Source organism: Bacillus sp. BHET2, from assembly GCF_005938125.1.
Taxonomy (GTDB): Bacteria; Bacillota; Bacilli; order Bacillales; family Bacillaceae_B; genus Rossellomorea.
Map to the genome: position 1 here is coordinate 516,875 of NZ_VCQN01000001.1, position 114,967 is coordinate 631,841.

At 41.3% G+C, this 114,967-nt stretch carries 124 protein-coding genes, 3 pseudogenes, 1 riboswitch and 1 other annotated feature (1 of these 129 only partly in view); of the genes and pseudogenes, 93 read left to right on the forward strand and 34 right to left on the reverse strand.

Annotated elements, in window-relative coordinates:
• Window positions 1-189 precede the first annotated feature (189 nt).
• Both FGG79_RS02725 and FGG79_RS02730 read right to left on the reverse strand, forming a co-directional pair.
• Window positions 190-567, reverse strand: coding sequence for a hypothetical protein (locus tag FGG79_RS02725; protein ID WP_138776216.1), 378 nt, complete (start codon window positions 565-567; stop codon window positions 190-192).
• A 179-nt stretch (window positions 568-746) separates the two neighbouring features.
• Entirely contained in the window at window positions 747-2,141 is a 1,395-nt protein-coding gene (locus tag FGG79_RS02730; protein ID WP_138776217.1) for a DUF2252 family protein, read from the reverse strand.
• A gap of 262 nt (window positions 2,142-2,403) precedes the next feature.
• Here FGG79_RS02730 and FGG79_RS02735 point away from each other — a divergent pair, with 262 nt between their 5' ends.
• From FGG79_RS02735 to FGG79_RS02745, 3 genes are all read left to right on the forward strand, one after another.
• The gene (locus FGG79_RS02735) at window positions 2,404-2,967 is read left to right on the forward strand and encodes a GNAT family N-acetyltransferase (protein ID WP_138776218.1); all 564 of its coding nucleotides are present in this window, start codon (window positions 2,404-2,406) and stop codon (window positions 2,965-2,967) included.
• Between the two features lie 96 nt (window positions 2,968-3,063).
• Window positions 3,064-3,291: a hypothetical protein gene (locus FGG79_RS02740; RefSeq protein ID WP_138776219.1), complete on the forward strand. Its 228-nt coding sequence runs from the start codon at window positions 3,064-3,066 to the stop codon at window positions 3,289-3,291.
• An 88-nt stretch (window positions 3,292-3,379) separates the two neighbouring features.
• Window positions 3,380-3,586 (forward strand): transcription initiation factor TFIIIB, encoded by a 207-nt coding sequence (locus FGG79_RS02745; protein ID WP_138776220.1) that lies wholly within the window; start codon window positions 3,380-3,382, stop codon window positions 3,584-3,586.
• A gap of 130 nt (window positions 3,587-3,716) precedes the next feature.
• Here the strand turns inward: FGG79_RS02745 and FGG79_RS02750 are convergent, their stop codons facing one another.
• Window positions 3,717-4,181, reverse strand: coding sequence for a UPF0158 family protein (locus tag FGG79_RS02750; protein WP_138776221.1), 465 nt, complete (start codon window positions 4,179-4,181; stop codon window positions 3,717-3,719).
• A 153-nt stretch (window positions 4,182-4,334) separates the two neighbouring features.
• Here FGG79_RS02750 and FGG79_RS02755 point away from each other — a divergent pair, with 153 nt between their 5' ends.
• The 4 genes from FGG79_RS02755 (at window position 4,335) to FGG79_RS21620 (ending at window position 7,975) form a co-directional block, all read left to right on the forward strand.
• Entirely contained in the window at window positions 4,335-5,609 is a 1,275-nt protein-coding gene (locus FGG79_RS02755; protein WP_138776222.1) for an MFS transporter, read from the forward strand.
• Window positions 5,563-6,192, forward strand: coding sequence for a TetR/AcrR family transcriptional regulator (locus FGG79_RS02760; RefSeq protein ID WP_138776223.1), 630 nt, complete (start codon window positions 5,563-5,565; stop codon window positions 6,190-6,192). The genes FGG79_RS02755 and FGG79_RS02760 overlap by 47 nt, the downstream gene beginning before the upstream one ends.
• Window positions 6,193-6,497: 305 nt before the next feature.
• A complete protein-coding gene (locus FGG79_RS02765; RefSeq protein WP_138776224.1) occupies window positions 6,498-7,724 on the forward strand; it encodes an MFS transporter in 1,227 nt (408 codons plus the stop codon).
• An 83-nt stretch (window positions 7,725-7,807) separates the two neighbouring features.
• Entirely contained in the window at window positions 7,808-7,975 is a 168-nt protein-coding gene (locus tag FGG79_RS21620) for a hypothetical protein (RefSeq protein WP_171050767.1), read from the forward strand.
• Window positions 7,976-8,073: 98 nt separating this feature from the next.
• On the opposite strand, the gene FGG79_RS02770 is transcribed toward FGG79_RS21620, so the two are convergent.
• Entirely contained in the window at window positions 8,074-8,598 is a 525-nt protein-coding gene (locus FGG79_RS02770) for a CBO0543 family protein (protein WP_138776225.1), read from the reverse strand.
• 303 nt (window positions 8,599-8,901) lie between these two features.
• On the opposite strand from FGG79_RS02770, the gene FGG79_RS02775 reads away from it, so the two are divergent.
• Genes FGG79_RS02775 through FGG79_RS02785 form a run of 3 tightly spaced genes read left to right on the forward strand, consistent with a single transcriptional unit; the run spans window position 8,902 to window position 10,531 of the window.
• Complete coding sequence (locus FGG79_RS02775; RefSeq protein WP_138776226.1) at window positions 8,902-9,327, forward strand: DMT family transporter; 426 nt, start codon at window positions 8,902-8,904, stop codon at window positions 9,325-9,327.
• Between the two features lie 16 nt (window positions 9,328-9,343).
• Window positions 9,344-10,039, forward strand: a complete 696-nt coding sequence (locus tag FGG79_RS02780) for a Crp/Fnr family transcriptional regulator (RefSeq protein ID WP_138776227.1) — start codon at window positions 9,344-9,346, stop codon at window positions 10,037-10,039.
• A 12-nt stretch (window positions 10,040-10,051) separates the two neighbouring features.
• Complete coding sequence (locus tag FGG79_RS02785; protein WP_138776228.1) at window positions 10,052-10,531, forward strand: DMT family transporter; 480 nt, start codon at window positions 10,052-10,054, stop codon at window positions 10,529-10,531.
• Window positions 10,532-10,770: 239 nt separating this feature from the next.
• Here the strand turns inward: FGG79_RS02785 and katG are convergent, their stop codons facing one another.
• On the reverse strand, window positions 10,771-12,984 hold the full coding sequence (katG, locus tag FGG79_RS02790; RefSeq protein ID WP_138776229.1) for a catalase/peroxidase HPI: 2,214 nt from the start codon (window positions 12,982-12,984) through the stop codon (window positions 10,771-10,773).
• A 397-nt stretch (window positions 12,985-13,381) separates the two neighbouring features.
• Between katG and FGG79_RS02795 the strand changes: the two genes are divergently transcribed.
• Entirely contained in the window at window positions 13,382-14,539 is a 1,158-nt protein-coding gene (locus FGG79_RS02795) for an oxalate decarboxylase family bicupin (protein ID WP_138776230.1), read from the forward strand.
• 133 nt (window positions 14,540-14,672) lie between these two features.
• Here the strand turns inward: FGG79_RS02795 and FGG79_RS02800 are convergent, their stop codons facing one another.
• Window positions 14,673-15,548 carry a zinc-dependent metalloprotease gene (locus tag FGG79_RS02800; RefSeq protein ID WP_138776231.1) on the reverse strand — a complete coding sequence of 292 codons (876 nt, stop codon included), beginning with the start codon at window positions 15,546-15,548 and terminating at the stop codon, window positions 14,673-14,675.
• Between the two features lie 304 nt (window positions 15,549-15,852).
• Here FGG79_RS02800 and FGG79_RS02805 point away from each other — a divergent pair, with 304 nt between their 5' ends.
• Both FGG79_RS02805 and FGG79_RS02810 read left to right on the forward strand, forming a co-directional pair.
• Window positions 15,853-16,560 (forward strand): DNA alkylation repair protein, encoded by a 708-nt coding sequence (locus FGG79_RS02805; RefSeq protein ID WP_138776232.1) that lies wholly within the window; start codon window positions 15,853-15,855, stop codon window positions 16,558-16,560.
• Between the two features lie 178 nt (window positions 16,561-16,738).
• Window positions 16,739-17,245 (forward strand): Gmad2 immunoglobulin-like domain-containing protein, encoded by a 507-nt coding sequence (locus FGG79_RS02810; RefSeq protein WP_171050768.1) that lies wholly within the window; start codon window positions 16,739-16,741, stop codon window positions 17,243-17,245.
• A 402-nt stretch (window positions 17,246-17,647) separates the two neighbouring features.
• Here FGG79_RS02810 and FGG79_RS02815 read toward each other — a convergent pair whose 3' ends face one another.
• Window positions 17,648-18,481, reverse strand: a complete 834-nt coding sequence (locus FGG79_RS02815; protein WP_138776234.1) for a YitT family protein — start codon at window positions 18,479-18,481, stop codon at window positions 17,648-17,650.
• Between the two features lie 141 nt (window positions 18,482-18,622).
• On the opposite strand from FGG79_RS02815, the gene FGG79_RS02820 reads away from it, so the two are divergent.
• Window positions 18,623-19,291, forward strand: coding sequence for a GntR family transcriptional regulator (locus tag FGG79_RS02820; RefSeq protein ID WP_138776235.1), 669 nt, complete (start codon window positions 18,623-18,625; stop codon window positions 19,289-19,291).
• A gap of 112 nt (window positions 19,292-19,403) precedes the next feature.
• Here FGG79_RS02820 and FGG79_RS02825 read toward each other — a convergent pair whose 3' ends face one another.
• The gene (locus tag FGG79_RS02825) at window positions 19,404-19,901 is read right to left on the reverse strand and encodes a DinB family protein (RefSeq protein ID WP_138776236.1); all 498 of its coding nucleotides are present in this window, start codon (window positions 19,899-19,901) and stop codon (window positions 19,404-19,406) included.
• A 279-nt stretch (window positions 19,902-20,180) separates the two neighbouring features.
• Here FGG79_RS02825 and FGG79_RS02830 point away from each other — a divergent pair, with 279 nt between their 5' ends.
• A complete protein-coding gene (locus tag FGG79_RS02830; protein WP_171050769.1) occupies window positions 20,181-20,930 on the forward strand; it encodes a DUF6843 domain-containing protein in 750 nt (249 codons plus the stop codon).
• Window positions 20,931-21,163: 233 nt separating this feature from the next.
• Here FGG79_RS02830 and FGG79_RS02835 read toward each other — a convergent pair whose 3' ends face one another.
• Window positions 21,164-21,343 carry a hypothetical protein gene (locus FGG79_RS02835; RefSeq protein ID WP_138776238.1) on the reverse strand — a complete coding sequence of 60 codons (180 nt, stop codon included), beginning with the start codon at window positions 21,341-21,343 and terminating at the stop codon, window positions 21,164-21,166.
• Window positions 21,324-21,737 (reverse strand): MerR family transcriptional regulator, encoded by a 414-nt coding sequence (locus tag FGG79_RS02840; RefSeq protein ID WP_138776239.1) that lies wholly within the window; start codon window positions 21,735-21,737, stop codon window positions 21,324-21,326. Before FGG79_RS02840 ends, FGG79_RS02835 begins: the two co-directional genes overlap by 20 nt.
• A 212-nt stretch (window positions 21,738-21,949) precedes the next feature.
• Here FGG79_RS02840 and FGG79_RS02845 point away from each other — a divergent pair, with 212 nt between their 5' ends.
• Complete coding sequence (locus tag FGG79_RS02845; protein WP_138776240.1) at window positions 21,950-22,990, forward strand: NAD(P)-dependent alcohol dehydrogenase; 1,041 nt, start codon at window positions 21,950-21,952, stop codon at window positions 22,988-22,990.
• Between the two features lie 197 nt (window positions 22,991-23,187).
• On the opposite strand, the gene FGG79_RS02850 is transcribed toward FGG79_RS02845, so the two are convergent.
• Window positions 23,188-23,691: a DinB family protein gene (locus tag FGG79_RS02850; protein WP_138777552.1), complete on the reverse strand. Its 504-nt coding sequence runs from the start codon at window positions 23,689-23,691 to the stop codon at window positions 23,188-23,190.
• Between the two features lie 279 nt (window positions 23,692-23,970).
• On the opposite strand from FGG79_RS02850, the gene dhaK reads away from it, so the two are divergent.
• From dhaK to FGG79_RS02915, 13 genes are all read left to right on the forward strand, one after another.
• Window positions 23,971-25,728 carry a dihydroxyacetone kinase subunit DhaK gene (dhaK, locus tag FGG79_RS02855; RefSeq protein WP_138776241.1) on the forward strand — a complete coding sequence of 586 codons (1,758 nt, stop codon included), beginning with the start codon at window positions 23,971-23,973 and terminating at the stop codon, window positions 25,726-25,728.
• A 219-nt stretch (window positions 25,729-25,947) separates the two neighbouring features.
• On the forward strand, window positions 25,948-26,541 hold the full coding sequence (locus FGG79_RS02860) for a TerD family protein (protein WP_138776242.1): 594 nt from the start codon (window positions 25,948-25,950) through the stop codon (window positions 26,539-26,541).
• Window positions 26,542-26,602: 61 nt separating this feature from the next.
• Complete coding sequence (locus tag FGG79_RS02865; protein WP_138776243.1) at window positions 26,603-27,181, forward strand: TerD family protein; 579 nt, start codon at window positions 26,603-26,605, stop codon at window positions 27,179-27,181.
• Between the two features lie 52 nt (window positions 27,182-27,233).
• Entirely contained in the window at window positions 27,234-27,812 is a 579-nt protein-coding gene (locus tag FGG79_RS02870) for a TerD family protein (protein ID WP_138776244.1), read from the forward strand.
• Window positions 27,813-27,854: 42 nt separating this feature from the next.
• The gene (locus FGG79_RS02875) at window positions 27,855-28,640 is read left to right on the forward strand and encodes a TerC family protein (RefSeq protein WP_138776245.1); all 786 of its coding nucleotides are present in this window, start codon (window positions 27,855-27,857) and stop codon (window positions 28,638-28,640) included.
• A 52-nt stretch (window positions 28,641-28,692) separates the two neighbouring features.
• Window positions 28,693-29,889 carry an HpcH/HpaI aldolase/citrate lyase family protein gene (locus tag FGG79_RS02880; RefSeq protein ID WP_138776246.1) on the forward strand — a complete coding sequence of 399 codons (1,197 nt, stop codon included), beginning with the start codon at window positions 28,693-28,695 and terminating at the stop codon, window positions 29,887-29,889.
• On the forward strand, window positions 29,828-31,222 hold the full coding sequence (locus FGG79_RS02885; protein WP_240794184.1) for a phosphoribosyltransferase family protein: 1,395 nt from the start codon (window positions 29,828-29,830) through the stop codon (window positions 31,220-31,222). Before FGG79_RS02880 ends, FGG79_RS02885 begins: the two co-directional genes overlap by 62 nt.
• The gene (locus tag FGG79_RS02890; protein WP_138776247.1) at window positions 31,203-32,315 is read left to right on the forward strand and encodes a cysteine protease StiP family protein; all 1,113 of its coding nucleotides are present in this window, start codon (window positions 31,203-31,205) and stop codon (window positions 32,313-32,315) included. Before FGG79_RS02885 ends, FGG79_RS02890 begins: the two co-directional genes overlap by 20 nt.
• Entirely contained in the window at window positions 32,312-33,109 is a 798-nt protein-coding gene (locus FGG79_RS02895; RefSeq protein ID WP_138776248.1) for an HAD family hydrolase, read from the forward strand. The genes FGG79_RS02890 and FGG79_RS02895 overlap by 4 nt, the downstream gene beginning before the upstream one ends.
• A gap of 90 nt (window positions 33,110-33,199) precedes the next feature.
• Complete coding sequence (locus FGG79_RS02900; RefSeq protein ID WP_138776249.1) at window positions 33,200-34,819, forward strand: YceG family protein; 1,620 nt, start codon at window positions 33,200-33,202, stop codon at window positions 34,817-34,819.
• A 13-nt stretch (window positions 34,820-34,832) separates the two neighbouring features.
• Complete coding sequence (locus tag FGG79_RS02905) at window positions 34,833-35,924, forward strand: toxic anion resistance protein (protein ID WP_138776250.1); 1,092 nt, start codon at window positions 34,833-34,835, stop codon at window positions 35,922-35,924.
• Between the two features lie 229 nt (window positions 35,925-36,153).
• Window positions 36,154-37,299, forward strand: coding sequence for a thermonuclease family protein (locus FGG79_RS02910; protein ID WP_138776251.1), 1,146 nt, complete (start codon window positions 36,154-36,156; stop codon window positions 37,297-37,299).
• 210 nt (window positions 37,300-37,509) lie between these two features.
• Window positions 37,510-38,007 carry an LURP-one-related/scramblase family protein gene (locus FGG79_RS02915; protein WP_138776252.1) on the forward strand — a complete coding sequence of 166 codons (498 nt, stop codon included), beginning with the start codon at window positions 37,510-37,512 and terminating at the stop codon, window positions 38,005-38,007.
• A gap of 126 nt (window positions 38,008-38,133) precedes the next feature.
• Here FGG79_RS02915 and FGG79_RS02920 read toward each other — a convergent pair whose 3' ends face one another.
• The gene (locus FGG79_RS02920; protein ID WP_138776253.1) at window positions 38,134-38,619 is read right to left on the reverse strand and encodes an HIT family protein; all 486 of its coding nucleotides are present in this window, start codon (window positions 38,617-38,619) and stop codon (window positions 38,134-38,136) included.
• Between the two features lie 664 nt (window positions 38,620-39,283).
• On the opposite strand from FGG79_RS02920, the gene FGG79_RS02925 reads away from it, so the two are divergent.
• The 4 genes from FGG79_RS02925 to FGG79_RS02940 all read left to right on the forward strand — a co-directional run bounded on the left by FGG79_RS02925 (window position 39,284) and on the right by FGG79_RS02940 (window position 42,614).
• Window positions 39,284-39,796, forward strand: a complete 513-nt coding sequence (locus FGG79_RS02925) for a hypothetical protein (RefSeq protein WP_138776254.1) — start codon at window positions 39,284-39,286, stop codon at window positions 39,794-39,796.
• 150 nt (window positions 39,797-39,946) lie between these two features.
• Window positions 39,947-40,825, forward strand: a complete 879-nt coding sequence (locus FGG79_RS02930; protein WP_171050770.1) for a hypothetical protein — start codon at window positions 39,947-39,949, stop codon at window positions 40,823-40,825.
• Window positions 40,822-41,424, forward strand: coding sequence for an ABC transporter ATP-binding protein (locus tag FGG79_RS02935; protein WP_138776256.1), 603 nt, complete (start codon window positions 40,822-40,824; stop codon window positions 41,422-41,424). The genes FGG79_RS02930 and FGG79_RS02935 overlap by 4 nt, the downstream gene beginning before the upstream one ends.
• Complete coding sequence (locus tag FGG79_RS02940; RefSeq protein WP_138776257.1) at window positions 41,421-42,614, forward strand: ABC transporter permease family protein; 1,194 nt, start codon at window positions 41,421-41,423, stop codon at window positions 42,612-42,614. Before FGG79_RS02935 ends, FGG79_RS02940 begins: the two co-directional genes overlap by 4 nt.
• 369 nt (window positions 42,615-42,983) lie before the next feature.
• On the opposite strand, the gene FGG79_RS02945 is transcribed toward FGG79_RS02940, so the two are convergent.
• From FGG79_RS02945 to FGG79_RS02955, 3 genes are all read right to left on the reverse strand, one after another.
• On the reverse strand, window positions 42,984-43,811 hold the full coding sequence (locus FGG79_RS02945) for a nuclease-related domain-containing protein (protein WP_138776258.1): 828 nt from the start codon (window positions 43,809-43,811) through the stop codon (window positions 42,984-42,986).
• Between the two features lie 247 nt (window positions 43,812-44,058).
• The gene (locus tag FGG79_RS02950; RefSeq protein ID WP_138776259.1) at window positions 44,059-44,259 is read right to left on the reverse strand and encodes a hypothetical protein; all 201 of its coding nucleotides are present in this window, start codon (window positions 44,257-44,259) and stop codon (window positions 44,059-44,061) included.
• 73 nt (window positions 44,260-44,332) lie between these two features.
• Window positions 44,333-44,947, reverse strand: coding sequence for a hypothetical protein (locus FGG79_RS02955; protein ID WP_138776260.1), 615 nt, complete (start codon window positions 44,945-44,947; stop codon window positions 44,333-44,335).
• Window positions 44,948-45,389: 442 nt separating this feature from the next.
• On the opposite strand from FGG79_RS02955, the gene FGG79_RS02960 reads away from it, so the two are divergent.
• On the forward strand, window positions 45,390-46,286 hold the full coding sequence (locus tag FGG79_RS02960; RefSeq protein ID WP_138776261.1) for a glycerol kinase: 897 nt from the start codon (window positions 45,390-45,392) through the stop codon (window positions 46,284-46,286).
• A gap of 289 nt (window positions 46,287-46,575) precedes the next feature.
• On the opposite strand, the gene FGG79_RS02965 is transcribed toward FGG79_RS02960, so the two are convergent.
• Both FGG79_RS02965 and FGG79_RS02970 read right to left on the reverse strand, forming a co-directional pair.
• Window positions 46,576-47,673 carry a type I restriction endonuclease gene (locus FGG79_RS02965; RefSeq protein ID WP_138776262.1) on the reverse strand — a complete coding sequence of 366 codons (1,098 nt, stop codon included), beginning with the start codon at window positions 47,671-47,673 and terminating at the stop codon, window positions 46,576-46,578.
• A 458-nt stretch (window positions 47,674-48,131) separates the two neighbouring features.
• Window positions 48,132-48,407, reverse strand: a complete 276-nt coding sequence (locus FGG79_RS02970; RefSeq protein ID WP_240794185.1) for a helix-turn-helix domain-containing protein — start codon at window positions 48,405-48,407, stop codon at window positions 48,132-48,134.
• Window positions 48,408-48,628: 221 nt separating this feature from the next.
• Between FGG79_RS02970 and FGG79_RS02975 the strand changes: the two genes are divergently transcribed.
• The 11 genes from FGG79_RS02975 to FGG79_RS03025 all read left to right on the forward strand — a co-directional run bounded on the left by FGG79_RS02975 (window position 48,629) and on the right by FGG79_RS03025 (window position 63,262).
• Window positions 48,629-50,569, forward strand: coding sequence for a DUF2075 domain-containing protein (locus FGG79_RS02975; RefSeq protein WP_138776264.1), 1,941 nt, complete (start codon window positions 48,629-48,631; stop codon window positions 50,567-50,569).
• 37 nt (window positions 50,570-50,606) lie between these two features.
• The gene (locus FGG79_RS02980) at window positions 50,607-50,930 is read left to right on the forward strand and encodes a nucleoside triphosphate pyrophosphohydrolase (protein WP_138776265.1); all 324 of its coding nucleotides are present in this window, start codon (window positions 50,607-50,609) and stop codon (window positions 50,928-50,930) included.
• Window positions 50,931-50,950: 20 nt separating this feature from the next.
• Window positions 50,951-51,937 (forward strand): HNH endonuclease, encoded by a 987-nt coding sequence (locus FGG79_RS02985; protein ID WP_138776266.1) that lies wholly within the window; start codon window positions 50,951-50,953, stop codon window positions 51,935-51,937.
• 126 nt (window positions 51,938-52,063) lie between these two features.
• On the forward strand, window positions 52,064-52,459 hold the full coding sequence (locus FGG79_RS02990) for a (deoxy)nucleoside triphosphate pyrophosphohydrolase (RefSeq protein WP_138776267.1): 396 nt from the start codon (window positions 52,064-52,066) through the stop codon (window positions 52,457-52,459).
• A gap of 109 nt (window positions 52,460-52,568) precedes the next feature.
• Window positions 52,569-55,460 (forward strand): DEAD/DEAH box helicase, encoded by a 2,892-nt coding sequence (locus tag FGG79_RS02995; protein ID WP_138776268.1) that lies wholly within the window; start codon window positions 52,569-52,571, stop codon window positions 55,458-55,460.
• Window positions 55,461-55,491: 31 nt separating this feature from the next.
• A complete protein-coding gene (locus FGG79_RS03000) occupies window positions 55,492-56,856 on the forward strand; it encodes a serine/threonine protein kinase (RefSeq protein WP_171050771.1) in 1,365 nt (454 codons plus the stop codon).
• A 259-nt stretch (window positions 56,857-57,115) separates the two neighbouring features.
• Window positions 57,116-59,680 carry an AAA family ATPase gene (locus FGG79_RS03005; protein WP_138776270.1) on the forward strand — a complete coding sequence of 855 codons (2,565 nt, stop codon included), beginning with the start codon at window positions 57,116-57,118 and terminating at the stop codon, window positions 59,678-59,680.
• Window position 59,681: 1 nt separating this feature from the next.
• A complete protein-coding gene (locus tag FGG79_RS03010) occupies window positions 59,682-61,052 on the forward strand; it encodes an McrC family protein (RefSeq protein WP_138776271.1) in 1,371 nt (456 codons plus the stop codon).
• A 1-nt stretch (window position 61,053) separates the two neighbouring features.
• A complete protein-coding gene (locus FGG79_RS03015) occupies window positions 61,054-61,599 on the forward strand; it encodes a hypothetical protein (RefSeq protein ID WP_138776272.1) in 546 nt (181 codons plus the stop codon).
• A gap of 271 nt (window positions 61,600-61,870) precedes the next feature.
• Window positions 61,871-62,308 carry a hypothetical protein gene (locus FGG79_RS03020; protein ID WP_138776273.1) on the forward strand — a complete coding sequence of 146 codons (438 nt, stop codon included), beginning with the start codon at window positions 61,871-61,873 and terminating at the stop codon, window positions 62,306-62,308.
• Between the two features lie 222 nt (window positions 62,309-62,530).
• Entirely contained in the window at window positions 62,531-63,262 is a 732-nt protein-coding gene (locus tag FGG79_RS03025; RefSeq protein ID WP_138776274.1) for an Ltp family lipoprotein, read from the forward strand.
• 422 nt (window positions 63,263-63,684) lie between these two features.
• Here the strand turns inward: FGG79_RS03025 and FGG79_RS03030 are convergent, their stop codons facing one another.
• Complete coding sequence (locus FGG79_RS03030; protein ID WP_138776275.1) at window positions 63,685-63,915, reverse strand: hypothetical protein; 231 nt, start codon at window positions 63,913-63,915, stop codon at window positions 63,685-63,687.
• A gap of 172 nt (window positions 63,916-64,087) precedes the next feature.
• Window positions 64,088-64,693 carry a hypothetical protein gene (locus FGG79_RS03035; RefSeq protein WP_138776276.1) on the reverse strand — a complete coding sequence of 202 codons (606 nt, stop codon included), beginning with the start codon at window positions 64,691-64,693 and terminating at the stop codon, window positions 64,088-64,090.
• A gap of 242 nt (window positions 64,694-64,935) precedes the next feature.
• Between FGG79_RS03035 and FGG79_RS03040 the strand changes: the two genes are divergently transcribed.
• On the forward strand, window positions 64,936-65,796 hold the full coding sequence (locus FGG79_RS03040) for a hypothetical protein (protein ID WP_138776277.1): 861 nt from the start codon (window positions 64,936-64,938) through the stop codon (window positions 65,794-65,796).
• Window positions 65,797-65,932: 136 nt separating this feature from the next.
• Here FGG79_RS03040 and FGG79_RS03045 read toward each other — a convergent pair whose 3' ends face one another.
• A complete protein-coding gene (locus FGG79_RS03045; protein WP_138776278.1) occupies window positions 65,933-66,265 on the reverse strand; it encodes a hypothetical protein in 333 nt (110 codons plus the stop codon).
• Between the two features lie 120 nt (window positions 66,266-66,385).
• On the opposite strand from FGG79_RS03045, the gene FGG79_RS03050 reads away from it, so the two are divergent.
• The 4 genes from FGG79_RS03050 (at window position 66,386) to FGG79_RS03065 (ending at window position 68,430) form a co-directional block, all read left to right on the forward strand.
• Window positions 66,386-66,670, forward strand: coding sequence for a hypothetical protein (locus tag FGG79_RS03050; RefSeq protein WP_138776279.1), 285 nt, complete (start codon window positions 66,386-66,388; stop codon window positions 66,668-66,670).
• Between the two features lie 154 nt (window positions 66,671-66,824).
• Complete coding sequence (locus FGG79_RS03055; protein ID WP_138776280.1) at window positions 66,825-67,358, forward strand: hypothetical protein; 534 nt, start codon at window positions 66,825-66,827, stop codon at window positions 67,356-67,358.
• Window positions 67,359-67,414: 56 nt separating this feature from the next.
• The gene (locus FGG79_RS03060; RefSeq protein WP_240794186.1) at window positions 67,415-67,588 is read left to right on the forward strand and encodes a hypothetical protein; all 174 of its coding nucleotides are present in this window, start codon (window positions 67,415-67,417) and stop codon (window positions 67,586-67,588) included.
• A gap of 266 nt (window positions 67,589-67,854) precedes the next feature.
• A complete protein-coding gene (locus FGG79_RS03065; RefSeq protein WP_276607958.1) occupies window positions 67,855-68,430 on the forward strand; it encodes a Crp/Fnr family transcriptional regulator in 576 nt (191 codons plus the stop codon).
• Here FGG79_RS03065 and FGG79_RS03070 read toward each other — a convergent pair.
• On the reverse strand, window positions 68,427-69,050 hold the full coding sequence (locus FGG79_RS03070; RefSeq protein ID WP_138776283.1) for a Crp/Fnr family transcriptional regulator: 624 nt from the start codon (window positions 69,048-69,050) through the stop codon (window positions 68,427-68,429). The two genes, FGG79_RS03065 and FGG79_RS03070, sit on opposite strands and share 4 nt — an antisense overlap.
• A 197-nt stretch (window positions 69,051-69,247) precedes the next feature.
• On the opposite strand from FGG79_RS03070, the gene FGG79_RS03075 reads away from it, so the two are divergent.
• From FGG79_RS03075 to FGG79_RS03145, 15 genes are all read left to right on the forward strand, one after another.
• On the forward strand, window positions 69,248-70,729 hold the full coding sequence (locus FGG79_RS03075; RefSeq protein ID WP_138776284.1) for a 4-hydroxyphenylacetate 3-hydroxylase family protein: 1,482 nt from the start codon (window positions 69,248-69,250) through the stop codon (window positions 70,727-70,729).
• A gap of 27 nt (window positions 70,730-70,756) precedes the next feature.
• A complete protein-coding gene (locus FGG79_RS03080) occupies window positions 70,757-71,320 on the forward strand; it encodes an FAD synthetase (RefSeq protein ID WP_138776285.1) in 564 nt (187 codons plus the stop codon).
• A 13-nt stretch (window positions 71,321-71,333) separates the two neighbouring features.
• Window positions 71,334-71,891, forward strand: coding sequence for an NADPH-dependent FMN reductase (locus FGG79_RS03085; RefSeq protein ID WP_138776286.1), 558 nt, complete (start codon window positions 71,334-71,336; stop codon window positions 71,889-71,891).
• A 97-nt stretch (window positions 71,892-71,988) separates the two neighbouring features.
• Window positions 71,989-72,528 (forward strand): 3-hydroxyanthranilate 3,4-dioxygenase, encoded by a 540-nt coding sequence (locus tag FGG79_RS03090; protein ID WP_138776287.1) that lies wholly within the window; start codon window positions 71,989-71,991, stop codon window positions 72,526-72,528.
• Window positions 72,513-73,523: an amidohydrolase family protein gene (locus tag FGG79_RS03095; protein WP_171050773.1), complete on the forward strand. Its 1,011-nt coding sequence runs from the start codon at window positions 72,513-72,515 to the stop codon at window positions 73,521-73,523. The genes FGG79_RS03090 and FGG79_RS03095 overlap by 16 nt, the downstream gene beginning before the upstream one ends.
• A 4-nt stretch (window positions 73,524-73,527) precedes the next feature.
• Complete coding sequence (locus FGG79_RS03100; protein WP_138776288.1) at window positions 73,528-74,007, forward strand: RidA family protein; 480 nt, start codon at window positions 73,528-73,530, stop codon at window positions 74,005-74,007.
• Window positions 74,004-75,464, forward strand: coding sequence for an aldehyde dehydrogenase (locus tag FGG79_RS03105; RefSeq protein WP_138776289.1), 1,461 nt, complete (start codon window positions 74,004-74,006; stop codon window positions 75,462-75,464). The genes FGG79_RS03100 and FGG79_RS03105 overlap by 4 nt, the downstream gene beginning before the upstream one ends.
• 56 nt (window positions 75,465-75,520) lie before the next feature.
• Window positions 75,521-76,300, forward strand: coding sequence for a 2-keto-4-pentenoate hydratase (locus FGG79_RS03110; protein WP_138777558.1), 780 nt, complete (start codon window positions 75,521-75,523; stop codon window positions 76,298-76,300).
• Window positions 76,301-76,313: 13 nt separating this feature from the next.
• On the forward strand, window positions 76,314-77,204 hold the full coding sequence (locus FGG79_RS03115) for an acetaldehyde dehydrogenase (acetylating) (protein WP_138776290.1): 891 nt from the start codon (window positions 76,314-76,316) through the stop codon (window positions 77,202-77,204).
• A 10-nt stretch (window positions 77,205-77,214) separates the two neighbouring features.
• Window positions 77,215-78,243, forward strand: a complete 1,029-nt coding sequence (dmpG, locus tag FGG79_RS03120; protein WP_138776291.1) for a 4-hydroxy-2-oxovalerate aldolase — start codon at window positions 77,215-77,217, stop codon at window positions 78,241-78,243.
• A gap of 3 nt (window positions 78,244-78,246) precedes the next feature.
• Entirely contained in the window at window positions 78,247-79,044 is a 798-nt protein-coding gene (locus FGG79_RS03125; RefSeq protein WP_138776292.1) for a 2-keto-4-pentenoate hydratase, read from the forward strand.
• Window positions 79,045-79,227: 183 nt separating this feature from the next.
• Window positions 79,228-80,247 carry a TRAP transporter substrate-binding protein gene (locus FGG79_RS03130; RefSeq protein WP_138777560.1) on the forward strand — a complete coding sequence of 340 codons (1,020 nt, stop codon included), beginning with the start codon at window positions 79,228-79,230 and terminating at the stop codon, window positions 80,245-80,247.
• Between the two features lie 18 nt (window positions 80,248-80,265).
• Window positions 80,266-80,796: a TRAP transporter small permease gene (locus FGG79_RS03135; protein WP_138776293.1), complete on the forward strand. Its 531-nt coding sequence runs from the start codon at window positions 80,266-80,268 to the stop codon at window positions 80,794-80,796.
• A complete protein-coding gene (locus FGG79_RS03140) occupies window positions 80,793-82,073 on the forward strand; it encodes a TRAP transporter large permease (RefSeq protein WP_138776294.1) in 1,281 nt (426 codons plus the stop codon). Before FGG79_RS03135 ends, FGG79_RS03140 begins: the two co-directional genes overlap by 4 nt.
• A gap of 58 nt (window positions 82,074-82,131) precedes the next feature.
• On the forward strand, window positions 82,132-82,317 hold the full coding sequence (locus tag FGG79_RS03145; RefSeq protein WP_138776295.1) for a tautomerase family protein: 186 nt from the start codon (window positions 82,132-82,134) through the stop codon (window positions 82,315-82,317).
• A 350-nt stretch (window positions 82,318-82,667) separates the two neighbouring features.
• Here FGG79_RS03145 and FGG79_RS03150 read toward each other — a convergent pair whose 3' ends face one another.
• Window positions 82,668-83,012: an ABC transporter gene (locus tag FGG79_RS03150; RefSeq protein WP_138776296.1), complete on the reverse strand. Its 345-nt coding sequence runs from the start codon at window positions 83,010-83,012 to the stop codon at window positions 82,668-82,670.
• Between the two features lie 460 nt (window positions 83,013-83,472).
• Between FGG79_RS03150 and FGG79_RS03155 the strand changes: the two genes are divergently transcribed.
• Together FGG79_RS03155 and FGG79_RS03160 are read left to right on the forward strand one after the other, a co-directional pair.
• The gene (locus FGG79_RS03155; protein WP_138776297.1) at window positions 83,473-83,724 is read left to right on the forward strand and encodes an AbrB/MazE/SpoVT family DNA-binding domain-containing protein; all 252 of its coding nucleotides are present in this window, start codon (window positions 83,473-83,475) and stop codon (window positions 83,722-83,724) included.
• Window positions 83,724-84,122, forward strand: coding sequence for a type II toxin-antitoxin system death-on-curing family toxin (locus FGG79_RS03160; RefSeq protein WP_171050774.1), 399 nt, complete (start codon window positions 83,724-83,726; stop codon window positions 84,120-84,122). The genes FGG79_RS03155 and FGG79_RS03160 overlap by 1 nt, the downstream gene beginning before the upstream one ends.
• Window positions 84,123-84,303: 181 nt before the next feature.
• Here FGG79_RS03160 and FGG79_RS03165 read toward each other — a convergent pair whose 3' ends face one another.
• Window positions 84,304-85,566 (reverse strand): helix-turn-helix domain-containing protein, encoded by a 1,263-nt coding sequence (locus FGG79_RS03165; RefSeq protein ID WP_138776299.1) that lies wholly within the window; start codon window positions 85,564-85,566, stop codon window positions 84,304-84,306.
• A 180-nt stretch (window positions 85,567-85,746) separates the two neighbouring features.
• On the opposite strand from FGG79_RS03165, the gene FGG79_RS03170 reads away from it, so the two are divergent.
• The 5 genes and pseudogenes from FGG79_RS03170 (at window position 85,747) to FGG79_RS03190 (ending at window position 91,319) form a co-directional block, all read left to right on the forward strand.
• Window positions 85,747-86,616, forward strand: coding sequence for an ABC transporter permease subunit (locus FGG79_RS03170; RefSeq protein ID WP_138776300.1), 870 nt, complete (start codon window positions 85,747-85,749; stop codon window positions 86,614-86,616).
• Window positions 86,613-87,638 carry an ABC transporter permease gene (locus FGG79_RS03175; protein ID WP_138776301.1) on the forward strand — a complete coding sequence of 342 codons (1,026 nt, stop codon included), beginning with the start codon at window positions 86,613-86,615 and terminating at the stop codon, window positions 87,636-87,638. The genes FGG79_RS03170 and FGG79_RS03175 overlap by 4 nt, the downstream gene beginning before the upstream one ends.
• Window positions 87,639-88,139: 501 nt before the next feature.
• Window positions 88,140-89,627: pseudogene (locus FGG79_RS03180) on the forward strand (phytoene desaturase family protein).
• 14 nt (window positions 89,628-89,641) lie between these two features.
• On the forward strand, window positions 89,642-90,142 hold the full coding sequence (locus FGG79_RS03185) for a glycosyl-4,4'-diaponeurosporenoate acyltransferase CrtO family protein (RefSeq protein WP_138776302.1): 501 nt from the start codon (window positions 89,642-89,644) through the stop codon (window positions 90,140-90,142).
• A gap of 70 nt (window positions 90,143-90,212) precedes the next feature.
• Window positions 90,213-91,319: a glycosyltransferase family 2 protein gene (locus FGG79_RS03190; protein WP_138776303.1), complete on the forward strand. Its 1,107-nt coding sequence runs from the start codon at window positions 90,213-90,215 to the stop codon at window positions 91,317-91,319.
• A 372-nt stretch (window positions 91,320-91,691) separates the two neighbouring features.
• Here FGG79_RS03190 and FGG79_RS03200 read toward each other — a convergent pair whose 3' ends face one another.
• Window positions 91,692-92,285 carry a hypothetical protein gene (locus FGG79_RS03200; RefSeq protein WP_171050775.1) on the reverse strand — a complete coding sequence of 198 codons (594 nt, stop codon included), beginning with the start codon at window positions 92,283-92,285 and terminating at the stop codon, window positions 91,692-91,694.
• A 346-nt stretch (window positions 92,286-92,631) separates the two neighbouring features.
• Here FGG79_RS03200 and FGG79_RS03205 point away from each other — a divergent pair, with 346 nt between their 5' ends.
• Both FGG79_RS03205 and FGG79_RS03210 read left to right on the forward strand, forming a co-directional pair.
• Window positions 92,632-93,789: a retropepsin-like aspartic protease gene (locus FGG79_RS03205; protein WP_138776305.1), complete on the forward strand. Its 1,158-nt coding sequence runs from the start codon at window positions 92,632-92,634 to the stop codon at window positions 93,787-93,789.
• Window positions 93,790-93,891: 102 nt separating this feature from the next.
• A pseudogene (locus tag FGG79_RS03210) lies at window positions 93,892-94,562 on the forward strand (5'-methylthioadenosine/S-adenosylhomocysteine nucleosidase family protein).
• A 568-nt stretch (window positions 94,563-95,130) separates the two neighbouring features.
• On the opposite strand, the gene FGG79_RS03215 reads toward FGG79_RS03210, so the two are convergent.
• Entirely contained in the window at window positions 95,131-95,559 is a 429-nt protein-coding gene (locus FGG79_RS03215) for a hypothetical protein (RefSeq protein WP_138776306.1), read from the reverse strand.
• A 496-nt stretch (window positions 95,560-96,055) separates the two neighbouring features.
• Between FGG79_RS03215 and FGG79_RS03220 the strand changes: the two genes are divergently transcribed.
• The 6 genes from FGG79_RS03220 to FGG79_RS03245 all read left to right on the forward strand — a co-directional run bounded on the left by FGG79_RS03220 (window position 96,056) and on the right by FGG79_RS03245 (window position 98,989).
• A complete protein-coding gene (locus tag FGG79_RS03220; protein ID WP_138776307.1) occupies window positions 96,056-96,274 on the forward strand; it encodes a hypothetical protein in 219 nt (72 codons plus the stop codon).
• A 207-nt stretch (window positions 96,275-96,481) separates the two neighbouring features.
• Window positions 96,482-96,775, forward strand: coding sequence for a hypothetical protein (locus FGG79_RS03225; protein ID WP_138776308.1), 294 nt, complete (start codon window positions 96,482-96,484; stop codon window positions 96,773-96,775).
• Window positions 96,776-96,837: 62 nt separating this feature from the next.
• Window positions 96,838-97,305 (forward strand): DinB family protein, encoded by a 468-nt coding sequence (locus FGG79_RS03230; protein WP_138776309.1) that lies wholly within the window; start codon window positions 96,838-96,840, stop codon window positions 97,303-97,305.
• Window positions 97,306-97,464: 159 nt separating this feature from the next.
• On the forward strand, window positions 97,465-97,791 hold the full coding sequence (locus tag FGG79_RS03235; protein ID WP_138776310.1) for an ArsR/SmtB family transcription factor: 327 nt from the start codon (window positions 97,465-97,467) through the stop codon (window positions 97,789-97,791).
• A 232-nt stretch (window positions 97,792-98,023) separates the two neighbouring features.
• On the forward strand, window positions 98,024-98,539 hold the full coding sequence (locus FGG79_RS03240; protein WP_138777562.1) for an SRPBCC domain-containing protein: 516 nt from the start codon (window positions 98,024-98,026) through the stop codon (window positions 98,537-98,539).
• Window positions 98,540-98,608: 69 nt separating this feature from the next.
• Window positions 98,609-98,989 (forward strand): VOC family protein, encoded by a 381-nt coding sequence (locus tag FGG79_RS03245; RefSeq protein ID WP_138776311.1) that lies wholly within the window; start codon window positions 98,609-98,611, stop codon window positions 98,987-98,989.
• Window positions 98,990-99,507: 518 nt separating this feature from the next.
• On the opposite strand, the gene FGG79_RS03250 is transcribed toward FGG79_RS03245, so the two are convergent.
• Window positions 99,508-99,954 (reverse strand): hypothetical protein, encoded by a 447-nt coding sequence (locus tag FGG79_RS03250; RefSeq protein ID WP_138776312.1) that lies wholly within the window; start codon window positions 99,952-99,954, stop codon window positions 99,508-99,510.
• 190 nt (window positions 99,955-100,144) lie between these two features.
• Between FGG79_RS03250 and FGG79_RS03255 the strand changes: the two genes are divergently transcribed.
• The 10 genes from FGG79_RS03255 to FGG79_RS03285 all read left to right on the forward strand — a co-directional run bounded on the left by FGG79_RS03255 (window position 100,145) and on the right by FGG79_RS03285 (window position 107,800).
• Window positions 100,145-100,840, forward strand: a complete 696-nt coding sequence (locus FGG79_RS03255; RefSeq protein ID WP_138776313.1) for a response regulator transcription factor — start codon at window positions 100,145-100,147, stop codon at window positions 100,838-100,840.
• A complete protein-coding gene (locus FGG79_RS03260; RefSeq protein WP_138776314.1) occupies window positions 100,830-102,191 on the forward strand; it encodes a sensor histidine kinase in 1,362 nt (453 codons plus the stop codon). Before FGG79_RS03255 ends, FGG79_RS03260 begins: the two co-directional genes overlap by 11 nt.
• A 19-nt stretch (window positions 102,192-102,210) precedes the next feature.
• Window positions 102,211-102,393: a hypothetical protein gene (locus FGG79_RS21625; RefSeq protein ID WP_171050776.1), complete on the forward strand. Its 183-nt coding sequence runs from the start codon at window positions 102,211-102,213 to the stop codon at window positions 102,391-102,393.
• Window positions 102,366-102,465: riboswitch (purine riboswitch) on the forward strand. It overlaps the preceding gene by 28 nt.
• Before the next feature lie 52 nt (window positions 102,466-102,517).
• The gene (gene add, locus FGG79_RS03265; RefSeq protein ID WP_138776315.1) at window positions 102,518-103,519 is read left to right on the forward strand and encodes an adenosine deaminase; all 1,002 of its coding nucleotides are present in this window, start codon (window positions 102,518-102,520) and stop codon (window positions 103,517-103,519) included.
• Between the two features lie 398 nt (window positions 103,520-103,917).
• Window positions 103,918-104,135: a binding site (T-box leader), on the forward strand.
• A 55-nt stretch (window positions 104,136-104,190) separates the two neighbouring features.
• Entirely contained in the window at window positions 104,191-104,637 is a 447-nt protein-coding gene (locus tag FGG79_RS03270; RefSeq protein WP_138776316.1) for an HIT family protein, read from the forward strand.
• 2 nt (window positions 104,638-104,639) lie between these two features.
• Window positions 104,640-105,449: a PP2C family serine/threonine-protein phosphatase gene (locus FGG79_RS03275; RefSeq protein ID WP_138776317.1), complete on the forward strand. Its 810-nt coding sequence runs from the start codon at window positions 104,640-104,642 to the stop codon at window positions 105,447-105,449.
• A gap of 382 nt (window positions 105,450-105,831) precedes the next feature.
• Window positions 105,832-107,025, forward strand: a complete 1,194-nt coding sequence (locus FGG79_RS03280; RefSeq protein ID WP_138776318.1) for an MFS transporter — start codon at window positions 105,832-105,834, stop codon at window positions 107,023-107,025.
• A 107-nt stretch (window positions 107,026-107,132) separates the two neighbouring features.
• Complete coding sequence (locus FGG79_RS21630; RefSeq protein WP_171050777.1) at window positions 107,133-107,300, forward strand: hypothetical protein; 168 nt, start codon at window positions 107,133-107,135, stop codon at window positions 107,298-107,300.
• A gap of 34 nt (window positions 107,301-107,334) precedes the next feature.
• A complete protein-coding gene (locus tag FGG79_RS21635; protein ID WP_171050778.1) occupies window positions 107,335-107,505 on the forward strand; it encodes a hypothetical protein in 171 nt (56 codons plus the stop codon).
• Window positions 107,506-107,581: 76 nt separating this feature from the next.
• A complete protein-coding gene (locus tag FGG79_RS03285; RefSeq protein WP_138776319.1) occupies window positions 107,582-107,800 on the forward strand; it encodes a hypothetical protein in 219 nt (72 codons plus the stop codon).
• A gap of 4 nt (window positions 107,801-107,804) precedes the next feature.
• Here the strand turns inward: FGG79_RS03285 and FGG79_RS03290 are convergent, their stop codons facing one another.
• Complete coding sequence (locus FGG79_RS03290; protein ID WP_138776320.1) at window positions 107,805-108,308, reverse strand: GNAT family N-acetyltransferase; 504 nt, start codon at window positions 108,306-108,308, stop codon at window positions 107,805-107,807.
• 453 nt (window positions 108,309-108,761) lie between these two features.
• Here FGG79_RS03290 and FGG79_RS03295 point away from each other — a divergent pair.
• Window positions 108,762-109,634, forward strand: a pseudogene (locus FGG79_RS03295) (AraC family transcriptional regulator).
• 177 nt (window positions 109,635-109,811) lie between these two features.
• Here the strand turns inward: FGG79_RS03295 and FGG79_RS21640 are convergent.
• The 3 genes from FGG79_RS21640 to FGG79_RS03305 all read right to left on the reverse strand — a co-directional run bounded on the left by FGG79_RS21640 (window position 109,812) and on the right by FGG79_RS03305 (window position 111,240).
• Window positions 109,812-109,958 carry a hypothetical protein gene (locus FGG79_RS21640; RefSeq protein ID WP_171050779.1) on the reverse strand — a complete coding sequence of 49 codons (147 nt, stop codon included), beginning with the start codon at window positions 109,956-109,958 and terminating at the stop codon, window positions 109,812-109,814.
• 344 nt (window positions 109,959-110,302) lie between these two features.
• Window positions 110,303-110,545 (reverse strand): hypothetical protein, encoded by a 243-nt coding sequence (locus FGG79_RS03300; protein WP_138776321.1) that lies wholly within the window; start codon window positions 110,543-110,545, stop codon window positions 110,303-110,305.
• Window positions 110,546-110,616: 71 nt separating this feature from the next.
• Window positions 110,617-111,240 carry an HNH endonuclease family protein gene (locus FGG79_RS03305; protein ID WP_138776322.1) on the reverse strand — a complete coding sequence of 208 codons (624 nt, stop codon included), beginning with the start codon at window positions 111,238-111,240 and terminating at the stop codon, window positions 110,617-110,619.
• Between the two features lie 354 nt (window positions 111,241-111,594).
• On the opposite strand from FGG79_RS03305, the gene FGG79_RS03310 reads away from it, so the two are divergent.
• Window positions 111,595-112,101, forward strand: coding sequence for a GNAT family N-acetyltransferase (locus tag FGG79_RS03310; protein ID WP_138776323.1), 507 nt, complete (start codon window positions 111,595-111,597; stop codon window positions 112,099-112,101).
• Window positions 112,102-112,211: 110 nt separating this feature from the next.
• Here FGG79_RS03310 and FGG79_RS03315 read toward each other — a convergent pair whose 3' ends face one another.
• Together FGG79_RS03315 and FGG79_RS03320 are read right to left on the reverse strand one after the other, a co-directional pair.
• Window positions 112,212-112,394, reverse strand: coding sequence for a CsbD family protein (locus FGG79_RS03315; RefSeq protein WP_138776324.1), 183 nt, complete (start codon window positions 112,392-112,394; stop codon window positions 112,212-112,214).
• A 205-nt stretch (window positions 112,395-112,599) separates the two neighbouring features.
• Window positions 112,600-112,950 (reverse strand): potassium channel family protein, encoded by a 351-nt coding sequence (locus FGG79_RS03320; RefSeq protein ID WP_138776325.1) that lies wholly within the window; start codon window positions 112,948-112,950, stop codon window positions 112,600-112,602.
• A 280-nt stretch (window positions 112,951-113,230) separates the two neighbouring features.
• On the opposite strand from FGG79_RS03320, the gene FGG79_RS03325 reads away from it, so the two are divergent.
• Entirely contained in the window at window positions 113,231-113,875 is a 645-nt protein-coding gene (locus FGG79_RS03325) for a hypothetical protein (RefSeq protein ID WP_138776326.1), read from the forward strand.
• Window positions 113,876-114,039: 164 nt separating this feature from the next.
• On the opposite strand, the gene FGG79_RS03330 is transcribed toward FGG79_RS03325, so the two are convergent.
• Both FGG79_RS03330 and FGG79_RS03335 read right to left on the reverse strand, forming a co-directional pair.
• A complete protein-coding gene (locus FGG79_RS03330; protein ID WP_138776327.1) occupies window positions 114,040-114,246 on the reverse strand; it encodes a capping complex subunit for YIEGIA in 207 nt (68 codons plus the stop codon).
• A gap of 6 nt (window positions 114,247-114,252) precedes the next feature.
• Window positions 114,253-114,967, reverse strand: partial view of a YIEGIA family protein gene (locus FGG79_RS03335; protein ID WP_138776328.1) — the 3' portion only. 203 nt of this gene lie beyond the right edge of the window; 715 of the gene's 918 nt are visible here — the last part of the coding sequence; the start codon falls outside the window, past its right edge; the stop codon is at window positions 114,253-114,255.

Genomic DNA, 114,967 nt, shown 5'->3' on the forward strand with positions numbered 1-114,967 from the left:
AATCTGATGATAATCGACCATTCATTTTCAGTCAACTAACAAGGGGGCATAGGTTCATGATGCAACCAAGGGGATTAATACAGCAAAAATAAAAAGAAAAATCACTCCATTAACAAAGTGATTTTCTTAACTCGTTCCTTTGAAAAATACATGATTAAAAGATTAAAAGGATTGCATGCTCGTTACTCATTAGTAATGTTTGTGTTGATGACCAGATGGCGATACTTTAAAAACGGCGATTTCTTCGTCAAGTAATTCATTCGACACTTGGTCAAGCAATGCCACTGTAAATATATATTCCCCAGGTTTTTTAAAGATCCCTTTAATATTTGCGCATGTGTTAAGAATGACTTCATTAAATACAGAAACGCCAACGCTATTAAATTCAATCGGGATCCCACTTGTAAATTCAAAATCTACATTTTGTAGTTGATCTCGATTTCCAATCGATACGAGCACCTTGGTGTCTCTAGTCGTTTCCTCTGTAGACAACGTGCATATTTGTAGATATTCCTCGTAATTCACTTGTGTAAACAACGGAGCTTTAAGTCTAATACAAAAAGACATATCATCACCTCACTAGATTAGTAGAATAGGAAGAACCATTTTAGAAGAGATTCTCTACTCTCTATTTCTAGTATATGAATGATTTGGCTTTCAGCTTGGACGAAAAACATGTGATAAGAAGAGAGTCAATACCAAAATAAACCCCTTAAGAGAATAAAGGGGTTCTGAATCATCTTTATCTAAGGCAATCGACTATCCTGCCTCAATTGAAGAAACGATTGATAATCAGCGTTCACTTGATCCGCATAGCATCCTGCTAATTCCACTACTTTCGTCTTGAATTGTGGCCATACATTAATCGCTTGCAGTGCACCATCTTCAAAGTTGTAGGAAATAAATTCATCTTGATAATCCCGATCTGCGCGCGCATGGGCATAAGCAAGGGCTTGTGCCGAATATTTCACAAAGCTGTCAAGATCTGATTTAGTGTTAAAGTCGACGGGGTCCAACCCATGCTTCCATGGTGACATTCTTCTGACGAGATACGATTTACTTTCCCCAGTTAGGACACCCATATGATCATCTACCTGGTCTTGCAGCCCTTTATAGGCTACCCGTGCAGTGTCTGCAGCCCCATTTAACTGATTAGTGTAAAGTGATGCATCCGTAAGAGAATTGACGAACATATTCGGTTTCAACTGTTCTTTGACTTCTACTAACTGATCATCGTCAGTATCACTTGTTGGTCCTTCGATTAACACATAATACTTATCTACTCCTAAGCTGCCAAGGCCTGAATGAAGGCGTCGGGCACGGTCTTTCACATCGAAGTAATGGGAATCCCAGCCGCTCACCTTGTCTGAAATATCCTGCAGATAGGAAGACCAATGTCCTTCCAGATCAACTAGATCATAGCTATCAACTGTAGATAAATCGGTATTGGAAAAATCGAATTGACGATCTCCACTACTATTGACAACCGTCCATTTATTTAAGGCATGTGAAGCATCACGGCCCGTTACATCATAGATTTCGTCATCAATGAATCCTGTAACGGTTGCTTTATCCATTTTCACTTCCGTTTCCCCTGCATTTCCGTTCACATTTGTAAGGGTATCTTGATACTCGGTCAAAAAGGACATTGCCAGCTCATCGGCTTCTGCTTGAGACAAGTTCCAATCCAATTGATCCTTCAACAGATAAATACTTGTCGTATAGCGCAGTAAATCCCAATAAAATGGGCCTATGTATGAGTCATCGAAATCATTCAGATCAAATACGATATCCCCTTCATCATTATCAAAGAAACCGACATTTTGCGTGTGGAAATCCCCTGAAAGCCAGGTATTAATATTGCTAGTGGTAGTCCATTCAGTAGGGACCCCAATCGTTCCGTTATCAAGATCCTGATAATAGAGAAAGTTCGTGGCACGGTAGAAGGCAAAAGATGAATCCTCCATTGCCTGATATTTTTCCATTTTCACTGAGCTATCAGAAATGTAACGATTGGCATCTGAGATTTCCTGCTCCAGATGATCTGTACGTGTAGAACTGTTTGTCATTGCTAATCCGTTAATGGGTCCGGTCATTAGAAAGACCGTCATGCTGATGCATGTTAAGGCACTTCGCTTCATGAGGTGAAAAACTCCTTATTTCGTTTATTTCGATCTTGTCCAAAGAAACATTACCATAGAAAAGAGGATGAATTTTCTTCTTTACATAATATTTACGGTATTTATAGGTAGGTTAATATTTTTTTAGAGAAATGCTGAAAAATGGAAGAGTATATCCAGAACAGGGTATGCTCTTTTTTGTGAAAATTTGTCTTGAGTATGATATCTAATTTTGAAATAATTGGTAGTAAGTAACGGGCAGCTTGGGAAGGAGTGATAGTCGGTGTTGAAGATTGAGATTAGAAGACCTCAAATAGATGACAGTCTAGAATTAAATAGGTTTTTTAGTACAGTCATAATGGATACCTTCTTGAAAGAAGGATTATCGGAAATGCATGATGAGATAGAAAGTGAAATAGAAAGTAAGAAACAACACTTGAAATGTGACTTTGATAGCAAAGGAGAGAATCGGTGTTTTTTCATAGCTTCAGAAAAAAGCTGCAAGAAAATTATCGGTACAATTGAGTACGGCCCTGCTAGTGAGCTGATTAACAACTGCACAGATGGGGCATTGAGTGAGGTATATGAGATAGGAACCGTATTTGTACATCCAGACTATCAACTTCGTGGGGTAGGGAAATTACTTTTAAACGTAATGTTTCTTACTTTTCTCAATAAGGGAATAAAAGAATTCTGCTTGGATAGCGGATATGCCAATGCACAGAAGGTGTGGACGAAAACATTTGGAGAGCCTGATTATTTGCTGAAGGATTATTGGGGGAAGGGATCTGATCATATGATTTGGAGAAGAGATACAGATCATATACCCATTGTATTTAGTAAGTGATGACAGTTCACATTGACAAGAAATCAGCTTACTGTGTTTCTTTCGAAGCGTGTGAATTCCAAGAAAAATCGGGCATATGTGTAATGAGGTGATTACTTGAAAAAACAAATGAGTATCATAGTCGTCTTATCCTTTCTATTCATCTCGGTCCTGTTCTATATAGGACCCTTCGAACAAGCATTATGGTTACAGTTTGTATTTTTATTCTCGACCATTCTTATGGCTCATTCCGCTTACAAAAACGGATATAGTATTCAATTTACAACTTTATCGATTTGTTCCCTAGTTTCTTTCAGTTCAATCGCGATGATATTGCTTTCTTAAAAAAACCCCCTCTCCTATTACAGTGGAGGAAAGGAATTTTGAAGGCTAAATTCGAATTTGTTAAGAATACGAAGGGGGTGAGCATGAAATGGAAAATCCGACGAACGTGACGACATGCCCGAAATGTTTAGGGACGGACCTTGGAAAAGGCAAGCATTCAGGATATGCGGTGATGTCACCCGTTAATAAGAAAATGAGCCTCGGCTCGGATATTGAGTATATTCTCTGTACAGATTGTGGCTACATTATTGAAAGTTATGTAACAAAGCCAGAGAAGTTTAAGGGCTCTCTGTAAGAAAGGCATGTTTGTTCTAAACCTGAGAATCATATACTAACCGTATAGTAATCTATAGTACGCCTTGCCGTTTGTTTAAATAGGTTTAAGTCATGCGGCAAGGCTTGTAGATTTATGAAGATCTCATATCTTATTCATACTCCACATTATTCTCCTCACACCATTCAAGCGCAAAGTCTCTGTAACCCTCTTTTCTGAATGAAAACCATTCGTCCCTTTTCCCTACTGCACCTAGTTGATCTTTGAACCTCCTAAAGGCACCTTGACCTTGTATGGCAGTTAGTAACCGCTGTCTCGTATGCTCATCCTCCAATGAATAACAGAAGCTTTCCATCATCCGGTATTCATTGAATTCCTCTTTGTCAGGTAGTTCAAGGTAAGAAGTGGGATGTTCAAGAATATCTTGGGCCACAGCGTATTCGGTCTGTTCCCATTCTTCGAGTTCTTCGATAGGCTCTTCGTCTTCCGCTTTGAAGAGGATATCATTCGCAATCATGACGACCGAACCTGATTCTAGGTGAAGGTAATAGGTCCATTCTTGAAATTGTGATTCCATTTCTCGAATAAGCTTCTCTAGATTCACTTTTTTTGACATGGGGCTGCCTCCCTTTAAATTGTGACGTAATCTTAAGAAGTATTATACCTTATTTTTTGATTATTTAAAAAACGGTTGCAAAATGACACTTGTGTCGATATAATGAAAAGTAAGAAAACGACACTAATGTCTTTTTAAAAGGGGAGAGTTAGGATGGAATCTTCATTACGGAAGAATAAATCGTTCATCACATTGATGACGGCACAGGCGATTTCGGGCTTGGGGGATTGGTTGAGTATTATAGCGATTATTACGTTGGTTGGGTTAAAATGGGAAGCAACGCCGATGCAGATGGCATTGATCATCCTGAGCCTGGCGCTACCGATGGCACTACTCGGACCAATCACGGGAACACTTGCAGACAGAATGGAACGGAAGTCGTTGATGGTGTTTTCAGATGTGGTGAGGGGAGTGTTGATTCTTCTACTGACCCTGGCGACGAATGTGTGGATGGTTTATGGTTGTTTGTTTCTGGTGGGGATGTTCTCCTCGGTCTTTATCCCAGCGAAGAATGGCAAATTGAAGGAGCTTGTGCCGGATGAACACATTAAAGCGGCCATGTCCATATCTTCTACTATCGATTCAAGCACGAAGATCATTGGGCCTCTTGTAAGCGGGATTCTCGTTACCTTGATAGGAACGTATAATGTTTTCTATCTTGATTCGGCAACGTTTTTCCTTTCGGCAGTCTTGATTTTCATCCTGCCTAAAGCACTGAAGAATTCGGACGTTTCTGCGGGAGAGGAGAAGAAGGATGCTCCGTCTTTCAAAGAAGATATTAAACTAGGTCTTGCATTTATAAAGAAAAGCAATTTCTTACTGTACGGATTGTTTTTGCTTGGCGTCAGTTTGTTGATTCTCCAATTATCGGATTCTCAATTCATTATCCTCCTGCGTCAGTTAACGGACGTCTCACCGAATTTACTCGGGTATTTGGTGACGAGCGCAGGAGCCGGGATGTTACTGACAGGGATTTATCTTTCCAAGAAAACGGATTACAATGCTTTCGTCTATATGTGTGCCGGGGTACTTGGAATTGGGTTGGGGTTTGGTACAATGGGAATCCTGACGTATTATGATTTGAGTCTGTCGATGCTTTGGGTTCCGATCCTTGGTTTCCAGGCAGGGGCAGCTGCAGGACTCGTATTCATCCCGTTCCAGGCAGCTACCCAGGAGAAAACGCCTGTTCATATGACAGGAAGGGTCTTTGGGGTCGTCAACAGCATCACGACGACAGCCACAATCATCGGTCCGTTGGCAGGAGGAGTGCTTGCAACGTTTATTGGGATTATCCCATCCTTCATCGTGACGGGTTCATTGTTGATTATTCTATTTATCGTGTCCATAACAGTGAGAAAGAAAGTAGTAGAGGAGGAGACAGATGTCACCGAAAGTCAGTCAAGAACACAAGGAGCAACGCCGCTCTAACTTATTAGAAGCAGCCAGGGGTGTATTCATCGAGCATGGTTATGAAAAGACCACCATGAAGCATGTGATGGACAAAGCCGGTGTCAGCAGGGGAGGATTGTATCAATACTTCGATAACAAAGAGGATCTATTTGAAGCCCTGATCGAGGAACAGCTGATGGAAGCCATCGATTCTTCCATCGAGGAGATGTTGAAAGAACAAGGATCTTATTGGGATGTCCTATTGATGACCTTTCTCGGGAAAAACAAAAAGGCAACCAATGAAATGGATCCCTTAGCACCTTCCAAACTTGAATTCTTCATCACCGGACGGAATGAAAAGAGGAGGCAGGAATATGCAAGGAAGAGATTCCTTCAAGCATATGAAATGACCATCAACATCATCGAAGAAGGCGTGAAAGCAGGTGAGTTCTCTCCCCGATTCCAACCTGTGGTAATTGCAAAGGCGATTGTTTCTCACATCGATGGGATGGCGGTGGATCATGCCATCTTGGACTCTGAAAGTATACAGTTGAAGGAGCAGACGGAGTGGTTGATGGGGTATTTGGAGTGGGGGTTGGGTGTTGAGAAGGGGAATCGTTGATAGACTCGCCATTTCGCTGATAAAATCAGATTTTCGCTGATATATTGAAATTATCGCTGATAATAGTTCAGTTTCGCTGATAAGTGATGCCTGTAGAAGAATAGCTTTAATCTAAAAAGGAAATAGTTTGAATTAGCAGAAAATATATGAAATAATTTCCATAACGATGGATGGAAGGAGAAAAGAATGATTAAAATCATCTATCTCAACCCTTTTGATCATTAGACGGTTGTGTGTTGCTTTAAACCTCCTTAAAAAATAACGTGTCATCAGGTTATTTTTGAAAATGAAGGAGGAACCTTACAATGAACAGACAGTTGATTATTTTATTGATCGGAAGAATTATTACGAATTTTGCAGATAGCTTTTATATGATTGCCACCATTTGGTATGTGAAATCAGTGACAGAATCGCCATTATTGATAGGATTGACAAGCGCTGTTGCGATACTGCCGGTGACCATCCAATTTCTATATGGTCCAGTCATTGAACGTTTCTCTAAGAAAAAGTTATTGTGTTCCGCTATGTTTGGTCAGGCGATTCTTGTAAGCATTATATCCATTTTCTACTTCACAGATCTCCTTTGGTTGCCTTTATTGTATGTGTTAATGTTTTTGGCTCTTTCGTTAGCTGAGAGTACATATCCAACGGAAAGTGCCTTGATCGAGTATCTGACTCCTAAGGGAAAATTGACAAAAGTGAACTCGATTTTTTCGTTTTCCTATCAAACACTTGATATAATTTGTGACGCGGTTTCAGGTATTCTGATTGCATTTGTTGGAGTTGGGGTCATTTATGTGACAAATAGCGCGATGCTGCTTCTGACAGGCGTCTTGTTTCTTCTTTATTTGAAATTACCGAAATCTAAGAAGGAAAGTGAATCTTCGAATTTAGGTTTTTTCAAACAATACAGGGATGATTTCAAAGAAGGGTTCCTGGTAGTGAAGTCACGGACAAGATTGTTAAGCATCATATTTGGTTTCATTGGCATGAATCTGATGGCGACGATGGGAATGGCGATGCTACCTGTTATCTCCCGTTCCCCGGCTGAGTATGGATTCTGGCTAACCGCTATGTCTGTTGGCACACTGATTGGAACCATTCTTTCAAGTAAGGTTGAAAACATTCCGCTTAATCGAATAATGCCATTCCTTGCCCTTTGGTCGGGCGTATTCTGGGTATTGGCTTTCGTAGTTAAGGGCATTCCCTTGTTTCCCTTTGTCTTGTTTGCCTCATCCTGGATGGGTATTGGCATATTAGGCATTTATGTCCAAACGTTAATTCAAGTGAATTTGCCGCAGGCTCATGTGGGTATCGGATTTGCATTCATCTCATCACTTCTTGGGTCATTGAGCCCTTTAGGCTTCTTTGTTGGGGGAGTAGTGGGTGAACTGACTTCAGGTATCTTCCTTCTAAGTATATCAGGAGCAGGATATTTTCTATTTGCTGTTTATTTTTTAATGAATTCAAAGTTGAATACATTGACTAACGCTTTAAGTGTGCGCTTTGAAGACTCAAACCATTATTTATAGGCTTCCCACCGAAATACCTGGGAAGCCTATAAATAATGGTACCAACTTTACCATGTGATGAAAACCGAGAGGAGTAAATGCAAATGAGAACTTTATTGTTAGTGCTGGCTGGTATTCTCTTCGCTTTACTAGGTTATTCCTTAGGAATGAGTGGAAATGACAAATGGACCATTTTATTCTTATATCTGGTAGCTGCATCGAGCTTTTTCACTCTAGCCATTTTAATGATTAAAAACAAAACGAGAAAGTAATAGTGTCTAACATATGACATCCGTTTTTTTGATGGTATTCAATGGTGTTTTTCCTCTGCATCAGATATTCAATGATAACAACTCAGTTGGTGGAAAGGTTATCTGCTCTCTTCCTTCTTTTGTAGCGGACTAAAGTGATTTCTCGTACTCAAGTAATGGGAGACGAAATAGATTGCTGTATAGATAGGGAATGAGTAGATGTATTTCCATCCAGTGTAAACGACAAGGCCGCTCCAAACTGAAACTGGTTCTGCTATGAATGAAATCGATAGGCCGAATAGGATCCCTTTTTTAAGAAAACTTGCAGCGGGTCTGATTTGAATGAAAACAATCGTTAGAATAGGAATCAGTGTAATATCCCATGGTTTATAGGACGGTGAGAAGGGGAGAACCTCATAATTGTAATGCCATAAACCTAATTGAACCCCTATACTGTCCAGCCAAATGGAGATAAATATGACAAAAAAAGAAACGTAAAGTAACCGATGGGTACTTTCTTTTGGACGGTATTTAGTCCATATGATCCAGGGAATTACCGTAAGAAGGACACCGAGCCACCAATGCCAGGTGAATAGAACATCTTCTCTCCATAAATCGAGTTTATCTAAGTATACTTGATGCATGGTTGCGTAAATTTTGTGAACTTTTTGTTCGATGATCCTTCCCCACCTGACTATTTGGTTTGTATACCATTGTCGGTTCTTTCAGCGTTTACCAGAAATGAGTTTATTCTGTAGTATAAGATACAAAGAAGGATTTATTCATACTAACGCCATAATGCAAAAGGACAGGTACCATGGACGAAATGATCCGCGGTACCTGATCTTTCGTTTACTAAACGATAAATTCGGCAACCCTTAGGACATATGTCCTTTCACAATCCTTCAGCCTCCTGTTTAATAGAACAAAGAATAGGAGGATGAACGATGAAAGGTGCTTTATTTGCCCTGCTTGGGGGTCTTTGCATCACCATGCAGGGGATTTTCAATGCAAGAATGAGTGACGCGATTGGCGGGTGGCATACGACTTCGATGGTTCACCTTGTGGCCTTTACGATTGCGATGACAATATATATGAAAGTACGAGATGGAAGAGGTAGGAGCTTCAAGCAAGTGCCGTTCCTGTATTTAATCGGAGGCACGTTTGGTGTAATTGTGGTGTTCTCTGAACTGACAGCGATTCACATGATCGGTCCGGCATCGGCCATTGCGATCCTCCTGGTAGCACAGATCGGGACAGCATTCCTTATTGAGTCACGGGGATGGTTCGGTGAGAAGCGGATCCCTGTAACGGCGAGGCAAGCTGTGGGGCTCGTGATGATGCTTGCAGGCGTCATCCTGTTCCAAGTGTAGAAGAAGGAGTTAGACGATGAAAGAAATACAAGGGGCTCTGCCCAATCACTATATTAAACAATTCGAACTGGATGAGTTATTTCCAACGGATTTCAGAAAATATATCAAAACGTATTCCTTTGAAAAAGGGGATGTCTTATTTTCCACGGGCGAAGAGCTCGACGAACTTTACTTCCTTATGGAAGGGAAAATCAAAATCTTCACCCATACACCTGAAGGAAAGCTATTGATCAACCGGTTCAAGCGTCCACTTGCCCTGATCGGGGATGTGGAATATGCGAAGGGTACGGCAGTCCTTAATTCCGTGGAAGCCGTCACGGATGGGGTATTCCTATCGGTTCCTTTCACCGATTTGACAAGACTTGAGAAGGAGCATCCGGCGATCATGCGCTTTCTATTTGATACGGTAGCCCATAAGTTTTACACAGAATCACATATCACGAGTATGCACATGCTGTATCCCGTTGAAGTGCGACTAGCCAGTTACCTGCTATCCATTTCAGAAGCAGGGGAAGGGACGATGTTTCATCAGGAAATGCATACATCCAATCTTATGGAGCTCGCGGAATGGATTGGTACGAGCTATCGTCACCTTAACCGAGTACTGAAGAAGATGGCGTCAGACGAACTAATCGAGCGGGTCAACGGTTCCATCACCATCAAAGATCTTGAAAAACTCAGCATCCTTGCGAAAGGAAACATCTATGAATAAGGAGAGGCTCATATGTATGGAGTAGGATTAGCGATTATCGCAGGAATATTGATCAGCCTGCAAAATGTATTTAATGCCCGTGTCAGTGAAAAAACCGGTCCATGGGCAACGACGAGCCTGGTCCTTGGACTTGGTCTTGTCTGTTCATTACCAGTCTTCTATACAATGGAGGATAAAAGTCTATTGGACTTTAGCGGGATCAATCCGATCTTTCTGTTCAGCGGTGTGTTCGGAGTCGGGATTGTGTTCTTCCTGATGAGGGGCGTTACCTTGATCGGTCCAGCGTATGCGATCTCGATCGCACTCATTTCACAAATCACCATCGCATTTATCGTCAATACAGGAGGCTGGTTCGGATTTGAGCCTTCTTCACTTTCCTGGGAGAAGTTGCTCGGGATTGGGTTGTTGATTGGTGGGGTATTGGTTTATAAGTTGGAGAAGCGGACGACAGTTAAGGAAAATGATGTGGTTCGAGAGAGAATCGGAGCTTGATAGGTGCATCATAAATGTGTGATTTTACTTACGACCTGACCACGTTTGTGGAAGGGAGTTCCCGATCCTTTATGAGTTTTAGCATACTAGCTTGTTAAGTGTTCGAACGGGATATTGTAGATGAGCATCTCATGTAAAATATGGGGCTTTTCCAAATATATGAGCCGTTTGTCGGAAAATCTTGACGTATCAGACAAAAAATAAGCCTCCTCCCAAAATGGGAAGAGGCTTATTTCGTTTTATCTCAAATCAAACCGATCTGCATCCATCACCTTCACCCAAGCAGCAACAAAGTCACGAACAAATTTCTCTTTGTTGTCATCCTGAGCATATACTTCTGCAAGAGCACGAAGCACGGAGTTGGAACCGAACACAAGGTCGAAGCGTGAGGCTGTACGCACGACTTCTCCGGTTTTGCGGTCATGACCTTTATACTCGTTGAAGCCTGATGGTTTCCATTCAATGCCCATATCCAACAGGTTTACGAAGAAGTCGTTGTTCAGCGTGCCGACACGGTCTGTGAATACACCGTGTTTCGTGTCGCTATGGTTGGCGCCAAGAGAACGCATACCACCGAGTATGACGGTCATTTCCGGTGCAGTCAGACCAAGGAGTTGAGCTTTGTCGACGAGCATTTCTTCCGGGCTGACGGCGTATTCCTGCTTCTGGTAGTTACGGAATCCGTCTGATACCGGTTCTAAGACACCGAAGTTCTCTGCATCCGTTTGTTCAGATGTTGCATCACCGCGTCCAGGTGAGAAGGGAACCATTACTTCGAAGCCGGCGTCTCTTGCGGCTTTTTCGATGGCTGCATTTCCGCCGAGTACGATGAGGTCAGCCAGGCTGACTTTCTTATCTAGCTTGCTTTGAAGGTCTTCGAAGACTCCAAGAACTTTCTCAAGCTGTTGTGGTTCATTCGCTTCCCAGTCTTTCTGCGGGGCAAGGCGAATGCGTGCACCGTTAGCACCTCCACGCATATCAGAACCACGGTATGTGCTTGCTGAAGCCCAAGCGGTTTTCACTAGCTCGCTTACGGTTAAGCCTGTGTCTAGGATCTTTTCTTTCAACACGGCAACTTCGCCTTCAGAAAGATCATAATCCACGGCAGGTACCGGATCCTGCCAGATCAGTTCTTCATTCGGAACCTCTGGACCCCAGTATCTTGCTTTCGGCCCCATGTCACGGTGAAGCAATTTGAACCATGCACGTGAGAAGGCATCGGCGAACTCTTCCGGATTCTCGTAGAAACGACGAGAAATCTTTTCATAATCGGGATCCATACGGAGCGCCATATCGGCTGTTGTCATCATCGTCTTCACTTTGATAGATGGATCTTCCGCATCTGGAGCCATATGTTCTTCGGTCATTCCGACCGGTGTCCACTGGGAAGCTCCTGCCGCACTCTTCGTTTTCTCCCACTCATAACCGAATAGAAGATCGAAGTAGCCGTTATCCCATTTCGTTGGATTCGTCGTCCAGGCACCATCGACACCACTTGAAATCGTGTCGCGGCCTTTTCCGCTTCCATGTGAGCTCTTCCAGCCAAACCCTTGATTTTCAATTTCCGCAGCTTCCGGATCATCACCAACTAGAGAAGCGTCGCCAGCTCCATGGGCCTTACCGAATGTGTGGCCGCCAGCTACTAAGGCAACTGTTTCTTCATCATTCATCCCCATACGTCCAAAGGTATCGCGGATATCACGGGCACTTCCAAGTGGATCCGGCTCTCCGTTTGGTCCTTCCGGGTTGACATAGATGAGACCCATCTGAACAGCAGCCAGTGGATTCTCAAGATCTCGGTCGCCGGAATAACGGTTGTCAGCTAACCATTCCTTCTCGCTACCCCAATACACATCTTCCTCAGGATGCCAAATGTCTTCACGTCCTGCACCAAATCCGAATGTTTTCAAGCCCATGGATTCAAGGGCTACATTTCCTGTTAAGACGAGCAAGTCCGCCCATGAAATCTTGTTTCCGTATTTTTGTTTGATTGGCCACAAGAGGCGGCGGGCTTTATCAAGATTGACGTTATCCGGCCAGCTATTTAGTGGAGCAAAGCGCTGTGAGCCTGACGAACCGCCTCCACGTCCATCGGTCTCACGATATGTACCTGCAGCATGCCAAGACATCCGGATAAAGAAAGGTCCGTAATGACCGTAGTCAGCAGGCCACCAGTCCTGACTATCTGTCATCAGATTATGAAGATCTTGCTTCAATGCATCGTAATCCAGCTTAGAGAATTCTTCTTTATAATTGAACTCTTCTCCCATTGGATTCGATTTCTTGTCGTGCTGGCGAAGCATGCTAAGGTTCAACATATTCGGCCACCAGTGTTGATTCGTTGTCCCACCAGGAGCAGTAGTCGTCGTGATTGCACTATCCTTGTGATGAGTTACAGGACATTGGCCTGCAGCTGTGTGATCTTTTTGATCAGGGCGATTATTGTTTTCCATTTCCTATTCACCTTCCTGTTTCATGAAATTGTGTTGCAACCATTATCACAAAAGTTAAAAATAGTGAGATAATTATAATGATTATTATTTATTATTATAATAGATTAGAATATTTATTGAAAGTATGAAGCATCAAGGAATGGTGAATTTTACACATTATTAACAAAAAAGCATGATCTAAGTGAAATAAAGTAGCTATCACACTGGAGTAATATGTGAGTGTAAACGTGCAATTTTTTCTTTTTCGGAAAGGGTATTCTGTACGATTCTTGGTGCACGATCGGGGCAGCCAAACGTTAAAAGGACAATTTCTAAATCACCCATTCGATCCATACAATGATTAATACGTTTACCTGTGTCGTATGAATCATGTATAAACTGAGGGGAGTCGTTAATTTTGGGAAAAGAAACACGTAATGTACCGCAGCCAATCAGGAAGGATGGTGCCGGTTTTGTGGATCTTGGTCCGAGGGATGTTATGCGTGATATTGAGAACCCTGACTTTCTCGTTCCACCGCCAACCGATGCGGGTACGGTCCCCAACTTAAAGTTTTCATTCTCCGATACTCCTATGACGTTAAAGCATGGTGGGTGGTCTCGGCAGGTGACGACTAGAGAGTTGCCGATCGCCACTACACTTGCAGGAGTAAATATGGCTTTAACATCGGGGGGTGTTAGGGAATTACATTGGCATAAAGAATCTGAGTGGGCCTACATGATTTGGGGAAAGGCGCGCATCACTTCAGTCGATCAGGACGGACGGAACTTTATCGCTGATGTCGGCCAAGGAGATTTGTGGTTCTTTCCGCCAGGGATCCCACACTCGATTCAAGGACTGGAAGGGGGATGCGAGTTCTTACTCGTATTCGATGACGGCAGTTTCTCTGATCTCGATACTTTTTCGATTTCCGATTATCTCGCCCATACACCTAAAGAAATTCTTTCGGCCAATTTCGGTGTGCCGGAAAGTGAGTTTGCGAAAATCCCGAAACAACAATTATACATCTTTCAGGGAAAGGTACCAGGATCGCTTGAAAGCCAACAAGTAGAGGATCCCTCTGGAAATGTGCCAAAGAGCTTCACACATCGGCTGCTTGCACAGGAGCCTGAAGTATTTCCGGGCGGATCTGTACGCATAGTTGATTCCAGAAACTTTCCCGTTTCGGTTACAACAGCGGCAGCATTAGTAGAAGTCAAACCGGGTGCTATGAGGGAAATGCATTGGCACCCGACAGATGAGTGGCAGTATTATTTGACCGGGACCGCACGAATGACTGTATATGCGGCCGATGGTCAAGCTCGAACGTTCGATTACCGAGCAGGTGATGTTGGGTATGTACCAGAGCCGTTTGGACATTACATCCAGAATACCGGTAATACTACACTATGGTTTCTGGCTATCTTCAAAACCGATCGGTATGCTGACTTGTCACTGGACCAGTGGATGGCGCTTACGCCTCATGAGTTGGTACAGGAGAACTTACACGTAGGAACGGAATTAATAAATGCTTTGCGAAAAGAGAAAGTGCAAGTGGTAAAATATCCTGGTTCCTAATCTCCAAGAATAGGTAGGTAGCAATCTTTCATAAAGGAGAGGTGTCTTTGTACTAAGAATGTTCTGGGGGACATTTTATAGAAGAAAATCTCCTCACATAGACTGTGAGGAGATGAGTTAGGTTCAATTCTTATTAGTTCCCAAACCACGCTTTATGTGCTTCGATCTCATTATCATGGTCCTGATCCCAATAGTCTACTTGATAAGAATAGTCATAGTTCATAATGCATTGAATGCGGCTTCCTTGTGCATCGTGACTTAACCCATAGTTATGGGAAAATTCGTGCTGTGCCGCGTGCCAAGTGTTCTGAGCACCTTGATCCAGGTTGACGCTGATGGCACTTCCGTTGGGAGCAGATGGATAAACATAGGCAATCCCACCTGAATTGAAGTTCACATCACGAGTGAATCCAACCACGAAATCATATCCGTTACCATTCCAGTCACGGTCCAGATCCTGGAGAATTTCAGGGGCATTGTTTCCATTTGAATCCCACTGTGCTAAAGCTTTTACTTCAAAATCAATCCCATGATCACGAGTGAAGCCGTCATCTGCTTTCTCCACGATATCGGTCGTCAGTGTCTGCCAATCCGGGTGTGCGGCACGGTATTCTTCGTCCACGGCTACTAATACGGTAACTGTGCTGTTGACAGTTGCTTGAGGTTCTGTCGTTCCTGTACCAGAACCTCCGCCTTCGAACAATCCAAATAATTCTTCCGAGTCTTTCTGTTTGTATTTCGGCTTTTTGTCTTTAGACTTTTTGATGGATTTTTCGTCGATTTTGTTTCCTTTTTCATTGAATACATCGGCTACCGTGCTTCTTTCAACTTGAGAAGGTGTGTCAAATTTCTGTTTGCCTTTGAATTTCGCTTGAGGTAATGCATGTCCCATGTCTACTGTGTTCCCTTGTGAATCGATAGTTGTTGAAACCGTTTCGGCACTTGACATAGTCGGTAACAATGCCAGTGATAATGCGAATGATAAAGAAAGTAGTCCTGTTTTCTTCACGTGATGTTCCTCCTAAATGTGTAGTAGCCTTTCTAGGCCACTACTAATCTATCATACAATCGATCATAATTTGGAAGGGATTTTGTAAAGATTTCTATCAAAAAATAAGTAGAAAGAATCAGTTTTGGTAAAGTAGTGTTAAATGAATGTTAAACTTGTGGAGAATATCAAAGAGTTGAATAGAAATAGGGGGACACGCACATATCAAGTAAGTTGATCTAACAAGGAGTTTCAGGGTCAAAGGAGAATAGTTATAATATGATGGTAAATAAATTTGAATTTCCTCAATAAAGGACGTGTGAAAATGAATGTAGAGACGGTTATGCAAGAACTCGAAGCACTCGGTAAGGAACGAAGCAAGAAAATGTACATATCCAATGGTGCCCATGAGCCGGTTTTTGGTGTGGCAACAGGTGCCATGAAACCAATTGCCAAGAAAATCAAAAAGGATCAAGCTTTGGCTGAAGAACTCTACGCTACTGGGAACTACGATGCCATGTACTTTGCGGGTATCGTTGCCGATCCAAAGGCGATGACTGAGGAGGACTTTGACCGTTGGATCGAAGAGGCATACTTTTACATGATATCCGATTATGTGGTGGCGGTCACATTGGCTGAAGCCGATATCGCACAAGAGGTTGCCGATAAGTGGATTGCAAGTGGGGAAGAGTTGAAAATGTCAGCCGGGTGGAGCTGCTATTGCTGGCTACTCGGGAATCGGAAGGACGAAGAGTTTTCTGAAAGTAAGCTTGCAGGTATGCTTGATATCGTGAAAGAGACTATCCACGATGCGCCGGAAAGAACGAAATCAGCGATGAATAATTTCGTCACGACTGTTGGGGTATCCTATGTCGCCCTTCATGAACGCGCCCTCAAGACGGCCAAAGAGATCGGCCCTGTTGAAATGACACGGGAAGGGAAAAAGAACAGTGTTCTGAAGGCCGCCGACGACATACAGAAGCAAGTGGAAAAGGGAAGGATTGGGTTTAAGAGGAAGTATGTGAGGTGTTAGGGCAACTATGAAAAATTGAAGGGGGGACGTTTCTGCTGTAAAGGAAACGTCCCCCTTTGTATTCAGGAAGAGTATAATTTATTCTGTAAAAGAATAGTAATCAAGTGATCCCTTCTATAAATGGCCTTTGAATAATACGATTACAAATTCCACAATGTATCAAAATGGGGGTGGGATGATGAAAAAAATAGTTTCAATTTTATCTATTTTAACAGTTGTTGTTGGTATGGTTGCTTGTTCTCAACAACCATTAGAAAAAACAAGTGTGACTGAACAAAAAAATGATATTCATAGAAACAAAGAAGACATAAAAACGAATAATGACCAAGAATCAAAGAAAGAAAATATACGCAGTCAAAATGAGTCAGTGTCAGATGTTCCAGTGGATATAGTTTATCAAAATGAAGCATTTAAAGATGTAGTCGTCACTCAATCTGGAGATGAAATCAGTGTAACAGGGAAGGCACGAGTATTTGAAGGGGTTTTCCAATATGCTCTTTATAGTGGAGAAGAAGTATTGAAACAAACTAATTACCAAACAGATGGTGCACCTGCTTGGGGTGAGTTTACCATTACCTTTAAAAATGATTTCGTATCGACAAATGAAGTGAAAATGGAATTATTTAACTACTCAGCGAAAGATGGTTCGAAAATTAACACGTTGGAAATTCCAATCCTTAAATAGTAGGTTATGAAAAGTATGGGGCTGCTTCGGGCGGTTTAGCACGTTTGTGATCTGGGGTCAAAAAAAGGGTGCTCCCCCTATTAAAATGTCCTTGGTAAATTACATTTTTCGACAAACTGCTTATATAAGAAAATCCTGGATCATAAATCTGAATCTTGGCTTATATGTTCCCGGAACTGGCTCATAAACCTGAATATACGCTCATATAGAGTGAAAACCGGCTCATAAAATAGGTGAGCGGTTGTTCGTCGAGGCTGTGACCTCATGAATAGTCTTTTTCCTTTAGAAAACAGAACAGTTCCGTACCATTTGAATCAAAGTTCTGTGGTATTAGAGCTTTTAACATAAAAGCAGAGGATGTTCCTCGGTACAGCAATCCGACCAAGGGACATCCTCTATATTCTACGTCTTCGGAAACGTAAACCCTTCCCCGAACACATCTCTCACATCATGCACCACCACAAAGGCTTTCTCATCAATTTGTTGGATCGATTTCTTTAAGAGGAACAGCTCCTGTTTATTGATTACCACATACAAAATGTCCTTCGATTCTTTTGAATAATGCCCTTTTGCATTAATGAGGGTTACACCACGATCCATTTCATCGCTCACTTTTTCAGCAATGGAAACAGTATGTTGAGAAATGATAGTGACAGCTTTACGTGTATCGAAACCATCAATCAAGTAATCTAGTATCTTTGTACTTATATAAATAGAAATTCCGGTGTACATCGTATTCTCGATTCCGATAACGAATGATGAACCGAGCACCACAAGTATATCGAACACAAACATGGAGGTGCTGACACCCCAGCCGAATTGCTGGTTGAGCATGCGGGCAACAATTGTGGATCCTCCCGTTGTCCCACCTGAGCGCAGTACAAGACCAAGCCCGAGTCCGATGAACACACCGGCGAAGACCGTCCCAAGCATGATGTCAACGGAATTTCCCATCCCTTCTGTCAATTGAATGAATAGGGAGGTAAAGAAGATCGCAAGCAAGGTGTACCATGTCACCCGTTTGTTCAGCACTTTATACCCGATGGCTAAGAGGACAGCGTTCATCACGAAGTTCGTGATACCCGGCGACCAGTCGATGAGATAATAAAGAGTCATAGAGATCCCCGTAACGCCGCCTTCACCAAGCTCGTTCGGAATCGCAAACAAGTTGACACCAAGGGCAAAGAACAGTGATCCTACTATAATTAACGTTATTTCTTTCACAGTTGTATTCATATCATCACTCCGTTCTAGTTGAATACTAGGATACTATAGCACAGGGGATGTATTCGAACAAGATTGTTCTACAATATTATTCGGATCTTGGTCAAACCTATGGTAAAATAGGAAAAAAGTACGGTTAGGCGGGTTACAAATATGCGAAAAGAGACAGTCGAACAAAAGGTCTATCATGTTATAAAGAGAGCCATCTTGAACAGGCAAATGGCTCCTGGCAACCAGTTGTTTGAAAGTGCCATTGCCGAAAAGGTCAAGGCAAGTCGGACGCCGATTAGAAGCGCCATTACGAAGTTGGAATCAGAAGGGCTCGTGAATGTGGTTCCCAATAAGGGAGCATTTATTGTTCAGCCAACGATTGAGGAAATGGAACAGGCATTTGAAATGAGACAAAACCTTGAGGAAATGGCGATCCAAAAAGGATTCTCACATCTTGGAACGAAAGAAATCGATCAACTTAAACACTTCCTCCATGAAATGAGAAAAGCCTACAATAAAAGGGAAATCGCTTTGTATCAAGAGAAAAACAATGCTTTTCATCTTGTTCTTGCAAAGGCCAACGGAAACCGCTATCTCGTTGAATTCATGGAGAAAATATTGAACCGAATCACCATCTACATGGTGCTGTATGATGTCTTTAACGATGACAATGAAGAACAGGATCTCCGGGAACATGAAGAAATGATCCAGCACATTGAACGTGGAGAGGAGAAAGAACTCCAAACATTACTTAACCGCCATCTTGAGGTCAGCTTAAAAAAACTTCAGCAGGATAAAGTGAACTACCAGTCGATTACGGACCTTTTTTAAACACTCAGTAGAGATGTCTGCTCCCCAGGGGTTAACCAACCGGGTGCAGGCATTTTATATATTTCTGATCAACATAAAAACAGCCGGCATCCGCCGGCTGTCTCCACTTTCATTAACTCTTCTGAGCATTCATCGCTTCCCATTCTTCCTTACTCGGACCATAAACCCCAGGAACTTTCAAACCAGCTTGTCTCATTAGAGTGGTTAACTGTCCACGGTGATGGGCCTGATGCTGAATAAGCAGGCGTAATACAGCCTGAACCGACATCTCCATCCCGAATACATTCTTCACTTCGTTCATTTTCTCATCTGAAACCTGTTCAGAGACGGCTTTCTCTAAACCTTGACTTACAGTTTTATATGTCTCACTGATTTCTGCTGCAGATGTCGGTGCATCTTTCCGAAGATCAGGTACTTCAAAGGTGATACCGAGCTGAGCAGGAAAGTAATATGCGGCTCCGGTGACATGCCAGGCTACGCTTCCAATGCTGTACAAATCAGGAGTAACTTCTTGCTTTAACGAATCATCCGTCAGTGCATCCAAAACCTTTTGAGTTGTCGCTGCTTCTTGTTTCCATTCTTGCAGAAAATCGTTAACGGTTGTGAACATGGGTATTTCCTCCTTTAATATGAAAGAACAGTTTTCATTCATATTGTATCATGTTCACAAGCTGATTCGCCTCTCTAAAAGAGCAAATGATTTATCAAACGCGTTTTGGCAGAACTCATGATATAATAGCATGGAATATTTTACAATAAAGGTTTTTGACATTATAGGTCATGGTAAGGTTGAAGATTTTGGGGACAGCTACCGTGGTTCTTCTTGAAGGACGGTACGTCTGTTAAAATTCAGCTAAGTTAATCCAAAACCGCACGAGGAGAATGAATTGTGAAATTTTTCAAAATGGTCGTAGTATCTATTTTTCTATCTATCATCTTACCTATAGTATCCGTTTTAATCTGTTCAATTATCCCTTCTAGTTCAGAACCCACAACGCCATATTCTATTATAGGTGGAAGCATATATGCGGTAATCTACCTATCTCCCATTCTTGTAGTCCTGTCCCTCACTACTTCTATAGCTTTTGTATTATTGAGGAAAAAAGGCTTCTTTTCAATAAAATGGAGAAGAGTGATCAGTTTCTTTATAGGAGTCGGAGTGACCAGTCTCCTATCGCTCGTTCTCACTTACCTTTCTCAACCAGAAGAGACAAACCATCTGTATCTTATTCCGGAGGGGTATACAGGTGACGTATACGCTTTTTATCATATTAAAGGTGCACCAAAAGTAAAAATGGAAGGTGATTATGTCATTCATCCTATTAATGACAATGGATATTTTGTTACGTCGACGGAAGAAATGAATACCGGTTTGGTTACAGATCAGTATTTCTACGTGGACGAAGAAGGAAATAGAACCAGGATCGATGAGACTTGTACAAGCCTATTTGGTACAGGAGGGTCTACACGATCAACAGATGATGGAGAAGAAATTGATATTGAATGGACGGGGTTCAATCTTACTGATAACTGTAGGGAAGACTTCAGTACAGAGAACAATCACGCTCATCCAGAACAGTTCGATGAGCTCGTATACGAGATTTTGAATAAGTACTACGGGTATGAAAGTGATTGGTGAAGGTGTTATGAGGACCGAATTGATTTTCATCTACTAACCTTTGTTTCTGTAAATCCCTGTTTGCCCATAATAAAATAATATAGAAATATTTTGGGTTTTTTGAGAAGGGGAAACGTTGCTCATTGCTGATTATATAAAGCTAAGGGAAGAGTATCTCGTGTATGAAGGCCAGTACAAGCCTGAATTTATGTACCGGGCGTGGAGAGATTCCTACTTCATCTTGAGGTGCAGGATCAATACGCACGGGAGCAGTTCTCGTGCTTCATTTTACATTCAGTGGAAGCATCAGAATCACCTGCGTCATAACGTGGGAAAATGGACAGTGGCCCGATCCATTCCTCCATCAAAGAACGATAGAACCATTCCCAGGACTCCATGGCAGGGAGTGCAGTCTCATGGATTGATAATCTCAATCTTATTCCCCTTATGAACATCCTCCGTACCTGCTTCCAAGGCGGTCTTATAATAGCTGCATTTATGGTCGATAACTTCCATTGTTTGCTGGAGTTCTTTCATTTTTGCTTCCACTGTGGCTTTTCTTTCGAGGAACATATTGTATCGTTGTTGCAGGGTGGCATCGCCTTCTGAGCACCAATCTATAAAATGTTTGATTTCCTTGATTGGCATACCAGTGGATTTCAGACACTCGATGATGTGTAATGCGGTGATATCCGATTCTTTAAATCGTCGGGTGCCACTTTCTGTCCGTTCGACAAAAGGCATGAGCCCTTCCTTGTCGTAGTATCTCAAGGTATAGATCGAGAGGTTCAACTGTTTTGCCACTTCTCCAATTGAATAGGTCTTCATATTCGCGCTCCCTTTCTGATCATCTAGACGTCGAGTTAACTCTATGTTTGTGAAAAAATCGTATCACGGTTATCACCTGCTGTCAAAGCAAAACAAATCAGTAGATTGGATTATAGTTATCGCTTGACCTAGAGTTAACTATAGGGTTTACCATTGGTTTAACAAGAGTTCGTTTTCTCTTGAAAGCATCTATTACAGGAGGTTTTTTATTCATGGTTATTGCTAAAGCACGAGCTGTTGACGGTCCTGACAAATCTTTCAGAGAGGCTGAAATCGAGAGGCGCGATCTTGATGTGCATGATGTTCTGATTGAAATCAAGTATGCAGGAATCTGCCATTCTGATATCCATACGGCACACGGAGAATGGGGAGAAGTGAAGTATCCGCTTGTTCCCGGACACGAGATTGCTGGAATCGTCACGGAAGTCGGTTCTGAGGTTACGAAGTACAAAGCTGGCGACCGAGTAGGGGTAGGATGTATGGTTGATTCCTGCGGCGAATGTAAGAACTGCCGTGAAGGGGAAGAGCAGTACTGCCTCAAAGGAAACGTACCGACCTACGCCGGTGTGGACAAATACGGCGAGCTTACCCAAGGTGGCTATTCCACCCATATCGTGGTAACGGAAGATTTTGTACTCCGCATCCCTGATAACATCGAGCTTGACGCTGCAGCACCACTCTTATGTGCCGGGATTACGACGTTTTCTCCATTGAACCATTGGAATGCAGGCAAAGGAAAGAAAGTAGCCGTTGTCGGAATGGGTGGACTTGGTCATATGGCGGTCAAGATTGCACACGCCATGGGAGCCGAAGTGACAGTCCTTTCCCGTACGTTAAATAAAAAAGAGGATGGACTGGAATTCGGGGCAAAAGCCTATTATGCCACCACTGAGCCGGATACGTTCGAGAAACTTGCCGGTACTTTCGATTTGATCATTAACACGGTCAGCGCAAAAATTGACATCAGTGCGTACCTATCCCTCTTGACGCTGGATGGAGCGATGGTCAATGTCGGTGCACCTGCAGAACCACTGGAAGTCAATGTGTTCTCATTGATTGGCCACCGCCGTTCCTTTGCAGGATCCTTGATTGGAGGAATCCGCGAGACACAGGAAATGCTCGATTTCTGCGGGGAACATGGAATTGTCCCTAAGATCGAAGTGATTTCCGCTGATTACATTGATGAAGCGTACAAACGGGTATTGGGTTCTGATGTGAAGTATCGATTCGTTATTGATACAAGTACGATTTAAACCTAGTAGAGGCATAATCATGGGGGTGGTTCTCCTGATTCTTTTCTGACTGACCAGAAGAGCATGGATTGCTTATCCCTACTAATCCCAAAAATAAAAAAGCTCGCTCGAAAAGTTGCAACTGGACTTTTCGAGCGAGCTTTATTTTGGGTCAAGGGGGAAGGACCTCTTGTCTCTATTAATATTGACAGTAAGCATCAGGACCGTGCCCATGCTTCTTCTAATTCATATTTCTGACGCAGGCGATGACGAAAGTGCATTCCAACGAGATCAAACCATTCCTGTGCATTCAACCATCCAAAGCCTCCATGCTCCACTTTGTAATGGGGGTTTATATCAACTACTTTCATTTTCAATTTTTTCATTCTCTTCATGAGTTGATCAAGCTCTCGGATAATGTCCTCTTTCATTTTTGTATTAACCGGGGGAGTATTAAGCTCGGGTGGTAATTGGATTTTAATTGGCGGGAACCCACCGATATTAAATAAATATTCTCCAAACTCTGTTTTCCCCTGCTTTTGTTCGCCATCAGCCAGGGCACAAGCTTCAACACTATCCAGATACTCATGAGCTACGACAATTAAATGGTTATACATTTGACCGATAGACCAAACCCCTTGCTCAGGTATATACCTGAGTTGGTCCAAAGAATAGTTTTGTAGAAAGCTTTTGTATGTTTCAAGCAATTTAAGGTCATTCATGCTCATTTCTCCCTTTCCTTTTAAACTCACATTACATTTAATAAAAAAGCACTTCTCCTTCTTGAAGAAATGCAACATCGCTTTCATAAACAACACATTTTTAAAATCAATTGTAAAATTCTGATAATATCATTTTATCATAAGATCCTTGTGGACGGGTATCGTGCTTCATTTTTACTTCAAGAGAAAGCATGAGAAACGTCCCCAGGCTTCTTACTTTCGTTTTAACTTGGTCAGTGAGATAATTTGAGCAACGAGAAGTTGAAGGAGGAGTTAAGAATGAAGAAGGTCATGAATGAACCTGAAGATTTGGTCATGGAGATGTGCAATGGGATGGCCATGGCTCATCCTGAGCTCGAGTTTATGAAAAAGTATAAGGTGATGAAGAAGAAGGATTTAAATGAAGATAAGGTAACGTTGATCAGCGGCGGTGGAAGCGGACATGAGCCTGCGCATGCGGGGCTTGTAGGGAAAGGGATGCTCGATGCTGCTGTGTGCGGTGACGTGTTTGCATCGCCTTCACAGATCCAGGTCTATCAGGCGATTAAAGCGACTGCCGGTAAAAAGGGAGCCCTGCTCGTCATTAAGAATTACAGTGGGGATATCATGAATTTTAAAAATGCGGCTCACTTAGTTTCTGAAGATGGCATCCCGGTGGAATACGTCAAAGTGGATGATGATATTGCGGTGGAAGACTGCCTTTATACAGTGGGACGTCGTGGTGTAGCCGGAACGGTGTTGGTACATAAAGTGGCCGGAGCGGCTGCTGAAGAAGGACGAGACTTGATGGAAGTCAAAGCAGTTGCAGAGAAGGCAGCTGAAAATGTCCGAAGCATTGGCTTCGCGCTGACATCTTGTACCGTTCCGGCGAGCGGATCTCCGACGTTCAAATTGGACGACGACGAAATAGAATATGGTGTCGGGATTCACGGAGAGCCGGGAACTAGACGGGAGAAAATGGCGTCTGCCGACGAATTGGCAGAGCGTATGGTAAATGACCTAATGAAGGATCTCCAAATGGAAGATAGTGATTCTTCCGAGATCGCAGTCCTTGTAAACGGCTTTGGGGGCACGCCTTTGCAAGAACTCTATCTTTTCAACAATTCCGTCACCAGGATTTTGGCGGGTAAAGAGATTTCGATCAACCGTGCTTTTGTCGGCAATTACATGACGAGCATCGATATGGCAGGCGTTTCCCTGACCGTGATGAAGCTGGACGAAGAATTAAAAACATTGCTGTCAAGCGTAAGTACTGCGCCTGCGTTCAGAGTGGACGGACCGGTACCTGGTGTGGAGTACATCGACCTCGAGGAGGATGATGAAACGAAACCTGTATCATTTGAGGTGGAAACACCGGAAGAGGACGCTGTGATCAAGAATAATATGGCAACACTCCAGAACGTCATCTTCCTCGTGGATAAAATGAGCGACATCATCATCAAAAATGAAGTACCTTTCTGTGAGTTGGATTCACATGCCGGGGACGGGGATTTCGGGATGAGCGTTTCCAAAGGTTTCAAGCAGTTGAAACGGGAGTGGAAAGACATCCTAAGTCAAGAGAATCTGAAAATCGGCAGCTTCCTGGATGCAAGCTCTATGGTCATCATGGAGTATTGCGGAGGTGCTTCCGGTCCGATATGGGGATCCGCATTCAGGGCTGCAGGAAAAGCGGCAGAAGACCGAATGGAGCTTACCGTTAAAGAATTCGCTGACATGCTACAGGCAGCCGTGAAGGGAATCCAGGATACAGGCGAGAGATCCTTCGGCAGAGGAGCAGAAGTCGGGGACAAAACCCTCGTGGATGCACTCGTTCCTTGTGCGGACTCCTGGTCACAAAGTGCCGCAAACGGTGATGACTTCAAGACCGCCATGGAAAAAGGAGCAGCGGCCGCTGTAGAAGGAGCCGAGAAAACCAAGGAAATGGTTGCCCGGATGGGGCGTGCCGGTACCGTAGGGGAAAGAAGCCTCGGTCATCCGGATGCAGGTGCATATGCGCTAGGAGTTATCTTCACTGGCCTCTCGGAGAGTTTGAAGTAAAGTTGCCGAGGCTTCCCTAATAGAAGTCCGTCCTATATGAATATGAATAATTAGTAGTTTTTTCCTTATTTAATTAGGGTAAAAACTAGATTTTATGGTAGTACTTTAGTAGAATGTGAATAGATGTGTTATACATATTCATAGTAAAAACGCTATTATTCTACAATTAATGCAATTTATTATTCGTAGGGTATTATTTTTGAAAAGGAGTGAAGGCGAGTGTCCATTTCATTACAAAAAGGGCAACGAATTGATTTAACAAAAGGAAATGCCGGATTATCCAAACTGATGGTTGGTCTTGGTTGGGATCCTGTTAAAGTAAAGAAAGGCTTTTTCGGATTAGGCGGGGGAGCTCCGGATATTGATTGTGATGCTTCTGTCCTAATGCTGGAGAATGATCGATTCACTGAAAGTAAAAACCTCATTTATTTCGGCAACTTGAAAAGTAACTGTGGAAGTATCAAGCATACCGGCGATAACCTGACAGGTGCTGGAGATGGGGACGATGAGCAAGTCCTGGTTGATCTTCAAAAGGTTCCTCAACATATTAATAAGCTTGTGTTTGTTGTAAACATCTATGATTGCAACAAGCGTAAACAAGACTTTGGAATGATCGAAAATGCATTTATTCGCGTGGTTAATACGAATGACAATCAAGAACTGGTCAAGTTTAATTTGACAGAAAACTACTCAGGCAAGACAAGCTTGATTGTGGCAGAGATCTACAGACACGGGAACGAGTGGAAGTTTGCTGCAGTCGGAACCGGCACCAATGATGGGAAAGTCGGGGACCTTGTTCAAAAGTTTGCCTAGAAGGCAACCTGGTTACTGGTTAATGGAAGAAATCAAACTAAAAAGATAGGGGAGAACTATTTTGGCAATTACATTATCAAAAGGACAAAAAGTAGATTTAACAAAAACAAACCCTGGTCTATCCAACGTTATGGTTGGACTTGGTTGGGATACAAATAAGTACGATGGTGGAAATGACTTCGATTTGGATGCGAGTATTTTCTTGCTCGATTCAAACGGGAAATGTTCTTCTGAAAAGGACTTTGTTTTTTACAATCAGCTGATTGGTGGAAATCGATCTGTTGAGCACACTGGAGATAACCTTACTGGCGAAGGGGATGGAGACGACGAGCAAGTGAAAGTCAACCTAAGCTCTGTTCCTACAGCTGTTGAAAAAATTTCATTTGTTATCACTATCCATGATGCAGAGGCCCGCAACCAGAACTTCGGTCAAGTGTCGAATGCGTTTGTAAGAATCGTGAATGAGGATAACAAAGAGGAAATCATCCGCTACGATTTGGGAGAGGATTTCTCTATTGAAACAGCCATTATTGTAGGGGAGCTATATCGTCATAACGGAGAATGGAAGTTCTCTGCAATCGGTTCAGGGTACCAAGGCGGATTAGCAAGAATCGCTACAGACTATGGTCTTTCAATCTAATAAAGATAATAGTTAAACATCTACTCTATGAATAATGATTGGAGAGATAATGATGGCAATTCAGTTATCAAAAGGTCAACGAATTGATTTGACAAAAACGAATCCCGGATTGAAACGAGCAGTCATCGGTCTGGGATGGGACACAAATAAATACCAAGGCGGGCATGATTTCGACTTGGATGCTTCTGCTTTCCTGGTAGATGCCAATGATAAATGTGTAAACGATCAGGATTTCGTCTTCTATAACAATTTATCTCACCCTTCTGAATCTGTTATACATACAGGTGATAACCTAACCGGCGAGGGAGATGGTGACGATGAACAGTTAATCGTGGATTTCTCGAAGATTCCTTCATCTGTTCACAAGATTGGGATTACGGTAACGATCCATGATGCCGACTTGCGCCGTCAAAACTTTGGACAAGTGTCGAATGCGTTTGTTCGTTTGGTAGACGATGCTTCCGATAATGAGCTACTTCGTTTTGATTTAGGGGAAGACTTCTCGATCGAAACTGCGGTAGTCGTTTGTGAGTTGTACAGAAACCGGAATGAATGGAAATTCAGTGCTATTGGCAGCGGATTTTCAGGTGGATTAGCAGACTTGTGCCGGAATTATGGTTTGCAGGTTTAAAGCAAGCTGAAACATATGGTTCAGCTTTAGGAGGATCATTAATTGGAAATTTTACAACAAATACTTTCAACGTATGCGATGTTTTTTGATATTGAAATGTGGGGAGAAGTTTTAACCGACCCCGTAGCTTGGGGATTAATCGGTTCACTGGTCGTCATTGAGGGGTTGTTATCTGCGGATAATGCCTTGGTTCTAGCAATATTAGTGAAACACTTGCCGGAAAAACAAAGAAAAAAAGCCTTGATGTACGGATTGTTCGGAGCCTATTTCTTCCGTTTCTTATTTATAGGAGTAGGTGTTTATCTCGTTAAATTTACATTTGTCAAAGTGATAGGTGCTGCATACTTGGCCTGGATCGTCATTGACTTTTTCCGGAATAAGAATAGTGGAAATGATGAAGATGAAGCGAAGGAATTCAATAAGAGCGGCTGGTTGGTTCGTACAATAGGTGTTTTTTGGGCAACAGTATTTACCGTTGAAATGGTAGATATCACCTTTAGTGTGGACTCGATCCTCGCAGCTTTTGCCATTTCAGATCAGGTCTGGGTATTACTTATCGGTGGTATGATCGGGATTCTTATGATGCGTACCGTTGCCGGTGTTTTCTTGAAATTGATCGATAAGTTTCCAGAGTTTGAAACCACAGCGTTCATTCTGATTGGGTTGATTTCAGCTAAAATGTTTGCCAGTATTTTTGGATTCCATCTGGATCATGTGGTGTTCTTTGCCATATTGATTGTGGCATTTCTTGCGACTTTCGTCGTTCATTACATTAACAAGTCCAGAATGGTTACCAATAGCCAAACTGCCGCATCAAAAGAAGAATAATGAAAAGAAGGAGACCGTTCTCCTTCTTTTTTCTAAATACGAGGTGTAATTTATGAAGCATTTTAGTTATTTATCCGCTCTGCAAACTGCAGGGATTTTTTATGTTGAACCAATGAACATTACAAAAACATCACCTAAAGAACTCCTGGAATTCAGCTTGGGAGCTACTTTATATATGCCATCAACAAAGGAAGACATTGCAGATATTGTGATTAAAGGAAAATACCCCGAATTGTGTTCGGTTGTCCTGTGTCTTGAGGATGCCATTGGCGACAGTGAAGTTGAGCACGCAGAAAGAATGGTTGTACATCATCTCCAATCGATCTATGAGTCTTTACAAAATGGAAGACTGTCTACATCAGATCTCCCCTTGATATTTCTTCGTGTAAGATCACCTGAACAAATCTCCACTATTAGTAGTGAGTTGGGAGAGGCAATCGACTGTTTGACTGGGTTCGTGTTTCCAAAGTTTTCACTTGGTAATGCCTCTTCCTATTTGAATCACATGATTCAAGCTGGAAAGGATAGAGGAGTTACATTATACGGGATGCCGATCTTTGAAACTCCTGAGCTTCTAGAAAAAGAGACACGGTACAGCCATTTTTCAGAAATAAAGAAGCTCTTGCACCAATATAAGGAGTACATACTAAATATTCGAATCGGTGCAACAGATCTTTGCGGTCTATACGGAGTTCGCCGTAACTTCCATACGACCATTTATGATATTTCACTGGTAAAGGATTTTATTAGCGATGTACTCAACTATTTCGGCAGGGAATACACCATTTCGGGGCCGGTATGGGAGTATTTTGAGCAGTCCTCTTCAAGAATACTGAAACCTGAGCTGCGCCAGACTCCTTTTAAGGAGTCATATGGTGATGATGGTTTACGTTTTAGGTCTCAGTTATTGAGTGAATACCATGATGGTTTAATTAAGGAAACCCTGTTGGACCTGGCTAATGGACTGAATGGAAAGACGGTCATTCATCCGAGTCACATTAAAATTGTCGAAAGCCTGAACGGGGTTTCTAAAGAGGATTATTTGGATGCATTGTCCATTACTGAAAGTATAGATGGAAGTGTTGGAGTAATGAAAAGTAAGTATTCCAACAAAATGAATGAAATAAAACCCCATTATCTATGGGCTCAAAAGGTTTTGAAAAAATCAAAGATTTATGGGGTGTACAATGAAAACCACAACTACATCGACTTACTGTCAGACGCGGCACAAACTTCAACTATTACCTAATATGGCAATTGATCTAGCGTTATCGGAAAATCCCTTAAACCTTTCGATTGACGACTTGTTTATCATGGCAGCAAGGGTAAATAAGAAGAGAGGGTTTCTCTTTGTAAGCAAGCTTTTAGGTAAACATTTACCATTACGCCCGTTACAATCATTACTAACATCGGGTTTGCTTGCGATCGAATACTTCGAACAAATATCCGGAGAACAGGTTGAAACGAAAGACGCTATTATAAAAGGATGCTTTTCTGAAGATCCTCAGGAAATCCAGAAAGCATACAACTTGTTGTCCGGTTTAAAACTCATCTTAAAAAACGACCCATTGATTATAGGTTTTGCTGAAACCGCCACTTCGTTGGGGCATGCCTTTTTTGATTGTATGGAGAACGCAGGATATATCCATACAACAAGGGAAGAAATCAAAGGTCGCGAACCTGTCTTGAATTTCAAAGAAGAGCATTCACATGCGGTAAACCAATTTTGCTATATTGATGTGCACCATATTAATAACAAGAAGCCGATCGTGCTGATCGATGATGAAATGACCACTGGGAAGACGTCTTTAAATATTATTAGGAATATTCATTCCAAGTTTCCCCGTGAGCATTATTCTGTCGTATCTATTTTAGATTGGCGTTCTAAAGAAAATAAACAGCAGTTTCTTCAGTTGGAAAGAGAATTAGGAATCAAGATCCATACAGTTTCTTTAATGTCAGGCAACATCCATTTCTCTGGAGAGACCATCGAGAAAGCAGAGTATGATTATCAGCCTAAAAACCGTGAGTCTGAGCTTCACGTCGAAACGTTCAACCTCGCGCCTTTATTTACAAGAACTCACTATGTAAGTGGAAAAGACGACATTCCTTACATTAAGGAAACAGGGAGGTTCGGCATTTCCAGTGATGATAAAGAAGCATTGGACGCAACTTGTGCTGAAGCAGCCGATTATCTGAAACGAAATCGAAAAGGCAACAAGACTCTTTGTCTGGGTACTGGGGAATTGATGTACCTTCCGATGAAAATCGCATCTCTGATGGGGGAGGGTGTTCTGTATCACTCCACAACAAGAAGTCCGATCCTTCCAATAACGAAGACAGGCTATGCGATTCAAAACGGTTTTTCTTTCTTGAATCCTGAGGACGATGCTGTGATTCATTATGTCTACAATATTCCAAAGGATGAGTATGATGAGATGTTCATTTTCTTTGAAAAGGAAGTAGCAGAGGATCGGATTAAAGAAATAAAACAAATGGCGAAGGACAGAGGTATCGGGATTGTGAATATTGTCATGTTTTCCACACTGGAAAGGGGTGTTGATGGTGTACAAAACGATTGATGATATAGGCAGTTACCCGAAGGAAGACGTTACCTTTTTACTGAAAGATTTGTCAGGGGCGGATATCGAAAAGGATACACTGGAAAGAGAGAAGGCCATCCAGAGCGGGATCCACTATTCGGATATGCTTCCGATCGAATATAAGCCTTCCAATGACTATATAGAGCTGTTTCATGATTCATTGGAAAAATCCAAGGGGGACATCGCCTTATATGTGGCTCTTGCCGCTGAACAAATAGTGAAGTCTCGTGGGTTTAACATCGTACTTTGCAGTCTTGCGAGGGCGGGCACTCCTATCGGTGTTCTGATGAAAAGATATATTGGATTCAACTATGGAGTGACTGTTCCCCATTACAGTATCTCCATTGTCAGAGGACGGGGGATTGACGAAAATGCACTTGCATTTATCTTAGACCACCACCCCGGCCAAAAACTGGTGTTTGTCGACGGCTGGACAGGAAAGGGAGCCATCACGAAGGAGCTTACCGAATCCATCAGCCGTTTTAACCAAAAGTATCAGCAGGATCTTTCTCCTGAACTGGCCGTCTTAGCCGATCCCGGTCATTGTTCGAATCTTTATGGAACAAGAGATGATTTCTTGATTCCTAGTGCTTGTTTAAATTCAACTGTTTCCGGGCTGGTGAGTCGAACGGTATTAAATGGCTCATTGATAGGTCTAGATGATTTCCACGGCGCTAAATACTATAAAGAATTATTGTCAGAGGATCTTTCTACGTTCTATGTTGATACCATTTCCTCTGAATTTAAGAGTATAGCGCCGAGAGTGGAAAGAGAGTTGGAAGAGCTACAAAAAAACCATACAGATATGAATTGGGAAGGCTTGAGTTCAGTCAGGAAAATCCAGGAGAAATACACGATTGATGATATTAATCATATCAAGCCCGGAGTTGGGGAGACGACACGTGTGTTATTAAGACGTGTGCCATGGAAGATCTTGATCAATACTGAGAAGGTGCACTATCTTGAGCATATTCTCATGCTTGCAAGAGACAGAGGAGTTCAGGTTGAAGAGTACAATGACATGTCGTATAGCTGCTGCGGTCTGATTAAACAGATGGACAATGAGAAATGAACGCATTTGCCAGTGACTTGGACCGCACCCTGATTTTCTCCAAGAGGATGCTTGAAGCATATGGATCTGATGGCAACCATGAATTAATTGAACGCTTAGACGGGAAACCGATTTCATATATTTCATCCAAAACGAAATCGATCCTCAAGCAGATCAATGAGGACATGTTCTTTATACCCGTGACAACGAGAACGATCGAGCAATATAAGAGGATACAGCTGTTTCAAGATGAAATCGTGCCCCAGTATGCGATAACCAGCAATGGGGGGACGATTTTGAAAAGTGGTACTGTCCTGAAGGAATGGACGCTTTATGTAGAGCAACTGCTCAAGAAATGCACTCCCATTGAAGAAGTGATGAAGAAAGTAACAGACCTAGACGATTCTAAATGGATCAAGAGAATCAAACTGGGAGACGATATGTTTTTTTATATCATCCTTCATACAGAGCATTTCTCTACTAGTAGGTTACTAGAGTTAAGGGGGCTGACAGACAATCTTAGATGGCAATTGTCGCTTCAGGGAAGGAAGCTCTATTTTATACCAAAGACACTCAATAAGTGGACAGCTGTTCACTATTTACGTGACGCGTTGGGCTTGAATGAAATCTACACAGCGGGTGATTCTTTACTGGATTATGAACTGATCATCAATGGGACGTACGGGATTGCCCCTCTTCATGGGGAAGTAGTAGATGATTCCCTTACCCTTAATAAGACGGAGCAGGCTGGTATTAAAGCATCCGAGGAAATCGTCGAAGCCTTACAATGCCGCTATAAGAATATACATGTTTGAGGCACAACGTATGAACAAGCAGTACATGGAGGTCACCGGCTGGTACGAAATAGATGACCTTTTGAAAAAAAGTATGTGAGGGGTGACATCATGAGTGATTATTCCAGCATCAACATGACTCAAGCAGAGATAGACTCTGATAAATGGAAACTTGTATTATATAAAAATCTAAATGAACGAACTCCTTATGAGAAAAATGAACAACTGACATTTTGCCAGGTCTCTGGCAGGATAGTGGGGATTGGATATGATGAATCCGACTATTATCTCTCCCTCTATGAGCTTTATGCTTCCAATCAGGTTCACGTTCTAAGTGAGAGTTTAAATAAAGAAATCACATCGGAAATGTTTCAGAGCGTTCAAAAAATACACATGATCATCCAAAAAGAAAATGGACTGTCAGTCAATAGAATTGTCGCATTTATGGAGGGGGAGCGTTTAATTCCCGGTCACTCCAATCATCCCTTGCACAGACTTCTGAGAAAATCACTTATTTCGGTGTTGGACACGTTCCAAAAAAATCATAAAGACGGTCTAAATGATCCCGATTTCCGGAGAGTGTTTGTGGATCTCGTTAAATGGTCGTGGAACCACCTGGATCCATGGCTGAAAGAGATCAACCCCGAAGTTGAAATGCCCCGGGTCATTTGGTACGGGGACGCAACAAAGAGTCAGTTATACTTTCTCTATTACATGATGACCATCGGGTGTGATGTGCTCATTTTCCATCCCGAGGGAAAAGACCAGTTTGCTGCCCTGGATCCTGATCAGAACATCTCCAAGGTAGTACATCATCCAACTAAAGGAGAACTGGAACCCTTCCCGACGGAAAAACCTGACCGTCAGTCCACTGTGGCATACCGGGCCACACAGGAATTGAATGATGTGTTGTTTCATGAGGGGTCTCAACTTTATAAACCATGGCAATTCCGGGACAGCCTGCCATCTTCGGTCACGCTTAAAACAACGTATGATGAACTGTTCTTGATTAGTAAAGAGAAAGCATTCGTCCGGCCTAACTTCCATGCCACACGGGAGCAAGTTGAAATTCCATCTATTTTTGCGAAAATTATGGGGGTTTCAGAGAACAAAAAAGAATATTGGAGCCGTTTACATAGTTTGATAGAAGACAAAAATACGGTGTTGATTCAGCACTTCCCGTTTACAACAGAAGTGAAAGCCAATCATACCTTTCATTATCAACATGCCACGGGGAAAGATGGAACTCTGGACGTGGAGAAAATGATTTCTGGCAACTGGTGGCAATACAATCACCTTCCTGGCGGTGTACAGCGGGCAATCGCATATGTGATCTCAAAAATGTGCGAAAGTCCTCGGCTGCTTCCATTGAATCATGAAAGGATAGAGGATGTTCAGCTCTATCTGTTCACTCAAGCGACAGATCTTTCACCGGAAGATTTGAAAATCATCCAGAAGTTCGATTATTCACAGGACGTTCCCAAACTGGTTCTGTTTAATAATGAAATGAACGGAATGCTTTCCCGTTCAGATGCAGCCAGACTGCTCTTCTTTAACGAACTTGGAGTGGACATAACGGTGTATAACCCTCCAGGACATAATTGTATTGAACAGTATATCGAGTCCAATGTATTTGATACTCATTGGCTGGAAGACATGTCATTTGAGCTGGAGTTTAAAGAGCCTTCGTTTGTACGAAGAATGTTCAAAACATTAAAATCCCAAAAATAGGAGTGAAGAAACGATGGTAAACGAAACACAAGTCGCAACCCTTGAAAAGAATGAAGTCATTACAGAGAAAAAGGCAGAGGACATCCGTAATGAACTTCGAAAGGATCCGGAAGTGATCCGACTGTCTCAACAAGTAGATACGAAAAACCAAATGGAATTGTTGGAATTTGGGAAAGAGCCTGCCGTTCAAATCTCTCAATTCTCAGACCGTATCCTCTCCATGATGCGAACGACTGAAGTAACAGACTCTGGCGAAATGCTGAAACAACTGGGCAAGATTATGGATCGCTTTGATAAGAAAGATTTCGAAGAGAAAAAGAGTGGTCTCTTAGGTAAGCTGTTTAACCGAGGCAATGACATGATTGAAAAAATCTTCGGTAAATATCAGACACTAGGCGGCGAAATCGAGAAAGTTCACGTGGAAATTTCGAAGTATAAAGATGAAATGACCCGTTCTACCATGACCTTGGAAGAGATGTATGAAAACAATATCAATTATTATATGGCGTTAGAAAAATACGTCGTGGCAGGTCAAATTAAGTTGGATGAATTGAATAATATGCTGCCGGGTTATGAACAAAAAGCGATGAATGGCGACCAGATGGCTCAATTGCAACTCGACACATTAAAGAGTGCGATCCAAACCCTGGAAGAACGAGTGTATGATTTAGATTTGGCCCGTATGGTCGCCCTGCAGACTGCCCCACAAATCCGTCTGCTGCAGCGAGGGAATACCAAACTAATCGGGAAGATCAACTCAGCGTTTGTTATCACGATCCCGATTTTCAAAAATGGTATTATCCAAGCTGTCACAGCTAAACGTCAGAAGTTGGTTGCAGATTCAATGAATGAGCTGGATCGCCGTACAAATGAGATGTTGAAGCGTAATGCAGAAAACATTGCCAATCAAAGTACAGAGATTGCCAAACTAGCAGGGAGACCAAGCGTTCAAATTGAAACGATTGAAGAGTCTTGGAATACGATCGTCAAAGGACTGCAGGAAACAAAATCAATCGAAGATGAAAATAAACGTCTCCGTGAAGAAGGAACGAACCGGATCTTGCAACTTCAGGATAATATGAAGAAAGTTACACAACAGCAATAAATCGAGTAAGGTATAGATCAATATGAATTGAGTGTAAGAGCAGAAGCTGTGAAAGCTTCTGCTCTTTTTTTGTCCGATACAGAAAATTTTCACTAAATTGTGAGATTGTCTGAAAAATAGACGATTTTATATTACAATATATATACAAATCTGTTAATAAATTTTGCGGTTAGGTAGCTAGAGCAAATCGAGGATATTTTTAACGGGGAAAATATAATGAGGTGCTGGAATGAAAGTTATACGTATCATCATGGCTGCTGTGGCAATCATTTTTACATTGCTCCTGGCGATTGTAACGCCTGTAGCTTGGGTTGGATTATTGATTTTGGTGTTTGGTTTATACCAAACTTCTCAAAAAAGAAAAGGTAGAAGGACGTTTTCAAGAAAACCGGGCTGGGTCATTACGATCGGGATTCTCGTGGCGATCATTGGGGCGTTTGCAGCTCCAACTGAGCAAATGGATAAAGAAAATAAAGTAGCCAGTGCAAAGGCTGAGAAGGAAGCTGATCTACAGGCGAAGAAAGAGAAAGAAAAGAAAGACAAAGAAGAAGCGGAAGAGAAGAAAGCAAAGGAAGAGGAAAAAAAGAAACTGGCTGAAGAAAAGAAATTGGCTGAAGAAAAAGAAGCCAAGGAAAAGGCAAAAGCCGAGAAAATGAAAGAGCAGCAAACACTTGCGGAAAAATTCGGATTGGAAGAAGTGCTGGTTACCCGTGTGGTAGACGGTGACACAGTCGAATTGAAGGATGGAAGAAAAGTGCGATTCATCGGAGTCAACACTCCTGAGTCCACAACGAGAACAGAGGAATACGGAAAAGAAGCAAGTAACTATACGACCGAAAAATTAGAAGGCAAAAAGGTCTGGCTCCAAAAAGATGTGTCCGAAACGGACCGGTACAACCGTTCCCTGCGCCTTATCTGGCTTGAGATTCCTAAGGATGACATGAAAGAAGAAGAAATCCGGACCAAGATGTTCAATGCCGACCTCGTATTAAACGGATATGCGGAGCCGTCCACCTACAACCCGGATGTGAAATACAGCGAGTACTTCGTGAAATTCGCCCGGGAAGCAAGGGAGAACGAAACAGGTCTTTGGGCATACGGTGAAAATGGGACGACTAAAGGGGACCTGGATCCAAAAGAGGAAAAGAAAACAACGACAGCAGCTGCAACTGCTAAATCAAGCTCCAACTCAAGCTCAAGTACGAGCTCTGCTTCCAGTACAACAGCTGAAACACCTGTAGCATCTCCACAAAAAGAGTATTATCAAAACTGTACCGAACTACGAAAAGTCTATCCTGATGGAGTCGATTCGGATCATCCTGCTTATGCGTCAAAACATGACCGGGATAAAGATGGCTGGGCGTGTGAGAGATAAAAAAGTTATGGGCCATTCCTTTATTAAAGGGATGGCTTTTGTTTATAAATATGGGAGTTTGAGGCCATTACCGGTCATCCTCAGCTGAGTTACATTGAGAGAGGGGAAACAGAGCAGAAGGCTGAGAGTGAAAATTTATGGAATAATTCTGGAACTAACCCCCATCTCAATCGTAAATAATGTAAAGACTTAAAAGTGGGAGGCAATATGATGAGACAGCTTTATATAAAACAAAAGGTATTCAGTCTTAGCGAGAAATTCACCATAAAGGATCAGGATGAGAAGGATGTATATTATGTGGAAGGAAGTTTTATGCGAGTTCCTAAGACTTTCTCCATTATGAATACAAGCAGAGATGAAGTAGCACTTATCACGAAAAAGGTATTCAGCTTTTTACCAAAGTTTTTTGTTGAGGTGAATGGTCAAGAGGTATTGACGATCAAGAAGGACTTTTCCTTTCTGAAAGCACGCTATTCGATTGATGCGGCAGGTATTGAAGTGCAGGGTAATTGGTTGGATATGGATTTTCAGGTATTACACAATGGGAGAGTCGTAGGTCAAGTGGGCAAGGAGTGGTTCTCTTGGGGCGATAGCTATAGGGTGCAAATATTAGATGAAGAGATGGAAACGATTATAATTGCTGTCATGATTGCAATTGATTGTGTGAAGAGTGATGAGTCGGCTGCTTCGTCTGGAGCGTCGGTTTAAAGTATAGATTAAGGGTGCGGAAGCGCGGGGAAGGATCTCGTGCTTCTTTTCATATTGGCTCTGTAAAAGTTTAATGTTGATAGTTATAGAAAAATAGAACTTCCTAAAAGCGGAAGTTCTACTAGATTATTTATTTAATTCTTCGGTAAGAATGTTGATGGCTTCCATCACTTCTTCAACATTTCTCTTGTCATTCATTTCATTTCTAGCGTGAAGTAATACTGTTCGAACAGACTCTACTGAACGCCCGAATTCATACATCCATTCATATCTCGGAACCATCCAAGTATGAAAATGATGGGTGGTGTCTTCGTTGTAAAAATAATAGACGTATTCAATCCCTAAGTTGTCTCTTTGTGCTTTTCTTATCTTTGCTAAAATGTTTATGTAGTCTAATCTCTCAGACTCAGTTAATTCATCTAAACATTTGATGTGTCTTTTAGAAGCTAAGATTATTAGCCCTCGAATTGGATAAGCGACATCTTGATGGGCGTGAAAGTGCTCTGTTTCGATAACCACACCGCCTTCTGGTTCAACTAATCCACTTGTTAACGCACAGCTTAGACATTCAACTTCTACCGTTTCTCCATTTGATAACGTGATTTTTCTCAAGCATTTTTCCCCCGAACAAAAATTTATGTAGTTTCCTTATTCAAGATAGCAAATCCACTTGGTTAAAAAGTATAGTTTATACCGTGAACTTAGATAACCCAAGTGTATCACAGGTTCGACACTTGGGATTAAATTCCCTTTTATTATCAAATTGTACATTGTGACTAATTGTTGGAGTCTGACCCACAATATTTTAAAGCTTTAGCTTGCCTTGGGTCAGATCCCTTTTTCAAGATGAATAGATGGAAACGATTAGTATTGCTGTCGTGATTGCTATTGATTGTGTGAAGAGTGATGAGTCGGTTGCTTCGTCTAATGCTTCATTTTAAGTGAAAGAGTCAAATTTCTGGATGCACGAGGAAGGTTCTCGTGCTTTTTTTAATGGAAGCATCTCTTCTTTATATAGGGAAAAATAAACAATAATACAAAATTAGACCTATTTATACATATATTCCTAAAAGAATGAAACAAGTTCATTAATAAATGGTAAGATATTTTTGAATCGATTCAGCGCATTACTTGTTCTCACAACTACGCTCATAAACATAATGAAAAATGCCATTGCAATGGTACAAGATGTTTTTTGAAGGTCTTACCTCACATCAGGTTCTTTACAACATGATCCCCTAAAAAATATAAGTTGTTTCCAGGAGGAGAAATTGGAATGAAAAAGTTCAAAAAGATTATGATGGGTATAACGGTTGCGATATGTGCGTTTGGTTTTACAATTAGTACGGCAAGTGCTGCATCAGATTCGAATTATGTTACGACACCATATGGTAAGCTTACATCGGATGCATGGAGATCAGGTCTAACCACAAGTGGGAATACGTATCAATTTACGTATCAGACATCTGCTGTTTATTCTGGAAGCAACTCGGTTGATTGGATTAAGACCACTTGGGAGGCGTGTGCTTCGTTACGAAACAGTGCATCCATGTCGATTGGTATTTCGGCTGACGGTGTATCTGCCGGTTCAAGCAGTTCATGGCAAAACGTTTGTCAAAGTGCTTATTGGCAGAACTCGAACGGTGCAAAAGGTGCTTACTCTGAAACAAGAAATGCGGTTATTAAGCCTAAAGCAGATTATAGAAGCGGCACGGTTTCCATTCAGAACGAAGCAAAAGTGAAAATCAAAGGCGATGCACGTTCTTGGTCTGTGAACGCTTCTGTATAATAGATAAGACACGGGTTCCTGTAGACGGCTGTTGAAGGGAATCAAATAAAAAAGAATGAAAATGAAGTAAGGAGTATAGTTTGTATCGGTTGGTATGTGGGAGTGCTCATACCATGCATGCTTGCTCCTTCTTTTTATGGAGATGATGACATGAGAATGCTTTTATTTCTAGGATTTAGTTTACTGTTATTCATGAGCGGCTGCGATCAGCAGGCAGGGGTGAAATCAGAAGCCCTCGGCTGTACGGGTGGTGACTGTAAGCTTGTGTATGATGGGGTTCAGTATCTTACATATGATGAAAAATTAAAATCAAGCACCGGAAAGATCGATGCAACGGAAAACGAGTTTCAATACAGACTTCCAGGAAATGATCAATACGTGACGAGTGGCAATTCCATGACGAATGAATTTACGATATTGAAGAGGGAAAACAATCGTCTGGAAACCGTTTATGAGCATGACAATGATAAAGAAGCGATATTCCCAGTGGCTGTAGTGGATAAGAAGTACATCTTTTCAGTCATGGAGTATTCGGGCGATCAGCAGGTGTTCAAGGGGCTTTTCAAGCTGACGGATAAAAATAAGCTTGAAAAGCTGAAAACCGAGGAAAATGAAATGACCAAAAAGATCTTTGGCGTCGGCATTTCTTCCAATGATCAGATTTTCGTGCTTCTGAACGAAGAAGGAAAGCAGAATGTCTATCATACTGACCTTTCTCTGTCTTCGTTTGAGCTGGTGGCAGCAGATGTGTCCCAAAATCTGAGTGCTCATGAAGGGAACGTCTGTTATTCAAAAGAAGAGACATTCTACTGCGGCAATCAGAAGATCAAGAAATTAGAGGACGGAACGGTATTTGTCTGGGCATTGGATAACTATATTCTCGAAGTGAATGATTCAGGGAAGTTTGAAGTAAGAGACTTCAAGAATCAGAAGCTTCTTCAATCCGGTACTCAATTTATCGGTTTTGATGAGAGCTCATCCAAGCTGATCATTTACAGTGACGGCGACATGACGGAGTTGGTGAAATGACTACGATCCTAGAGCTAGAGAAGATCAATAAGAGTTATCGACACAGAATTCTTTCAGACCTGAATTACACGTTCCGTGATAAAGGAATCTACGCCATCTACGGTGCGAGCGGGAGTGGGAAATCTACACTGCTGAATATTATCGCTGGTTTTGAGACCCCTGATAGTGGATCCGTCCACAAAAGGTTTGAAAACCTTGAATATGTCATGCAGGAGCATATGCTTCTAACGAATATTTCTGTGAAGGAAAACTTATATCTGAAGCTGAATATCACAGATCACCCCGTAGATCACTACGATGACATCATTCTGAACACATGCAAGAAACTCAGCATCGACGGTCTCATTGATGAGAAGGTTTCGTTTCTTTCAGGAGGAGAGAAGCAGCGGGTATCCATCGCCAGGGCTTTGTTAAGTGCACCTGAGATCATCTTATTGGATGAACCGACTGCGAGTATTGATTATGAAGTCAAAGAAGATCTATTAACACTCCTTGTGGAACTCTCTCAGGAAAGGCTGATCATCGTCTCGACACATGATCCAGTCGTGAAAGACTATGCGGATACGACGCTGTCACTGGAAAGAGGGACATTTCAATGAACACTAAATTCGTCGTGGAAATGCTAAGGAAGAAAACCCATCATTTCCTTACCATTTCCATACTCATCATGGTCATTTCCCTGACTATGCTAAATTTCACGGTCTCGTATATTTCGAATCAGTACCAGATGATCAATAAAGACTTTATGAACAACAATAATGTGAAGGTCATTCATGTGACGGGGAAAGGGAATGGGGAAGCCACCACCCAGATTTCACTCCAAGATGTAAACGAGATCAACACGCTGTTGAAAGATAAGGAACTGGACGACAAAGCCAAAGCCTATCCTGTTTATACGCTGCCTACCGTCTATCGTGATTCAATGGCCACAGCGTATTCGATGATCGGGATCAGTGAAGAACTGGCACCCCTCGTAAGTGAAGGGTGCACCTTGAAAGATGGTCGTATCTGTGTAGGGGATGTAAAAGACGGGCAGATCACCCTTAACGTTCCAATCATTGAAGAGAAAGACGGCGGTTTCTCCTCCACAGAAACCGTTGACCTTGAAATGACAGCGGAAAAAGGGGCCACCAATGAGAATGCCATCTTCATTCATTCCATCCCGAAGAACAACCAGGCATATGTGAACGAGAAAGAGGCCAAGAAGCTGACCAAAATCATGTACGAGAAATCACAGAACAGCTCTGAATACATCCAGGAATCACAATTGAGCAACCTGGTTGTGTATGTAAAGGACATAAAAAATGTTGACACTGTCGGCAAAGTGTTAAAAGACAATCACTATTTTACCAGCTACACCTTTAACAGCTTTGAAAACTTCTCGATTAATATTAGCACCAATCAGATGATCCTTATTATTCTATGTGGATTCCTGGTCATAACATCCATCGTGACGGCCATCCTGTTGATGATCAATTTCCTCCGGATTCAGAAGAAGGAAATCGCCATCCTTAAACTGATAGGCTACAAGAGTAAGATGATCGTGACCATATATACGAGACTACTTACCATCCTGTTTCGTAACATCTTCCTGTATACACTGGTCATCTACCTATTCAACTATTTCTTGAAGCTCATTCCGGTGAGTCTACCATTTCTAGGTATCATTGTACTCCTGGATTTTATGATCCTGTTGATTACACTGGCGTACGTTTATTTCTTTGGGATTAAGAAGATTTGCCGAATGGATACGATTGAATTATTGAAGAAGGGGAAGGAATTTGAATGATGGGATATTGTAGTATGGGAGGATGTTTCGTGGTGGCTTTTTATATGGGGTGTGAAGAGGGTTCTATTCCTTATAAAGTTACTATTTACATGTATAGTAGATAAAGGGCAAAGGGGAATCATATTTTTTTAAAATGTGATTCCCCTTTGCCTATAAATAGGAGAGTAGAAATGATCAAGATTGAGCATTTGAATAAGTCATGTCAAAAAGTATTCTACTCAAAGTTTATCCAACTATCATTATGAGATAGATGAGCCGATTGCGGTCATCGTAAACGCCGACTTCGAGTAGTGTATAGTATGGACGATTCCCATTTTGACGCATTAAGTAGAGTAGGAACCGTCACCAGTTACTCCATAAAATCAACTATTACTTAACATTCTTCTGATGCTCATAGCAATAAATTTTCCTCTTAAAAGTATGATTTGATAAACAGTATGCCCTAACTTTCTCAGAAACAGGTTTTTTGCAAATCGTACAAGTCTCATCTGAGCTAGTCATTGCTTCAGTAGCATTCCTTTTTAATGTATGTTTATGATCATCTCTTACTTTTAAATCAGTAATATTGGCCTTTAAGAAAGCATAATAAATAGTAGAGATGTCTTGTTCCTTTAGAAGAGGCTCTTTATGCTCAATTTTCAACACCGATTCTTTCCGATGGATAAATTCCGACAACTCTATGTCATACACAATAAGTTCCTTAGAAGCGATTTTCCGGTAATCCGGATCTACTTTAAAGGTAGAGCGTTTTGTAAAAGAAACCATGGAAACAAACAAATGGTGGTACTTCTCATCAATCAATGAAGTGAGTGCTTTTATGTGCCCATAATTTTGTGCAAAAGGGTTCATCATCTTGAACTTTCCATTGACCAGCCATGTGCTTCGATCTTTCCCGCCATAGATGGTCCCCTGATAGTTTTTTGTCTCAATGACAAAGATTGCGTATGGAGTAATCACCACATGGTCAATTTGTGAATAACCTGACTTTGCTTTCGGGTTTGGAATGAGGAGATCGCTTAGATGGCGATAAGTCTTTGGGAGCTGATCCAGTTGGATATCAATTTTGTATTCTCCTAGTTCGCCTTTTCTTGTTGCAAGCTGTTCATTTGTCCTTTTTGGTTTTGATGAGACGGTATTCACTTGTTTTGGTGTGGTCTCACTTTTTTTCTTCTTTAAAAAGTTTAGGATTAATAACATGAGTTTCTCCTTGGAAGTTTAATATAGGTATTATCGTATCAATTGGTAAGTGATATTACATAAAAATTGTTGGTAATGCTTGCATAAGGATGTGGTGCCTGTCCCCTGGTACGTTAATTATTAACATATCAGGGGACAGGCACCGTTTGAAGGCTGGATTTCTGAGACTATAGGATAGAAGCTGGGCAGATAACATGTACTAATCAAGCCATGCGCTTGGAATTCAAATCCATTCTACTTAAGAATTCTAGGGTCTTTCCTCTTTCACATTTACGATTAGAACAACCCCTATCACCAAAACAATGAAAATCAATACATAAATGTACCATCCCATAGAATTGAATGTGCCATTGGATATATACCTTGATGCTTTTTCCATTGCTTTCACAACACAAAAGGTTAGAACAGCCAGACAGGATACTAATATGCCGATGCTTCTCAGTTCCATGAAAATTGACCCCTTTTCTCATTAAATTAGAATAGATCCCTGTTCAATTAATCTTATTCTCATGGATGCCCCATTACTCCAAACTCCGCGAAAAATGATCCTTCGCCCAATACTTCAACGTCCCATCCTGCTCGATACGGTATCGCATGTCTGCTTTCTGCAATCCTTCAATCATAAGAGGTCGTAACTCACTCATCTTTCGATTACTTTCTTCTATATAAGTCGATAGTATTTCAGAATGATAGGTATTGGTATTTGCTGATGATACCAGAAAATCGACGGCTGCCTGTTTGATGACGTACAGCTCGATGGTTTTGTCGTGAAGCTCCTTGAAAGCGCGGGGAGGACGTAAATCGATGAGCTTCTGGTAATTTTGCGTTAACGTCATATTCGTTTCATGGATATCGATTGTCAGGGATGAAAGATTACCGTTAGAAGCGGTGATCTTGGTCATTAGTTGTTTAAAGCTTTGGTCACTGGAACTTAAGTATTGCTCGCGCTCCTGCAGGTAGCTTCGTATTTTTTGTTCCTGATGGATATTGATTTCGTTGTAGATTTTCATTGGTAAGCCACTGGCAAACAACGCCAGTAGGATGAATCCGATAACCCCAAATGACCATTTGGGAGCTTTCTTGCTTTTAGGTCTATACCGGTCATCATTCCAGTAATCTCTTTCTGCTATAGACATAAGTGATTCCTCGTTTCATTCTGTACTAGTAAAATACTCCTTTTATGTTACCATAATATTACATATAAATGGGTTATAATGTATTTCAATAATCTGTAGTATAAGGAAATGCTCGTGGATGAGGATATCTGGTTGTGATCAAAGATGGATGGGGAACCATACCCAGCCGATAATCCCTTGGATCATTTTAAACGGCTGACCAAAGTTCTTGTACTTTTGATGAGCTATATATATTGAAAAGGTAAGGTGAATAAAAGTCCCCACGATTCCTTAATTTAAACTACCTGCTTAGGAATACTTCTATAAAGTTAATAGTTTATCCGGTGAATAGAAGACGTATATACAAAATCATTGTTAAAAAATGATTTTCCCCATATCAATTGCTCTTTCAATAATTAATAAGTACTATATAATTATCATATAATGGTAAATGGGGGATATGATGAGTACAACTGATAAAGTGAAATATGTTTCAACAACTGCACTTTCGAAGGAATTAAAACTAAATGTAAAAGAAATGTTTAATATATTTCTTATAAATGGGTTCATTAACAGAGTGGATGAGAATTGGGTGCTAACTGAAAAAAGAAAGCAAATAGGGGGCACAATTAAAAAACATCCAAGAGTTGGAGAGTACATTGCTTGGAAGGAAGACATAATTGATCATAGCATGTTTAAAACCGAACGTAATGATACACTTTTAAATGCTACTACCCTAAGTAAGCAATTTGGGGTATCAAAACTAAAAATGAATCCAATCCTTTCGGAACTTGGCTTTGTTCAAAAGGGTCTAAAAGGTTGGACCGTAACAAAGCTTGGTTTAAGTTTGGGTGGAAAACAACTTGAATATGATAGAACAGGTGTCCCTTATGTAAATTGGCCAAATAGTATTTTGCAGAATAGAAGGTTAGTAGAAACAATTAAAGAGCTTCAGGGGAATGGGACTGCAACACAATCAGAGTCAGCCCAACACAACCCTGTAGAGTTTAGAGAAAAGTTCGAAGCAAAACACAGGGCAACTGATGGACACTATGTTAGGTCACGCGCGGAGATGTTAATTGATAATTGGCTATACATGTCTGAAATTGCACATGCGTACGAAAGGAAATTGCCTGTAGAAGAAGACGTATACACGGATTTCTACCTGCCCGTTGGTAAAGTGTACATAGAATATTGGGGACTCGAAGATGAACCGAAATACTCAGCTAGGAAACAAGAGAAATTACGAGTTTACAATAAATATGGATTTAATTTAATTGAGTTGAATGACACTGATATTTTGAACTTGGATGATATTTTACCTAAGAAGCTTTTGGTGTTTGGGATTAAGGCTTATTAGGAGGTGGATGGACCTCTTCTAAGTATGCAACACTGAAGCTAGAGAAATGCCCAGCGTTTCCTATTAAATGGTGCTTGAGTAAACGAGTTATTTGAGGGAATATCCAAATAATGAATAGTAAAAGGACAAGGGAGGAACCTTGTCCTTTTGCTATTTAATAAACCAACTGCCTTTATAAGTTAATATAAATATTATCCAGCGGTTTTCTGATGTTCATGAAACCACCGGGACGGATCTGGTGCTTCTTTTTACATTTTCAGGAAGCATCAGAACCGTCACCCTGCTTTCTTCATTTACTGGGAACCGATTCAAACTGCCCAGCCACCGCCATAATTTCTTCTTTATATTCCAATATGTCATTCACTGAATCTATTTTAATATTCGTCCGTTTTTCATCATTCAGCTGGATGTATTTAGTGGGGCCATTGAATCCTAATCTGCAGATCCATTTTCGAATGCTGTCGTCCAATAGTACGTTGAAATAGCTTTTGTTGTCTCGATAGAAGACTCTTGCAGGATCCACTTTTTCTTTCAGTATCAGCTTAATCAGGACATACCCTTCAATTTCTTCTTCAGTTGTTTCAATCTCTTCATTTGAGATTTTCTCTGGAGATCCTTTTTCCTTTTCTGCCTCTATATCTGGATCAGTGCCTGCTACTTCTGTATTTTCAGTTGAGGAGTTCAAAGCTTTCTGCAGCTTATCACTCACTTTTTCATTCACGTACTGCTGTAGAGATTTTTTCACTAAATCCCTGAAGTTATCAATGACTTTCTTCGTTTTCATCCCTTGATAGACGTCATTGATGACTACTTTAATAAATTCTTCAGAAGGTTCTTCCCATTGAAGGTGGAGGTATTGTTTTATTTCTCCTGTGTATTTAAGCTCAGAGGCGGTGGTCAAAACATTAACAATATCAAAATCATTCTTCCTGAATTTGGCGATCTCAAAGATATCAGCATCTTTCAACCCAAGCATATCAAAGACAAAGAAAGGCTTCTGATCCATCCTGTTTTGTTCTTCTAGATCTGTGAAGAATTTATATTCGATTCCGTTCGTCAATATGGCGAACTTTGCTTTCGTCGTTCCAAAGTATCTGAATAGTTGGGAGTCATGCTTTGTCAGCATTTCGTTGACACTTTTTGCTTCAATCAGGATGACAGGTTCATTGTTCTGCATGATGGCATAATCGATCTTCTCACCCTTTTTGATGCCAACGTCAGCTATGTACTCAGGCACCAGCTCCTCCGGGTTAAAAACATCATAACCGAGGATTTGGATCAGGGGCATGATCAACGACGTTTTCGTGGCTTCTTCCGTATGGATGTTCACTCTTATCCTTTCAATGCGGCTGGATAAGTTCTTTAATTGCTGCTTGAATTCTTCCACTTAGCATCACCTCTATAACGATTGGAATTTATTACTACCAATATATGTTATGGTTTTTAAATTTATAAGCATTTAGGAGGATGAATTTAAAATAAGCTAAGTAGGAAACTGATGCACCGCAAATTATAGAAAGGGAACACTGTGAGAGTCCCTTGAATAAACCTAAAGTCTGCATTCTGGTTGCACAGAAAAATTTAAAACTAAGAGAGAAAGCAGTAGCTCACTCCCGATGTAAGCTGCTGCTTTCTCTCTTAGCTATCTTAATAACTTCCTTCACATCAGAACCTCTAAAAATAGAAGTCGTCCGATCATTCTCCGTAAAATAAACCTCGCCATAAGAGTTCCTATCATCAAACCCAACAATCACAAAATTATAAACTTGCTTATCCTTCATTAAAACGAATTCCTGCTTCTTGATCTCAACCACCTCTATCGTTTAAATTGTAGACTAAAGTTATTTATGTAGAAGAATCATTGTCTCTATTTTCCCTCACGTTCTCCCACACTTCTTCATTTAAGCGATCTACGCTGATTTCCAAGGCCATTGCAATTTTTGATAGGGTATAGGATTCAGGGGTTCGTTTACCGCGTTCAATCATACTTATCGTGGTTCGAGCCAGTCCTGCCTTTTCTTCCAATTCTGCCTGAGTATAGCCCATTTCGTCTCTTCTTAATCTTAATAAAATGGATATGTATTTCCCGTATAATTGCCGTTCTGTCAATGGTTTATCCAATGATTTGACCCCTTTTACAACCATTATCAAGTGGTGAAAAATGGCGATAAACGGACAAGTCGTCAAAATATTACATTAAATGGATAATTCTGAAGTTTTTTTGGTTTATTTACAGATTTCCGGAAGTTTGAAAGATTGGGTAAAAAATTAGCCCTCCCCTTGCTAAATCCAAAATTTAACTAAATAATAGGAATATACTGCTACACGAAAGGCTGACGAATATGATCGTATATGAGGCTACTAAACAAGAATTCCTGGAAGACGTTTTCCATGATGAACTTGTCAATAATATATGCAGCAATTACACGTCGAAGATTGGGAAGATAAATGAGCGGGAAGTGCGTTCTTGGGATAATTCGATGCAGTATATGTATCGTGTTCTGAATGATCCGGAGATTCCTAGTGACGCAGGGGTGGCAATCGAGTTCAAGATTCCGCATACGTCGCGCCGGGTGGATTTGTTAATTTCAGGTAAGGATGGTGAGAAGAATTCCATCGTGATTGTGGAGCTGAAGCAGTGGGAATCGGTTGAGGTGATCAGGGGGAAGGAAGCGATTGTGAAGACGGCGATGAATCGAGGGCTGGTGGAGACGACACATCCGTCCTACCAGGCGTGGTCGTATGCATCGCTCATCAAGGATTACAATGAGAATGCTCAAAACGCAGAGATGGAGCTGTATCCTTGTGCGTATTTACATAATTACTTGAATCAAGGGGAACAGGATCCCCTGACGGACCCTGTCTATGAATACTATTTGGAACAGGCTCCGGTCTTTGTGAAGGGGCAGGCGAAGAAGCTGCGGGACTTCATTAAGCGTTATATCCAGGTCGGGGACAATAAGGAGAATCTTTATAAAATAGAGAACGGTCGAATCAGGCCCTCGAAGTCTCTTCAGGATTCATTGAATCAGATGCTGAAGGGGAACGACGAGTTTGTGATGATTGATGATCAGAAGGTGGTGTATGAAGAGGCCATCCATTTAGCGAAGGAAGCCCTCCGCACCAATACAAAGCAGGTACTGGTCGTGCAGGGTGGTCCGGGTACCGGGAAATCGGTTCTCGCTATCAATCTATTGGTCCACCTTACCAATCTCAGCATGGTCTGTCAGTACGTCACGAAAAACGCAGCACCACGAAACATTTATTCTACCAAACTGAAAAAAGATTTTAAAAAGGGACATATTGATAATTTGTTTAAGGGATCCGGAAGCTACTTCGATGCTCCCAGGGATGAGTTCGATGCGCTAATCGTGGATGAAGCCCACCGACTGAATCTGAAGTCAGGGATGTTTCAGCACCTCGGTGAAAATCAAACAAAGGAAATCATCGAAGCATCGAAACTATCCATCTTTTTCATTGATGAAAGGCAGCGGGTCACGTTAAAGGATCATGGAAGTCTTAAAGAAATTGAACGATTTGCCAAAGAAAACAATGCACCGATCACAATCATGAACCTCGAATCTCAATTTCGCTGCAGTGGCTCCGATGGTTACTTAGCATGGCTTGATGACGTTCTTCAAATCAGAACAACAGCAAATGCTCATTATATTGGCAGACAGTATGATTTCCGGGTTTTCAACGATCCGAATGAACTGAGAAGCGAAATTGAGAGAAATAATGCCACCAACAAATCCCGTATGGTTGCAGGCTACTGTTGGAACTGGGACAAAGAGGGGAAGAGCAATACGGACTATCATGACATTGTTCTTGATGAATACGACTTTAAAATGAGTTGGAACCTCGATAATTCAGCCACCTGGGCCATTGATGTTGATTCTGTTAAAGAAGCCGGCTGTATTCATACATGCCAGGGTCTGGAGTTTGAATATGTAGGGGTGATCATAGGGGATGACATGAGATATGAAGACGGACGGGTGATCACAGATCACACTGAAAGAGCTAAGACTGATTCTTCATTGAAGGGTATTAAGAAAATGCTGAAGGAAGATCCAGAGAGATCTGAGAAGGTAGCGGATGAGATTATACGTAATACGTATCGGACGTTGATGACTCGTGGGCAGAAGGGCTGCTATGTGTATTGTACGGATCCTAAGCTTCGGGAGTTTTTTAGAGAGCGGTTTGAAGAGAGTAGTCGGGAGTATGATGGGAATGAGTTTTTTAGAGGTGTGAGTATGGTAGCTGAGGGGAAAGCGGATTATTAATTAAGTTTGATAACTACATCTATTGGAGGAATGTTTAATGCCTACATATAACAAATTAGTGCGGGATAGAATACCAGAAATCATTGAAGAAACAGGAAAAGCTTTTACAACAAGAGTTCTTTCCGAAGAGGAGTATCTAATTGAATTGAAGAAAAAGAGCTTTGAAGAATTAGAGGAATACCACGATGCAGAATCCAGGGAAGAGGCAATAGAAGAATTGGCTGATCTGATGGAGGTTGTTCACGCGTTTGCCAAGTCTCATAATACATCTTTAGATGAAATTGAATCTATACGGCGTGAAAAGGCTAATAATAGAGGTGGGTTCGATAAAAGGATTTTCTTGAACAAAGTAGCGGATTAAATTAAAAAGGATGAGACCCAATGAGTCATAAGCTAAAGGTAGGAGAGTTAAGAGGGATATACTTAACGGATGAAGAGATCTGGAGGGGTTTTACAATTATCCTTTCAAGCAAATCAGTAAAGTCATCTACCTATAAATATGCTCTAATCAAAGCACTGATTGAAAATTTATATCAAATAGATGAGGATTTCAAAGTTACTTATGACCAACTCGCATACACATTTACAAAAGTGTACTGGAATTTAATCATCCATCACAACTTAACAAATCAAAATAGCGGTAAAACGGCAAGAGTGGTATCGATTATCATAGAAGAACAGAGCAAGCATTCAATTCCATCAGAAATGATTTTTGATAAAATACCTGATTCCCTACAATTAAAGTTAGTCAGTAAAATTAAAGCAACTATGAAGATAAATGTATTCGGGGCATTATATGGTGATACAAGGGGACAATTTTATGCCTTTGATCACAAAACGGAACTGTTAAGGTTCAATCCAGCTGTCCATGCTTTCATGTTGAACTATCAAAGACTCATTACGAATCTTACAAATTATCATATGGCCGCAATGATTGAGCAACTTAATGCCGGCCCTAGCATTAACTATCTTTTAGGGAAGGTAGAAAGTATTGCTAAGAGATCTTCGCTAAGACCTTTTGAGGATATACTTTTATCACATTTTTCAGCACAGTGTTTTTATTGTAATAAGGCACTGACTGGACAAAAGAGAGAAACACACGTTGATCACTTTATTCCGTGGTCATTTGTACAATCGGATCATATATGGAACCTTGTTTTGGCATGCAATAAGTGCAATAGCTCAAAAAGTGATAAGCTCCCTGAAAGAGGTTTTCTGGAGGGGATATTAGAACGTAATGAAGAGTTATTGTACCCAGTAAATAGTGACCAGTTGAATAAGCAGATGCAGAATTATAATCCGAAGAAATTGATTATGCTTTATGATTACTCTGTTAAAAATGGATTTGATGCAATTTGGGCCCCTTGATCAAAATTACAGCAGAGTTATTTAGATAGAGTTTAGATTTTAATGCTTTAAGTTATTTGACATTATTGTAGGTGTTTAATTTCTTATGTTACTCTATTCTTATAATATCTCCTTAAGGAGGAACATATGAAAAAGAACATACATGTTGTGGGGGCAGTCATATTTAGAGATAATAAAATCCTCTGCGCACAAAGAGGCACAAAAAAATCTTTGCAATTATTGTGGGAGTTCCCAGGCGGAAAGATTGAAAAAGGTGAAAAGCCTGAAGAAGCTTTAAAACGAGAAATCCATGAGGAAATGCACTGTTCGATTGAAATTGGTGAGAAGATTGAACATACCGTTCATGAGTATGATTTTGGGATTGTTCATTTGACTACTTACCACTGCAAGTTAATCGAAGGAGAACCAGTTTTAACTGAGCACTCAGCTATTAAGTGGTTACCACCTGAAGAATTACATACTCTTGAATGGGCACCAGCAGATATTCCTGCAATTAAAAAGATAGAAAAGGTATATGCATAACTAGAAAGCTATCCATTCATTGGATAGCTTTTCTTTATGGATATGGTTTACAGTCTTGGTAATAAAGATTACAATTTTACTATCATATTGGAAATGAATGGGGATCTTAATGGCAAACTTTGTTGAAAACTTAACGGACTCAATTTATAAGGGTTTTATTGATCATGCACACGGGAAATCCACACGATACAAACCACAGTTGTTGATCAATAATGCGAAGTATAATAAAAATATTCTTTCTACCATTCTAGAAGAATTAAGTCATTGTGAGGATTTCTTTTTTTCAGTAGCTTTTATCACGGAAAGTGGTTTAGCTACGTTAAAGGCCCTCCTTTGGGATCTTAAACAAATGGGGATGAAAGGAAGAATTCTTACATCTACCTTTCTTCAATTCAATCAGCCCAATGTATTCCGAGAGCTCTTGAAAATTTCTAATGTTGAAGTGAAATTAACCAACTTAAAGGGGTTTCATGCCAAAGGGTACATATTTAAACATAGTACGCATTATTCCTTAATTGTTGGTAGCTCAAATTTAACTGCACAGGCTTTAAAAGCAAATTACGAGTGGAATGTAAAATTGAATTCACATGAAAATGGAGAGATCATTCATCACTTTATTGATCAGTTTGAAGAGGTATGGGGTGAAGCGATCGACCTGACTCTTGGATGGATTGAGGATTATGAGAGAATATATCAGACAACAAATCTGCCAAACATCCAGAATGTAATTGAGCATCCGGTACAATATCAGGTCAACTCTCTGAAAGATGCAGTAGAGATTGTTCCTAATCAAATGCAGGAAACGGCCTTACAAAGTATTCAAAGTGTGAGAGCAGAAGGCAAGGACAAGGCATTGGTTATTTCAGCCACTGGTACAGGTAAAACCTATTTATCTGCTTTTGATGTAAGACGATTTGCACCGCAGAAAATGCTATTTATCGTACATCGTGAGCAAATTTTGCAAAAGGCGAAATCGGATTTTCAAAGTGTATTAGGGGGCATCGATCGAGATTTCGGAATCCTATCAGGAAATTCTAAGCAAAATGATGCGAGGTATCTTTTTGCCACGATCCAGACATTGTCTAAAGACCATGTACTGAATCAATTTGATCCTGCTGAATTCGATTATGTATTAGTGGATGAAGTACATAAAGCCGGAGCTGATTCCTATGTGAAAGTGATGGAGTACTTCAAACCACAATTCTTAATGGGGATGACAGCTACTCCGGAGAGAACAGACGATTTCAACATCTATTCATTATTTGATTACAATATCGCTTATGAAATTCGGTTGCAGGAAGCACTTGAAGAAGATATGCTCTGCCCATTTCATTATTTTGGCGTAACTGATTATGAATTCAATGGTGAGTTATTAGATGAAACAGCTGTTTTATCCAAGCTTGTTACGGATGAGAGAGTTGAACATATCTTAGAGAAGATCAAGTACTACGGTCATTCTGGGGATAAGGTAAGAGGGTTAATGTTCTGTAGCCGAAAAGAGGAAGCCATCGAGCTTTCGAAAGTCCTGAATGAGAGAGGACTAAAGACAGTAGCATTATTAGGGAATCATTCTCAAGAGGAAAGAATAAGTAAGGTCAATGAATTAGAAAATGGACAATTAGATTATATTATAACGGTGGATATCTTTAATGAAGGTGTCGACATCCCAAGTATTAATCAAGTCGTCATGCTAAGACAAACGCAATCAAGTATTATCTTTATCCAGCAGTTAGGACGTGGACTAAGAAAGCATGACAGTAAAGAGTACGTAACGGTCATCGATTTCATTGGTAACTATAAAAATAACTACCTGATCCCAGTTGCTTTATCCGGTGATCGGTCTCAAAATAAAGATAATATTCGCCGTCATACAAAGGATACGTGCTACATCAAAGGCGTATCTACGATAAACTTTGAAGAGATTGCTAAAAAGCAAATCTTTAAGTCAATTAATGATACGAAGTTAACTTCCATGAAGATACTAAGAGATGCTTATGTAGAATTGAAAAATAAAATTGGTCGAGTGCCTTATCTTTATGATTTTGTTAGCTATAATTCGATTGATCCATGTGTAATCGTGGGTGAAATGAAATCGAATTACCATACGTTCTTGGAAAAAGTGAATGAAGAAGTACCTTCTTTGTCTAAGTATGAAAATGAAGTATTAACGATGCTCTCTCAAGAAGTATTAAATGGTAAGAGAAGACATGAGATTGTTTTATTAAGGATGCTATTGGATAAACTACAAGTCGCAAGAGATGAGTATGTTAAAGAATTGTCTTTAGCCGGATGTAGAACGGATGCAGAGACTTTGACAGGCGTAGAGCGAGTATTAGATCTAGCATTCTTTACTCAAGCAGTGGTAAAGAAGTATGGTGAAGAGCCAATCGTGGTCAAAGAGAGAGAACAGTATCGGTTTAATGATCGTATCGTTGAAAGTCTTTCTCGCAATGAATACTTTAAGTCATTAGTATATGACTCGATAAAAACGGCAGAAGAAAAGAGCATTGCATACGATTGTTCAAAAAAACTCACCTTGTACCAAAAATATTCACGTAAAGACGCATGTAAGTTATTAAATTGGCTAAATGATGAGAGCTCCACTATGTATGGGTATAAGCCTAAGCATGGAACATGTCCGATCTTTGTTACTTATCATAAGAATGAAGATGTTGAATCCAGTGTTAACTACGGCGATGAATTTATCAATCAAGAAGTGTTTAGATGGTACACACGGAGTAACCGTACTCTAGAATCTCAAGAGGTTAGAAAGATAATTAATGCTAAACAACAAGAGTTAGATTTACACCTGTTTGTGAAAAAGGATGATGATGAGGGAACTGATTTTTATTATATTGGAAAGGCTGTTCCTGAAGAGAATAGTGAGGAACAGACGACCATGTTGGATAAGAACGGTAAGGAGTTACCGGTTGTTCGGATGAATATGTTGTTGGAGCATGAGTTGGAGAGTTCTTTGTATCATTATTTGATTGAGGAGTAATATGATTGGCTGATTTGTTAGGAGGATTTTTGTGAGTAGCATTAGAATTGAACCAAATTTATTTCAGATAATAGAACCTATAGGTGAAGGGGGATTTGGAAAAGTTTTTATAGCTAAAGAAATATTAAATAGTGAGGAGTTAGTAGCATTAAAAGTTCTTAAACCTGAAGAAATGGGTGAAGATCATCTCAAAAGATTTGAAAGAGAGATAAGGATACATACTCAACTAAAGCATCAAAATATTATTCCAATAATTAATTTTGAATTGAATGACTCACTGGATCCTGAAAATGAAAGAGGTCTAGCATATTATACTATGCCTCTAGCGAGGAAGAATTTCAGGGAGTTACTAAAAGAGTATAGAGAAGATCATTTAGGAAATATGGAAGACTCTATGGCTGTATTCTTTTTTAATCAAATTTTAGATGGTATTGAATACGCTCACGAAAAGGAAATAATTCACAGGGATTTGAAGCCTGAAAATATCTTGATATATGGAGAAGAGGGCGATGAAATTCTAAAAATCTCAGATTTTGGATTAGGAAAATTTTTAAATAGTGATACTCAGCTAACTCATACTCGGGCTGCCCTTGGGTCTGATGTTTATGCCGCACCTGAACAATATCAAGACTCAAAACAAGTAGATAATAGAGCAGATATATTCTCTTTAGGTAAAATACTATACGAAATAATTACTCATGACTTACCGGTAACAATAAATAATGACAAAATAAGTGAATCAAGGTTGAAATTTATCATAAGGAAAGCCACTCAAAGTGATAAAGGAAGACGATTCCGTTCTATACAAGAAATGAGAGACAAAATAAATTTCCTTATGGGTAATAAAGATACTCTAAAGACAACTTCTAATCAATTCGCTCATTTATATGAGAAATTCACGGTGAATTTTGAACAAAGTATCTTAAAAGAAATAGCTGATTTACTTAATAATAATTCTAAAGATTATATTTTATTTACTCAAAGTTTTATAAATATGGAAGATACTGATTTAGCAGGAATGTCGGCATTTTATGAAGAGGAATTTTTTGAGGTTGTTGAAAACTATTTGTCTCTTATTAAAGGTAACCATGAGTTTTCCCTTACTGACAAAATTACAGATTTCACCTTGTTCGATATACTTCCGAACATAGATGGGAATTTAGATCTATTTGAGGATATTATAGAAACAATTTTGAACCTAGGTTTTAATCATAACAGATATTATATAGCTAGAGTTCTTGGCAGAACAATTGTTAAAGTAACAGATGATACCAAAATAATGATTATTGGAGATGTATTAACTAATAACCCTCAAGCAAGCAAATGGTCTAAATCTTATCTTCCTTCAGAAGAGGAATTTTGTGAATATTTAAGATCTATCTTAAGTGAACTTTAATGAACTTTACTGCGTGTTATTAGTTGAAGACCTAAGTTTAATTTACAGGGAAGATTATAAAGAATAAGAGTGCTTGCTTATAGAGGTGGAACTCTGAGGCTTGCTAGTAAGGAAGAATATATATGATTTAGAACCCTTTAACAAATTTGTTAGGGTTCTTTTTTATACTAAAATCCAACCAGGTTTCATTCTAAACCATCTACTGGTAAAATCAGGTTTATAAACTACTAAACTAACAAAAAACAAAGGGGTGCCTTCCATGACCAATCAAGAACTTCAACGCCAACTTTTAAAAGATTCATACATAGATATTTCCTTCAAACGTTATCTGCAATTTAAATCCAACTCTCTTTATGATGAGTCATATAAAGAAGATATCCTATCCCGTTTAAACATTTTTATGGGAGAGCAAGACATCACTGATTACACTGTGGTAGATATTACAAGAAAGCTCCAGAAGGAAAATCCGACTGCTGGAAGTTTTGTTCATTGGAGCAATACGACTGATTTGGTGAAGTATGCTGAGGAGCGGCCTAATGAGGTTGCTGATCTATTAAATGAATTGATTTATGCTTCTGCACCGTTGGAGGAAAGGATTGAAGCTTTCAGGGAGAAGGCGAAGGAATTCAATCCTACTATATCGTTGGGGGCTCCTTTATTCGGATATATTCTGGCGGCAATCGACTATACTAAATATCCATTGTATAAGCAGGAAGTCTTCATGGATTTGAAGCGGTCTTACGGAATTGATTTGAAGCTTTCGAATGTCGGCTCAAATTATCAGACATATTTACAACTGTGTGAGCTTGCGTTGACTCATTTAAAGGAGAGTTACGTGGATTTGACGATTCTTGATATCCAAGATTTCTTCTTTTGCAGTACTCAATATGATCAAATCAAGGTGGAAAGTGCAGTAGATTATTTATATAATATTGCGACTGAACTGTACAGCTACAAGTTGGAGCCTCAAAGGTTGTTGGACACTCTCTCTACGTTTGATTCGGAGAGTCTGCAAACTCTGAAAGGCCAGTACAAAAACTCTCAGAAGGTCAACCTGATCAAGTCTAGAGTCATCGATAAGATAATCGAGTTTGGTTCTGTGACAATTGAAGAGCTTGAAGACATTAAGAACGAAGTGAAGGTGAAATACGAAACGAATATCCTGAATTCATGGAATAATTTCACGATCTTATTTCAGCTTTACTATGCCGATAAGAAAGTAAAGGTACAGGAGGAGCAACGGAAGATTCATGAGGCGATTCGACATATGGAAGAGCTGAAGGAATTTGATTTTGTGGAAGATAAGGTGCTGAACGGCTTTAACTGGAATCAGAACTTCGGCTGCTCCGAGTGCTGGCTGGCGGTTTATGAGAAAGGACATATCAGCCATAAGACAGCTCCGCAGTTGTTTGTTTCGGTAGAAGATGGCGGCGTGAAATACGGCATGCTTTATGGGTCTGAGCACCCTGAAAAACTAAAGGGGGAATTTCTAGAAGAAACGGATGAATCAGCGTTCATCTATGATAATCTCCACAAGAAAATGGTGAGCGTCATTGGGTCATTTAGAGATTCGGAGACCGAGGAGGTTAAGGAAGAGACGAATTCCTACTTATCATCACCAGACAAAATCAGTACGGAGAAGTGGATTGAACTTTTACAGAATGAGGCTGTGTTTGGAGAGAACGACCTCGTCTATTTACATAAAATGTATGAGCTTGGAGGAGAGGCAACGGCTTCTCAATTGGCTGCTGCGCTTGGGAAGCATCAATCATCTTTCAATGGCCCGGTTGTTTATCTGGCGAAACGGGTGACTGAAGCCACGGGGATAGAGGTGCCAGTAAGAGATGAGGGGACTGAATGCTATTGGTGCGTTCTTTTTAACGGGGAATATGAGGAGAGCAACCACTTCATCTGGCGATTGAAACCGAATTTAAAAGAAGCAATCGGGATTATGCATGACCATCCAGAAGAAGAACTGGAGAGCTATTCAACGGAGGATTTCCTTGAGGAAGTATTCATAGATGAAGACCAATACAACAAAATCACCAGCCTTCTACGGTACAAGAAAAACATCATCCTGCAGGGTCCTCCGGGAGTAGGGAAGACCTTTGTGTCCAAGCGTTTAGCCTACTCACTAATGGGAGTGAAGGATTCTTCCCGGATCGAAATGGTTCAGTTCCACCAGAATTATGCTTATGAAGATTTTGTGATGGGGTTCAGACCGGATAAGCATGGCTTTTCCCTTCAGTATGGGGTGTTCTATGATTTCTGCCAGCGGGCATTGGAGAATCCGGGTGAGGATTATTATTTCATTATCGATGAAATCAACCGTGGGAATCTGTCCAAGGTGTTTGGAGAGCTATTTATGCTCATTGAGCGTGACAAGCGGGATGAGTATGTCACGATGGGTTATTCGAAGAAAAAGTTTACAGTGCCCTCCAATGTGTATTTGATCGGTACGATGAATACGGCCGACCGTTCCCTCGCGCAGCTGGAAGTTGCCCTTCGCCGTCGGTTTGCCTTTATTGCGCTTGAACCTGCCTTTAATGAAAAGTGGTATAAAGCCGTTCAGGAGACAGGAGTATCGGCAGCCATGATGCAGCGAATCACGAATACCGTCACAAAAATCAATGATGAGATTGTGAACGATTTTCAACTTGGTGCAGGGTATGCCATTGGTCATTCCTTCTTTGCAGGAAAGCCAGAGGAGATGGATGAAGAAGCTTGGTATCAAGGAGTTCTTATGTTCGAGATCCAACCACTTTTGGAAGAGTACTTTTTTGACCGGCCGGAGACTGTTACCTCACTTGTAGAAGGTTTGTAAGATGGACCAGATGTTCAAAGTACCCATCCGCAATCTGTTCTGCCTTCTAAGCTATGTCAATGACATGCCGGAGCTGATTGAGAGTCTGAACGATGTCGATGAAGATCTGATTACGTATGACTTCATCGTCAATCAATTCATTAAGGAAGTGGAATGGCTTCACCGGCGGGGGTTCGTCAAGGATTATGTAGAGAAGCAGGAGGTGACCAACCGGCTGGCTGGCCGGATGCTTATCAATGAATCCATTCCTTATCTCGTCGGGAGAAAGCCGGTGCTCGTTTGTGAAAAGGATGAGTATTCGCCCGATATTCTGCTCAACCAAGTGATGAAGGCTACGCTGCAGTCAATCTGTGTGAATCGATATGTAAAAAAAGAGACGAGGAAGAAGAGTTTCATGCAATTGGATTATCTTCATGAGGTTGGGGAGATCCAACTTACGAAGAAGGTTTATTCCCAGATTTATTTTGGTAGACAGAATGTGCATTACAAACGGATGATTCACCTCGCTATGATGTTATTCGAGCTTAGTTTGTTGTCTCACAAACAAGGGAAGTGGAGCTTATTTTCCGCGGAACTAGATGAAAAAGCCTTGAATGGCATCTTTGAAAAGTTTCTGTTTCATTTTTACCGAATTGAACAGAAGGATTATCGAGTGTCGTCGGAAGTATTAAGGTGGAGGCTCGAAGGAAACACGTCCTTCCTGCCTCAGATGAAAACGGATGTTTCTCTTACCCATCATAATGGTGTGGAGAAAATCATCATTGACGCTAAATTTTATAAGAATGCATTTCAAGAGAATTTCGGGAAGTCTACTTTTCACAGCCATAACATGTATCAGTTGTTTACATACTTGATGCACCAGAAGAAAGAGCTTCAACTGAGAGGGATATTGATTTATCCCACGAATGGAACGGTTATTGATGAGAAGTATCAGTGGAGTGAGAATGTCTGGATGGAAGTAATGACTTTGGATTTGTATGGATCCTGGAAAGAGATTCATGGGAGTTTGATGGCATTGGTTGATGAAGAAAATGGTATCAAGAAAAATGAGATTCAAGCTAAAATTGATGAGATTTTCGAAAGTATTTCTATTTATCCTGAGTACACGGGTGAGGTCATTCGTATCACGGATTATGAATGGAGCCAGGAAATAAAAGACTTTCGGGTAGAGTATTATGTTGGAAGAAGGAAGTATGTATTCTACTACCCAGATGAATTGGACGCAGCTCTTGAAGGTTATGAAGTGAGTGATGATAAGTTAGAGCAGCTAGAGAATGAAGTGAATTATATTAAGAGGATGATGGAGAGAGGAATTGGGGCTAAGGAGTATTATCCGCTTACTGAAATTAAAGAGAATATAGGAGGAAGTTAGTTTGGTGAAAATCAAGAAATATGCCGCTTCCATGTTAATCGGTGCAGTATTGGTCGGATGTTCAGCAGAAGAAACGTCTGAACCAAAAAAGACCGTTGAAAAGGCAGCGACTGTAGAAGAGGAATTCCAGTCCATTGAAGATAAAGCTCATAATGAGATGAAGGAAAACTTCATGGATAATAAGGAAGAAGCCGTTAATGTCGTAGAGAGTTTAAAGAGGATTTTGGAGGAGCCTATGGATGATTCTCTGGTCGAAGCTGGTTTTGACAAGGAATATGATTGGTATTTAAAGTCTCAAAAAGTATCCAATGAAGTCGATGAATTCCTAAGGTTTCAGGATAAACCTAAATCAAGCGACTTGTTGAATGTTAGATTGCTTGCCGCCACAATCGGGCATCTTCAGTATGTAAGAACGGCCCATATAGACGACACGGGTGGGGAGACAGAAGCTCAAACAGCTGTGGATGATTGGAAGCCGGCCAGTCTGGATCTGAATTATTCATATGAAGAGAATTGTCCACGATTTAGATATTGCTTTAAATCATAGTGGAGAAGGTGAAACATTTGGAGTGACTTATCTGATGGACGGTGAGAATCTGGAAGAGTTGAAATCGTTTATAAACGGTGGAGGGTACCAGGGAAGCTAGGGAGTGAGTGGGGACGGAATTCGCTCTTCTCATACAGAGGAAACCGTCTCCTGTTAATTCCAGAAGGTTATTTGGAAGTTTTAGAATGTGGACACAAAAATAGCATTTCAAGTTCTAACATATAGGAGTCAGAAAATGACGACATAAATCAATAGTAGGAGGATGCCAAAAATGAAAAAAACGATATTCATTGCCCTTTTAGTTACAGTACTTACAGTTCTATTTGCTGGGTGTAGTTCAACAAGTTCAGAAAACAGCGAAAAAACCTCAAAGCAAATACCTGAGTTAACAGGTGAGTGGAAACAAACAAATAGTAAATCCTCAGACGCTTATCAAGCTGCTACAATCAATAATGATACGATTGAAATCTACTGGGTAAGCGATAACGGCGACACAAAATCTCTTTATTGGGCTGGTTCTTTTACCGCTCCTACAACTGCAGACGAACCTTATACTTGGGATTCAGAAAGTGACCATAGTAAAACGGAAAATGCTATGCTTGCATCTTCGGATGATACTAAAACTATGACATACCAAGATGGAGTATTAAGTTATGAGGTTTCTGCTTTGGGGACGACTACAAAGGTTAAACTAGAAAAACAAAAATAATTACAATTCAAGGGAAATTTAATTGGTTTTCAAAAAATGTTATGAGTAGGTTAGTGAAGTATCAATTTGAAGTGAAAGTAAAACACAGCATTCGGTCCTGGATGCTGTGTTTTTTTTGAAGCCAAAGAAGCCAAGTAACCTGTCCCCTTGGTTCCCTGCATGTTTGAAAATTAAGGAAATATACTACTTATGTAAGCTTACTATATGGAGGGGGTACAGATAGTGGGGGAATCACCAAAAAAGAAAAAACCGTTCTATAAAAAGTGGTGGGTCTGGGTCATTGCGATTCTGATTGTTGCAGCAGCTGTTGGTGGGAATGAGACTGAGACGAGTGATACGAAGGAAAAGGAGGTCAAGTCAGAGGCTACCGAACCCGTGGCGGTTGAGCCAAAAGAGTCAGAAGAGAAAAAAGAAGAACCTAATAAAGAGGAGCCTAAAACAGAACAGCCCAAAACAGAGGAACCCAAAAAAGAAGAAGCAAAAGTGGAAGATGAAGTCCCCGCAGAACATGCATCCGCTTTGACAAAAGCGAAGACATACGCTGAGATCATGAATATGTCCAAAGCGGCGATTCATAATCAATTAGTTTCAGAGTTTGGTGAAAAGTTTTCCGAGGAAGCGGCTACGTATGCCATGGGAAAGCTTGAATATGATTGGAAGGACAACGCTATGAAAAAGGCGGAATCTTACTCTGATACGATGTACATGTCAAAACAAGGTATCTATGATCAGCTAGTTTCAGAGTACGGTGAACAGTTCACTGCGGAAGAAGCACAATATGCGATCGAGACAATGAAAGCCGATTTTAAAAAGAACGCCTTGGAAAAAGCAAAAAGTTATCAAGACTCCATGGCCATGTCACCAGAAGCGATAAGAGACCAACTCGTTTCTGAATACGGCGAACAGTTCACTCAAGAGGAAGCGGATTACGCTATTCAACATTTAACGGAATAAAATCGTACACATGAATGGGTGTCTGACCCTTAACATACTACTTTATATTAAAAGATCCACACCTCCAATGGAAGATGTGGATCTTTTTTGTAAGCACTAGTATATATCCTAATTACTCAACTGATTTTTGGTGAGGATGACGAACTAAAAAGATTTCTATTTGATTCATTTTTATTCTGTAGAAGACTTTATAGGGATCAGACTTTCCTATAGATATTAATACCATTCGTAGGTCAACAGGCATTTTCTTTATAAGAACATGTCTTCCAGGAATATGAATTGAGAAATCCTGTTGTATGAAATAGAACTCAATGGTTTCCTTTAGATATGTGGCAATCGGTTGGAGTTCAATAGTATGCCTCCATCTGTCTAGAGCTATAAGGGAAGAAATTGCCGACTTTCTCCACACTATTTTCATGGGTTTAGCTCTCTAACATCTTCTTAATTTCATCTTCTGAAAGAATGGGATTATCTCCCTCCAACGCCTTCAATAATTGCTTTTCCTCATCAGAGTCTGTCACTTGATAACCGTCATCGTGACTGACTTCTTCTACTTCCATTAATAAGTACTTACGTTTGCCGACTTGGATGTATGAATGCCCTGATTGAATTGCTTTTTTTACATCATCTTGATCAATTCTTATAGGTTCCATTTACATCACCAACTTTGATTTATTTAACTTTATTATAAATCATCTGTTTTAAAGAATAAAGTTTAGGAGGATTTGTTATTTGGACAAATGAATGATGTTCAAAATAAGGTGAAATCGAGCTTAGAATGGAGGGAACCTCTTAATTCTCTTTCCCTATAAATCAAGTTAACATTCACGACGGTCTTTTTCCTTTTTCTTCATAGTGTACTCCGGAGGTTTTCTTTAAGTAATCCGTAATATAAGTTACATTTTCCTGATGTTCTTGATTCCCATCCTTAGGAATATAAAACTTAGTCTGAGACTTCCCCTCCCCATCATAAAAAAGAAGATGTCTAGAAGTAGATACTACTTTTAGATTCTGACCAATCCTATGTTGTCGATTTCCAAGTAAGAAGGCCTTTTGATCCTGATCAAACACAATCATGTAGTCCTCATCGTTTGCTGGCTGGTATTTCTCTTTTAAACGGCGGGCTGATTGTTTTAGGAATGCATGGATTCTGAAGCGGAAATAGAAATACAACAGAAGGTGTACGACAAGGGATAAACCGAACGCCAATAGAGCTGGGAACATCACTTGCGATATAAATGCGAACATCACTGGAGACGATGTACTTGCTGATTCTTGAAATTCATGATTCCAGTACAAAAATAATACTATGGAAATCACGAATAAACCTATGTTTCCAAAGATGTAAACTTTTCTAAAGTAAGGCATGTATTTAAGGAGTTCATAGTATCCGTCATCAGACAGCTTGAATGTGAAAGTTTTCTTTTGCATAGATGGTCCTCCTTTCTAAATAGTCATTACTTTAAGTCTAGTTTATATAGATGAAAGTTCAAGTGTTTTCATGCCATTGAATTCTGATTGGATGGCGTATTCATTAAGTTCATATGTCCTCCTACAAACATTCGGACCCCACCCGAATGTTTTTTTTATAAAAAATGTATCCAAAGGGTGTCCCTTTCACTCCCATCCCCCTATATAAAGGGTGAAACCAAAATGAATGAGGAGTGATTGTAATGAATGGATGGAGAAAGTTGGAGACAGGAATGTTGGATATGGAGACGTTTCATCACCCGGAGGATCTTCGTTTGTATGTGTTGGTTCTGTTGAATGCGACACATAAAGGCGGGGTTCAGGTTGGCGGTGTGGTGCTTGGGGAGAGGCAGTATGTGCGTTCGCTCCGGAAGCTGCGGGAGGATCTGTGGTTCTATAATGGGAAGAAGATTGATGAGTATTCCCATTCGCGGATTCAGCGTTCGATTAAGCGGTTGGAGAAGTGTGGGTGGTTGAAGGCGGAGAAGTATGAGCATGGGTATGTGTTTACGCTGAGACCGACGAAGGATTTCGCCTGTGGGGAGTATTTGAGTTGGATGGGGATGTCGAAGAAGGAAGAGGAACGTGAGGAATCCGGTGGTGACCAGCCTGATGATGGGGCTGGTTCCGGGATGTCTTCGTGCGGCGAAAAGGATGTGAAACAGGTGCGGAGAGAACCTGCAAACAGACTTAAGAACTTAGAGAAAGAAGAGATCTTAGAGAACAACAACATCAACACCACTGCCACTAGAGACACTAAGGATGTAAATAGGCTGCAGGCGCTGATTGGACATTTCGTTGGCAGGAGAGGACAAGGCTTTCTGTTAACCCCGATGGATCACGTGGCGATGGAGCGGATCAGTTTGAGCGAGTTGTCGACGGATGAGTTGATTCGATTTATGGATGAGCAGTTTGACAAGCAGGAGAGCATTAATCCGAAGCTGACGATCAACAGTCCGAAGTATTTGGAGAAGGCCCTTGAGGCGTACGTTTCTCCTCGGGAATCGATGCAGGACATGGATGACTTCTTGGACGGGCTTGAGGAGATTGTGACGGAGGCATGACTTCGGGAGAGTTCAGGGAGCTGGTGAAGATAATCAAGATGAAGCAGGGGGACGGTTCTGTTGCTTCGGTTTGAGTAGGGCGGGGGGACAGGTCCGTTTGCTGTGAAGGGTTCTAATTTTGAAAACTATAAAAAAGTCAATTTGCCTCTTCTGTTATTTTTCTATCTTTATAAAACTCTTTCATTGATTTTTTTAGATTGTTTTCTTGGTATGGAGTTTTTTCTAATGCTTTATCAAATAATGAGATAATGGATGATTTGTTATCTTGATAGTTTTCGTTACTCATATTGATTCTCTCTTCTTCAAAAATCTCTTTAACAATATTAGTTTTTCTGTCTTGACCTAATTTACTCCAGTGTTTCACTATTAACTCATTATTAGAGATCTCCTCTACTGTTTCTTCATCTGCACAGCCTAGTAGCAAGAATGGGAGCGTACAACATAGTAAAATAACAATTAGTTTCTTCAAGTGATCCCTCCACGTTTTATGTATATGTTTATGGTAACTGTGTTTATTGTAATGTGCAAAGTGAAGTTAGCCAGGGGACCCTTGGCTAAGGATTAAATAATGAAGAGGGGAGGGATTGGGATGTTGGTGACGGAGTATGCGAAGGGGAATGAGTTGAATTTTCGAATTGAGAGTTTGAAGGTGTATGTAGTGTTGATGGGATTGTTGGGTGAGGAGCGGGAGCGGCGTGGGGATGGGTATGAGTTGGTGAGTTATCGGGAGTTGTGGGAAGGGTGTAAAGAGGCTGGGGTGTTGAGTGGGGTGGATCAGGGGTTTGCGGTGATGATGGATATGGTGGGTGTGGTGGAGGATGGGGGATTGATTGGGAGGGAGAGGGTTAGTGGGGGGAGTTGCGTGAGGTGTTAGAGTGGGCAAAAAGGAAGCAGGAGAACCGTCCCCGTGCTCCCCTAAGCTCCCACTTGAACCCCTTGATCATTTTACTGAATTTTCTAAATAAAACATGTAGATTAGACGATTTATGGTATAATAGAATGACAATCAAACGAAAGCGATCTGAGCTATGTTATTAAATGCAGCTACAAACAGTCCCGTTGATTATTATTTTCGAGAAGTGGGAAAAGAAGAGGTAAAGGATAATAGGTACCTTCCTGATTATGGTTGGGAATTTAATTGGCTTTATCCGATATCGCATGATTTTAAGGTTTTCGGATTAGTTACTGACCATAATCCAGATATTGTAGAGGGTCTTATTGCCTTGAAAGAAAACCCAGATGAAGACTTCCTTTGTGTAGATGTAGATATTATTGAATCTTCACCACAAAATAAGAAGTTTATAAAAGGTGTACTTAACCAAGAGCGCTCATATATAAATGTTGGAAGAGTTCTCTTAGCGTTTGCTTGTTGGTACAGTATTGAAAAAGGGTATGACGGGTATGTTGGTCTCACATCCAAAAGCAGCAAATATCCCTTTTATGAGAGTCTGGGAGCTCGACTGACATATGGGCAGCATTTCATGTTTGATGACATTGCAGCTGAAAGGCTTGTAAAAATATACTTTTCGGGAGGTGTAGTATGGTGGCAGGAACCAAGTTGAAATCAAGATATTTTAAAAAAATTCCAGGAGGGCATACTATAACCAGGAGTGATAGAATGCATAAAGATGTCGAGAAATTTGATCATGATTTTCCTGATGGGGTATTTGCATTCCCAGCACCCGTCGAATCCCCGAAAGTGAAAATAAGGGCATTGGACAAATACTGCAAAGAACACGGTGTTCAACCAAAAGATTTAACAGATGAAGAAATGCGACAGTTCCTTGTTTAATAGCTAAATAGGGACGTATCTCACTTTGCCAAAGGTGGGATACGTCCCTTTTTCCATGTTGTGTTTTACGGATTAGGTAGAGATGAGCTTCACTCCAACATCTCCTTTATTTCTTCTTCTGAAAGAATCGGATTAGTCGTCCAGTACATTTCAATAAATGTTATAATTATCTAAATAATAAAAATTTTACAACTGCATGAATAGAGGAAGGTGATTGTGTGGACTACCTCCGTCACCAATGGGAGCCATATTTGTCATACGGGCAGGTGTTCGAGTTTAGGAAGAATAAAGTGGTCTATCATCAAGGACAGGCGGGTCGGGGAATCTATTATTTGAATAAGGGTGAAATAAAGATTACGCTCTTGTCCGACAAAGGGGATGAGCGTATTATCAACATGGTTCCCCCCGGGATGTTGTTTGGAGAGCACGGGATTCATGGGGAGGCATATTTGACAAGCGGGATAACGAACTGCCCATCAACGATTTACTATTTTTCCAACGATGCGATTGATGCAATCTGCAAGGATCATCCAGGGGCAGCCGCCATCTATACCGATTCATTAATTTACAAATTCAGGACCCTGGCTGAAATCATCGCTCACCTGGATAGTCCCATTGAGCAGCAGATGGCTTTCTATTTACTGAAGCTTATTCAGGAAAACGGAAATGCCTCGATGAACCAGACGGCATTTTCAAAATACATTGGCACGTCCCGAATTACCGTGAACAAAATCATTCAGAAATGGAAACAGAAGGGGTACATCGAGCTTCAAAAACGAAAAATCGTCGTAAAAGATTTTCCTAAAATCAGGACGATTGCCCATAACCCCCATGAAGATTAACCAACCAGGTTTCTAAGGAAATCTGGTTTTTTTATGTAGTATTTTCGCTTGTCTACCTCAATGATCCCTGCTTCCTGCCATTGTTTTAGTACTTTATAGACGGTGATTCTAGTCAGGCCTGTACAGCAGGCGAGATCTTGCTGTGAGATTGGAATCTCATAATTTTTGAATTCATCACAGATATTGTGGAGTAAAGCAGCAAGCTTTTGCTCTGATGTAAGCGCATTCATATTTATGCGATCTAAGAGGATTTTCATTTTATGGATGACGCTTTTGGAAAAGAGTTTGAAGAGTTCCGGGTGGGCAAGCATAAGTTTTCGAAATTCGTCTGCTGAGAAATGATAGACGACTGAATTCTTTACGGCAATCGCAGTTGTGAAATGAGTGTTCTGGTCAAGTGACTGGACTCCTAATAGCTGGTTGGGTATGACGATGTTAAGCATATTTTCTTTGCCGGCGGCTGTTACGGTAACAATCCGGACCAGGCCTTTATGTAAATAGTAAAATCCTTCTCCGAGATTGCCCTGCTGGTAAATGCATTCTTTTTTTCTGAAAAATTGGCGTGTCCCGTATTTTAAATAATCCTCCCAATGAAAAATTTCTTCGTAAACTGTGGCCATACCATTACCTCCCAAAAAGTGAAGTTGATATCTAAGATAAGCATAGGGGAAACAGTGCCGAATTTCTATAAATATTTGGATAATTTTGATTTTTCCAAAACTATCTCAGGAAAAACGTTAAATAGGCTACAGTTAGAATGGAAAATTAGTATTAAAATCAGTATGAATTTTCAAATAATATTTTCAGGAGGGTGTATATGGGAATTAGGACTGGAGCTCAATATATCGAAGCGGTTAAAGCACGCAAACCTGAAGTTTGGCTTTCAGGTAAAAAGGTTGAGAATTTGTTTGAGGAACCGGTTTTCAAGCAGCCGATACTTGAAATCGCCAAGCTGTTTGACATGCAGCATGATCCTGAATTCCAGGATAAGATCACTCATGTATGTGAGGAAACGGGAGAGCGGGTGAATAATTCCTTCCTTGTGCCGAAAAGCTACGAGGACTTAGTGAAGCGTCGCAACGTTTTCGAAGCATATGCCAGGGCAACCTTTGGATTGATGGGAAGAACTCCGGATTTCTTGAACGTCGTGGTAACATCCATGTACTACAATTCTTGGTTCTTTGAAAAATACAACAAAAACTGGGCAGATAATGTCCGCAATTATTATAAATACCTCCGTGACAACGACATATTCCTGACTCATGCCATTATCAACCCGCAAAATGACCGCAGTAAAACGTCACATGAACAGAAGGATACGTATACCCATCTTGGTGCTGTGAAGGAAACTCCGGATGGCCTGGTTGTCAGGGGAGCAAAGATGCTTGCGACCCTTGCACCGGTGACAGATGAAGTGATCATTTACTCATTCCCTGGATTTGCCCCAGGTGATGAAAAATATGCACTGGCTTTTGCGATTCCGATTGATACCCCGGGGCTGCGTATAATCTGCCGCGAGCCGATGCAGGATGGAACACGTTCGTTCTTTGATCATCCCCTCGCTTCACGGTTCGAAGAGATGGATGCCTTGCTGGTGTTTGATGATGTGGTCGTTCCTTGGGACCGTATTTTCTTATATAACAATGTCGAAGCAGCCAACAAGCTGTATCCAATGACAGGCGCTGGTCAGCAGCCGGCACATCAATCAGGGGTCAGGGGCCTTGTGAAATTGGAATTCGCAACGCAAGTGGCCATGAAGGTGGCGGATACGATTGGCGTCGATGGATACTTGAATGTTCAGGAACAGCTTGGAGAGCTTGCCCAGTCACTTGAGTCGATCAGAGCGCTGTTAAAAGTGGCTGAATACGAGCATACGATGACCGAGCATGGAGAAGCAATGCCGGATTACGTCGCACTTGAAACCATCCGCGGCTTGCTGCCTACAATGTATCCCCGGGCAATCGAAGTCATCCAGATTATCGGTGCAGGCGGTTTGCTCATGTCCCCGACTGGAGCTGATTTTGAAAATGCAGCATTAAGAGATTCAATCGACAATTACTATGTCGGCCGTGAAGGCATTTCTTCTTTAGAGAGGGTAAGCATTTTCAAGCTTGCATGGGATCTGTGCGGTGAGGCATTCGGTCAGCGTTTGCTTCAATACGAGCGCTATTATACAGGTGATCCGATTCGTAAGAGGGGGATTTTCTATAACAACTATAAACGCCAGACACCACTCACAATGGTTGATGAAGCGTTGAAGGGCGGTCTTTTGGATAACAAGGAAGCGCTTACAAATTAATGAGCATTCCGAGGAGGTGATGGCTGGATGGAAGCACATGTTTATTCTTCGTTGGAATTGCCTCGATCGGTGGTTGCCATTGGCGCTTTTGACGGTGTCCATCGGGGTCAACAAGCCGTAATACGCCAGTCAGTACAGAGAAGCAGGAAGCTCGGGGTTCCAAGTGTCGTGTATACCTTCGACCCGCCGCCCCGTGTGTTTTTTCAAGGAGCAAGGATGCTGACCCCCGTGGAGGAAAAGTTGGATAAAATAGGAAAACTGGGTACCCGGCATGCTGTGGTTGCCCGATTTGATGAAGTGTATGCAGAGAGAAGTGCATACGAATTTATCGGATGTTTGGCGAAGCTTAACCCGGTGGAGATCATTGTTGGCGGGGATTTCCACTTTGGCAAAGATCGATTGGGAGATCTAAAACTTCTTGAAAAATATTTTAACGTACGTGTAACAAAACCGGTATTCTGTCCTCAAGGCGGCGTGATCTCTTCATCCAGGATCCGCCAGCTGATTTCAGATGGGGAGCTTAACCTCTCGAAATCATTGCTAGGTTGGGAGCCTGGAGTTCATGCGAAGAATCATATTTTACAAGAATAGGAGGCGAAAACGAATGAAATTGCTCGGTATATCAGGCACCATCGTCGGAGCCAAGACAGGGATTGTGGTCCGTAAAGTGCTTGAAGAAGTGACAAAGAAGTACCCTGATATCGAGGTGGAAATGCTCGATATGATGGATTATAACGTTGAGTTCTGTGATGGCCGTCCTGCTGAAAAATATTCGGACGATACCAGGGCTGTGATTGAAAAAGTATCGTCTGCCGATTTTTATGTGATTGGAACACCTATTTTCCAGGGCTCGATTCCAGGGGTATTGAAGAACCTATTTGATTTGATCCACCCGGCCGCCTTCAGGAATAAGGTGATGGGGTTTGTCGCAAATGGTGGAACGTATCAGCATTTTCTCGTAATCGAAAACCAGTTGAAGCCCATTGCTGGTTATTTCCGGGCCTTCGTTGCACCTTGCCATGTATACGCAACCTTCGATCATTTCAACCTGGAAAACCAAATCGTAGATGAGGATTTGTTGAATCGGATTTCAATTCTCGCAGATGAAGTGGTCCATATGCAAAGGTCATTAAAAGGAAGTCCGGTCGAGATGGCAGACTGATTGTAATAAGAGATATGAGATGAATTGTAGTAAAAGCTGGTAATGCCAAGAAGAATCTTTAACTGATATTACAAGAATCGAAGGGAGACGAGGAAATATGAAAAGTCAATTTGTACCGATTAATCTAATGCAATTTATTGAGGAAAATAGAGATCAGCTCAAACCACCGGTCAACAATAAGGTGATCTGGAAGGATGCTGAGCTGATGGTCATGCTTCTAGGAGGACCGAACAAAAGACGCGATTTCCACGTTGATCCGTCCGAAGAGGTTTTCTATCAAATACAGGGCAGTTGTTATGTAGAGGTTATCAATGCAGAAGGAAAGCGTGAAGTAGTGGAGGTAAAGGAAGGTGAAATGTTTCTTCTTCCAGCGAACGTTCCGCATTCTCCGCACCGAGTGGAGAACACGATCGGACTTGTTATCGAACGCAACCGTGCACAAGGTGAACTTGAGGACTTTGTTTGGTTCTGTGATGAGTGCGACCATGAAATGCACCGTGCCACGATTCAACTGACTAACATTGAAAAGCAGGTAAAGGAAGCCATTGCAAGCTTTAATGGAAACGAGGAACTTCGCAAGTGTGAAAATTGTGGATACATGATGCCTCCGGAAGCGAGTGAATGGAAATGCGAGTAGACTTCCATACCCATATCATTCCTGAGGATTTCAGCGAGCTGACGAAGCGTTTCGGCGGCGACAAATGGCCGAAGCTGGAGCGTACTTGTGCATGCGGTGCAAACATCATGATTGCCGGGAAAGTGTTCCGTGAAGTGACAGACCAGGTGTGGAACGCTGAGAAGAGGATTAAGGATATGGAGAGGGAAGGGGTCGATATGCAAGTTCTTTCTCCCATTCCTGTAACGTTCTCATACTGGGCACCAGCTGAAGAAGCAGAAATTTTGGCTCGTGTTCAAAATGATTTTATCGCTGACCTGGTAAACCAGTACCCGACTAAGTTCATTGGACTGGGTGCTGTGCCGATGCAGAATGTAGATGTAGCAATCCGGGAAATGGACCGCTGCAAGCATGAATTAGGCATGAGCGGCATAGAGATTGGCACAAATATAAACGGTATGAACCTTGATGATCCTGGTTTAATTGAGTTTTTTGAGATGGCTGAAAAATGGGATGTTCCATTGTTTATCCACCCATGGGAAACACTTGGCAAGGAGCGGATGCCTCGTCACAACCTCATGTATACAGTAGGGATGCCGAGTGAAACGGCTCTGGCTGGAGGAAGTTTGATCCTTGGCGGAATCATGGATAAATTCCCTAAGCTGAAAATCTGCCTGGCTCATGGCGGCGGCTCGCTGCCCTATTTGCTGCCTCGTCTTGATCAAGGGTGGAAAGTCTGGCCGCACCTGCGTCTTCTGGATAAGCCACCCAGCCATTACGCAAAACAGTTTTACTATGATTCCCTTGTAAATGAACCAGTGAACCTGAACTACTTAGTGCAGAATTTCGGCCATGAACGAATCATTATGGGCTCTGATTATCCATTCCTGTTAAGAGAGGTCCCGCCGGGTAAGGTCATTGATGAAACGGTTGGATTGTCAAAGGAACAAACGGAAGCAATACTTGGTAAAAATGCGCTACGGTTCTTGAATATACCAGTCAAAGTGGGGAGTTGATTTGATGAAACAGGTACAGGTGACACCTGAAGAACGCTTGAAGGAACTTGGCCTGAACTTGCCGGCTCCACGCCCTGCAGCAGGGAACTATGCAAGCTGTGTAAGGACCGGCAATCTGATTTTCACATCCGGCCAGGGGACGAATGAATACCGGGGACGACTTGGGGAGGATGTTTCGGTTGAAATCGGCTATGATGCAGCGAAACAATGCATGCTGAACCTTTTGACAGTTCTAAAGCAGGAACTGGGTGAGTTAAGCAAAGTGAAGCGGGTTGTAAAAGTGCTTGGTTTCGTGAACAGCACCCCTGACTTTACCGATCAGCCGAAGGTCTTGAATGGTGCCTCGGATCTGCTCGTGCAGGTGTTTGGGGAGTTCGGGAAGCATGGCCGTTCTGCTGTAGGCATGGCGCAGCTGCCCCTTAACAATGCCGTCGAGGTTGAAATGATTGTTGAAGTCGAGGATGAGGAGGGTGTTTTAAGATGAAACTGACTCAACCACAAAAATTAAAAGATGCCAAACTCTTTATTTATGGTGAATACCGTGATGCGATGTCTTGTGAAACCTTTGATACGATTGATCCTTCGACCAATAGAAAGCTCGCTTCGGTTGCTAAAGCTGGTGTTGAGGATGCTAAACACGCGATTGATGTAGCACAAAAGACGTTCGATAGCGGTGTTTGGAGCAAGATGTCGGTTGCTGAAAGGTCAAAGATATTGTGCAGAATGTCTGACCTGGTCATGGAAAAGGTTGATGAATTGGCACTGGTTGAAACCCTCGATGTCGGGAAGCCGATTAAGGAGAGCCGGGGGTTTGATATTCCCCGGGCAGCTGCGAATTTGCGCTTCTTTGCTGAAATGGCTAACTACATAAACCATGAGCATTATGACCAGGCACGATACATGTCTTATTCAAAATATGCTCCCGCTGGTGTGACAAGCCTGATCATTCCATGGAATCTCCCATTCATGCAAATGACATGGAAGGCATCGGCGGCAATGGCTGCAGGCAATACAGTTGTAGTAAAGCCAGCTTCTTATACTCCATTAAGCGCAGTGATGCTCGGGGAAATTGCCAATGAGGCAGGGCTGCCACCAGGGGTGTTGAATATTATCACGGGTCCTGGAGGGACAGTCGGAACAGAATTGACTAGAAATCCATCCGTAAGACGAATTTCATTTGTCGGTGATAGCACGACTGGCCGCACGGTGATGCAGAATGCCGCATCTCAGCTGATTCCCGTTTCTCTGGAGCTAGGCGGAAAGTCCGCGAATATCGTGTTTGAAGATGCTGATTTGGAGGAAGCGGTTGCCGGGTCGATTGAAGCCATCTTCAGAAATCAGGGTGAGATTTGTCTGGCAGGATCACGTCTGCTTGTCCAGGAAAGCATTTACGATCGATTTTTGGAGAAGTTTGTGGAAGCAGCACGTGCCATCAAAGTCGGTAATCCACTTGATGAGGATACAGATATGGGTGCTCTTGTTTCAAAGGGACATCTCGAGACAGTTGATGGATATGTGCAAGTCGGTCTGCAAGAAGGTGCGAAGCTGGCAACTGGCGGAAAGACTATTACCTCCCTTGGAGAAGGCAATTTCTATGAACCTACTGTTCTGTATGATGTAGACAATAAAATGCGTGTCGCCCAGGAAGAGATCTTCGGCCCTGTACTGACTGTCATTCCTTTTAAAACGGAAGAAGATGCAGTACAAATGGCCAATGATTCCATGTACGGTCTGGCTGGCGTCGTGTGGACAAATGATCTGCGCCGTGCCCATCGTGTAGCAGCTAATGTAAATACTGGCCTGCTGTGGATCAACTGCTGGTATTACCGCGACTTACGCACACCGTTTGGCGGATCGAAAGCGAGCGGCATAGGACGTGAAGGCGGCAGGCACAGCTTCGAGTTTTATACCGAAGCAAAGACGATCACCATGAAGCTATAGAAGGAAGCGCATAGCTTGATAGAAAATATTAAATGGTAGAAAAGGAGGGTGAATCGATGAATGCGTCGATCGAAAACATTGCTCATACACTTTTAAAGGCGGAAAAAAGCAAAGAAGCGGTATCACCGTTAACTTCACAATTTACGAATCTTAATGTAACGGACGCCTACCACGTTCAGCTGGAGGTCATAAAGAGAAAGCTTAAAGGAGGCCGCACGGTCATCGGCAAAAAAGTTGGCCTGACCAGTGTCGCGATGCAAAGAATGCTTGGAGTGGATGAGCCTGATTATGGTCATTTGCTGGATGATATGAAAGTGGAAAATGGCGGAACAGTAAAGATGTCCAACTTCCTCAGTCCTAAAATTGAGGCGGAAATCGGCTTTGTATTAAGCGAAGACTTAGAAGGTCCGAATGTTACTTTTCTGGATGTGTTGATGGCAACGGATTGCGTGGTACCGACCCTTGAGATTATCGACAGCCGGATTGCTGATTGGAAAATCGGTCTTGTTGATACGGTTGCTGATAATGGATCATCGGCGATGGTTGTGGTTGGAGAGCAAATGACAGACATCACCGGAATCGACCTTCGCAGTGTAGGGATGATTTTATCCAAGAATGGTGAAATGATTGCGACAGGATCAGGTGCTGCTGCTCTTGGGCATCCGGCACATGCGATTGCCTGGCTGGCAAATAAACTTCATGAATTCGGAATTACCCTTAAGGCTGGAGAACTGATTTTGCCGGGAGCACTTTCTGCGGCGATTACAGTAGCTGAAGGAGATACAGTTACAGCTCAATTCGGTCCGGTCGGATCTGTGTCAGTCACTTTTGAATAGAGGAGTGGAAGAATTGGCAAAAATCAAAGCAGCAATCATTGGTTCTGGAAATATCGGAACAGATCTAATGTATAAACTTGAACGGAGTAAAGTCATCGATCTCCAGGCGATGATTGGGATCGACCCCGAGTCCGATGGCTTGAAGCGTGCGAAGGAACGGGGCTATCTTGCCTTCGATAATGGCATCCAGGCATTAAAAGATCATCCTGAAATCGCAGACATCGTATTTGATGCTACATCTGCAAAGACCCATGTAAGACATGCTAAGGTACTCGCTGAATTGGAGAAGCTTGCCATTGATCTGACTCCGGCAGCTAGAGGCCCATTCGTCTCACCAGCCGTCAAAAATGAACATTACCTAGATGAAAAGAACGTCAATATGATTACTTGTGGAGGTCAGGCGACGATTCCGATTGTCCATGCGATCAACTCGGTCGCCGATGTAAGTTACGCGGAGATTGTAGCAACGATTTCGTCCAAGAGTGCAGGACCGGGCACGCGTGCAAACATTGATGAATTCACGATTACAACCCGCCGGGGAATGGAAGTAGTGGGTGGTGCCGACAAGGGGAAGGCCTTGATTATTCTCAATCCCGCAGAGCCCCCGATTTTAATGCGTGACACCATTTATTGTGAAGTGAAAAATATGGATGAAGGTGCGATTACAAAATCGATTGAGCATATGGTCGAAACGGTGAAGCAATATGTTCCTGGATATCGCCTCAAACAGGATCCCTTATTTGATGGAAACAAAGTGACGGTTTTCATTGAGGTCGAAGGTGCGGGGGACTATTTCCCGGTGTATGCAGGAAACCTTGATATCATGACGGCTGCGGCGACCCGGGTTGCTGAGGATTTTGCGATCCATATACTTGAAAAACAGAGTGTCAAATCGAAAGGCTAGGTGAATTTTTTTGAATCGCAAAAGTGATAAGCCTATCAAGATTACGGAAGTTTGCCTGCGTGACGGGAGCCATGTCATGCAGCATCAATATACAAAAGAACAGGTGCGACGTGTCACCCGCGAACTTGATGATGCAGGAATGCATTACATTGAAGTGAGCCATGGCGATGGAATAGGAGGCTCGACGCTGCAGTATGGAAAGTCCCTCGTTGATGAGATGGAACTGATCGAAGCAGCTGTCGATGAATGTAAAAACTCAAAGGTCGCTGTGCTTCTTATACCTGGAATCGGTACAGTACATGAGCTAAAGCAGGCACATCAGCTAGGGGCGGGTCTGGTCAGGGTAGCCACACATGTTACAGAAGCTGACGTTTCGGCCCAGCATATCAGTATGGCGCGGGAGCTGGGAATGGAGACACTTGGATTTCTGATGATGGCCCATATGGCTCCGACTGAAAAATTGGTCGAGCAGGCGAAACTGATGGAAAGCTATGGAGCTCAGGCAGTATATGTGACTGATTCTGCAGGAGCCCTTTTGCCCCATGAAGTAAAAGAGAAAATCGCAGCACTAAGAGATACATTGTCTATTGAAGTAGGTTTCCATGCTCATAATAATCTCTCATTGGCCGTTTCGAATACACTGGCAGCTATTGAAGAAGGTGCTACGAGAATCGATGGAAGTGTCAGATGTCTGGGTGCCGGTGCGGGGAACGCTCAAACTGAAGTTTTATTGTCCGTATTGGACCGAATGGGTATGGACGTAGGGATTGATATTTATAAAATGATGGATTTGGCTGAAAATACGGTTGGGCCAATGATTCCAAGGCCTCAGGAAATTAACAGAGGCAGCCTGCTTTTGGGATATGCCGGGGTGTATTCCAGTTTCCTGCTGCATGCTGAACGGGCCGGCCAGAGATTTGGTATTGATTCAAGAGATATTTTAATAGAGTTAGGCAAAAGGAAAGTTGTAGGCGGCCAGGAGGATATGATCCTTGATGTTGCTGCCGAATTGGCAAAAGCACGAAAGCTGGAGGTGTAAAGGATGGCGATTACAAAGGGAGTCGACCTGGAAATCGTAGAATACTTATATTCCGCAGAAAAAGAATGTCGTGAAGTGGTAAAAGTAACCGACCGTTATCCGGAATTGAGTTTTGATGATGCTTATTTAATCCAAGAAAAATTGATCGAGAGACGCGAGAAGGAAGACGCTAAAAAAATCGGGTTGAAACTGGGTTTGACGAGCAAGGCAAAACAGCAAATGATGGGGGTCCATGAAGCCATTTATGGATACTTGACCGATGACATGCTCGCATTGGAGTGGGAACCCCTCGATTTTACCGATTTTATCCACCCGAAAGCAGAGCCAGAGATTGCTTTTTTTATCGAAGAGGATTTGGAAGGGACAAATGTTACGACTGAGGATGTACTGAGAGTGACTAAATTTGTAGCTCCGGCAATTGAAATTATCGACAGCCGCTATTTAAACTTTAAGTTCACTCTGGCTGATGTCATCGCAGATAACTGTTCTTCCTCAAAATTCCTCATCGGCAGCAAGTGGATGTCTCCAAAGGATCTGGACTTGGGGCAGCTCGGAATGGTTATGTCGAAAAACGGAGAGGTTTTCCAAACCGGGTCGAGTGCAGCGGTACTGGGGCACCCGGCAACTTCGGTTGCATGGGCAGTCAACAAGCTTGGTGAAGTTGGTAAGGGAATTAAAAAGGGCGACGTCATACTAAGTGGAGCCGTTTCCGAAGCGATCAGCTTCGAACCTAATGATACGATTTTGGTCCAATTCGCAGAGCTTGGCAGTGTCACTTTTTCTTGCAAATCCAGCACTTAGTTCCTGTGACTAAGTGTCTGTCTTTATATTTTAGAATATTCAAAATATATAGTTGAATTTCTCCTTCTATGTTAAGTACTTTACACATTTTGTAGGAGAAAGTGACTATAATCACAGGTAGAGACAGCTTTGGGGAATTTATTGGAATCGTTTTCAAAAAAGGAGATAAAAGGGGTGCAAGAAATGATGGGTTTAAGGAAACTAGGGCTGACATTATTAACTTTTTTGCTGGTGCTGACGGCTGCTGCCTGCGGCAATGACAACGATGCAAAGCCTGCATCTGGATCTGAATCTGGTGAGAAGTATACATTCAAGCTGGCACACATTACCCCGACAGATCATATGTGGCATAAGGCTGCAGAGAAATTCAAAGAAGAATTGGATAAGCGTTCCGATGGAAGAATGCAACTTGAAATTTATCCAGCGAGCCAGCTTGGTACAGAAGCAGATATGGTACAGCAAATTTCTTCAGGTTCTGTAGACTTCGGATTCATAACTGCTGCCTATATGAGTTCTCGTGCTCCTGCATTTACGGCATGGTTCGCTCCATATGCTTTTAAAGATTTGGAAGCTGCGAATGCTGCACGTGATTCAGAAGTCGCGAAGAAGATTCTTGCAACACTGGATGACCAGGGACTCAAAGGTTTGGATTACCTTTTTGCAGGGAACCGGGTCATGCTGTTCAAGGATAAGGAAGTCAAGAAGCCTGAAGACTTGAAGGGTCTTTCCTTCCGTGTAACACCAAGCCCGCCGCTTCAGGATTTTTACAAATCAATGGGAGCTTCACCTGAATCATTACCTTTGCCCGAAGTATACGCTGCCATCCAGACTGGTGTCATCGATGGGATGGATATGGACCTGGACGCTTCAATCACCAATAAATACTATGAAGTTGCCAACTATGGGGCGGTGACAAATCACATGGTATGGCCGGCAGTTGCCATGATGAACAAAGAAGAATATGAAAAAATGTCTGATAGTGATCAAAAGATTATTGATGAATCCATTAAGGCTGCTGCAGAGTATGCAGTAAAAACCCGTTCCGGACAAGAAGAGGAATTCAAAAAGACTCTTAGTGATGCAGGGATGAAAATCTATGAAATTGACCAAAAGTTATTCGATCCTTATATCAAGCAATTCGATGAAAAGTATGGACCAACTGATCCACTGATTCAGGAATTCATCGATACATTCCGGGAATAACCTAATGGAGGGAAATGCGTGAAATACATCAGCAATATGGTAGCCAGTTTCGAAAAGAAACTGGCTATTATCCTAATGTTTGCAATGGCTGTCATTGTCGCGGCTGCAGTGGTTTTTAGATATGTGTTCAATGAACCTCTATTCTGGGCAGGGGAAGTATCGGTTTTTATTCTAATCTACATAACGTTCATAGGAGGGAGCCTTGGTCTTAAGTATAAGACACAGGCATGCATGACGCTCATCACGGATTATCTTCCTGCGAAGGTAAATAAATGGGTGGCGATTTCAGCACATATTTTTATGCTCTTGTTCATGGCCATTCTATTATTCTATTGTTTTTCATGGATTACTTCACCTACCGTCGCAATCCAAAAATCGAGCGCAATATTGCTGCCTATGGTGATTCCATATGCGATTCTGCCGGTTGGTCTGCTATTTGCTTCGATTCATTTACTAAGCAATATGCTTGAGATTATAAAGAATCAACGTATTGAAAGTGAAATTGTCCATAATCTCCAAGCTGCCGCAAAGGAGAGTGAAGAAAAATGATGCTGCTTGTCATATTGGCTTTTGTCGTATTTTTATTGATGGGCATTCCTATCGCCTTGGTGCTGGGGATGACGACAGTTGTATATTTTTTAGTAACAGGTAATACAATGCTGCTAGAATCAACACCACAAAGGCTATATTCAGGCATGGAGAATTTCGGATTGCTTGCGATTCCTTTGTTCATGCTTACCGGGGAGTTGATGAATAGCGGAGGAATCACGAACAAGCTCGTTGTCTTTGCAAGGGTGCTTGTCGGACATGTTCGGGGGGGACTCGCCTATGTTACAGTCATTGCGAATATGTTCCTAGCTTCGATCCTGGGTTCTGCAAATGCCCAGGCAGCGATGATGAGTAAGGTCATGGTCCCCGAAATGGAGAAAGAAGGGTACACCCGTGAATTCTCTTCTGCATTGACCCTTGCATCCTCAATTGTTGCGCCAATTATTCCACCGAGCATGATTTTTATCATTTATGGAACCTTGTCGGGTACGTCCATTGGCGGGCTATTTATGGCAGGGATCATTCCAGGAACGATTTTCGGAATAGGTTTTATTGGATTGATAGCCTATTTAGGTTATAAACACAATTTTCCTCGTAGTGAAAGAGCAAGTTTTGGGCTTATTTGGAATTCCTTTGTAAAAGTATTGCCGGCTATTTTGGTTCCCTTTGTCATCATTGCCGGGATCCTGAGCGGGGCTTTTACTGCAACCGAGTCTGCTGCTGTAGCGAGTGTTATTGCTTTTGTGGTGGGGATGTTTTTTTACAGAGAATTGAAGTGGAAAAGTTTGCCGAAGATATTGATTAACACTGTAATTGGAACAGCTACGGTGACATTCTTGATCGCAATGGCGAACTTGTTTGGCTGGCTGATAGCGTTTGAACAGATTCCGCAATTGATTGCAAATTCAATGTTGTCCATCTCTGATAATCCGTTTGTATTTCTGCTGTTGGTCAATATCTTCTTGTTAATCATCGGCACATTGTTGGATGGCATTGCTGCGCTGATTATCCTGGTGCCGGTATTTATGCCGCTGGTGAGCGGGTTTCAAATCGACCCGATTCATTTCGGTGTGATCATATGTATTAACCTGACGATTGGTCTCTTGACACCACCGGTTGGAACAGGATTATTCATCGTATCCTCAATAGCCGAAGTAAGGTTTGAAAGCTTAATCAAAGCGGTAACGCCAATGCTCCTATTAGGTATTGCTATGCTATTGATCGTTACTTACTGGGAACAGACCACATTGTTCATTCCAAGATTATTAGGATTCTAACAGCTGAAGGTGGTGCCTGTGTCACCACCTGAATTTTTACCAAAGAGGTGATGGTTCGATGCCAATTATTCAAGTACAGGTGCTTGAAGGGCGGAGTGATGAGAAGATAAAGGATTTAGTGGCTGGAATCACTAAAACTGCTGTTGAAACACTTGGAGTTAAACCTGAACAGGTCCGTGTGATTGTGCAGCCAATCCCTCATAAGTATTGGGGTGTCGGGGGGATTACGAAGGAGAGCGATTGAGCCAGGGGTACAGGTACGTTGGTACGATGATTTGAATGGGTCAATGGAAGCAGGGGGACGGTTCTATTGCTTCGGTTTGAGTGGACTGGGGTTCAGTCGGCTCAAGGATAGATGGTGATAAAGGAGAGGGATTGGGCTGTTGGTGACGGAGTATGCGGTGATTGGTTTCTGGTAGATGTAAAAAGGAAGCAAAAGAACCGTCCCCAGAAAGTAGTGCCTGACCCTCGACATAATAAAGCATTATTGTACCAAGGTAGAGTGGGGACGATTCCCACTCTACTTTTCTTGTTTCCAAGCCTTGTTCATCAGAAAAGTAGGATAAGCCGTCCCCTGTTAGTCCCGTCCCTCTTTCAATTCAGTCTTAATGATTTTTTGAACTCATTATAGGCCTGAAGAGAGTAATCGTCACCGAATTCGAGGATGATTTCTTGTATTCTTTCTTGTTCCTGGTCTAAGGTTGGATGCACTTCTGTTGTATTCGCTATTTCATAGACGGTATGAAGAAAGTCTACCATTTCTCCTATTATGAAGGCGTTACGTAACTTTTTAAACTCTTGAATGACGACTGGTATGTATTGAAAAGCTTCCTCAGGAGTCATATTTGTGGTGATTTCTTCAAAGGATTGGCTGAAGTACCATTCGTCAAGATCGAGCTTCTCCTGCCAGTTTATAAATACTTCATGTAATGGTTTCATGGAATTCACCCTAATTTCTTCTTTTTTTATTGTACTTAAAATGAATGGAAATGGTGGACTTGCCTTTGACTATGAACGTCCTTTGCCTCTTTACACGGACACCGTTCGGCTGTCATTTAGAAGCGGATATGACTTCTTTTGCGCCGAATACTGCTTAGAATATCAGTGTTGTGTATGAAATTTTCTATTTTCCATTACCGTGTGTCACCTTTAGAGTTCATATTGCACCATCCACACATTAAGTGTACATAACTTACTTAAAGCCAATCTTAAATCAACCTTAAATTAACCCTAAATTTCAATCATCTCTGTCATTTTACTGGTGTATGGAGACGGGAATGATGGAAATACGGAATCTTTGTGTCTAATAGAAGAAAAAGGAAGCAGGTGAATCGTCCCCGTGGCTTTCTAACGTTAGTATGTTATAATAGTTATAACGTTATAATGAGAGGTGAGATAATTGGAACAATATGAACGGAAAGTTACAAAGATCGGAAATAGCTTTGGCATTACGCTTCCAACTGACCTGCTTAAGCAAGTCGGTTTAGCACAGGGAGATGATGTGCAGGTTGAGGTCATAGAAGGGAAAATTGTGTTGAGGAAAAAAGAACAGCTAACACTCCCCGAAGGCGTCGATGCTGAATTCATGGACATCTTGAATGATGTGATTAAGGAACATGACCAGGCATTTAAAGGGTTAGTGGATAAATAATGAAGGACATCATTTATTTGACCACGAATCAGGTAATTGCGATTAACACGATTCAAATTCGTCTGTATTCGCCAAATGAACCAGTGGGAGTTAAAGATGCACACCTTTTGGATTCAGCCATTAACCGTCCGAAACAATCAGCTTTTGGTCGTGATGCTTATCCTGAAATTTATGATAAGGCAGCGGATTTATTTGAATCCATTGCCAAAAACCATGCTTTCCATAATGCCAATAAACGAACGGCTCTTGCTTCACTCATTGTTTTCCTGAAGATCAATTATTATAAATGGACGATGGGAATCGAAGAAGAGCAAGATTTTACTGTGGATGTTGTGAATCACAAATATACGTTTGAAGAGATGACTTCTATCATTGAACAACACATTTTAAGAGTATAATGCCATTCTCATGGACTATTGAGAATGGTATTTTTTTGTTGGTGAGCAAGGGGATAGGTCCCTTGGCTCATAGATAGATTGTAATAAGAGGTGGGATTAGACGAGTGAAGGCTGTTTCGGAAAGATGAAAAGGAAGCATGAGAACCGTCTCTATGCTTACCGTTTTTTATTTCCGCACATCTTAGATAGATAAATATTTTTCCCAATAGGAAAGGGCTTTGGTTTTTTCGCCTTGGTGTAGGTAGATCTTACTCATTCGTTCATAAAGTTCTTTTTGAAATTCAACCTTTTCAGTTATTTCAAGAGTATGGTGTAGGAGGTTGATTGCTTCCTCAGTGTTCCCATCTGAAATGCACACATCCGCCATTAGTATATGCATTTTAACCATTTGTGGAGAATGATTGCATTCTTTGCTTTTCTTCATAAATAGAGTAAAGTACTCTTTTACTTTGACATATTGCTCATTATCGGAATAGGAAACAGACATTTCATAAAGTGTGTTTAAATAGCCAATGTCATCATTTAAGTGTATATAGAGATGATGGGCTTTTTGCAGGTATTCAATCGAGCGTTCAATTTGTTTATCATATCTATTTAGAATGCCAAGGTTTGTATACGTACCTGCCAGATTTAAAAGATCTTCAGATTCTTTGAAGAAAAATACTGCATGTTCATATGATTTCCGAGCCTCCTCATAGTTTAGTATCCGCCTTTGACATAGCCCCAGTACCATGTATGCTCTTCCGGTTTGGTAGAAGATTGACGTCCTCTTACTGCTGTCTATCGCTTGTTTCAGGAAGCGGATGGCAGAGTAGTATTCTCCTAATCTTGCATGTGCACTTCCTACGTTAATGAGTAATGCGATTTTTTCAGTGCCACTTAGTTTATGATAAATGGATTCGTTATAGGACTCATCAAGGTATTCAAATGCTTTGTGTATTTCATTATGCTCAATATAAAGATTCACTAAATGATTTGTGCTTCGGAGTCTTTCTTCTTTACGTGGTCCTGTGTATAGTTCACAACTTTTTTCATATAGTAAAATGGCATCCTTCGTATTCTTATACAGCTTTTCCTGAATTTTCCCCTTACAGAAGAAGAATAGTGCTTTTTCATTGTTATGCAAGTTTTCTTGAAACTTTTCGATTTCAATCATTTGTTCATTTACATTTGAAAAGTCCCCATTAATCACAGCGTATTCTAACGAAAAAAGAGCTTTTTTTACATCTAGCACTAATGCGGAAGTCTCATGATCTTCTAAAAATTCATTAATATCACATTTTAGCCGCTCACTAAATTTTTTTAGCAACTTAATAGAGGGCTGTACCTGCCCTTTCTCAATTTGACTAATATAACTGCGATTGACGATGCCATCGGCCAGGTCACTTTGGGTTAGCTTCTTTTTGGTACGTATTTCTTTAATCATTATTCCGACAGAATTCATTATAAAACGAGCCACCTTTTACAAAAAAGTATTGACAGAAAATTCTAATATGGTAAAGTTTGTATTGTTATTGAATTATAACATTAAAATTAAATTAATCAAAAAGTTAATAAAAATAACGAATTCTAGATTTTTTTAAAACCGGAAGGCGTCTAGTTAGTCTAAAAAGGGGGGAGTAACATGATTAAAAAAATAAAAAAATCATGGGGAGAAGCGCTATTGATTATAATCGGGATTATACTCGTCAGCGCTGCATCCGGAATATTCAAAGACCAAGCATTCTCCCTTATTACATACGCTGAAGAATTAGCTAGTTTATGTAAGGAATTAATGACACCTCATAAGTTAGTGTACACTAACCCCATCGCAGACGTTGAACGTCCGTTATTTCCTATCATATTTATTGCCTTTCTGAGCAGCGCGAAAATATTCTTTCTTTCCCTGGGTATGGCCCTCACAAGTTCTATTATTCTTTTAGTCATTTATTATTCTGTCGGCAAAAGGATTAGGAAGATCATGCAAGGCGTTTCTTTTTACCTTGGTGCGTTACCTGATATCTTTGTCATAGGAATCCTTCAAGTTTTTGTTGTTTGGTATTTTAAGAAATCAGGTATTCTATTAATTGATGTGGCTTCAGTCGGTGAAAATCAGGTGATTCTGTTCCCTGCCATTACACTCAGCATCCTCCCCACTTTTTTCTTTTTGGGCTCTATGGTATCTTTCCTGAAAGAAGAAGAGGGGCTTCCTTATGTGGAACTTGCCAAAGGGAAAGGTCTCAGTAAATACCGGATTATGTTCATTCATATGATGAGAAATGTATTGGTCAGTTTAACTTATCATGGTAAGCAGATTATATGGATGATGCTATCAAACCTATTAATCTTAGAATATTTATTTAATGTCTTTGGGGTCACATCTTTTTTATTTTCCTATAATACTCCATCCATTTTTGCTATCACGGCCATTATGCTTTTCATTCCATTATATCTTCTTTTGAAATTGCTCCAGCTTATGATTTCAAAGAAAATAGGGAAGGAGATGAGTCTTTGAGAACATATAACCGACATCATGTGATCATTACCGTTTGTTTGATGTTCATCGTTGTGTTAGTTGGAGGGAGCATTTACTTTAATGTTACGGATGGGAAGATCCCGAATACGTTTATTCTTTATGACGATGCTGGGAAAATCATTGGAGATGCGCCGTTTCCACCCTCCGCTGATTTTCCTTTTGGAACGGACCGAAAAGGAGATCATCTGTTTTATAAAGTATTGGAAGGGGCACAGTATACTCTTGGTGCAGCGATTGTCATTTCTATTCTCAGTTTCATCCTTTCATTTTATCTTGGTGTCGTCGGTGGGTTTATTCGATCAAAAGCGAAGAAATGGACTCAATCAATGTTCACATCGTTCTATTTTATCCCCCAATCCATTATTGCTTATAACGTTTTATATCCATTGTTGTGGGAGCCACCTAAAGGATTTGAAACAAGTTTTCAAGAAAGAGTCATTTTACAAGTGATTACCCTGGCCGTATTGACAGCACCCACCACGACGATCTTAATTTCGAATGAAACACAACAAATTCTTCAGAAAGAGTTTGTAACAAGTGCGAGAGTATTGGGAGGAAGTAAGTTTTTTCTCTTTCGGAAACATATTCTCCCCCATTTAAAACTGCGCCTCTTTATCATTTTCCCTAAAATTACGATACAAGTACTTTTAATTATTGCTCATTTAGGTTTCTTCCAACTCTACTTTGGAGGCACGGAGGTTTGTTACGGGCCGTTTTGTGATCCCCCTTTGCCAATCGTACAGGAGTGGTCGGGGATGATGTCGATGAACTTTATAGAATTGTATAATGGGTGGTGGATCTTTATGGTTCCCATGGCCTTTTTTGCATTGACGATTTTATCCTTAACAGGTATAGCTCAGGGGCTTGAGCGTCTCTTGGAAGAAGATGAAGAAGTTGCAATGTCTTCTTCTGAAAAAGGTGACGTGAAAGCACTAAACAAGAAGATGGATCAAAAATCTGATGCTGATTTTTCTAGGGTTACGAACCATTTTCGTGCATAATTCTATTCTATTTTAATTCAAGGTAAGAGAAAATGAGGAAGTGCCATCTTGGCACTTCCTCATCTTTTATAGAGAAGAATTTTAATCCTTCTATTATCTCGGCACCAGTTTATAACACCACTCCCCCATTGACCACTTTAAGAATCGTTCCCATTCTTCCTCAATGCTTCCATAAAGAAGGGTTATGCCACTTTTTATGGAATACTAGATACATAGAAAGATGAAAAATTCTTATCTATTCATATCAACATCTCTATTGCCGTTACCTGGCGAACCAGTCCGAATGAGTTGTTCTGAACGTCGAATATAGTAGAGCCCCAGAAAATCTCTTTAAAATACCCATTCCACGTTTTTTATTACATGAAGTTAGGGTATAAGATAGATGCAAAGGATACAGACTTGATGTAGTGGAAAAAGCACTGGCACAAGGTCAGGCAGATATTGTTACAGATAAACATACATACACCAAACAAGATTTCCGAACAGGAGGAACGGTAACCATTGAAAAATAAAACGGTACTGATCATTGGAGGCGGACTCGGCGGGGTGTCGGCGGCCATTACACTGGCACAGGCGGGATACGATGTCTCCTTATATGAAAAAAACGATCACATTGGAGGAAAGTTGAACCGGCTCGAGCAAGACGGCTTTGGGTTTGATCTGGGTCCGTCCATTTTGACGATGCCGCAGATCTTTGAGAAATTGTTTGCGGCCAGTGGTAAATCGATGAAGGATTATGTCCAGATAGAGAGGCTGGATCATCAATGACGTTCCTTTTTCCCCGATGGAAATGTCATAGACTTGTATGAAGATGTGAACGACATGCTAGAGAAGAATGCCTCTCTCAGTGAAAAGGACATTCGTGAATATCAACGTCTGCTGGAGCATTCGAAGACTCATTACGATATGACGGATAAAACGTTATTTAAAGGTGCGGATACGGCAAAAGGAATCGTCAAGCAGGCGGGACTGTTCAGTGTTTTGAAGAACATTGACCTGATGTCCACGGTGCATAAATCCCTCGATAAGCGGATCAGTCATGAGCAGTTTCGCGAAATGCTCTCCTATTTTATCAAGTATGTCGGTTCGTCCCCTTACGATGCGCCGGCCGTGATGAATATGATGATCTACATGCAGCATGACCAGGGAGCATGGTACGTTCCCGGCGGATTGCACAAGCTCGCGGATGCTCTTGTGAAGCTGGCGGAAGAAGTGGGGGTGACCGTCCAACTTGGACGACAGATCGTCAAGCTAGACAAGAAGGATGGCGATATTACCGGAGCCGTATTGGATGACGGAACACTGGTGACGGCCGATCATTATGTATCGAATATGGAAGTCATTCCGGTTTACGAGCGATTACTGGAGGAAGACAGCGATTATATTGAAAAATTAAAAATGAAATTCGAACCGGCGAGTTCCGGTCTCGTCATGCACCTCGGTGTGAAGAAGAGTTATCCGCAGCTGCGCCATCATAATTTCTTTTTCGCGGAAAATATGAAGGAGCAAATGGAATCGATCTTCCACCGCCATGAACTGCCGGAGGATCCGGTCATTTATCTCGTCAATGTCAATAAGACCGATCCGACACAGGCCCCTCCAGGACATGAAAATATCAAGGTGCTGCCTCATATTCCTTTTATCCGGGATGAGAATCCGTATACGCAAGAGGACTATGAACAATTCGCTGAGCGGGTCCTGATCAAATTGGAGAAGATGGGCCTCGATGGCTTGCGTGACAACATTGTCACCAGGGATATGTGGACACCGGAAGATATCAGGCGCACTTATGGTTCTGACCGCGGTGCGATTTATGGGACCGTGTCTGACAGTAAGAAGAATAAAGGCTTGAAGCATCCGAAACAGAGTGAGCGCTACGACAACCTCTACTTTGTCGGGGGGACGGTGAATCCGGGAGGCGGAATGCCGATGGTGACCTTAAGCGGCCAGCTTGTCGGTGAGAAAATTATGGAGAGGGATGCTTTATAAAAAGGGGTGATGTCATGATCGTATCACTGCCTGACCATTGGATCATAGTCATTGATGTGATTGCCTGGACGTTCTTTCATCTCTTCATTTCGGCGATTTGCTTGAAACTGCCTTTGACCTGGTTTTTGAAAGACCATTTCTGGTTTCGGATGTTCCCTTTTGAACAGTCTGGAGCATTGTGGCAGCGTTTATTCCGGGTGAAATCGTGGAAAGGTTTGATTCTGGATGGAACGATTTTTCTCAAAAAGGGATACAGCAAAAAGGGGTTGCATGGGACGAAGTCGAGGGACTTGAAGGTATTTGCCGCAGAAACGAAACGCGCGGAATTAACCCATTGGCTCTCCATTCTCCCTGCTCCGCTGTTCTTCATATGGAATCCAGTATCGGTAGGATGGGGGATGGTCCTGTATGCCATAGTCTTCAACGTACCGATTATCGTGGTTCAACGGTACAATCGGGGGCGTATATCGGCGATTACGTCAGGACTTGGCAAGAAATCAAGCAGGCAACAGTAAGTATGCAGCTACATAGAGGTTGAACGAGGATTTGCACGTTTGTGCGTTCTAGAGGAAGGAGGCAGGTTACATGACAGCTTCGGAAGTGATCAATCTCATCTTGGGTGTCCTGGGGGTTATCATTGGCATGATCATGTTTTGGTCCTTGCCGGTTCCGGGTTTCACCTCCAGAAATATGGTGGATTTGCCGTTTCTGTCCATCATTATCCCTGCCAGGAATGAAGAAAGCAGGATCTCTCCGTTATTGAAGTCATTGCAGGAGCAGCGATTCAAGGGATTTGAAGTCCTGTTGGTGGACGACGATTCATCGGATCGTACCGCGGCCATCGCAGAAAGCTACGGTGTAACGGTCCTGCAGAATAACGGGGCAGGGAAATCGTCGGCCTGCTGGCTAGGTGCCAAGGAGGCAAAAGGGAGCTGGTTGCTATTCCTGGATGCCGATACCAGATTCACCAGTGTGGATGGATTACGTAATCTCCTCCATTACTATCAGGGAAAAGGAGCCAGGGGTATCCTCGCATTGCAGCCATATCACACAGTGGAGCGTGTGTATGAGCACCTCTCCATTGTTTTTAACATCATCGTCGTTGTGGGCATGAATCTATTCACCGTCTGGGGATCCCGATTTAAAGCCGCCGGCTCGTTCGGTCCATGTATTCTATGTAATCGAGACGATTACTTCTTATCCGGTGGGCATGAGAAAATCGAGGGTGCCATCATGGATGATCTGGCATTGGGCGAGGCATTTCTTGATCAGAACCTTCCCGTTCGCTGCCTAGGCGGCAGGGGGATCATTTCATTTCGCATGTATCCGGAAGGCTTCGGAAGCCTTATCGAAGGCTGGTGCAAAAGTTTTGCCGTTGGTTCCAAGTCCACTCATCCCGTCGTCATGTTGATGGTCATTCTCTGGATTACCGGAAGTTTAACCACCGCGTCATCAATGATCTCTTCGATGATGGAGGAAAGAACCGCCGCTATGATTGCCAATGGGGTATTGTATATCCTCTATGCCGTTCAAACAGCATGGTTTGCCCGCAGGGTCGGGGATTTCAGATGGGGGTGTTTCCCTTTTTACCCGTTACTGTTTTTATTCTTCGCAGTGATTTTCCTTTATTCTTTCGTTCGGGTGAATATTTTCCATTCTGTGAAATGGAAGGGGCGTAAGATAAAGGTGTGAATTGCCTCTTTTCTAGCTGAATGATTGGCCATCGGGATTTTCTCTCAGACTCCCGTCGCGCTAAAGCTTTAGCACGACGGGGGTCTTGACCCTTTTTTCATGTATGACAAAACGGGTGTGGAGATGAAAGCCTTGGAAGGAATCATTCAATCATTATCAAATCAAGGATATACATTTGTCACAGTTAATGAGCTTCAGGAATTAAACGGTAACTAGTGTTGATGTTTTGTTCGGGTAGAGTGGGGACGGTTCTCGCTCTACTTTTCTTCTTTGGAAGGGAATAAAAACTCCCCAATAAAAAGCTCCATTGCACGCCTGAGGTTCACTGAAAAAGTAGGGTAAGAACCCTACCCTTTCTTCTTTTTGATTGTCTTACCCGACAATTCCCCTCATATCTTCAGGTGAATGAAATTCTGTCACTTCCCCTTTTTTTAGATCAACTATATAACGTCCATTGGTAGAGGAGTGTCCTGACACGAGTGAAGAATACCATATAATAACGTAATCTTTTATTGTTCCATCATAATTCACAAAGTGATTGTCATCTTCGATCAACTCGTCTTTTTCCTTCAAATACTCCTTCACTAACGATTCAGCTTTTGCTTTCTCCTTAGTTGTTGCTTTGTCTTCGACTTTAAGGTCACTATCTGGACTAGAAACTGTTTCGGTGTTTTGTTCTATGTCTTCATCAGTATTCATATTATCCTCAGAAGCATTATCCTCGTCGCTAGATATTTCAGATTCATTCACTCCACTTGTTATCGCACTGTCACCTTCGTTCTCGGAAGAATCTTCTTGCACAGAATCCTTCGAGTCTACAGATGAAGTGGTTTCATTCATATCAGAAGCCACTTGCGAGTTTTCTTCAGAAGTTCCAGCATCCGTCGTACTCTCCGGACCATTGGCACAACCACCAATTAACAAAGCCAGTGATAGGATGGCAACATTCATACACATTTTTTTCATCAAATCTTCCTTCCATTAACCTACAAGACAATCAGCAACATACTTCATTCTTGTGATTTCACCATTTGTATAAGCTATTATCATGTTAAATTATTATATTATATTTGTAAAATATAGAAAAAATGAAAGAGTTAGGAACTTATCCTGGGTTAAGTTGCCCGGGGCTCCTACCGGTTTACCCTAACTACCTTTATTTTTTTAGGAGATGCGAAAGTAGGGTGGAATCCGTCCCCTATTAACCCGCAGAAATTCCCTATTGACTTTAGTTGATTTCCACACCATACTCATCCACTTTTTGGTATACTATTTGTAATAAATTTACATAGTTATAAGGAGTGATTCTTTAATGAAAATGGAGAGATTGAAGACGTTTCATTTTCCTGAAGTTGAATCAAATGAGAAAAACAATGGATTTTGCGCTGCTTTAACATTGATCACAGAAGGAGAAGACCTTCTTGCCATTCAAGAATTGAAGAAAATTTATGCGACTACAGATGACTCTTCATTAAAGAGTAACGCTGCCAATCTATTGTTTGAATTGTATTTTGCAAGATCAGAATGGAATCAAATGGAATCCGAAGGGCTGCTGGACGAACCCACCATAGAGAAAAGCAATCGAATAATTGGAAAAGCCTGCAATATGTCTGACTCTGCAGAGATCTCTTTCTCGGATCAACCTATACGCATTCCAATGATCCCAAGTCTCACAGGTTGCCCAACGATTGAAGTTTTACTTAATGGAGTAAAGAAATGCTTCTGGTTAGATACAGGTGCTGGAATGAGCGTTGTTTCACATTCTTTAGCAAAAGAATGTCATATTGATTTGTTAGAAGAGAAGGAAATGGTAGTGGGAAATTCAACCCATCTAGATCTGACTACGAATCTAGCATTTATTGATTCGATTGAAATAATGAATCTTCAAATTCGCAGACAACCGGCTCTAGTCCTGTCTGATCATCTTCTGGAGATTCAGATTCCTAACACGAAAGAGATCATGGCGATTGACGGGATTATCGGGTGGGATGTTATTCAACATTTACATCTGGAAATTGATTATAAACAGAAACAAGTATTAATTAAGAAACCAGCTTGTAAGGAACCAAAGGAAAGAAATCTATTTTTCTGCGGAGCTCCCATTGTAAAGGTTTCAGCAAATACACAAACGCCATTGTATTTCGGCTTAGACACCGGGGCAAATAAGACTCATTTCGGGCAGCCGCTTCTAACAAAAGTTGATGATCTCCAAGTAGAGAACAGAACCACCCATGCAGGAGGCCTTGGTGACTTGAAAGAAAGAGAGATAAAGAGCCTTGAAGCCTTGAGCGTTCAGTTATCTCCCCACCAGAATCTCACCTTTCAAAATGTAAGAATGATGCTAACTGATTTTGCCACATTCTTTAAACTTGATGGTGTATTCGGGAGTGATATTGGGAAGGATGGCCGATTGGTTATTGATTACGTAAATAGGGTGTTTGAAGTTGTAGTTTCCAATGATGAAATATAAATAAATGGCTTAACCTGAAGGCAGGGGTCCCCAGTTATTCTAAATTCAGCACGTGTATAGACATTCAATCGTGACAAATTATATTTGTAGGGTGAAAAGTCGATGATAGGAATAAGTGTAGCAACGAAGTGGGAATATGAAGCGACATTGGAATATTTCGGCATAAAAGATAATGAACGTGTCGGTTATCCTTATGGCGAGTATTTCATTAGAACAATTAATGATATCGAACTTGTTTTTTATAGTACCGGTGTAAGAAAAGTAAATGGTGTTGGTGGTAATCAGTATATGATTTCTACATTTAATTTAACGAAAGTAATCGTTGTTGGAACCTGTGCAGGAATAGATGATACGTTCACTAATTTGGATATTCTGGTACCCAATAAAGCCGTTCAATATGATTGCACAGTAAAAGAAATCGAGCCTCTTATTAAACAATCCTTCGTAGTCGATATTGATCTATCAAAATATGGGAATGATTTTTATACCGGAACCATTGGCACCGCTGATAAAGCAGTGGTTATGTGGAAGGACTATTTAGAACTTAAAGAAAACGAAATAACAATAGCCGATACAGAAGCCGGTGCAATTGCTTATATCTGTAAGAAGAATGATGTTGAATGTATTATTATTAAAGGAATATCTGATTTTCCAACAGATGAAAGAAACACTGATAAATTAGAATCAAACATTGAACAAATTAATGTGTATTTAGAAAACACACCCAAAGTGATAACAAAATATTTGGCGAATATTTAAAAAGATTTATATAGGGTAGAGTGGGGACGGATCCCACTCTACTTTTCTTTTTTTACAAAGGAAAAAAACCTCGTTAAAAAAAAGCTCCACTTCACGGCTGGGTTCACCATGAAAAGTAAGATATGAACCGTCCATAGTTGTCATTATGTTAAATCTCCTACATTAAGAATGCGAGGTCGTATGAGGTGTTTATTGAGGAATGAATATATTTAAGCTTCCATTAAGGATTGTTTAAGGTTCGTTTAACTTACTTCCTTTATAATGATGAAATCCGGGACAACAATTGATTTAAATAGTATGTTAAGTGGGTGAGGACAATAAGTTTCTTATTATATTTTGTTGTGGCATGGGGATTAACAGCTTGTGATTCTGAAGCTACAGTCGGGATGAAGGGGAACATCGTGATTGTCCCTGAGCATTATTTTGGTGCCTGACCTCTAGGAGGTCAGGCACCGTTTTTTGGTTGTATTAATGGGAAGTCTAACAAAAGAAAAACCGAAGAAATGAAGTGTGGATCATGGTGGAGGGAACACAGAAGTAAGGACAAGGTAATCGTCATTACGTTTGTTGGGGAAATGACGGTTACCTTTCAGCTCGATTCTCAAGGGTGAAAACCCGTTTATCGATATCTGTTATTCTTGTGTTCAGATAATGAAAGTCCGTTTCAGAACGTTGGTTGCCTACTTTTAACAAAGCAATGACATCTTCTGTTTGAGAAGATTCGATTCTGTTAACCGTTTCCTTTATCTCTTTCAAATCACTTCCGAACTCCTTCATATTACCATCGAGTCCTTGTACATTACTTTCAAGTCCTTGCATATTACCATCGAGTCCTTGCACATTACTTTCAAGTCCTTGCATATTACTTTCAAGTCCTTGCACATTACTTTCGAGCCCTTTCATATTACGGTCAAGTTCTTTCATATTACGGTCAAGTTCTTTCAAATTTCGGTCGAACTCCTTCATGTTACGTTGAATATCGGATAACATGTTCACAATTTGCTTTTCCATTTTTTCACCTCCTTGATACTATTATAATTGAAATTAATCGATGATACTACCCTGATGGGATTCACTTGATGAACACGTTATGGAAAATAAGTACGTCAATGTGGTTTATAATACAATGTGGAAGATCTCTTTTAGATTACTCCTCGATTCAAAGGGAACGATCTCTAAGTCGTTATGACTCGACCCAAACATATTATAGGCACCTGCCCCAATACTCTAATGTTGGGGGCAGGTGCCATTTTATTAGCTTTATAGAAATGATTAAAAGTATCGTTAACCACAAGTGTTGAACCTTAAAAAAAATTAATGTAGGGGAATTTTGCGGAATTCTCTAATCCTGTATGGTAAGTTATTATTTGGAAATGTAGTATTTCTATACTATAAAGGAAATACCTAATTCTATTCCAAGGTTTCTTATCCTTCATACCTTTGTCAAAATCTATTGACCCTATAGGTAACAGTGAAATCCATTCCCCAGAAAAGGATGATGATGATAATGGAAAACCGAAAAGAGAAACTAACCTTCCTCGGATATTTCCTCGTATTCCCATTCTTATTTATTACAAGCTTCTTGCTATGGGGGGGTGTAATAAAAGGAAATGAACTATGTGTAGTGTCAACAGATGCATTGTCGATCATAGGGATCTATTATATCCTCACGAGTATGATTTTTAGTTTTGTTATAAGGAAGCAAGTAAAGATTGAAAGAGAATAATATAGAATGCAGTTTAAGAAGGGACCTCAGGATATCAGAGGTCCTTTCTTGTTTTCAATTTGAGTGAATGAGGACGGATCCCACTCTCCCTAAAGTAGGATGGGATCCGTACCCAGTTAACCTTTTTAATAAGAATGAAGGATTCATCTCCTATTTTATCGAATTCAAGTAATAGGTTAGTATAACTAAAGAATAAGGCGTTAATCAATGACATTTTTAAAAAATCTAAATGAAATAGTTGATTTTAAAGCTACTTTAGAGGATGGATATAGGGATATTATTGAATTATCGAAGAGATGTAGGTTTTCTAATTGCTCTCATACGAAAGAAACAGATTGTGCAGTGAAACATGCGATTGATGACGGGATTCTTTCGAAGGAAACATTCACTTCATTCTATAGAGAGAAGAATGAAGCATTGTATGTTTCAAATCAACTTAATAAAACGAAAGCAATTGAGTATATGAAAAAAAGGGATCTTTTTCGAGATCCGCCTTTTTAGTTGATTCCGTCAAATAGAAACTATTAATCGGAGATAACTATTATTGGAGAGAAGTGATACGCATGATGGTACAAAAAGATGAAGTAGTAAAACATCATGTAAATATGATTGCATGGTCTCAAACATTAAATAATCTTTCAAGTAATCAATGGTTTAGTCCCATAAAAGAAAACAAGTGGAGCATAGCAGAGATCATCAGTCATTTGATTCCATGGGATGAATTTGTTTTAGAATATCGTATTCCTTATTTTAGCTCTAACGATTCTCTGCCTAATTCTCCCGATAGAGATGCAGTAAATGAAAGAGCTGCTTTAGAGGGCAGAAGTGCCGAAAAATCTGTGACTATTAATAGATTCATTGCCTCTAGGACTAAATTACTTGAGTGTATTGAGAATATAAGTAGTGATTTGTGGGATAAAACATTCCGAATTGGTGAAACAGAACTAACGGTTTATCAATATTTTAAAGGGCTGACTGAGCATGATACTCATCATAAAAAGCAAATCCAAGATTCCCTTACTAAACATTGATTTATAAGCGCGATATTCCATGGGGAGTGTGGGGTCAGTCCAGCTGCTACATTTTGACTGATTCGAAAAAACTGAATGTAGGTGCCTGTCCCCGTGGTTCCTTCAAAATATCTTAAATATTCCTTGACGGGAATATTCATTTTGGGGTATATTATAAATATGAAAACCATATTAAATGCTCTCGCCGAGCCAAATCGCTTGCAAATAGTCGAACTTCTGCGTGATGGACCTCTTACAGTGGGGGATATCACTGACAAACTACGAATGAACCAGCCGCAAGTTTCAAAACATCTCAGAGTATTGAACCAGTCAGGTGTCGTCGAAGTCCAGCCAATCGCCAATCGGCGTTACTACAAGCTAAGACCCGAGCCGTTTAAAGAGTTGGATACGTGGGTGGATTCTTACAAACACCTTTGGAACGAACGATTTGATCGTTTAGAGGACTACCTGCACAAAGTAAAACGAAAGGAAGTAGACGACGAATAATCCGAAGTAGTTCATGGGTCTGCCATGTCCATGAGGTCGTGCCTAGAGAAAATTGGAAATGTAGGAAGAAAGACAGAAGGAGTTAAGGACTTTCTGAAGAATACTACAATCGGTTACTTTTTTAGCAAGATGTTGAGATCAAGACTATCACATCTTAACATCATTACTTTCCCAAGCTTGATGTTGTTACTTGTCACTTGATCAATTCATGTGAAATGGAGGAAACGAAATGATAAACAACAATCCTATGTTGTCTAGAGTGGAGGATAACCGGATGCTTGTGCTCGAGAGGATCTTCGATGCACCGCGTGACTTGGTGTTCACGATGTTTAAAGAACCTGAGCATCTCAGAAGTTGGTGGGGCCCAAGAGGCTGGGAGCTTCCTGTTTGCCATGTGGATTTCCAACCGGGCGGTATCTGGCACTACTGCATGAAATGCGTTGATCCAGACCAGGGTCAATTCTTCGGAATGGAATCTTGGGGAAAAGGGGTTTATAAAAAAATCATTGAACCGGAAAAAATCGTCTACGTCGATTCTTTCTCGGATTCTGAAGGCAATACGAACGAAGACATGCCATCAACGGAAGTTACATTGGAATTCATCGAAATGGGCAGCAAGACGAAGCTGATCAGCCGCTCTGTCTACTCTTCGGCGGAAGCCCTTAAGACCGTTACGGACATGGGGATGATACAAGGAATCACTGAAACGTGGGACCGTTTGGAAGAAGCACTTCAGTTGCACAAATAAAGAAAGATCTCGGACGCATCTGAAGTAATAGAAACAGAGTTAACTTATTCTAAAGGAGTGTAAAAATCAATGATAAATAAAGTCGGTCAAATCATGTTGTATGTCAATAACCAAGATGAGGCGGTACAATTTTGGACAGAAAAAGTAGGATTTAGCGTAAAGTCTAAGGAAGATAACGATCAAGGAATGAGATGGATTGAAGTGGCTCCAACAAAAGAGGCAGAAACAAGCATCATTCTGCACAATAAGGATTTCGTTGCAAAAATGTCACCTGGATTAAATCTCGGAACCCCTTCTTTAATGTTTTTCACTGATCAATTTGATGAATTGTATACGAATCTTTCCAATAAAAAGATCAAAGTAGGTGAGATCGTCAATATGCCTACTGGCAGGGTATTTAACTTTGCTGATCATGAAGAAAACTATTTTGCCGTAATGGAAAATAAGTAAGTCACTTTGGTTTATATAACCAGGTGGAAAATCTGTTTTAGAATACTCCTCGATTCATGGGGGGTGTAATAAAAGGAAATGACCTCTGGGCAGTGTCAACAGACGCATTGTCGATTATAGGAATCTATTATATCCTCACAAGTATGATTTTTAGTTTTGTGATAAGGAAGCAAGTAAAGATTGAAAGAGAATAATATAGAATGCAGTTTAAGAAGGGACCTCCGGATATTAGAGGTCCCTTCTTGTTTTCAATTTCATCTAAGAAGCAAGAGAACCGTCCCCGTGCTTCACCCGTTCTTCATTCTTTTCTTTCATAAAGTAAATACGCATCTACAAATCCAATGATAGCAACAACAGAGTAACCAAGTGTAGTGTCCAAATCTTTGCTTTTCAGTGCTATAAAAGCAAAGATTAGACCTATTATTATTAGAATTAAACAAATGATGTTATTCCTCATACTAATTTTCCTCTCACTCATAAGAAACTTGCCTTTGTCACGAATACATCCTTTCATCATCTCACCGAATGTACTGCTTATTCAAAAATTGTTTAGCTTGTATATGATTAGGCTCCAATGACAGCATCCTTTTCGCCGTCTCATAGGCTTCTTCCTCACTTACTACTTGATTCGGTATCATATGTAAAAATAAGAGATTGGAAAGATAGCCGACCTCTTGTCGATCGGTTAATTCAACACACCGCCTTGCATGATAGAGGGCAGCATAATAAGCACCATCCAAGTAACTTAGTGGATTCACCATCAACCTGAACGCCATTTCGTGTAACTCAACGTTTTCCTTTTCGACTAGTAAACTCATAATGTATGAGTAATTCGCAATACTCGAATCATTGAATGCGATATCCATTAGTTCTGCATCCAGTTCTGAATAGGATAGTTCTTTCGTGCTTACTTTTGCTTTTTCAAACTGTCCTTTTAAAATATATTCTTTCAGTTGATTGGTCATTTATCGTTCCCCACCTGTTATGACTATTTAATAGATTTGGCCTGTCTGACCAGTAACTCATTCATTGTACACAACTTTCTTAACCCTAACCTTAAGGCAACCTTAAATTAACCATAAATCTCAAAAATCATCCTCAGTTTCATGGTAAAATAGTATGAACATTCGATTTTACAAGACTGGGAGTAAGTGTATGGCAGAATTGATCTATATAGCAGAAGATGATATGGAAATAAACGAATTAATCACCCTTCATTTACGGAATGAGGGTTATCAAGTAGAGCAAGCCTATGATGGAGCTGAAGTGATCCGAAAATGCAGGAGTAAGCGCCCAAGCCTTCTCATCCTTGACTTAATGATGCCGAAAGTGGACGGGTTTCAGGTGATCAAGGAAGTTCGGAAGTGTTGCAAGGTTCCGATCATGCTGCTGACTGCGAGGGCGGATGATGCAGATAAAGTATTGGGGTTTGGGCTCGGGGCAGATGACTATGTCGTGAAACCCTTCAGTATGATAGAACTGGTATCGAGAGTGAATGCCCAGATCAGAAGGTATATAGATTATAGTGTGGTGGAAGAAGAGGTTGTCTTACGAAACGGATCCCTCGAGTATCACCCAATTAATCAAACGGTGACGAAAAACGGGGAAAGGCTCCTATTGACCCCGAAGGAGACGAAGCTATTATCTATTTTCGTAAAGAATGTGAACCGGTTGTTTACGAAGGCACAACTCTATGAGCGTGTATGGAACACAGACTACATCGGTGACAGCAATACGATCATGGTCCATATCAGTCGAATCAGAGAGCAGATCGAATCAGACCCTAAATCCCCGACGTACATCACGACGGTAAAAGGGCTCGGCTATCGGATGGAGAACCATGAAGACTAAACCGATCCTCCTTAAGAAGTCTATTTCGATTACCAAACAATTTTTTATAAACTATGCGTTATTGTTTATCATCATACTCGGAGTAGGGACGTTCACCCTGTTGGCCAACTACGTGTATGTCGAGACCGTGTATGAGGACTTGGATCAGGATTTCCTTAAAGAGGCGTATGAAGATGCGAAGAAATCAGGGATGAAAGCAGCATTCAAGAAGCATGAGCTGCCGAAAAATGCCTACCTTGAAATCGTCAGTCCCGATTATAAGGTGACCGATCAATTCAATAGTCCTCACAAAGTCGGGTATAACTATGGATTGAATGAATTTCTTAAGAACACCGATACGTATGATACGGATTTATATATACCAGATAAGGAGGAAGAATATTTATTACTCTATTTTCCCGCAGATGACTATTTCCAATTAGATGATGTGTTCTTCTTCACCATCATCTTCTTCATGGTGTGCTTGATCGTGATTCTGTATTGGTATGTGAAGAGAACATCGGTCCAGCTCATTCAGCCGATTCAAAAGCTTCTGAAGGGAATCGATTCGATTTCTTCAGGAAACTATGGGGAGAAAATCGAGTTCGAGGCGAATCAGGAGCTGAACCAGTTGAAACAGAACATTAACCAAATGGCAGGGACAATCGGTACGGAAATCGCATTGAAGGAAAGGTCCGAACAGTTGAGGAAAAGACTCATTCTGGATATTTCTCACGATTTGAAAACACCGCTAACCAATATACAGGGGTATGCTGAAACGTTGAATAGCTTTACTCATCTGAGTCGATCAGATCAGCTGAAATATACCGATATCATTGTGTCTAACAGCAAGAGAGCAAACCGCCTTATCCATGACCTGTTCGAACTGTCCCATATGGATATTGACAGCGATCTCATTTCCCTTAGTGAACATGATATGGCCGAGTGGCTCCGTACCATGTTGTCTTCGTTTGTAGAAGAGTTCGAAGAAAAAGGGATGGAGTATCACTTAGATATCACAGAACAGCCTCTGATGGTGAAGTTTGATCCCTCCAAGATGGAGAGGGCGATTTCGAACATTCTCCATAATGGCATGGCGTATAGTGATGGATATCTATCCATATCACTACAGCAGAAACAGAACCATGCAGTGATGATCATTGAAGACAGAGGAATCGGGATCCCTGCTGACTACCACGAAAAGATATTTGAACCGTTCGTACGGATCGATGAATCCCGGAATGGTGAGACCGGGGGAACGGGACTGGGACTTTCCATTGCGAAGAAAATCGTGGAACTACATGGCGGATCCATTGAGTTGGATCGGAAGTATGACGAGGGATGCAGGTTTTTGGTTGTTTTTGGTGTTTGATAATCTGGCGTTCTTTTTTATGAGACTGATAGCTGAGCATTTCGGTGCCGGACCTCTGTTTCGCCAGCGTAGCGGGAGTATGGCACCGTTATTCAATCCAACAGTGGGAAGCACAAGAACCGTCCTTGTGCTTCCACTTGACAATCAACAAAAAATTTATTATCGTAGTAAAAAACTTAATACGATTCTCACATTCGTATAACTCCAATAATATGGTTTGGAGGTCTCTACCAGGAACCAAAAAATCCTGATTACGAAGAAGATACCTTTATGTGTATTTTCTTCGTAATCAGGATTTTTTTTATTGAAAATTAGGAGGTACAACAATGAATTATTCTAAAATGCCTAAGATTGAACTTCACTGCCATTTGGATGGGAGTGTCAGACCTGAGACGATTATTGATATTGCCAAGAGAGATGGCATTGATATCCCTTCCTTTAATAAGGATGAGATGAAAGCAGAGCTTATTGCCCCACTCGACTGCGAATCACTGGATGAATACTTGGAGAAATTCTCGATCCCTAATGCCGTTATGCAGTCAAAAGAAAATTTAAAAAGAATCACCTATGAGCTTTATGAAGATGCAGCCAAGGAACAAGTGAAATATATGGAAGTTCGGTTTGCCCCATTGCTTCATACCCAGCAGGGATTATCTGTAGAAGAAATCATTGGAAGTGTAGTCGAAGGGATGAAAGAGGCAGAGGAACACTTTGATGTTAAAGGGAACATCATTTTGTCTTGTATGAGAACGATGTCGCCGGAAAGCGCCTTTGAAGTCGTCGAAAAGGGGAAGAGCTTTCTTGGAAATGGAGTCGTAGCGGTTGATTTATGTGCGTCCGAAGAGGAAGGATTCTGCGGGACATTCATTGAGCCCATCGCACTGGCGAGAGAATATGGCTACAAAGTCACCATCCATGCAGGTGAAACGGGAATTGGAAGAAATGTGCTCGAGGCTGTTGAATGGTTGGGAGCAGAGAGAATCGGACACGGTGTATATATTACAAATTGTCCAGAAGCTTATCAGATTGTTAAAGAAAAAAAGATCGTACTTGAAATCTGTCCAACGAGTAATGTTCAAACGAAAGCCGTCAAACAGTTTCGAGATCACCCGCTCTACGATTTTCACAGGGACGGTATAAAAATTACCATCAATACCGACAACAGAACGGTATCGGATACCACGATGACAAAGGAATGTGATCTAGTCTGGAGCGAGTTTGAGATGAGTGATGAAGATTATAGAGAAATCTATATGAACAGTGTGGAAGCTTCATTTGCGAGTGATGAGGTAAAGGAAGGGTTGAAAAGGTATTTGTTGGATAGGTAGAAAGCATGAGGACGGTTAGGCTGCTTCGTTTTGATTTGAAAGCTAGCACGAGAACCGTCTATGCGCTTCTTGATTCTGCTCACTGCATCATGAACCTTTTCGTGATGAGGCTATCAATTTACGGTTTTACATATGGGAATTCTAGCAAACGAAAAATTGAAGAAGTAGAGTGTGGTTCATGGTGAGGGGGGGGAACGAGTAGGAGGTATAAGTGTATCGTCAACGTTTGTACCGAGATCCGAACTTCTTCATATTACCTTCGAGCCCAGGCACATTACTTTCAAGTCCTTGCATTTTTCGGTCCAACCCTATTTCATAAATAATGATATATGTACACAATAAAAAAATTATTTATTGACAAGTGAATTGGTAAAATATAGAATATTCAAAAAGATATACGAAACGCTTTGATTAGGAGTAGTAAGGACACGTTATTGTATAGAGAGCTGTCGTATGGTGAAAGACAGTCAATAACCTCCCCAACTCGCCTAGGAGTGGATAGATTGATATGTAAATCTATACGGTTAACTTCCGTAAACGAGTCTTGAGAAGTTTCTATTCAAAAGAATTGAAACAAGAAGAGTGGTACCACGATATAAATCCTATCGTCTCTTTATGAGACTGTAGGGTTTTTTTGTTTTTAAAATACTATTTATGGTGGGGGATTAAATATGGAAGAACGTTGTTTTATTTGCGATAAGCACGCTGGTGATATTGAAACATCCGGTGTATCGATATACGAAGACGAATATGTTTATGTAGGGCACATTGATCGAAACGGTAAACCAAACTATTTAGGTCACTTAATGATTGATTTAAAAAGGCATACTCCGTCACTTGCCGATATGACGGAAGAAGAAGCAAAAGCATTTGGCGTCATAATGACAAGAGTCAGTAAGGCTCTAATGGAGTCAGAAAAGGCTGAGCATATCTATTCACTTGTTTCAGGAAATTCAGTTTCGCACCTTCATATGCACATAGTAGCTCGTTATCCGCATACACCGAAAGAATACTGGGGTCCAGTGGAGGTGTACGATTGGGGAGAAGCTCCTATGGGAGACAACGTTGAAGTGGTGAAACTATGCAAACGTATTAAATCATATATGGAGAAAAACTGAGCATGACAAATCCAATTCGTGAATTCAGTCGGATAGGGAGTCAAACACATCATGTAGACAACATCAGCATCCATAACATTCATCACATCACATTAGGACGTTTTGGAGGGAATTCTGCTGCCGGCCAGTATAAGAATGAAGATGGATGTTTAATATGGACTGATGTTAAAAGAGATTGGGAATTTGTTGTGATCCTGGATGCTCATCATTCTGCGGAAAGTGCTGAATTGGTCATAAATCACCTTTTAGCATGGAAGACAGAAATACAAAGCCTATTGTCCATGACGTATGATCAAACCTTTAAAAGAATAGAAGAAACCATACTAAGAATGTTTCAGGAAGAGACGTTTCTTTCCGATTGTCGAAGAGTTCAAGGGGAAACAGCTTGTTTAATCGTTTTAAGAAAAAACAAGTATCTGTGGTGGTTCTCAATAGGGGATTGCCTTTCATATCTATTTCATTCGGACCTCGCTCAATACGGTCAATTCCAGATTAATCAGAGACAATTTTATGAATGGGTTGGCCAAGTTAACACATTTAATCAAGTCGTTCCTTGCTATAGTAGTGGAATTAGAGAACTGCGAAAAGGGATGAATCGGCTTCTCTTAACCACTGATGGATTAGTTGAAAGTCCTAATGAATCATATTCTAACCCTAAAGATATCTATAACGAAATGGAGTGTCAGCAACTAAACGATGGAATCAGGGCTATGCTGAAAACCATTCAAGAAAATAATGTAAGAGATAGTACAACCATCATCGCTTGGGACGTGAATGTAACGATAGATGTCACTGTGCCAAGTGATGAATGAATAATGACAGTGCTTGCTTTATAAGTGGAGTTGGGTGAAGGTTGGGAACAGATCACATATACCAAAAACTATAAAGGTGCCTGTATCAGAAGAATCCCACTTGTCTAGAATTGGAAAGGGATATATAATATAAATGATCTTAAATATAAAGGAGGGAAAATCATGCGTACGTTCACTGTAGACATCAAAGCTAAGAAAAAATACCTTATCTTCATGATGTCTATTATTGGAATTTCAGCCGTTCTCGGGACAAGTCTGTCCTATTTTAGCTGACATACCATCAATGTGAACGAACGTATGATTTCCTGATAATAGCGAAAGCTGCGGGGAATGATTCCCTGTGGCTTTTTTTACTTTTATGTTTAAGAGAGGACGAAATTCAATGATTAAAACTAAAAACAATATATATCTGCTATATTTCTATCTATTTTTTGCTCAGTTATTTTTTGACCGGGCTTTGTGGGTCATCTACCTTGGCGATAAGGGAATGACATTCGGTGAAATCGGCATACTAGAAGCTTTACTCCATTTGGCCATCGTACTGTTTGAGGTTCCGACAGGGATGATTGCTGATTTGTATGGGAGGAAGATCAGTCTGGTGGTCGGGAATGTGTTCAGCCTTCTATATGGGCTGTTCATGCTGCTGAGTGGGTCGTTTTCCATGTTTACGCTAGCCTTTTTATCCATGGGACTCATGGTCACCCTCCACTCGGGAGCCGAGCAGGCATTTGCTTATGACACATTGAAAAATGAAAAACGTGAAAAGGATTATACCAGGGTAATCGGAAGCATGACGGCCATTTCCCTCTTATCGTTGAGCCTTGCCAAATTCCTTGGAGGCTTCTTGGCAGAGGTTAGCTGGGAATGGGTATATGGTTCCACCATCTTCACCCATATCCTTGCGGTGATTCCGCTGTTGTTCATGAAGGAACCGGAACGTGAGAAGACGGAGGATGTCGGCGGGCGATGGTATAACCAGTGGGTTCATCAATTCAGATTAGGCATCAAGGTGTGGAGGAATAATCAGGTGATCCACGCGCCAGTTGTTCTCTTTATCTTAGCAAGTTCGGTCATGGTGATCATGGTGTTCTACGGGCAGGAATACTTCGTGGCATTGGGCTACTCTTCAGTGGTCGTGGGAGCTGTGTTTACGATTGAAGGACTACTGGGGGTCGTAATGGCTAAGATTGCATACAAGGTGGAGGAACGATTCCAATTCTTTAATATCCTTTATTACGGCTTAGGGCTGTTCCTTGTGTTTTTCATCCTGTTCATCTTTGCAACGGACTGGGCGATTCTGTTATCGTTTCTGATCCTTGCTCAGCTTTTGAGCCTGTTCGAACCGATTTTCAGCTCATTTGTGCAACAATTTCTGAACAGTAACATCAGGTCTACCTTCCTTTCTCTGATCGGGTTAATGGAAAGCTTCGTCATCATGATCAGCTTCCCGTTATTCGGGTTCGCGATTGAACACATGGGATTTACCGATGGATTTGCGTGGCTGCTTTTGATTTTCTTTGTGTTGGCAAGTGGGTATTTGGTTGTTCAGAGGTTTAACATGCAACGAAGAAGGTAAGGATGGAGCTTCTCACTTTTAGGTGAGGGGCTTTTTTTGTGTGAGAAAAAGATTGTGAAGTAGTAAATGATTTGAAATAATTGGAATATAGGGTAAGGAGGGATCCAATGAACGGGCTACTTTTGCAAATCGTATTTGCTTGTGGAATAATATACGGTTTCATCACGCTTTTTATAGCTATTAAAAAGAACGGGAAAAGAGAATGGAACCAGTTGATTCTGGCGCTTTCGTTGATCGTTGTTTGTGCAGCATCATTCCTGATAGCACTGGAGTAATGGTTTAAGAAGTAATGACCAGAGGGAGGAAAACATGAAAACAGGTATGCTGTTCTTCATAATCGGTTTGGTGATGATTATGCTCGGGATCTATTTATCAGCTTACTGGGGAAGTATAGGAACTCTGATAAGTATTGTCGGCGGGTTTATGCTGGGGACTAGTAGTTACTTTTTTGGAAAAGAACAAGTTTCGAAGACTAAATAAGCGTAGAATAGCATAGTGCTCAAATGGGTGCCTATTCTCGAGATAAGCTTCTTTTTTTTGAGAAGGTGAGAATCTCATGGAAAAGAATAACTTTAACGAAGAATCGTATAATGAAAGATTTAGAGAAGTTGGGTCTAAAGCAGGGAATGACCGTCATCGTACATTCTTCATCAAACTAACTGTGAGAATAATGGGTGATCCGATTTCCCTGATCCTGGCATTGAAAGCAACAGCCAGGATGGAGGGGAGCATCGTGATTTCCCGACTGTGTGCCACTGTTTCATATCTAATATAAATTTCTAGAGATCGCGTACGTTCCAAACGATTTCACCTTGCTTTTCCCATGTGCTGTGGTGCCGCTCAAATCCTATCTTATCTAGCACGCGGAGGGAAGCATTATTCCATGCGCCTACAGTCGACCAAAGCCTGTGACGACCGGTAGCAATCGCAGCCTCCATGACCGCAGATGCTGCTTCAGTTGCATAGCCTTTACCGTGAGCGCTGCGGAACAGCTCATAGGCGATCTCCGGCTCTTCAAGTGTGGAACGACCGTTAATCAAGCCGCAGTATCCGATGAAATCACCTTCTTCTCGGCGGCGAATAGTGAGAAGAGAAATGCCATATTCGACTGCTTTCTTGCGCATTTCGATAATATCACTACGAGCGGATTCAAGAGTCGGCATGTCCCCACCACGTTCGCCAACTAGTTTACTTATCCAGGCTGCATCGGATTCTTCCCACATACTTAGGTCAAGTCGTTCGGTTTTCAGCTGGAACGCCATAGCTTTAAAGAAAGTTTGCATAGTAGAAACCTCCTAGTGATGTCACCGCACTTTTAATTACTTCACTTCTTTTCACAACATCAATTTGGAACCCTTTTTGATCAGAGGATCTATTTTCCAAATCTCGCTAAAGGAACAATGAACGCTTATTTATTTTGAAAATTCTGTAATCTTAGTTTATCATAAGTTGTGTTAACTGAGAAAGGAAAGTATGGGGACGGTTTTGCTGCTGCGTCTTGAATGAAAAGGTAGTACGAGAACCGTCCAAACGCTTTCTCATTTGCATATCCAAAACAAAGTAAGCCCCTTTCTTATAGAAAGTTTTTATTGAGTAAGTTCCTTGGTTTTGAAATAATTGGGATTAAGTTAAAGCTGAGGTTAGTTGAACAATGGATAGACCCTACATAATTGTGCACACATTGTCGGGAGATTAGGTTCACCTACTGCTATTCTATTGATATGGAGGTCATTGAATTGGATTTGCTCAAGAATATGAATAGTGCCATTAAATTTATTGAAGAAAATCTTACGAGCGATATTGATTTTAAAGAAGTTGCAAGGCAATCTTATTGCTCGGAATATCATTTTAAGAGGATGTTTTCCTTCTTAGCAGGTATTTCACTATCCGAGTATATCCGTCGAAGACGACTTACGCTTGCAGCGTTTGATCTTAAAGATACCAAAATTAAGGTTATTGATATAGCGGTAAAGTACGGGTACAGCTCACCTGACTCTTTTACAAGAGCTTTTCAAAATGTGCATGGTATTACACCATCAGAAGCGAGAAATAATGGGCATTCACTTAAAGCCTATCCACCGATGTCCTTCCAATTATCTATTAAAGGAGGCAGTGAAATGAACTATAGAATTGAAAAAAAAGAGGCATTTCGTATTATTGGAATTAAAAAAAGAGTTCCGATCATTTTTAACGGTGTTAATCCAGAGATTGCTTCTATGTGGGAAAGTTTAGACGAGAAAACGATAAATGATCTTAAAAAAAGATCGAATGTCAAGCCATTAGGATTGCTTAGTGCATCTGTTAACTTTTCTGAAGGCAGATTGGAGGAAAAAGGGGAGCTTGACCATTATATAGGTGTTGCAACAACGAGGGAGTGTCCAGATAACTTAACACTGCTTGAAGTTGATGCATCTACATGGGCGGTATTCGAAGCAGTCGGACCTTTTCCTGAAACACTGCAAAATGTATGGGGACGTATTTATTCCGAATGGTTTCCATCCTCTAACTATGAACAAATGGAAGGGCCAGAAATCCTTTGAAACGAGAAAAAAGATGTAACCCTCCCAACATTTAGAAGTGAAATATGGATCCCCGTTTTGAAAAAGTAAGTATTGCCTTAAGATTTATTCATAGAGCTGTTTTTACAGCTCTTATTTATTTTCACTGACTTACGTTGGCGAAGACGGAATATAAGCTACTGAATACAAGCAATGGGGACGGTTTTGCTGCTTCGTTTTGATATGAAGGGATCCATGAGAGCCGTTCCTACGCTTCCCCGTGCTTCCTTAAATATTATCTGTATTAATCCTTGGCGCTTCCGGGTTAAGAGCTGCTGTTGCTCTAGCATTATCGTTGTGTCGATCGTTTTTATTTCCATTATCGATTGTTCTGTATTCTTCTATGTCTTTGGAAGTTTTCTTTTTGTCGGCCACCATAACACCTCCTACGATTAATATGCTCTATTCACTATTTCTAATGCTATTCAACACTAAAGTTTGCCTAAACAGCGCAGGTTTTTGTAATCGTGAGTCGATTTGAACTATTGGTATTAAGTTAAGGGTAGAATTGTTGAGGACAATCTCGAAAGAATTAGGAAGCTGTTTCACGAAGCAAGCTTCAACAATGTGGAAGGTCAATTGGGGTCACTCCAGGATACAAAGGAAACGGTATAAGAGTGATTGTAGCTTAATTTAGATTGCGATACTTGGCTGAACTCTTGGGGGTTTATGGTAAAAACGGTACCTGTCCCCGTGGTCGGTCAGGTACCGTTTTGGGGCTAAGGACGCTCTAGCACTTTAGCCAGCATCCCATGCACGACCTCATGATCACGCACATCATGTAATCGATACTCCTCACCTGGAAGCGAATACCATTCCTCAGCCCCTACATAGGTGATGGAAAGTGTGAGAACACCATCTTCATCACAAGTCGTTACCAGTTCAAGCTCACCACTGATTACGCCGACTTCAGATGTCATGACACCGTGGGTTGCGGTAAAGATTGTTGATTTCTTTTCCATATTTATTTCCTCCCATTATGTATGAACAATGCCCGTACGAGCTGATTGTACGGGCATTTCCATTATTCGAATTAGTAAATGCAGCTGTTCAGCATACCTTGAAGTGCGGATTTCTCTGAAGATTGGAGGCTTAAGCCCCACTTGTACTTCGTGCTGATCCACCATTTCGAGTAACCGCAGGCAGCGCCGGAGCGTGTCGGTTGCCATGTGGATGGATCCTGGTCACCTTTGGAACGGTTGGAGCTTGCGCTGACGGCGATCAATTGCGGGCCGTCAAGATCGTTAGCGAAGTCTTCACGCTTTTGTGTGGTCCAGCTACTGGCACCGGAGCGCCACGCTTCAGCAAGCGGAACAACGTGGTCGATATCAAGGTCGGAGGGATCGGTGAAAGTGACTCCATCATAGTAACTGTACCAATCGCCGGAGGCCACTGGGCAGCTGCCGGTATAGCTATCGGCGTCACGCTGTAAGACGAGCTGGCGGGTGTCACATCCGTTACCCTGACCGATCCAGTGGGGAAATTTGTCCCTGGAGTAGCCGGACATGGAGCCTTCTGTTTTCACAGTCAGCGCGTTCAACTGAGATTGGGCCGTGGACTTGGACGGTGTGCCGGGCGGGAACGCTAAGGCAGACGGCAGGAATAAAGCGAACGAGAGAAGTAGGGCAACAACAAACAACATTGATTTCTTTAGCATGAAATGGCCTCCTGTATGTACTTTTTTTATATCAACATTTCATTCCTGAGAGAATGGCATGTTAATAGTAAAACAATGTAGTAAGGGATTGAATATGAGGACTGGGCATTAGCTAACTTCGCTTCTACTTGTCATGATAGTGGATGGAATAACATTCTAACAAGTTAAAATTTTGTAAATGGTCACACTTTACAAACGTTGAAACTTTGTTCCTGTTTCTTTGTAATCATCTAGTCGCCAAGGTTAAGCAAAATAGTGAGTCGTTGCACCTAGATGGGAGGGGCTATCACAACAGCACCAATTATTGGTAATATAATCGTTAGATAGACAAATAAGAGAATTGGAGGACAAATCATGATCCATATCCATAAAGGAAACCCAAGTCACGTGCAAGGGATAAAGAAAGTCTGTTCCGACGGGTACTGGGCAACGTATGGGGATATCTATACGAAAGAATATATTGAGAGAGTGATAAAAGAGTTTTATAACCATGAACGCATACTGGAGGAAGTGACAACATCGGACTGGCATTGGGGAGGGTATGTTGTTGCAATGGAAAACGATGAAGTCATTGGCGCTGGTGGAGGAGGGATGATCGGCGACTCAGATGGAGAAATCTTTGTCTTATATCTGGATCCAACTAGACGCAATGAAGGAATAGGCACTTTATTGTTAGACGTGATCACTCAACAACAGAAAGAAGAATTCAAAGCCAGTAAGCAGTGGGTGTCTGTGCAACAAGAGAACCAGAAAGGGATTCCTTTTTACGAAGCGAGAGGATTTGTGTATGAACACGAGCAGCCTGTTTATGGGAATGAAGGTGGGGATTATCGATCGTTGAGGTATTCCCGTATCATTTGATGCTGCTTCTTCTTTAACCAAAAAGGAAGCACGGGGGCCGTCCCTGTGCTTCCTGATTCATGGGCAATGGAGCTTAAATCCAGTGAGCAGTGGCAGCTACCTGATTGCAGTTACCAACTCTTTTTAAAAGATTCCTTCACATCGCCAACCTTTTCTTGAATCTTCCCCTTATCCTTGTCGCGTTCGCCTTCCGCAATTTTAGAATCGTCGTTTGTAAGTTTGCCTAATCCTTTCTTCAAATCTCCCTTTGTCTGATTTCGCTTTCCTTTTACTTGATCATGATTTTCTTGCATTTTTCACTACCTCATTTCTATAATTTGATGACTTATTATTCTTTATCCAAATGGAATAAAAAATAAACAAAAAGGTAGTCGAAAGGAAATGGGAATTTATGCTAATCGAGTAACAAGAAAGAAATATCAGGTGGGATTTTTATACCAACGCTGGCTAGGAATGCGTGGGGATGGTTCTGCTGCTTCCTAAAAAAAAAAAGGAATGCTATTCACGCCAAGCATTCCTTTTTTTCTTTTCCGGTTTCTGTATCATGGCATACGCAACATATCCGATCAATCCAATAAATACCCCGTTACCACTGAAAATGTAAATGATGGTGAATACCTTTCCAAATGTGGTTTGAGGTTCGAAACTTGGATGTCCAATGGTACTGAGTGTTACCACACAAAAATAAAGAGCGTCTATTACTGACAAGCCCTCCTGCATCACATAGAATGTGGTGCCTGATACTAACAAGATTAATACCATTGCAAAAAGTACTTGGAAATTCTTTAGTTTAAACGCTTGCCATAACGCTTTCACCAAGCGTTTCAACGCGAGAAAAAATGAAATCATTTCTGTATGCTGCTCCTTTGTTGATCATAGATTATGATTTTCTATACCTGATAGCATAACAGATTGAGCAACATGATGAGAAGAACGAAAGGGAAACCCCTTGATCTGGTCTTGAAAAGAACCACGGTGCCTGTCCCCACGGTTCTATCCCCATGGTTCTAAATTCACACACCTCTAGAATGAGGTTTTTATATATTAGCTGTTGAATATTTCATGAATGTAAGTTTAACTTATATTATACATAATATGGAATTGAGAGAGTAATAGGGGGAAAGGATTTATGGATAAAATTAAAAATGAAGGTATTGGTATGAAAAATATACTCATATTCATGACGATCTTATTTGCAACGGTGTTCTTGCTTATGGCTTGCAGTGGAGCAGCAAAACAGAACGGAAGTCATGATGACCCTGAAGTGGAAAGTGTAGAAAACGATGAGTCCGCGCCAGACGGAGCTGAAACGGATGGTTCCTTTGATTCAGTAAGTATGGAAGACACGTCCTCAAATGATGAGGGGATTAGTACAGAAGACAGCCTTTCTGGATACACTTCAGAGAAAATTGAATACGCTCGCGTCTGGTTACAGGTGAACGGAAATAAAGACGTGGAAAAACTGAGCGTTCTCCACATTTCAGCCGGTGAGCAGCTGAATCCTTATGATGACGACAGTGTCGGTTATCCAGAAGATGTTATTGTGTTAACCGGCAACGCCATGGCTGATGGGGTTATCACATATAGCAGCAATGGGGACGGCACGATTAATGTGTATGATGTTCCATCCCATTGGCCAAGTAGTCAACAGTTAGAGAAGTCTATGGAGGATTATACGAAAGCGATTGTTGAAGGTACGGAGCAGGTTTCGGTTGGTAATGGGGAAGATGATGAGGTGATTCGTTTAATCGGAAAGATCAACAGTCCGAGTTAAGACTCCCGCCTGAATCATTCCGAAAGAAGAGATGTTATGAGATAATGAAGCGTAGTGTATGAAATTAAACAAATCCTTAGTAAAGCAGATTTGTCCCTAAACACGTTTATCCAGGGGCAAATCCGCTTTTTTGTTTGGGAGAATATAGTCCCTATGATGCTCCTTTATACTCGAATGACCAAATAATCACCGTTTGTCATCTGTACCACATCCGCCTTCATTCCTTTTGCTATATCGACGGTCATTTGTTTTAACTCCTCTATATTGTCACTGTATAAAAGTAGTGGTCCCCCGTTAATAACCCTGCTCCGGTCTGAAGTTAGATAGGCCAATATCTGATAAGACGGTTTCATTGAATCTTCCCTGCTCACAGCGTCTCACCCTTTCAAGTTGGTTTTCATCACAGCATGAGATTTTTTCGTACTTTCTAGTAATGGACACTTTTTGACGGCTTCAATGAAGGCATCTATGTCTCGCTTTACAGGTACAATGGTAATCATGACTTTGCCATCCACATAGTCCTTTCTTGTGAACTGATACCGTTTGACACCCAATGCTCGGCATGCTTCGAACAAGGCGGCCTGCCGCTGACCGAAGTTATCCAGGTTGATTCTGAAATGATTTTCTTTCGGATAAATGACGACAGCCATTCCTTCTTCTGTAAACAGCTTTTCGGCGTTGTCCGTTCCGAGGAGGTTGCTGACATACATGTCATCAACATATAGGGATGACTGTTTGACTTCTACCTTTCCTTCCTTTACCTCTGCGATATCTCCGATCGTCTTGCCTTTTGTGAATCGTTGTAAATAATAAAGCAGCAAGAAACCGGCCAACGCTCCCCCTGCTATACATACCAACAGGTTATTAAGACCAAACGCATTATGGAGAAGGGAGATGGTGAGAGAGGTGACAAGTGCGACGATAAATGCAAGATAGTTTCTTGCTTCGAACGTTTTGGCAATCCCGTCAATGTAGGCCTTTCCCCGATAGGTGAATTCCGTTTCCTCCAGGTCACTCAGACTTTCCTTTTCCATCTTTCGGACGTCTCTAAATTGCTGGAGGGCCAATGTCAGGAACGTCACGGCCACGAAG

Bases quoted from the DNA above. Each gene is read 5' to 3' on its own strand.
- FGG79_RS02985 (WP_138776266.1), top strand. From the start codon at position 50,951: ATGAGTCATAAGCTAAAGGTAGGAGAGTTAAGAGGGATATACTTAACG.
- FGG79_RS03080 (WP_138776285.1), top strand. From the start codon at position 70,757: ATGGAAGCACATGTTTATTCTTCGTTGGAATTGCCTCGATCGGTGGTT.
- FGG79_RS02930 (WP_171050770.1), top strand. From the start codon at position 39,947: ATGAGAATGCTTTTATTTCTAGGATTTAGTTTACTGTTATTCATGAGC.
- FGG79_RS03260 (WP_138776314.1), top strand. From the start codon at position 100,830: ATGAAGACTAAACCGATCCTCCTTAAGAAGTCTATTTCGATTACCAAA.
- FGG79_RS21625 (WP_171050776.1), top strand. From the start codon at position 102,211: ATGAGACTGATAGCTGAGCATTTCGGTGCCGGACCTCTGTTTCGCCAG.
- FGG79_RS03005 (WP_138776270.1), top strand. From the start codon at position 57,116: ATGACCAATCAAGAACTTCAACGCCAACTTTTAAAAGATTCATACATA.
- FGG79_RS03150 (WP_138776296.1), bottom strand. From the start codon at position 83,012: ATGAAACCATTACATGAAGTATTTATAAACTGGCAGGAGAAGCTCGAT.
- FGG79_RS02870 (WP_138776244.1), top strand. From the start codon at position 27,234: ATGGCAATTCAGTTATCAAAAGGTCAACGAATTGATTTGACAAAAACG.
- FGG79_RS03315 (WP_138776324.1), bottom strand. From the start codon at position 112,394: ATGCAAGAAAATCATGATCAAGTAAAAGGAAAGCGAAATCAGACAAAG.
- FGG79_RS03280 (WP_138776318.1), top strand. From the start codon at position 105,832: ATGATTAAAACTAAAAACAATATATATCTGCTATATTTCTATCTATTT.
- FGG79_RS03105 (WP_138776289.1), top strand. From the start codon at position 74,004: ATGAAACTGACTCAACCACAAAAATTAAAAGATGCCAAACTCTTTATT.
- FGG79_RS03085 (WP_138776286.1), top strand. From the start codon at position 71,334: ATGAAATTGCTCGGTATATCAGGCACCATCGTCGGAGCCAAGACAGGG.
- katG (WP_138776229.1), bottom strand. From the start codon at position 12,984: ATGGAAAACAATAATCGCCCTGATCAAAAAGATCACACAGCTGCAGGC.
- FGG79_RS03060 (WP_240794186.1), top strand. From the start codon at position 67,415: ATGCATAAAGATGTCGAGAAATTTGATCATGATTTTCCTGATGGGGTA.
- FGG79_RS02895 (WP_138776248.1), top strand. From the start codon at position 32,312: ATGAACGCATTTGCCAGTGACTTGGACCGCACCCTGATTTTCTCCAAG.
- FGG79_RS02805 (WP_138776232.1), top strand. From the start codon at position 15,853: ATGAATGTAGAGACGGTTATGCAAGAACTCGAAGCACTCGGTAAGGAA.
- FGG79_RS02880 (WP_138776246.1), top strand. From the start codon at position 28,693: ATGAAGCATTTTAGTTATTTATCCGCTCTGCAAACTGCAGGGATTTTT.
- FGG79_RS03310 (WP_138776323.1), top strand. From the start codon at position 111,595: ATGATCCATATCCATAAAGGAAACCCAAGTCACGTGCAAGGGATAAAG.
- FGG79_RS02910 (WP_138776251.1), top strand. From the start codon at position 36,154: ATGAAAGTTATACGTATCATCATGGCTGCTGTGGCAATCATTTTTACA.
- FGG79_RS03035 (WP_138776276.1), bottom strand. From the start codon at position 64,693: ATGCAAAAGAAAACTTTCACATTCAAGCTGTCTGATGACGGATACTAT.
- FGG79_RS02975 (WP_138776264.1), top strand. From the start codon at position 48,629: ATGATCGTATATGAGGCTACTAAACAAGAATTCCTGGAAGACGTTTTC.
- FGG79_RS02995 (WP_138776268.1), top strand. From the start codon at position 52,569: ATGGCAAACTTTGTTGAAAACTTAACGGACTCAATTTATAAGGGTTTT.
- FGG79_RS02820 (WP_138776235.1), top strand. From the start codon at position 18,623: ATGCGAAAAGAGACAGTCGAACAAAAGGTCTATCATGTTATAAAGAGA.
- FGG79_RS21630 (WP_171050777.1), top strand. From the start codon at position 107,133: ATGAACGGGCTACTTTTGCAAATCGTATTTGCTTGTGGAATAATATAC.
- FGG79_RS02825 (WP_138776236.1), bottom strand. From the start codon at position 19,901: ATGTTCACAACCGTTAACGATTTTCTGCAAGAATGGAAACAAGAAGCA.
- FGG79_RS03110 (WP_138777558.1), top strand. From the start codon at position 75,521: ATGAATGCGTCGATCGAAAACATTGCTCATACACTTTTAAAGGCGGAA.
- dhaK (WP_138776241.1), top strand. From the start codon at position 23,971: ATGAAGAAGGTCATGAATGAACCTGAAGATTTGGTCATGGAGATGTGC.
- FGG79_RS03305 (WP_138776322.1), bottom strand. From the start codon at position 111,240: ATGCTAAAGAAATCAATGTTGTTTGTTGTTGCCCTACTTCTCTCGTTC.
- FGG79_RS02750 (WP_138776221.1), bottom strand. From the start codon at position 4,181: ATGTCAAAAAAAGTGAATCTAGAGAAGCTTATTCGAGAAATGGAATCA.
- FGG79_RS03070 (WP_138776283.1), bottom strand. From the start codon at position 69,050: ATGGCCACAGTTTACGAAGAAATTTTTCATTGGGAGGATTATTTAAAA.
- FGG79_RS02935 (WP_138776256.1), top strand. From the start codon at position 40,822: ATGACTACGATCCTAGAGCTAGAGAAGATCAATAAGAGTTATCGACAC.
- FGG79_RS03020 (WP_138776273.1), top strand. From the start codon at position 61,871: ATGAAAAAAACGATATTCATTGCCCTTTTAGTTACAGTACTTACAGTT.
- FGG79_RS03205 (WP_138776305.1), top strand. From the start codon at position 92,632: ATGAAAATGGAGAGATTGAAGACGTTTCATTTTCCTGAAGTTGAATCA.
- FGG79_RS03170 (WP_138776300.1), top strand. From the start codon at position 85,747: ATGATTAAAAAAATAAAAAAATCATGGGGAGAAGCGCTATTGATTATA.
- FGG79_RS02990 (WP_138776267.1), top strand. From the start codon at position 52,064: ATGAAAAAGAACATACATGTTGTGGGGGCAGTCATATTTAGAGATAAT.
- FGG79_RS03300 (WP_138776321.1), bottom strand. From the start codon at position 110,545: ATGGAAAAGAAATCAACAATCTTTACCGCAACCCACGGTGTCATGACA.
- FGG79_RS02850 (WP_138777552.1), bottom strand. From the start codon at position 23,691: ATGAATGACCTTAAATTGCTTGAAACATACAAAAGCTTTCTACAAAAC.
- FGG79_RS02925 (WP_138776254.1), top strand. From the start codon at position 39,284: ATGAAAAAGTTCAAAAAGATTATGATGGGTATAACGGTTGCGATATGT.
- FGG79_RS02840 (WP_138776239.1), bottom strand. From the start codon at position 21,737: ATGAAGACCTATTCAATTGGAGAAGTGGCAAAACAGTTGAACCTCTCG.
- FGG79_RS03050 (WP_138776279.1), top strand. From the start codon at position 66,386: ATGTTGGTGACGGAGTATGCGAAGGGGAATGAGTTGAATTTTCGAATT.
- FGG79_RS21635 (WP_171050778.1), top strand. From the start codon at position 107,335: ATGAAAACAGGTATGCTGTTCTTCATAATCGGTTTGGTGATGATTATG.
- FGG79_RS02755 (WP_138776222.1), top strand. From the start codon at position 4,335: ATGGAATCTTCATTACGGAAGAATAAATCGTTCATCACATTGATGACG.
- FGG79_RS03125 (WP_138776292.1), top strand. From the start codon at position 78,247: ATGGCGATTACAAAGGGAGTCGACCTGGAAATCGTAGAATACTTATAT.
- FGG79_RS02745 (WP_138776220.1), top strand. From the start codon at position 3,380: ATGGAAAATCCGACGAACGTGACGACATGCCCGAAATGTTTAGGGACG.
- FGG79_RS02775 (WP_138776226.1), top strand. From the start codon at position 8,902: ATGAAAGGTGCTTTATTTGCCCTGCTTGGGGGTCTTTGCATCACCATG.
- FGG79_RS03235 (WP_138776310.1), top strand. From the start codon at position 97,465: ATGAAAACCATATTAAATGCTCTCGCCGAGCCAAATCGCTTGCAAATA.
- FGG79_RS02770 (WP_138776225.1), bottom strand. From the start codon at position 8,598: ATGCATCAAGTATACTTAGATAAACTCGATTTATGGAGAGAAGATGTT.
- FGG79_RS03250 (WP_138776312.1), bottom strand. From the start codon at position 99,954: ATGACCAATCAACTGAAAGAATATATTTTAAAAGGACAGTTTGAAAAA.
- FGG79_RS03320 (WP_138776325.1), bottom strand. From the start codon at position 112,950: ATGATTTCATTTTTTCTCGCGTTGAAACGCTTGGTGAAAGCGTTATGG.
- FGG79_RS03220 (WP_138776307.1), top strand. From the start codon at position 96,056: ATGGAAAACCGAAAAGAGAAACTAACCTTCCTCGGATATTTCCTCGTA.
- FGG79_RS02810 (WP_171050768.1), top strand. From the start codon at position 16,739: ATGAAAAAAATAGTTTCAATTTTATCTATTTTAACAGTTGTTGTTGGT.
- FGG79_RS03010 (WP_138776271.1), top strand. From the start codon at position 59,682: ATGGACCAGATGTTCAAAGTACCCATCCGCAATCTGTTCTGCCTTCTA.
- FGG79_RS02780 (WP_138776227.1), top strand. From the start codon at position 9,344: ATGAAAGAAATACAAGGGGCTCTGCCCAATCACTATATTAAACAATTC.
- FGG79_RS03160 (WP_171050774.1), top strand. From the start codon at position 83,724: ATGAAGGACATCATTTATTTGACCACGAATCAGGTAATTGCGATTAAC.
- FGG79_RS03275 (WP_138776317.1), top strand. From the start codon at position 104,640: ATGACAAATCCAATTCGTGAATTCAGTCGGATAGGGAGTCAAACACAT.
- FGG79_RS02980 (WP_138776265.1), top strand. From the start codon at position 50,607: ATGCCTACATATAACAAATTAGTGCGGGATAGAATACCAGAAATCATT.
- FGG79_RS21620 (WP_171050767.1), top strand. From the start codon at position 7,808: ATGAGAACTTTATTGTTAGTGCTGGCTGGTATTCTCTTCGCTTTACTA.
- FGG79_RS02940 (WP_138776257.1), top strand. From the start codon at position 41,421: ATGAACACTAAATTCGTCGTGGAAATGCTAAGGAAGAAAACCCATCAT.
- FGG79_RS03165 (WP_138776299.1), bottom strand. From the start codon at position 85,566: ATGAATTCTGTCGGAATAATGATTAAAGAAATACGTACCAAAAAGAAG.
- FGG79_RS03185 (WP_138776302.1), top strand. From the start codon at position 89,642: ATGATCGTATCACTGCCTGACCATTGGATCATAGTCATTGATGTGATT.
- FGG79_RS03095 (WP_171050773.1), top strand. From the start codon at position 72,513: ATGGAAATGCGAGTAGACTTCCATACCCATATCATTCCTGAGGATTTC.
- FGG79_RS03200 (WP_171050775.1), bottom strand. From the start codon at position 92,285: ATGAAAAAAATGTGTATGAATGTTGCCATCCTATCACTGGCTTTGTTA.
- FGG79_RS03145 (WP_138776295.1), top strand. From the start codon at position 82,132: ATGCCAATTATTCAAGTACAGGTGCTTGAAGGGCGGAGTGATGAGAAG.
- FGG79_RS03040 (WP_138776277.1), top strand. From the start codon at position 64,936: ATGAATGGATGGAGAAAGTTGGAGACAGGAATGTTGGATATGGAGACG.
- FGG79_RS03140 (WP_138776294.1), top strand. From the start codon at position 80,793: ATGATGCTGCTTGTCATATTGGCTTTTGTCGTATTTTTATTGATGGGC.
- FGG79_RS02815 (WP_138776234.1), bottom strand. From the start codon at position 18,481: ATGAATACAACTGTGAAAGAAATAACGTTAATTATAGTAGGATCACTG.
- FGG79_RS02730 (WP_138776217.1), bottom strand. From the start codon at position 2,141: ATGAAGCGAAGTGCCTTAACATGCATCAGCATGACGGTCTTTCTAATG.
- add (WP_138776315.1), top strand. From the start codon at position 102,518: ATGAATTATTCTAAAATGCCTAAGATTGAACTTCACTGCCATTTGGAT.
- FGG79_RS03290 (WP_138776320.1), bottom strand. From the start codon at position 108,308: ATGCAAACTTTCTTTAAAGCTATGGCGTTCCAGCTGAAAACCGAACGA.
- FGG79_RS03030 (WP_138776275.1), bottom strand. From the start codon at position 63,915: ATGGAACCTATAAGAATTGATCAAGATGATGTAAAAAAAGCAATTCAA.
- FGG79_RS03285 (WP_138776319.1), top strand. From the start codon at position 107,582: ATGGAAAAGAATAACTTTAACGAAGAATCGTATAATGAAAGATTTAGA.
- FGG79_RS03100 (WP_138776288.1), top strand. From the start codon at position 73,528: ATGAAACAGGTACAGGTGACACCTGAAGAACGCTTGAAGGAACTTGGC.
- FGG79_RS03270 (WP_138776316.1), top strand. From the start codon at position 104,191: ATGGAAGAACGTTGTTTTATTTGCGATAAGCACGCTGGTGATATTGAA.
- FGG79_RS02760 (WP_138776223.1), top strand. From the start codon at position 5,563: ATGTCACCGAAAGTCAGTCAAGAACACAAGGAGCAACGCCGCTCTAAC.
- FGG79_RS03090 (WP_138776287.1), top strand. From the start codon at position 71,989: ATGAAAAGTCAATTTGTACCGATTAATCTAATGCAATTTATTGAGGAA.
- FGG79_RS02885 (WP_240794184.1), top strand. From the start codon at position 29,828: ATGAAAACCACAACTACATCGACTTACTGTCAGACGCGGCACAAACTT.
- FGG79_RS03190 (WP_138776303.1), top strand. From the start codon at position 90,213: ATGACAGCTTCGGAAGTGATCAATCTCATCTTGGGTGTCCTGGGGGTT.
- FGG79_RS03075 (WP_138776284.1), top strand. From the start codon at position 69,248: ATGGGAATTAGGACTGGAGCTCAATATATCGAAGCGGTTAAAGCACGC.
- FGG79_RS03255 (WP_138776313.1), top strand. From the start codon at position 100,145: ATGGCAGAATTGATCTATATAGCAGAAGATGATATGGAAATAAACGAA.
- FGG79_RS02785 (WP_138776228.1), top strand. From the start codon at position 10,052: ATGTATGGAGTAGGATTAGCGATTATCGCAGGAATATTGATCAGCCTG.
- FGG79_RS02765 (WP_138776224.1), top strand. From the start codon at position 6,498: ATGAACAGACAGTTGATTATTTTATTGATCGGAAGAATTATTACGAAT.
- FGG79_RS02900 (WP_138776249.1), top strand. From the start codon at position 33,200: ATGAGTGATTATTCCAGCATCAACATGACTCAAGCAGAGATAGACTCT.
- FGG79_RS03055 (WP_138776280.1), top strand. From the start codon at position 66,825: ATGTTATTAAATGCAGCTACAAACAGTCCCGTTGATTATTATTTTCGA.
- FGG79_RS02905 (WP_138776250.1), top strand. From the start codon at position 34,833: ATGGTAAACGAAACACAAGTCGCAACCCTTGAAAAGAATGAAGTCATT.
- FGG79_RS02955 (WP_138776260.1), bottom strand. From the start codon at position 44,947: ATGTCTATAGCAGAAAGAGATTACTGGAATGATGACCGGTATAGACCT.
- FGG79_RS02960 (WP_138776261.1), top strand. From the start codon at position 45,390: ATGAGTACAACTGATAAAGTGAAATATGTTTCAACAACTGCACTTTCG.
- FGG79_RS02915 (WP_138776252.1), top strand. From the start codon at position 37,510: ATGAGACAGCTTTATATAAAACAAAAGGTATTCAGTCTTAGCGAGAAA.
- FGG79_RS02950 (WP_138776259.1), bottom strand. From the start codon at position 44,259: ATGGAACTGAGAAGCATCGGCATATTAGTATCCTGTCTGGCTGTTCTA.
- FGG79_RS03225 (WP_138776308.1), top strand. From the start codon at position 96,482: ATGACATTTTTAAAAAATCTAAATGAAATAGTTGATTTTAAAGCTACT.
- FGG79_RS02725 (WP_138776216.1), bottom strand. From the start codon at position 567: ATGTCTTTTTGTATTAGACTTAAAGCTCCGTTGTTTACACAAGTGAAT.
- FGG79_RS02945 (WP_138776258.1), bottom strand. From the start codon at position 43,811: ATGTTATTAATCCTAAACTTTTTAAAGAAGAAAAAAAGTGAGACCACA.
- FGG79_RS03230 (WP_138776309.1), top strand. From the start codon at position 96,838: ATGATGGTACAAAAAGATGAAGTAGTAAAACATCATGTAAATATGATT.
- FGG79_RS03245 (WP_138776311.1), top strand. From the start codon at position 98,609: ATGATAAATAAAGTCGGTCAAATCATGTTGTATGTCAATAACCAAGAT.
- FGG79_RS03325 (WP_138776326.1), top strand. From the start codon at position 113,231: ATGGATAAAATTAAAAATGAAGGTATTGGTATGAAAAATATACTCATA.
- FGG79_RS02845 (WP_138776240.1), top strand. From the start codon at position 21,950: ATGGTTATTGCTAAAGCACGAGCTGTTGACGGTCCTGACAAATCTTTC.
- FGG79_RS03130 (WP_138777560.1), top strand. From the start codon at position 79,228: ATGATGGGTTTAAGGAAACTAGGGCTGACATTATTAACTTTTTTGCTG.
- FGG79_RS02890 (WP_138776247.1), top strand. From the start codon at position 31,203: ATGGTGTACAAAACGATTGATGATATAGGCAGTTACCCGAAGGAAGAC.
- FGG79_RS03215 (WP_138776306.1), bottom strand. From the start codon at position 95,559: ATGGAAAAGCAAATTGTGAACATGTTATCCGATATTCAACGTAACATG.